Genomic DNA, 106,823 nt, shown 5'->3' with positions numbered 1-106,823 from the left:
CACCGAACAGAATCGAGAGTGCAACCGCGAGCGCGACCCCCGCCTCGAACCGCCACCCGAACCACCAGAGGACCGTGCTCACGTCCCCGACCGTGTCGTTCGTCCGCATCGACGTGGACTGCGTTCGCACCGGTTGAATAATTTTTATCCAACCACACCCGAGCCGATGAATCCTCCGTCGACCTGTACCTTCTTGGCGATACCCGTCGTGGGACTTCCGGGGGCACGATGTCAGAACAGCAAACGGGGGGCACGACGAGGCGGGCCTTTCTCACGACGATGGCGGCGGGGTCGCTCGTCGCCGCGAGCGGACGCACCGACGCACAGACCGAGACGTTCCGTCTGGGCGGCGAGGTACAGGCGTGGCAGGGACAGAAACCGTCCAGCATCGACGGGAAGTCGAACCCGGCGTTGAAACTGAAGCCCGGACAGAAATACCGCGTCGTTTGGGAAAACCTCGACGGGCAGCCACACAATTTCGCGCTCCTGGATTCGTCGGGAAACACGCTCGAAAAGAGCAAAATCATGTCCCAGAAGGGAGCGACCCAGACGGTGACGTTCACCGCCACGTCGGAGATGACGAAATATCACTGTCAGGTCCATCCAACGACCATGGTCGGCAAGATTCAACTGCCAGGAGGTGGCCAGAAGGCCAACGCTAACGGCGGTATTTCGACCGATTCGTACATCTTCGTCGCCGCGATCGTACTCGCGGCCATCTCACCGCTGTTGTTCGCATTCCTGTTGATGATGATCGGCACTGGCGACCGCGTTCGGCCATCGGGATGAGGGAAGCTACGGAGGTCACAGTATGTCACGGATGCGTTCCGAAGAAACGTTTTAACCGGCAGGGTGGGTCAGTTCAGCCATGTTCGATACTCTCACCCGTGAACTCGAACTGATAGAGCGGACGCTCGGAATCCTTCTACTCGTCCAGGAGCAAGAGCCCATCGGAATTCGTCGTCTTTCACGGTTCTCCGGTACGGAACACCACGAGGTCCGCTCGTCCCTTCGCGTCCTCGAAGAGGACGGATACATCGAATCGACGCCGGACGGGGCGACGACGACCCCTGAAGCGCAGACGTTTCTCGTCGAGATGGACGACGATATCGACGTCGTGACGGCACAAATCAACGCACTCCCCGTTCCCCTTTCTACCCCTACTCGCGCGGAACACTGACGTTTCGCATCTCTGCGCCGCAGTCGGGACATTCGCCCGGATGCTGGAGCGCGCTCACGCGCTTGCCACAGTTTTCACATTCGTATGTCGCGGTCATCTCGAAGGGATACGCCATGTGATGAGTTAACAGTGTCTCTCGTCAGTAATCTAGATCGTCAGTGGTGTAGTCGAGCAACAACACCGCACCGCCACCGACGACGACGGCGACGAGTGCGCCGCCGACGACCGTCGGCGTCCACGCGAACGTCGGTGCCGCGACGGTCTTCTCGACGGGATAGCGAAGCGCCCCGACCATCAGGCTGACGAGAAAGGTCAGCGTCGCGGCCCGATAGTGTTCGAACGCCCACGAAACGATTCTCGAAATCGTCAAGAGGCCGACGAGGGCACCGACCATGAACGTCACGACGACCGTTCCGTGTGTGACGACGGCGTCTAAAGCCCCTCCCTCGACGAATCCGACGAATGCGTCCTTGAATCCGTGCAGGCTTTCGGAGAGGTAGTTGTACTGACCGAGGAGCATGAGGATGAGCGCTCCGGACACACCCGGGAGGATCATCGCACTGATGGCGACCATCCCGGTCACGAAGACGAGCGGGAGGGGGGTCGAACCGGTCGCCGATTCGGTCGCTCCCGCAATCAGGAAGGCGATGGCGAACCCCGCGATCGCGGCACCGGCTTGTCCCGGCGTACTCACCGACACCTCGTCGTAGAGGACGATGGCCGATGCGGCGATGAGTCCGAAAAAGAAACCGTACAGGAGGACGGGGTACTGCTTGCTCCCCCACGTGACGAGTCCCGTGACCGCCACTATCGAGGTTGCGATTCCGGCACCGAGGGCGAGCAGAAATGGGATGTCCATCTCCGAGAGCTTCTTTCGTGCAATCGCACGTTCGTCGGGGTCGTACGCTCGGAGGATATTCAAGACGATTCGCGGGTCGAACGACGCAACAGCGGAGATGAGGCGTTCGTAGATACCCGTGATCAGGGCAATCGTCCCGCCGGAGACGCCGGGGACCGCATCGGCGGACCCCATACAGATGCCTTTCAGGTACACCGTCAGCAGTCCACGCATTGTCCCGAGGTTTCCGGTCGAATCAAAAAACGATTCCCATCCGCGGTCGATGCCAGCAGGCTCTCGCTCGTCACCAGTCACGACTGCCCCTACGATGCACTCGAACATGAGGATGGGGGCTGACTGTCGAACCGATTACAGCAAAAACGAACCCAAACCCGAAACCGAAAACCAAACCCCGATAATCGAAGCGTTTCAGTCGCGACGCGCCACGACCATCGCGGCCGCAAACGTACCGACGAGACCCGCACGGGTCGACGGTGCGGCGGGACTCGGCAGCGAACTGCTGTTCGTCGAGTCGTTCGCGCCTGCGGTACCGTTGCCGCTCGTCGCGTTACCGTTCGTCGAGTTGCCTGACGTCGCCGGACCCGACGAGGTGTTGCCGGTCGAGTTGTTCGCGCCCTCGGCCGGAACCGTTTGCTGTTGGTCCACGGAGACCGTCACCGGACTCGTGTCCTCGCCGATGACTTGGCCTTCCGTGACTTGCGCCGTCGCGTTCATGAACGTGAATCCGTTCTCCCCGGCCGTCTCCGGCGTCTTGAACTCGTACGGACCGGCAGCGCGGACGTCGACGTTCGTGTAGCCCTCGTCGGTTCCCCACTTATCGTAACCGGTCGTGGAGTACGGGAGCGTCATCGTGAACTTCCCGTTTCCGTCGGTCTTGGCCTTCTGCGTGTAGGTGAACGTGCCACCGCTCGCGGAGTTCAGCTTCACCGAAGCGGTGATGGTGGTGTTTGCGGGGCCGGTTCCCTGCACCGTCGCACCGGGGACACGTTCGAACGTCTTGACCCACGCGGGCGAGGTGCGCAGGAAGTCCTGTCCCGTCGCGCCACCCTGCTGAAGCAACTGGAGTCGCTGGACGAGCACTTGGTAGTGCGAGGAGACGTACGTCGACTTCGACTGGCTCTCCTTGACGACGCGATAGTGTTGTAGCGCCGGAATCCGCTCACTCGGGTACGGGCCGATGCCGCCGATTTGCGAACTACCGTCCTGTTCGACGAAGGCGCGCGCCTCCTTCATCGTGTCGAACGTCCGAACGACCGTCTCGTTCGCTCCCTGCGGGTCCTGTTTGACCGATACCTGCTGGCCGTTCTGCGTTCCGGTGACGACGTCCCAGTCGAGAACGATGGGTTTCGGTTCGACCGAACTGCCGCCGTACATGTACAGGCGAACCATCTGCGTCTCGTAGTAGGCCTGTTTGTGCTGGACGACGTACTGGTTATTCCCGAGGAGGATGTAATCCATGAACGTCGATTGCGAGACGTTCTCGTTGAACACCGTCGGCGCGAAGAACTTGACGTTGCCCTGTTGCCCCTTGGTCTCGACCATCTTCCAATCGACCATCACGTAGCGCGTCTCCTCGTTCTTGTCGCCGAGCGAGTCGAGGACGCCGTTCGCCTGCGACTCGTTCTGGGCGAGGAGGTACTTCGCGGCGGTTCGGGCACCTTCCTGGAACGGGTTGGCGTTCGGGATTCGCTTCCCTTCGACCGTAATCCAGTGACCGTAGTCCCACCACGACATGACGCCGTACGACCCGTCCGGATAGTCGTAATCGCCGTCGCCTTGCGTGTACGTTCCATCGTAGTTCATCGCGTTGTCGGCACCGCCGTAGGTTCCCTCCTGTGGGGTGTTCTCTTGCATCCACTGGAGCGACCCTTCCCACTGCGTTACCGAACCGGGACCGGTGCTGTTCCCGACGCGTTGAGCGGTGTACGTCTGCGTGCTGCCGACCTGCACCGGAACCACGAGTGCCGGAACGACGAGCAGGACGACGAAAACCACTGCCAGCACCTGATACGCTTCGACGTTTCGAATCGTCTCGCTGGCCGAGTCGCCGAAGCCGACTAATCCGAGTACCTGTCCGAGAAGATACGCGTTCAGCACTGCGACCGGAACTGCGAGATAGTAGTTGAAGCGAACCTGCGTGAACGCCGCGGCCACGATGAACGCCGACCAGACGAGTACGAGGAGCTTTTCGCCCCCGTGTTCGTCCGCGGAGAGCGCGCGCCAGACCATCAGCAGCGCGCCGACAATGGCAGTGAAGAACATCAACCCGTACTGCGGAAGGACGGCCGACGTGAGTGACTGGCCGCCGCTCAGGAACGGCTTTGCTTCGCCGATAGTGCGCTGTGCCGCGTTCGCACCGAATCCGACGAACCGGATGAGATTGACTTGAATCAGATTGAACAGTCCCGGCAGGGCGACGTAAATGACGAGTACACCGACCGCGAGAATACCGAAGATGGCGACCGGATAGCCGGCCGTCGTGAGGTCGCGGTCGTCCCATTCGCGTGCCAACCACACCATGAAAACGGACCCGACGGCGATGGCGAACGCCATGAGCGGTTGGAGGAGAGAGAACTTCGTCGCGCTGAACGAAATCGTTCCCAGCGGGACGAAGAGAAGGAGTCCCGTGACACCCATGCTGACCGACGCGACGAACGCGAGGTGGTCGGGACTGACACCGCGCACGTAATCCGCGGTCAGTTTCAGCAGGAAGAACACGCCGAAGATGCCGACGAGGAGGACCCCTGGTGGCCACACCCAGAGATAGAACGCGGTCGCGATACCCGCGAGGATGCCGTAGCCGAGCGGTCGGCGGACGGACGCGAAGTCACGGTCCACGAGCAGTTCGAAGACTGGACGCTCGCGTTCCGCGGCCGAAACTGCGACCATCATCGCCAGCACGGCGAACGACTGGAAGAACGGCTCGACGACGTTGTGGTCCGAGAACCCGACCAAGCCACGGTTGAGGAAGACGCCCGGGATGAGTGCCAACACGAGAACGCCGAAGACACCGCCGAGTCGGCCGCCCAACCGCTTCCCGATGAAATAGGTCGGGACGGCGACGAGGGTGCCGAACACTGCCGGTGCGACCAACAGCGTCAGTGCAATCGTTTTCTGGGACGGATCTCCCAATCCGACGATCAGCGCGGCCGTGGCGACGATTTGGTCGTAGAGCGTGCCGAACTGGCCGACGCTCGTCCCGAACGGGTAGTACGTCCACGGGTCGAACGGCATCGTCGCGGGCCAGTGACTGACTGTATACTGTACTTGCCTGAGGTGATACCACGCATCGTTACCCGAGAAAAACACTTTGCCGTTCCTGACAAAGTTGTTGTAGGACTGCAGCCGAACCCACAACATGAATCCCAGCAACACCGCGAGTACGGGGACGTGGTACCACTCTTCTATCTGGTCGAGGACTGAATCGGTAGGAGTGGAGGAGTCCTCGACCTGTTCGGTGCCTTGGCTCATCGAGTGAAACGTCTGGGAAAGTGGGGATAAGCCTTATGATAGCGGGCTACTATCGTTCCGGATGCCATTTTGATTCGAGATGAAATCCGTATCTACATATACCCGATAGTATGGTATATCGAACAATAGTGATTCAAACGCTCCGAACACTCGAATCGGTGAGAAACGACGAAGCTCCGTACCGACAAATGGCTTCAGAAACATCGGTATTAATCAGCACATCACGTCATAATAAGGCAACGAGCGGACATAGCCAATCGAAATGAACATTCTCTGGCTTGCACAAAACCGACCCGACGACATCAGTATCGGCCGCCAGATTCTCGCGGAACATCTCCGTCAGAACGGATTCGATGTCACGATTTCGAGTACGACGCCGAAGACAGTTGCCACCGAAGCCACGCGCCTCCGCCATTACGATCTGATAATCGGGACGACTCGTGCAGGTGCCATCGCCGGGATGGTATTGAAACGGTTAGGAAATCTCCCGCTCGTCGTGGATAACATCGACCCGATGCGCCAGTTCGAGCAACAATCGCCGTTATTAGCACCGCCAGTACGGGTTCTCGAAAACAGAGCCCTGCGTGTTGCTGACCACGTACTGTACGTCTATCCCGAAGAAGAAGACCGAATCGGGAAATACGCATCAAGCTACTCTCAAACCGACTTCGGCGTAGAGTACGATATGTTTGCGAACCCGGACCCTGCTTCGATTCAGCGGGCTTCGTCACGGTTTGAATCTCTCGATTTGAACGACAACATTGCAATCTATGTGGGTGGCTTGGACCCGATATATCATATCGAGGAGATGGTCGAGAGCATGGAATATCTCGATGATTGGAGCCTCGTGATTATCGGAACTGGTTCGTTGGACGAATTCACGCGTACTGCTGCGGAGCGGATGAAAAACGTCGAGTTTTTGGGAACCGTTCCCCACGAGGACATTCCGGGATATCTCTCTCTTTCCGACGCTGGTCTTTGTCTCGTTGACGATGCCAGAACACTCAAAGTGTTGGAATATATGTCCGCAGGTATACCTGTCGTGCAGTTGGATGGGGAGGCACGTGCCCGGTTCGGGAACGTTATCGAGTTCACTTCGACGGAACCGAACGACATCGCTGCAAGTATCCGTCAGTCACAGGAACTGATAAACGAAGACGAGTTACGGGAGTTCACTAAGGAGTTCTCGTGGGCGTCAATTGCGGAGGATTATATCGAGACATTGCATCGCATATTGAAATAACCGGTTCGAGCGATACACTGCGACCGTATTCTCAAAAGTATAATATGCGATGAGAAGTATGGACCAATCATGGATAATGTACTCTTTATTACTATAGACTCCCTCCGTGCCGACCACGTCGGCTGTTATGGATATGAGAGAGAGACCACCCCAAATATAGATGCATTAGCTTCTGGCGGGAGTCTGTTTTCTAACGCTTATGCTCACGCCTGCTCGACTCGGCCGTCTTTCCCCTCGATACTCGCGTCCTCCTCTGCGTTGATGTACGGAGGATATGAACGAATCTCGGACGGACGGACCCTCATCTCGGAAGTTTTCAACCAAAACGGATACGCGACGGGTGGATTCCATTCCAATCTCTATCTCGGAGCGGATTTCGGATATGACAAGGGATTTGACGAATTTTTCGACTCCAAGACGGACCCGACGACTATGGCGAAAGCCAAACAGTTCGTTCGGGATCGACTCGATGAAGACGGGTTCCTGTATAATTCGATGGCCCGCGCACTACAACTCGCGGAACTCCGCGCCGGCACGAGCGTCGGGTCGGCGTACGTCAACGCCGGTGAGATAACGGATCGGGCACTCGAGTGGGTGAATCGAACCGAGCGGGACTCGCCACACTTTCTCTGGGTTCACTACATGGACGTTCACCATCCGTACGTTCCTCCCGAAGAACACCAACTCGAGTTTCGTGATTCGCCAATCAAAGAACGTCGAGCCGTTCAACTCCGTCGGAAAATGCTCGAAAACCCGGATTCTATCTCCGAAGCAGAGCTAAACGACATTATCGATCTGTACGACGCCGAAATACGTTTCACCGATTCCGAAATCGGGCGTCTTATCGAAAGCGTGAACCGAATCTGGGATGACGTTCTCGTGGCCGTTACCGCGGACCACGGAGAGGAGTTTCGGGAACACGGCGGCTTCAGCCATTTCCCGACGTTTTACGACGAGGTGATACATGTTCCGTTGGTGATGAACGACGGGAACCATCGAGGGCGGTACAAAGATATGGTCGGACTCCAAGATATCACTCCGACGCTGGTGGACTTTGCCGACATCAGTACCCCGGATAACTTCCACGGTCACAGTCTTCTCCCACTGCTGAATGGAAAAGGTTGGCAACGAACTTCGATACTCGGGGATTGGAAAGACACGGATACAGGAGAGCGACGATTTTCGTACCGGGACGATACATGGAAGTTCATTGAACATGATGGCAGCATAGAGTTATACGACCTCTCTCGAGACCCGAAAGAAACGACGAACGTCGTGGACACCCACGAGGACGTTGCCGAGACCTTGAGGGAACGAATCCAGGAATATAAGCACGAAATCGAATCGACGCGGATGGACATCGATGATGTAGAGATGGACGAACAGGTCCGTAGACGGCTTATCGATCTCGGTTATCAGGAGTAAAAAGAGTGTATAGAAATCCTGCTCGTAAGATATGAATATCGCAAAAACATCGGCCATTAGCTTTGTCTCAAAGGTGGCAGCATCCGCTATCGGGTTTCTTACCACGATTTATCTCGCAAATACGCTGGGGTCGGACGTACTGGGGTCGTACTTTCTGGCGGTTGCGGTGATAATTTGGCTTCAAGTCCTCGGGGTGATGGGCGTCCAGTCTGCAATCACAAAACGACTGAGCGAAAAGGAAGAAGACGATGCGTACTTCGTCGCTGGCGTAATAATCGTACTCGGGTCCTGTTGTTTTCTCGCAGCGATTACGCTCCTTTTTCGAGGGCGCGTCAACGCGTATATCGGCGCACCCGTTGCCGTGGTCATCGCTGTCACTTTGTTCGCTGGTGCAATGCTCAATTTCGTTGCAGCGACGCTTCGCGGTCAACACTCCGTCCACATCGCTTCGTTATTGAAGCCGTTTGATAGACTCCTTCGGAGCCTTCTACAGGTTATCGTGGTATCGCTGGGATTCGGAGTTGCTGGGCTGTTAGGCAGTTATTTGGGTGCCGCATTTTTTGCCTGTATCGCGGGTGTGATTTTCAAAAAATCGGATATCAAGTTGCCAACGCGAGAGCACTTCATACAGTTGTTCAGATACGCGCGGTATTCGTGGATAGGGAAACTCGGTATGCGAACGTTCGCCTCACTCGACACGGTCGTTCTCGGCTTTTTCGTCGCTTCAAATCTAATCAGCTATTACGAAATCGCATGGAATTTAGCGACGATTCTTGCCATCTTCGGCGTCGCAATTAGCCAAGCGACGTTTCCCGAACTCAGTAAAGTTGCCAGCGATTCGAACACGGAACGCGTCGAACGTCTCGTCAGTGAAGCGGTGGCATATACGGGGTTGTTACTGATTCCTGGACTCGTCGGAAGCTATCTCATCGGCGACCGGATTTTATCCATCTACGGATCGGAGTTTCAACGGGCGTCGACCATCCTGGTTGTCCTCGTTCTCGCTCGGCTTTTGTACGCATATGGAAGCCAATTCCTCAACGCGCTAAACGGCCTCGACCAGCCGAAATACACCTTTCGAATAAACGGCCTCTTCGTGATTACGAACATCGTATTGAACGTGATTCTAATCGGCACGTATGGGTGGGTCGGTGCAGCGGTTGCAACGACGATATCGGCAGCCCTCGTGGTGTTCTTCGGTTATCGAGCTCTGACTCGATTTATCGACGTTCGAGTTCCGACCGCTGAGATCAGCAAGCAGATCTTGGCATCGCTGGTAATGGGAGGCGTCGTATACGTCGTTCGCCTCCAGACGAGTACGACGGTTATCGCTACGTTAGGCACCCTCGCCATAGCAGCACTAACCTATTTTGTTGCTCTAATTTCGCTTTCCGGTCGTTTTCGGACGATGGTCTGGCACAATATCTCGGACCTCGCGGCGTTATCTGAGTAACTCCTGTATCTGCTCACAGTACCAGAGACAGGTGCGATGTCCGAACGGGAGGACGGTAACCGGGAGGAGTGCCAAGCACCGGACGTCGTGGAAACCACCGACTATCGCACCGCCTAACTGTTTGCGGGCGTCTTTTGTACGCCCCTCGCGCAAAAGTCGCTTTCCGTACTTGTATTTCGCTATCGCTTTCAAACGGTCCTCGTGTGGCTTCAATTCGCTGTAACGCTCCGTCAGGTCCTCCAGAACTTCCAGTTCGTTCTCATACATCAGTTCGGCATCGGAACTCATCGAATCGTTACGCCGATTGTAGTATGCGAGGGGTTCGGGAACGTAGGCCGGTTCGAACTCTCTGAAAATGCGGGCGACCAAATGTCGGTCCTCAACCGCACCCAAACTCTCATCGAAACGGATTCCGTCCAAGCACTCCTTTCTCACGATGACCGTCGGAATAGGAACCCCACCTTCATATAGGAAATCCAAGTGATGGTTTTTAAAGTCTCTGACGGGTAGTGAAGACATCCGTTGCTTTTTGTCTCCCTCGATAACGTATCTGTCGGAGTAGACGATGTGCGCACCACCTTCCACTTTCTGCATCTGCTTTGCCAATTTATCGGACCGCCACCGGTCATCAGCATCGAGGAATGCGACGACGTCTCCGTTCGACCTGTCTATTCCTCGATTCCGTGCGGCGGACAATCCCCTCGGTTTTTGAAACACATACAGTATATCTTTGTTATTCTCGGCGCGTTCCGCAAGCCGAGACACGCCGGAGCTATCGACGAGTATTATTTCGATGTTATCGTACGACTGGTTTAGAACGCTATCAATCGCGGAGTCGACGTATTCCGAATCCCCATAGGTTGGTATGACAACGGACACGAGCAGTTCTTCGTTCCGATTTTCACCGTCGCTCGACGATGGTTCTCCGACCACAGCGTCAGTATTCTTCGGCGACATACTATGCGTACCCCAAATCCTTGAGTTGTTGTTCGACCGCGTCGGAGACGGCCATATCATCGCCGACATCGCGCTTCTCGATACGGTTTTCATGCTCCGCTATCGTCTTTGCCACCGTGTCCTCCCGTATCTCGCCGGAGATAAACAGGTCGTCTTTCGTTTGACACGCGTACGACGACGACACTGCACAACCAAACAGTTCCGTTTCATAAAGGCTCGAATCGTAGCCAGCTGCTTTTGCTTTTGCCCTGTGTCGAGGGTACAACCCGTGATATTCGGTGAAACACCGTTCATCGGTCGGCTTCACTTCGAACCGGTTTGTGGACGTATCCTTCTCTATGAGTGTATTCCCTTCGGACTCCGCTTCGATTTCGGCGATAGCGAGTATCGTTTGGTGGACATCGAGAAGACTCACGGTTTCGTTGTATTCCTGATCCGGTATCTCGTCCCCCGAAACGACGAGTGGTACGTGAGTGAGTTCAGGATATAGGCCATACGCGTGCTTCCATGCACCGTGCTCACCGAACAGTTCTCCGTGGTCCGAAACAGTTATGATTATATCAAACGATTTTCGAAGTTCATCGAATATCTCTTTATAAATGTCGGACAAATATCGCGCACAGTCACTGTAGGCGTCTAGGAGTACGTCGGAGTGCGGGTCTCCCTCCCCTGATACCGTACTGACGAATCCGTTCGTAGCGGTGACCTCGTTGAGCGGCCGTTCGGTCGTGACGGTTCGGTACTCTCGGGGAGGCGTATATGGTGCATGAGTTTCCATCAGATTCATAAACAAAAACTCTTCAGTTCCGAAATCTGTTTTCGTGACATACTCCAACGCCTCCTTCGCGCCTTCGTCCGCATGGGTCACAAACCCAAGGTCACGAAGTTTGATGAGAGCACCCCGCTTTAGCGATTTCCACGTATCGTACTCACCCCCGATACACTCCCTAAGTCCCGTGAAATATCGGCTGATGTTTGATGAATCCGTGCGAGAGATAAAGTCTTCCCAATCGAACGTGTTCCCGGTAACGTTCTGTAACCGCCAGCTTCCGTCGAACTGTCGAAACCCTCTATCGAAATCGAATGCCGGGGAGACGTTGATGTTACAGGAGAAAGAGCGAGTCATATACCCACCTTTTTCGAGCAGTTCCGGGACTACTGCTTCCGGACAGTCGAGCGTTTGGTTTTGGGAGTGAACGCCTAATTCGCTAGGATATTTCCCACCGAAAAGTGAGGCATGAACAGGGACAGTCCAATGACTCGTTGACCATGTGTTCTCGAAGTGAGCACCTGGAATCCACCGAAAAAAGTCGTCGAACGTGTCTTTTCGAAGGGTGTCGAGAACGACAAGTGCGACACTATCCCTAGTACTCATGTACCAGAAACGTTGGTAATGACTCCTACAAACCTTTTTGGATAAATTGACGTGATCTGTCAGTTGTCGTGTTTCTCACTCGAACACCTCCCGCAACTCCTCATCTATCTCCCACGTCCCATCTCCTTTGCCACGCAACAAGTCTACGCTCGCTCGGAACAGCGACACTTGCGTATCGAAGATGGCATACACGGACTGCAACGGTCCGAGGAGGTCACTGCCACCGAGTTTGACGAACACGCCAAGCCCGACTGGCACGACCAACCCGAACGGCCCGGCGGCGACGAGCGCACCACCCGTTATCAACCCGATCCCAAGCGCGACTAACCACGGCGAGACTATCATGAACCACCAGTTGAACGGTAACACGACACCTCCGTACTTCCCGTGTCGGAAGAGGGCGTCTCGATGTTGCACTAGCAACCGAATCAGTCCCATTCCGCGCCTGTCCTTCTGAAGACGGCGTTTTCCGAAATCGGAGTGTGAAGCCTCGCTGTAGCGAATCTCGGGGTCGAAAATAACACGCTTTCCGTTTCGACGAATCTTCAACGCGAGTTCGGTGTCGTCGGCGAGCGATTCGGGGTCGATGGGGACGATGGCGTCGTTTTCGAACGCCGAGAACGGGCCGTGGAAGATGAGGGTGGAGTCGAGATGCGATTCGAGAGTCTGGATGTGCGCTTGGACGCCACGATACCCCTCCTCGACTTCGCTTCCGCCGAGAACGTCGGCATTTTGTCCGGTCACGGCCGCAACCTCCGGGTCGGCGAGGTTCGCGGCGGCGACGCGGAGGACGTCGTTTTCGGTGTAGGAGTCACAGTCGGTTTTGACCACCATCTCGTTCTCGGCGGCCGCATATGCGTCGTTGAGCGCGGGTGCGAGTCCGCGCCGTTCCTCCTCTTCGATGAGGTTCAACGTGGGGTGTTCGCGGTCGGCGAAGTACTCCCGAATCAGGTCGGGAGTCTCGTCGTCGCTCGAATCCACGACGACGAGTTCGACCCTCTCCATGGGATAGTCGAGTTCGAGGAGGTCGTCGAGCTTCTTCTCGATGATGTCTGACTCGTTGTATGTGGGTAGTATGACACTCACCGTCGGCTCTGCCTCCCGCTTTCGGGCGGGCGAGCCGTCGGGGCGAATCAGTCCGTACAACGCGAGAACGCAGATATACGGAATTGCGGCCACAGCGATGACGACAGCGGCGGCCTTGGCGAGCCGGTTCATGTCCGGTCGTTTGTCGCTTTGTTTTAAACATCTATGGATTGACCGGCAGTCAGTGGACGGTGAGAGACGGTACTCCTCCCATCCCTGACAGACTCAAAAGGTTGGGCTTTTACACCCCGGTGTCCATTTCCCCGACAATGCCCGACAAAGAGGACGTGTGCGTGCTCATTCCGACGCTCAACGAGGCCGAGACGATTGGCGAAGTCATCGACGGGTTTCGTGAGCAGGGCTTCTCGAACGTCCTCGTAGTGGACGGTGACTCCGAAGATGGCACTCGGGACGTGGCGACGGACCACGGCGCACGCGTCATCACACAAAATGGCGTCGGGAAAGGACAGGCCGTCCGAGAAGGGTTGGAACACGTCGGTACCGAGTACGTGCTGATGTTAGACGGGGATGGAACGTACAAACCGGCGGACGCCGAGACGATGCTGGAACCGCTCGACGACGGCTACAATCACGTTATCGGAAATCGATTCGCGGAGATGAACGACGGGTCGATGCCGCGGCTGAACCACTTCGGCAACCGCATCATCAACCGTGCATTCTCCATCATCCACGGGTCGGATTTCAAGGACATCTTGAGCGGCTATCGAGCCTTCACGCGCAAATCCGCGGAGCGAGCGTATCTCACCTCGGACGGCTTCGGCGTCGAAACGGAGTTAGCGGTCGAATGTGTCAAACACGGCGTTCCGACGGTCGTCGTTCCGATTCAGTACGAGGAGCGCCCGGACGATTCGGAAACGAACCTCCACCCGCTCTGGGACGGGGGTGACATCATCATGACCCTCTACCAACTGGCCAAGACGAACAACCCGCTGTTTTACTTCGGAAGCGTGGGAATGTTGAGCGGCCTCTTCGGGGTCTTTTTAGGGGCTTACGTCGGTGTCGAGTGGGTTACTCGAAACATCTCACACGAGGTGCTCGCTGTCGTCGCCGGTATCTCCATCATCTTCGGGTTGCAGTTGCTCATGTTCGGCGTTCTCTCGGATATGATCGTTACGCTACACCGGGAACAGATGCGTCGAATCGACGAACGTCGATAGATTCGCGGACGGCGAACACTGACTGTGTGAAGCGTAGCGAGAACGATACGCCTGACTGATTTATGCGATGTCGCGACTGGTATCGATGGAAACCGACTCCGTGAGTTCGAGTTTGATGGTCTCCGGTAGTGCGCGCCCGCCGCGGAACTTCGGTACGGCGAGTCGGTTTTCGACGCGGTCCTCCGAAATTTCGGTTCTGAGTTGAAACACCACGTCGACGGCGTGTTCCGTGACGTCACGCTGGGCAGGGACCCGTCGGCCGTCGAGACAATGAAGGAGTGCGAGGCTATCGGTTCTTCGAAGGTGGGCTTGTAGGTCGTTGAGGAAGTTCCGATACCGAGTCGGGTCCTCCCGCTCCAGCAGGTTCATCTGGTCGATGATGAGCGTCGAATCGTTTCGAAGGCGCTGAAACAACCGCCGGGCGTGGTCCAGCGGCGCATCGCCTGGGATGTATCTGACCTCCGGTGTCCGGCGGCTTGATTCGTGTCGAAACCCAGCACTGACGGTTTCCTCGTTCCGGTCGGTCGTCAAGTAAAGCGTCGGTCGACTCGCAGTAAACTCGGTCAGCAGGAGTTCCGCCTGACTGGCCGGAGGGGCACAGAGTGCGACGGTACTCCCCGGTGGAATTCCCCCGTCGAGCTTCCGGTCGAGGACCGGAACTCCGGTCGAAAGCCGCGCTACCATAATTCTGACAACTCGAACATCGTTCATAAGTGTTTGGACAGAAGTGCGGACGCGAGGCGGTCGTACCCTCGACGAACGGACTCGTCGGCGAGGGCGGCGACGCCGCCGTCGGGAATGGAGGAGAGCATCGGACAATCGAACAGTCGCTCGATTTTCGATGGAGAATGGTCCGCTCGGGTGGCGACGACCCCGACGATGGTCGTCCCGAGCGCACGGGCCATCGCGGCGGTTTTCGCCGTATCGCGGAGACACGCCGGGTCGAGCGTCGTCACCAACAGAACGTGGTCCGCGATTCGGAGCGGCGTCGCCGCATCGGGGCCCGCTCCCGCCGGGCAGTCCACGAGTACGTGGTCGCCCGCGTGGGAAAGGCGAGGGAGTGCGGTCGATAGGTTGGCGGACTCCCCCATCGATTGCGGTGCCGGAACCACCTCGACGCCGGTCAGTGTCGGGGGAGGGTGGGCGGCCGCTTCGACCGGCGCGCCGTCCGCGACTGCCGAGATGTTCGGGGCGTCCGCTACGTCCGCAAGCAAGTGCAGATCTGGCATATCTACGTCCGCGTCCACGGCGACGACCGAGCGGCGCATCCGCCCGAGTGCCCCGGCGAGTCCGAGCGTCGTCGTCGTCTTTCCACAGCCACCTTTTCCACCGGCGATGGCGAGCATGCCGGGTGTGGTTCCGTCATCCGATTTAAATTTCGGGGACGACCCGTGCCTTTCAAGACGCGTGGCGACTCCTGTTCGAACGATGCGGCACGACCACCTCATCGACACGAAACAACTTTCGCGGCAGGATATCGAGGACGTCCTCGACCGCGCCGCCGAAATCGACGCCGACCCGGCGGCGTTCGGGGACCGACACGCGGGAAAACTACTCGGGTTGCTGTTTTACGAACCCAGCACACGCACGAAGATGAGCTTCGAGACGTCCATCAAGCGTCTCGGTGGCGACGTCGTCGACATGGGTTCCGTCGAATCGTCGAGCGTGAAGAAGGGAGAGAGCCTCGCCGACACGACGCGCGTCATCGAAGGCTACGCCGACGCGCTCGTGTTGCGCCATCCGAGCCAAGGTGCGGCGAAGATGGTGAGCGAGTTCGTCGATGTCCCCCTCCTCAACGCGGGAGACGGGGCGGGTCATCATCCGACACAGACGCTCCTCGACCTCTATACGATTCGGGAGAACGCGGGTCTGGACGACCTCACCATCGGCGTTATGGGCGACCTGAAGTACGGGCGAACGGTCCACTCGCTCGCACACGCGCTGACGAACTTCGACGTCCGCCAGCACTTCATCAGCCCCGGTAGCCTCAAACTCCCCCGAAGCGTTCGCTACGACCTCCACGAGGCGGGAGCGAACGTCCGCGAACACACCGACATCGAGGACGTGCTTCCGAACTTGGACGTCCTCTACGTCACGCGCATCCAGCGCGAGCGCTTCCCCGACGAGAACGAATACCGCGCCATCGCGGGCGACTACCGTATCGACCTCGAAACGCTCGAAGACGCGCGGGACGACCTGACCATCATGCACCCGCTCCCCCGCGTCGACGAAATCGCACCCGAGGTGGACGAGACGTCCTACGCGAAATACTTCGAACAGGCACACAACGGCATTCCAGTGCGTATGGCACTGCTCGACTCCATGCTGGAGGACCAATGAGCGACCACGAACTCCGCGTCAGCAAGATTCGAAACGGCACCGTCATCGACCACGTTCGCGCCGGGCAGGCGCTCAACGTCCTCGCAATCCTCGGCATCGACGGAAGCGACGGCGAGGCGGTGAGCGTCGGGATGAACGTCCCGAGCGACCGAATGGGGCGGAAAGACATCGTGAAAGTCGAGGGGATGGAGTTGAGCCAGAACGAGGTGGACGTGCTCTCCCTCATCGCCCCCGACGCGAGCATCAACATCATCCGCGAGTACGAGGTGGCCGAAAAGCACCGCTTGGAGCGACCCGAGTACGTCGTCGGAATCCTCTCGTGTCCCAACAGCAACTGCATCTCGACGGAGGACGAACCCGTCGATTCCAAGTTCGAGGTGCTCTCCGACGGCGTCCGTTGTGAGTACTGTGAGACCATCATCCGCGATGACCTCCCCGCACATATCAGCGTAAAGTGAGAAACGGCGGCTTACCCCGCCGAACTCGGGAAAACGGTCGAAGCCGTTTATGTCGTCGGTCCAATTCGTGGCGTGTATGGGAACCCGAACCGGCACATATCTCGTTGTCGTCCTGTCGATTCTCCTCGTCTTCTCGGGCAGTGCAGTCGTCGTTGGTAGCGGGGCAACCGCGTCGAACTCGGCGTTGCAACTCGGTCAGTACAAAGTGTCCGTCAAGGACGTGACCGTCAGGACGTGGGCGCTCCGGAACACGACGGTGAACAACGCCACGGTGGACGAGGTACACGTTCGAACCTTGCGAACCGAGAACGGATCCAAGAAAAACGTCACCCTCCGTAACGTCTCCATCGCAACGGTTCACATCCAGAACGGCACGATGAAGAACGTGACCGCGGACAGAATCGTCATCAGAAACCGCTCGATTTGGAACGTTCCGGGCGGCGACCTGTTCGACCCGGGCGTGGAAAAACGCGTCATCAAGCGGCACGTCCTGACCAACATCACGGTCGAAGGCGCGAACCTCGACACGTTGAACGTGGACACGTTGACGGTGGTCAACACGACGGTTCCGAAACGTTCCGACACGTCACCCGTGTCGCCGGACGTGACCGACCCCGACACGGACCCGAAACCCGCAGTCGAAATTCGGAACGCGAGTATCGACTCCGGAATCGTTCGAAAAGCCGACGCTGGCGAATGGTCGGCCGAAAACGTTCGCTCCCGGAACGCGACGAGGTGACGGACGAGGTTAAAGGACGGATTCGGTCTCGACCGTTTTTTCGGCCGGACACGCCGAACCGGAGAGTTCGAACCGCGGGACGTGGACGTCGTCCTCGTCGGTCGGTCGAAAGTCGAGTTCCGAAACCTCCCCGAACACCGTTCGAAACTGGTCTTCTGCGCCCTGTTCCACGACGAGTTCGACGCGCTCGAAACGCATCTCTTCCCACGACCCAAGGTCCGCTTCCACGTCGCTTCCGTCGGGGTGCAGTTCGACTCGGAATCGCCACGGCGTCATGACGAACGTTCGTCTCCCGTCGCGGTCACGAACGGACCACCCCAAGTCGTCCGCCCGGTCACAAATCGCGTCGAAGTCGGACGTACAGAGTCCGAGGTGGTCGAAGTGTGACCGTCGCCCCAGCGCAATCGTGACGTTCACGTACCCGCGTTGGGCGTTTTGGAGTCGAAGTCGTAACCCGTCCGGAATGGGGTCGTTCGCGTCGAGCGCTCGAAACTCGCCGTCCACTTGCCCGAACCGACGGTACGGCGGCAGTCCGTGCGCGTCGAGTTCGGTTTCGGCGTGGCTCACGTCGGGCGTGTTGAAATGGAGATGAAAGAGTCGTGTCGGGGAGTCCATACCCGACTGTGCTCGCTCACCTAAAAAGACGATTCGGTTCGATTACTCTTCGACGTCTTCGGCTTCTTCGTCGAGTTCCTCGACGAGTTCGTCCTCGTCGATGTCGACGTCTTCGAGAGCTTCTTCGAGGTCGGCACCGCCCATGCCACCCATTCCACCCATGCCGCCCATCATACCGGCACCCGCGCCGTCGATGGTCTCCTGAACGATGACGCGGTCCAGGTCGAGGCGGTCGATGACGTCCTGTGCGATCTGCTGTTTCTGGAACATCCACTGCTGGTTCATCGACAGTTGCGGCGTCGCCTCGATGTAGAGGGTTTCCTTCTCGACGGTCTCGGTTTCGGTCTCGCCCTCGTCGTTCTCGACTTCTTCCTCGACTTCGTCGGTCTGAAGCCACATGTCGAGGTCCGCGTCGATGTACATCGAGAAGAGGCCCTTCGCCTTCTCCTCTGCGTCCTCGACCTCTTCGACGACTTCGTACTCGTATTCGAGGTCCTCGCCCGCGAGCGGGTGGTTGAAGTCCACGCGCGCACGACCGCCGATGATGGTCTCGACGAAGCCCTGCTGGCCGTCGATGTTGACGCGCGCGCCGGGGTAGCGGTCGTCGTCCGAGAGTTTGTCGGCGCTGACCGTGCGGACTTCCTCGTTGTCGTACTCGCCGAACGCCTGTTCGACGGTGACGGTCCCCTCGTCGCCCGCTTCCTTGCCGTAGATGTCCTCTTCGACATCTTCGAAGATGTGACCCGCACCGAGGACGATGGTGCGCGCGCTGAAGTCGCGCTCGTCCGTTTCTACGTCCTCTTCTTCCGCGACCTCTTGGCTGGTCGTGTCGACGAGATCGCCGTCCTCGACGGTTCGCGCGGTGTAATCGAGGCTAATGAAGTCTCCTTCCTGCAGTCCGTCCTGTGTTTCTGCGTTCTCTTCTTCGGTTGCGTCGGCCTCTTGTTCGTCACTCATACACGGAACGACACCCGTTCGGCCCTTAAGAATCACGTTTCGCCGCCGAGAGAGAATTCGGCCTCGGGGGGACGTTTACAACCCTCCCACGAGTACATCGGCCCGATGGATACCCAAGAGACGGTCGCGTTTCTTGCCGGGTCACCGGAGCGACTGCGATTGCTGTCCCTTCTCCGGGAGTCGCCCGGTTCCCCGCGCGACGTCACGGATTCCCTCGGCGTCTCCCACCGGAGTGCCCAGCGAAACCTCTCCGAGTTCGCCGACCGTGGCTGGGTGCGAAAGCGCGACGGGAACTACACCCTCACGCCGAGCGGTGAACTCGTCACGCGAACGCACGCGAACTACATGGAGACGCTCGAAACCATCGAACGCTTCGATGCGTTCTTCCGCCACCTCCCGGACGAAACCCATCTTCCCGACCCGGCGTGGTTACACGACGCCACGCTCGTCGTCGCATCGCCCGACCAGCCACAGGCCCCGGTGAGCGAATACGTAAATCGCCTTCGGTCGCGGGAGACGGACACGATTCGGATGCTCGCACCCGTCTTGAGTCGCCTGTACCATGACGTACACGCGGAACTCGTGTTCGACGGCGTCGAGACGGAACTCGTCATGCCCGCCGAGACGTTGGAAACCGCATGGTCGCTCAACCCGTTCGAATTCAGACTCGTCACGCGTGCCATCGACATCTATCGGTACGACGGTTCCGTCCGGATCGGCGTGACGCTCGGCGATAACTGGGCGCTCGCGGGGGCCTACGACGAGGACGGACAGCTCCGCGCGCTCGTGGACTGTGATCGGTCCGCGTTCGTCGAGTGGGCAACGGAAATTTACCGCCGGTATCGCGAGGCTGCACGGCCCGTCCGGTGATGGCACGCCGTTCCGAAGGTGATAAACCACGCGGAACCATTCGCCGGTGTATGGACGTTGCGTTGGGTGGGACGTTTGACCCGGTTCACGACGGGCACCGGGTGTTGTTCGAGCGAGCGTTCGAGTTGGGTGACGTCACCGTCGGGTTGACGAGCGACGAACTCGCCCCGGCGACTCGAAACGTCGAGAGACACATCCGCCCGTTCGAGGAGCGAAAGCGCACGCTCGAATCCGAACTCCGCGGGTTCGCCGAGGAACACGGCCGCGAGTTCGACGTTCGGAAACTCACCGAACCGACCGGTATCGCCACCGAGGAGCGCTTCGACGTACTCATCGTCTCCCCCGAGACGAAACACGGCGGCGATCGAATCAACGAACTCCGCACCGAACGCGGTTTCGACCCTCTGGAAATCGTGGTCGTCCCGCACGTCGAGGCCGAGGACGGCGACATCATCTCTAGCACGCGAATCGTCGCCGGGGAGATAGACGAGCACGGGAACCTGACCCCGGACAACGGTGGACGCGACTGAATCCTTTTGTCACACGACTCACCACGACGGCGGTTGGAGTCCAGCCTCTTCGAGAACAGTCTTCCAGCGCTGTTGAATCGTCAACCGCGAGACGCCGATGGCGTCGGCGACGGCTTGCTGTGAGCGCTGGTCGCCCTCGATGAGCGACCCGGCGTAGAGGCTGGCGGCCGCGACAGCGCGCTTGGAGCGTTCCTCGGGGTCGTCGGCGCTGGAGACGGTCGAGAGAAAGAGATCCGCCGCCCGCGAGCGAGCGCCGGTTTCGAGTTTGAGGCGGTCTGCTGCCTGTTGGAGTTCGGCGAGCCACGATTCGTTTTCCACTTGGTCACGTGCCCGATACACGACACGAGATTGCGCCCCATCGATTATAAACGCTCGTCCGCGGAGAACGACAGTTTCTTATCTCGCTCCTGAAAATCCAATACTGCGTGCGGGTAGCCAAGCTAGGCCAACGGCGCAGCGCTTAGGACGCTGTCCCGTAGGGGTCCGCCGGTTCGAATCCGGTCCCGCACATTTTGCCACGAGCAACTCCGCGAGTGGCAAAATCGTGCCGAGCAGATTCGAAGTACGGAAGAGGCAGTCTCACGAGCGAAGCGAGTAAGGAAGCGTCTTCAGGTGGTTCGAATCCGGTCCCGCACATTCTCCGCGAACAACGGACGTGAGCGGAGAATGTAGCCAGCGAATTCGAATTAGACTGGACGCCGTTCGCGTAACGAACGAAGTGAGTGAGCGGAACCGTCCGGGCGTTATTCGAATCCGGTCCCGTCATACAAACCCGCTCCCAGCCCGTCGGTTTTTTCTTCGATAGGACAACTACGAAGGGAATCCATTTTCACTCGAACCGAAATGCAGTCACTGCTATTCGCGACTATATTCGAAACGCGGTCTGCTCCGGTATTCCCATCGACCGGTGTGCGGTTCGTGGTGCAGACGCTACAGCACAGCGAAAAGTACGGTCCCCCAAAAGAGGAGAAGGAGAACTCCGAGACTCGCCCAGAAAACCTTCCAGACGAGGTGCATGTCGTCGAAAGCCGTTACGTCCGGCTTTGACACGTGGTCGTTACTCATAAATAAAATTATGATTCGTGTGGGTAAGTACTTTCTCCTGCGGTGTTTACGCTCTCCAATCGGTAGAGTCCCTCTCTTCTGTTCCCAAATCGACGGAAGTAACCGCCTTCGACATCCTTCTAACGTTCGGCCCGCAGTTCGCGGTTGCTACCCGAACACAACCCACGCGAAGAGAAAGAACGCGACGAAAACGACGACGAGGAGGACCGTGCCCTTGAGCATCGTCTCGCGGACCGACGTTTCGGACTCCGTAGAACCGTCATCCTCCCTATCCACTGCGTACATCCCCTCGTCGTCCATTCCCATCCAATTCCCACTATCTAAACCCATGCTCCTTCTGAATTGTTCACGATAATAAGCTTTCTCCAGCGTTCGATCTACAATTTCTCGAACGGTCAACGTACGCTCTCCTCATCCCTGTTGGTCCGTCATCACTTCTCCCGCTCCACGCTGTGAGACTAAAAATGGAAGACCGCGGTATCGTAGCTAGTGCGCCGAGAAGCCGTCTATCACGCCGCCACAGTCGGGACACGACACGTACTCGGTTCCGGTGCTCTTGTGGCCGGTCGGGTTGCCGTTGCGGGTCGTACGTGAACTTCCACCGCGACGCAAGTCAGAATTGCAGTATGGACACTCTTGCATGATACTCATCCACGCGTTGCGTGGTAACGTCTATCACAACAGTAGTGGCGGTGATAAACTTTGTGTCGGCCTACTTCCGGACGAAACCCGGTAATCGTGATTACGAGAGCGCTTTCCGGGCGTTCTCGATGGCCGCGTCCTTCTTCGCGGGGTAGGCTTCGACTTTCGCGCGGAGGGTGATTCCGTTACCGAGTTCGACGGCACCGCGGTAAGCGGCCTGCTTGTCGAGCGAGATGAAAAACGAACAGTTGTCGTCCACGCGCTGGTCGAGTTCGTCGCGTAACTGCGCGATGTCGTCGAGTTCCCGGAGTTTGTTCAACACGTGGCGCATCTCGTCCGCGTTCTCCACCCGCGCCGAGAGAATGAGGATGCGGTCGCCGAGGTGTCCCTCGCTCTTCATGCGCTCTATTTCGGCCTCGTCGGGGAGGTAGGCGCGGAGGGAGTCTTCGACGCGCTGGTCGTCTTCGGTCGCATAGCAGAATGCCCGCAAGTCGATGTAGTGAAACGGAACGCTAGCCATGATGGGAACGTACGAATCGAAGAAGGAAAAGTTACTCCTCGTCCTCGACGGCTTCGAGGGAATCCTCGGGGATGCCCGTCTCCTGTCCGTCCTCGAAGCTGATGGTGTACGTGGCGTCGCCGAACATGTTCTCCATGACCTGCGTCACCGTTCCCTCTTCACCGTCGTACTCGCTGTGCTGGTCGTGCAGAATGACCGCGTCGTCTTCTTCGAAGCTCATACCGGCGGATAGCCCATCCGGTCGTAAAAACCGACCGATTCCCGAGTGTCGTCGTCCGAAGGCTTATTTCTCCCGCTAGAATAGCGTGGCACATGATTGTACTCTTCGCGCGCTCGGGTTCTCGTTCGTCTTCAGGGGTAGTCCGCGGTCAGTTGTACGATGACGCTCGATGACCTGTGGTTTCTCTCGACGGAGGCCGAACAGCGGGCGGAGCAGACCTATCACCGACTGACCGAGCGACATACGGGATTTTTGGAGTTCACGCGGCACTACGAGGTGTCCCGCGGTCGATTTCGCGCGCTCGCCAACCGGGTCGCGGAACACGGCGCGCCGTACGGCGCACACACCATCGTCTACCGCCCGTCCCGCGAGGTGCTCCTCGTCTGGCACGCGGGCGTCGATATGTGGGTTCTCCCCGGCGGCGGCATCCATCCTGACGAGTCCCATCGGGAGGCGGCGGAGCGGGAACTCGGCGAGGAAGCGGGCATCGAAGCCGAGTACGAGGGATTGGGAATCGCGACTCGAACCGCGATTCGCTGCGGGGAGTATTCGACGTGGGGCGTCCTCCCCGTGTTTCAGGCGTGTGCGAAAACGACGACGCCGACGGTCCGTGACCCGGACGACGAGATAACGGACGCAAAGTGGTTCGCCGAACTCCCGGACAACACCCGGGACCGGGAGCAACTGGTCGCGTGGAAGGAAAAGCGGTTCAGTTCCCGTGTGTAACGCCGTCGCGTGAATCCGCGTCCATCCGCCGCACCGCGGCGCGGGCGTTGCCCGATTCGTAGCCGAAGAACACGTCGTTTCCGTACGCGTCCGCGACTTCGGCGGCGTGGATGAGGTCGTCGATGTCGATATCCACCGCGTAGAGTTCGACGCTGAACGGAACGTCGAGGGCGTCCTCGAATCCGCTGGCGATGATTTCCAGCCAGTACGTCGTGGAGTAGGCCATGTCGTACAGCGGAATCACGAACTCGTCCACGTGCTCCGAAAGCGCGTCCAAATCGAGTCCGGCACGGTCGTAGAGGTGACCGGGATACGGGTCGGGATACAGCGTCAGATACGTCTTTCCGGGGATTCTGTCGCTCGCCTCCGCGACGAACTCGGTGATGACGTTCGCGCGCCACGCCTTCCAGTCGTCGTAGTCGCTCTCCTCGAACTCGGATTCACACTGCTCGCAGTGGCAGTATTCTGCCCGCGGGAAGCCGATGTCGTCCAAGCGCACGTCGGGGTACGCCGCTGCTGCGTCGGACACCATCTCCAACAGGCCTTCGCGGTACGCTTCGCGGGTGGGACAGATGTAGCCCCAGTCGAAGTAGGGTTGCTCGCGCGTCGCAAGTTCGCCCTCGTCGCTCACGGGCACCAACGAGGGGTCGTTTTCGGCGGCGGTGCTGTCCCCGAAACACGAAATCATGTTCACGCCCATCTCGACCGGTTCGGTTGCGCGCCCCGTTACGTCCTTCATCTCGTAGAAGCCCCGCTCGAACTCGGGCCAGTCGAGTTCCTCGGGGTTTCGCGTCACCACGCCGTACATGGTTCGCCGTTCGGGTTCACGCCGGTAAGACGTTTCGAACGCGGCGTTCGACCTCCGTTTGCTTCCCCCATTTCAACCCCTTTCGAGTTCGCACCACAGACCTACCCCGATGGAGACCCGATACTCTAGTCCATGATTCGAACGCTACTTCGATTCGCACGAGCTAGCTTGGGAGTCCTCCCGTCCGCGGCACCGAGTGACGAGCAACCGCTGAAGGCGTTACAGGGGAACGGAAGCAGTTCCTTCGATAAGCTGAACATCCTGTCCCTGCTCGCGCAAGCGGGCTACGCCTTCCAGAAGGGCAACGCAAAGCGCGGCGCGCTTCTGCTCGGCGCGGCCACCATCGCGCCGAAGAACAAGGAGGCATCGTACCTCATACAGGGTGTCCTCACGCTGGACTCCGTCCGTAAGCGGTTGTCCTAAACGACGACTGCTGTAGCGGGACCGAGCGGGATGGGAAAAGTAAAGGATTGACTGCCCTAATTTTCCGTTATGGACTTCAGTCTCTCCGCAGAGCAGAAACAGATTCGGGACATGGTCGCGGAGTTCGTGGACGAGGAGATCAAACCTCGCGCGGCGGACATCGACGAAACCGACGAGTTCCCCAGCGACCTCGTCTCGGAAATGGCAGACCTCGGCCTGATGGGCATGCCCTTCCCCGAGGAGTACGGCGGGGCCGGACTCGACTACCACTCCTACGCCATCGGCCTCGAAGAAATCGCCCGCGGAAGCGGTGGCCTCGGGACCATCGTCGCGGCCCACACCAGCCTCGCGGGCAACATGCTCTACGAGTTCGGGAACGAGGAGCAGAAAGAGGAGTTCCTCACGCCGCTCAACGAGGGCACCGACATCGGCGCGTTCGCGCTCTCGGAACCCGGTGCGGGGAGCGACGTTCCGGCGATGGACACCACCGCGGAGAAGGAGGGCGACGAGTACGTCATCGACGGCGGTAAACTCTGGATTTCGAACGGCTCCGTCGCCGAAACCGTCACCGTCTTCGCCAAGACGGACCCCGACGCGGACAACAAGGGAATCTCGTCGTTCGTCGTCCGTCCCGAAGAGGACGACGGCTTCCACGTCGAGGGAACGGAACACAAACTCGGCGACAAGGGCTGTCCGACCGCCGAACTCCGCTTCGACGACATGCGTATCCCCGAAGACCGCCTGCTCGGCGAGGAGGGGCGCGGGTTCGTCCACGCGCTGAAGACGCTCAACGGCGGTCGTATCACCATCGCCGCGCGGAGCATCGGCCTCGCCCGCGCCGCACGGGACGACGCGCTCGAATACGCCCAGCAGCGCGAGCAGTTCGACCGCCCCATCAGCGACTTCCAGACCATTCAGCACAAACTGGCCGACATGGACACGAAGGTGCAGGCCGCCAAACTCCTCATGCACCAAGCCGCGGACCGCAAGATTCGGGGCGAGGACTTCATCAAGCAGGCTGCACAGGCCAAACTGTTCGCCAGCGAAATCAGTCGAGAAGTCGCCAACGAAGGCATCCAGATTCACGGCGGCTACGGCTACACCACCGATTTCGACGCGGAGCGCTACTACCGCGACGCCAAACTGAACGAAATCTACGAGGGGACGAGCGAAGTCCTACGGAACACGATTGCGGCGCAGATGCTCGACTGAATCGGGCAACGGGAGCGAAAGCGGCTTTTTGAACGGATCAGTTACGAAGTCGAACCGCACCCTTTCGGAAGACGAGGTGGTTCGGGATGATGAACTCCTCGCCGTCGTTTTCGATGTGCGTGACGAACATGTCCACCTCTTGGACGATTCCCTGATTGCCGGCGACGCGAATCTCGTCGCCGATGCCGTAGGGTTGATTGAGCAGGAGGTAGATTCCCGCCGCCGAGGAGCGAAGCAGGTCCCAGAACGCCACCGCACCGAAGACGATGGCAGCGGCGACGTACGCGCCGAAGAGGACGAGGAGGGTGAGTACCGCGATTCCGATCTGGCTCAGGGCGATGAGCGACGAGATATAGACGATACTGTATTTGACGATTCGCGGGATGACGTTGACCTCGGGGAGTTTGACGCTCCGAAGGCGTTCGCTCACCAACAGTTCGGCCTTGTCCGCGACGACGAACCCGACGATGAACACGAGCGCCGCGACGAACAATTGCGGCGTGAAGAGGATGATTTGCCAGAACAGTTGGGTGCTTAGCGGCAGTTCGGCCGTGTTGAGCGCGAGGAGAATCGTGACGCCGTAGATGAACCACGAGGTGAGACGTGCGATGAGCGAGACTGTCGTCGTTCCGAGACTGCGAGCAGTCCGTTCGAAGGGCGTCCCTTCGACGACTTCGGGGAGACCGGCGGCTTTGAGGATACGCATGTTCAACCGGCCGAGGAGATACCCGGCGATGCCGCCGACGATGAGGATGAGGATTGCGAGAACGACGCGATACTCCTGCTGGAGGAGTACCTGCCAGTCCGCAACCATCTAGTACGCCTCCGGGTCGAGTTCGAGGATGATTTCACCGCCCTTGAACGCCCGGACGAGGCCATCACTCTCCGAGAGGACGATGGCGGTGGCGTTCGTGTCGCGGGTGATGGCACCGCCCGCCATGTGCCGTGCGCCGAGACCTTTCGGGATGTCTACGCCCTCCGCGGACGGTTCGAGGTAGCGGTACGCCGAGACGATTTTCCCCGAATCGGAGATGACGAACGCGCCGTCGAGTCGGGAGAACTCCTTCAACATGACGTTCACGATGGGGTCCCCGACGTGAACGTGGCTCTTCTCAAAGGGGTTGTACGACAGCGGGCGGGACTTGTTCATCACTTTGCCCGCGTCGCCGACGACGAACAGCGCGCCGACGGGTTTGCCCTTCTGGCCTTTCTTCCCGAGTTCGATTGCGACTTCGAACACGTCGCGGATGACGCCGGGGTCGGCCCGCGAGTTGGCGAAGAGGTCGTAGATTCCCGAATGGGCGTCCTCGTCGGCCCTGACGCGAGTGACGGTATCGACACCGTCGTCGAACATGCTCGCGACGCACGTCAGTTCGTCCCCGTCCTCTGCGAGTCCGTTATCGATCGCACCCTCGATGCCGAATCGAATGCGGTCTTTGACGCTCTCGAATTCGAGCGGCAGTTCCACGAAGTCGCTCGCACCGACGTTGTTGCTCGGCGCGACGACGACCACGTCGGTGTCGTTGAGGTCCGTGAACCGCTCGTAGTACGACCCGCTCGGGGAGAAGAGAAACACTGCGTCGACACCTCCGACGAGGTCCTCCAGAAGTTCGCTCAGGGTAGCCATTACAGAAGGTCACTCAATCACCGGAGAAAAGGTTTGTGGGGGTATATGTCATCAGAAATCTCTTTTTGCGTACCTGTCTCCCATCGTTGACTGAAGATGTTAGTCGGGTTTCGACGAAACCGATGTCTGAAATCTCACATACCCATGTCCGACGCGCGGTCGGGGACCGGAAGGTCGTTCGGTCGAACGGACAGCAGTTCCGCGACGTGGTCGAGTGCCATGTCGAACCCGTAGTATCGTTCCAGTTCCGGACTATCCGGCGTCTCCCGAACTTTCAGCATTCCGTACCCTTCGCGGTTCTGTGCGACCGTCGCGGTTCGACCTTCGCGTGAGAATTCGAGGACGCGCTCGTGGTCGGTTTCGAAGTAGCGTGCCGTGATTCCGTCGTCCGAGGTGCTCATACGCGGCGGTTCGAAGGGGAGACAGTCGAAGCTATCGGTTCCAACCCGAAAACCACGTGAGTGCCGCCGCCCCACTCCCGAACATGACACGCTGGCACCAGAGCGGCACCCGCCGGGACATGTGTATCCTCCTCGCCGAGGCCGGGGAACTCCGCGGCCAGAAACTCAAGACGCGATTGGAATCCCGGTACGACAAACAGATAGAACCGAAACGGTACTACGCCACCCTCGAACGACTCGTCGAAAGCGGCCACGTCGAAAGGCGCGTCGAAGGACTGTACGACGTGTTCTCGCTGACGGACACGGGACGAAAACGGCTCGAAGAACAGTTCGAATGGATGAAAGAGAGCGTGGAGGACTGACGTTCCGAGACGCGGATTCGACCGAACGCCGACTACGTTACCCTGTCGCTCGACATCTCCGTTGCCGGAACACCTGCGACCGTCGTATCCGGCGGCACGTCCCGCGTCACCAGCGAGTTGGCCGCGACCTGTGCGTTCGCACCGATTTTCACGCCGGGGAGGACGGTTGCGTTCGCGCCGATCATCGCACGTTCGCCGATGACGACTTCGCCGGTCCGGTACTCGTCCTGCAGGAATTCGTGACAGAGGATGGTCGCGTCGTATCCGATGATGGCGTGGTCCTCGACGGTGATGAGGTCGGGCCAGAACACGTCGGGCGTCGATTCCAACCCCCACGACACCCCGCGACCGACCGTGACGCCAATGGCTCGAAGGAGCAGGTTTTTCAGCCGAAGGCTCGGGTTGATTCGAACCAGCCAAATGACGAGGTAGTTGATGGCGACCCGAAGCGGACTCCTAGCGTTCGTCCAGTACTGCAAGGAGTTCAGGCCACCGGGGGTTTCGTGGCGCGTGATTCGTTCGTGACGCCGGGTCGTGTCGTCGCTCACGGTCCCGACTTGCGTTCGAATTAGCTTGAACCTACCTCTCTCCCGTTCGACCGGTTTCTCACCGTTCCCCCGCCAGTTCGAAAAACGGTTCGAGTTCGGCGACGGCGGCGGTCGGTTCGACCGTCCCGGCGTCGCGGTCGTACTCCACGATACCCATCCCTTCGAGACGCGGGATATGGGAATGATGGAGACCGACTTCGATGCGCGATGGGTCGGTACCGGTTTTCGAACCGGTCATCTCCGCGAGTTCCGAGACAGTTATCTCGTCGCCGTTGTCCAAGAGGGTGGAGAGGACGTGACGGCGTTGACGATGCGACAGCACGTCGAAGATTTCGTCCGCGGTCAGTTGTTCCATACGAATTCATCAGGTCGGGGTAACTTGATTATAGGCCGATTGACCGCCCCGTAGTGCGATCGTTACGACTAGTTACGCAGTTCTTGTACGTGGTCGATTCGCCGCTGCAGGAGCGCTTCGGTTCCGATGTCGTGACGCATGTGTAAACCTTCATCACCAGCGACAGAAAGTGCGTCCTCCGCGATTTCTTCGGCGTCCGCGATGGACTCGCCAACTCCCACGACGGCGAACGAGCGGGACGTGGTGGTGTAAATCCCGTCGTCGCGTTCGTCGACGCTGGCGTAAAACAGGATGGCGTCGCCCGCGTTCTCCTCGCTGATTTTCACCTTCGCCCCCGCTTCAGGGTCGGTCGGATAGCCGTCAGGCACCGCATACTTGCAGACGGTCGCCTTCGGCGCGAAGGTGAGCTTCGGTAAATCGTCGCCTTCTCGCGCGGCGACGAGAACGTCGAGGAAGTCCGTCGTGAGAACCGGCAAGGTGTTCATCGCTTCGGGGTCGCCGAACCGGGCGTTGAACTCGATCACCTTCACGCCGTCGGCGGTGAGCATGAACTGACCGTAGAGGATGCCGCGATAGTCGTCGAGCGCCGCGACGGTGGCTTCCAGCACCTCGACGGCCTCGCGGTAGTCCTCCTCGGTCATGAACGGGAGTTCGAGACCGGCGTCGCTGTAGCTTCCCATGCCGCCCGTGTTCGGCCCCTCGTCGCCCTCGTAGGCGCGCTTGTGGTCCTGAATCGCGGGCGTGACCCGCAACTGTTCGTTCGCTACGAGCGCTTGGACCGTGAACTCCTCGCCGACGAGTCGCTCTTCGAGGACCACGCGGTCGTAGTCGCTGTCGCGGATGTACTCCTTCGCTTCCTCGTCGGTCACTTGGTCGCCGATGACTTTGACGCCCTTACCGCCCGTCAACCCGGCGGGTTTGACCGCGAGGTCGCCGTCGTACTCGTCGATGTACTCGCAGGCCGCCTCCGTATCGTCGAACGTCTCGAAGTCGGGACAGCCCGGAACCCCGTGTTCCTGCATGAACCGGCGCTGGAACGCCTTGTCCGTCTCGATGCGCGCTTCGTCGGCGTTCGGGCCGAACGCGTAGATTCCGGCGTCGTTCAACGCGTCCGCGACGCCCGCGGCGAGGGGACCTTCCGGCCCGACGACGGCGAGCGTCGCACCGACCTCCTCCGCGTAGGAGATGACTGCCGTCGTGTTCGTCGTTTCGAGCGTCTCGAACCCGTCCGCGAGACGGGCGATTCCCGGGTTTCGGTTGCCTGCACAGGCATAGAGGGCTGTGTCACTGTCGTCCAGCGCTCGGGCGATGGCGTGTTCACGGCCGCCGCCACCCACCAGCAGTACGGTCTCGCTCATGTGGGCACGATGTGCGCACAGCGGTGTAAACGTTGCCGTTTGACACCGAGAAAGTATGCATATTTGTGATTACTTCTCGCCGAATCGGTTCTCCATCTCCTTGCGAAGCGACACGGCGACGTCCTCGAAATCGGCGATGGGGAGGTTGTCGCTCGTGAGGAGGATACCGTGGTCACCCACGATGACGCGGCTAACGAACCCGTCCGCGAAGGCGCGGATGGTGAGTTCGTACTCGCCGAGAATCGGTTCGAACCCCTCTTCGCCGAGGCGTCGATACGTCTCGTGGGTGCCGAACCCGAGTCGTTCGTTGGCGACGAAGACGGCCTTTCGTTCCTTCGCCACCTCTCGGTCCCCACCGTACAGGTCGCTTCGAAGATAGAGCAGTTCCGAGTCGGTCGGCGTGAAGTGAATGACGCTCCGAAGCGTGTCCCCAATCCCCGTCCGACAGGTCGTCGCTATCTCCTCCGCGAACCCCTCGTCGATGCCTGTTTCGGACATGGAAACTCTCTACGCCAGCGATGATTATGAGCTGTTGGATTTTCTGAACGAGGATGGCGGGTCGGTCGTCCGTCGAGCGAATCCCCATCTTTACCTCCTTCAATCGACTCAGGTACGGGTATGACCGCACCCACCGAACGCAATCGACTGGACGAGGAGGAAAGTCCGTATCTCCGCCAGCACGCCGACAATCCGGTCCACTGGCAACCGTGGGACGATGCCGCGCTCGAAGCGGCGAAAGAGCGGAACGTTCCCATCTTCCTCTCCATCGGCTACTCGGCCTGCCACTGGTGTCACGTGATGGAAGAGGAGAGCTTCGAGGACGAGGAGGTGGCGGAACTGCTGAACGAGAACTTCGTCCCGATAAAGGTGGACCGGGAGGAACGCCCGGACATCGACGCGATTTACATGAGCATCTGCCAGCAGGTGACGGGCGGCGGCGGATGGCCGCTGTCGGCGTGGCTGACCCCCGACGGCAAACCGTTCTACGTCGGAACGTACTTCCCCAAGCGTTCCCAGCAGGGACGACCGGGATTCCTCGAACTGCTCGAAAACGTGAAGAACACGTGGCAGGAGAACCCCGAGGAGATGAAAAACCGCGGCGAGCAGTGGACGGACGCCATCGAGGGCGAACTGGAATCGACGCCCGAGGCCGACGACGCGCCCGGCCCGGAACTGCTCGAAAGCGCGGCCCAGCAGACCGTCCGCACCGCGGACCGCGAGTACGGCGGGTTCGGTCGCGGGGGGCCGAAGTTCCCGCAACCCGCACGAATCGACCTGCTCCTCCGGGCGTACGACAGGACCGGCGCGACCCAGTACCGCGACGTGGCGGTCGAAACGCTCGACGCGATGGTGAACCGCGGGATGTACGACCACATCGGCGGCGGGTTCCATCGCTATGCGACCGACCGGAAGTGGACGGTACCGCACTTCGAGAAGATGCTCTACGACAACGCGGAACTGCCCCGCGTACTCATCGAGGGGTATCGACTCACCGGCGACGACCGATACGCCGACGTCGTCCGCGAGACGTTCGAGTTCCTCGAACGCGAGATGCGCCACCCCGAGGGCGGGTTCTACAGCACGCTCGACGCCCGAAGCGAGGACGAGGATGGCAACTACGAGGAGGGGCCGTTCTACGTCTGGACGCCGAGCGACGTGTACGAGGCCGTCAACAGCGAGCGCGATGACGACGACATCGACGACGAGACGGTGGCGGACATCGTCTGTGAACGCTACGGAGTCACCCGGTCTGGCAACTTCGAGGGGAAGACGGTACTAACGCTGACCACGGACATCCCGGACCTCGCCGAGAAGTACGACCTGCCCGAGGACGAGGTTCGGAACCTGCTCGAACGGGCCACCCTGTCCATGTTCGAGGCACGAGAAGAACGGAACCATCCGCCCCGCGACGAGAAGATACTGGCCGGGTGGAACGGCCTGCTGATTGCCGCGCTCGCGGAGGGCGGTTTCGTCCTCGCTGACCACTACACCGACCTCGCGGCGGATGCGCTCGACTTCGTTCGCGAGCACATGTGGGACGAGGAAGAGGGGAGACTCTCGCGGCGGTTCAAGGATACCGATGTGGCCATCGACGGCTACCTCGAAGATTACGCCTTCCTCGCACGCGGTGCGTTCTCGCTCTATCAGACGACGGGGAATCCCGAGTACCTCGGGTTCGCACTCGACCTCGCGCGCGCCATCGAGCGCGAGTTCTGGGACGAAGAGCACGGTACGTTGTACTTCACCCCCGAGAGCGGCGAACGACTGGTCGCACGTCCGCAGGAACTCGCGGACCAGTCCACCCCGTCGAGCCTCGGCGTCGCAACCGACGTGCTGGCCGTCCTCTCCGAGTTCGCACCCGACGAGGCGTTCGCCGAGGTTCCGGAAGGGGTACTCGAAACTCACGCCCGGACCATCGAGTCGAACCCGTTCCAGTACGCGACGCTGGCGCTCGCCGCCGACCGCAACGCGACCGGGTCGCTCGAACTGACCGTCGCCGCCGACGAACTCCCGGCGTCGTGGCGGGGACGACTCGCCGAAAGCCTCCTCCCCACGCGGATTCTGACCCGCCGACCGCCGACGGAGGACGGCGTGGAGGAGTGGTGTGAAAAACTCGGATTGGAGAGCGTGCCGCCGATTTGGGCCGACCGCGAGTCGTCGGGCGAACCGACGCTCTACGTCTGTCGGTCGTTCACCTGCTCGCCGCCCGTGACGGACATCGACGCGGGGTTGGAGTGGGCGGACGACCTCGTGCCGGAGTAACTCCGTTTCAGTCGGTCAGTTACCGACGTGAACGGCCGAAACCCTCGGCTTGGGCGTCGCGTACCTCGCGCTCGTCACGCTCCTTTCGGTGGTACTGATGCGGCTACGGCAGTGAGAAAAACGAACTCGAATCCTCAGGCCAACGCGTCGCTTTCCATGAGTTTCCGCGCGAGGTAGTCCGCGGCGGGCAGGTCCTCTTCTTCCTCGAATCTGGCGACTTCCTCGTCCGCTCGTTCGGCCACGATGGTCGGGATGAGCGTCACGTCGTACTCCTCGGTGAGTTCGCCGTTCTTGTCGTCGTCCACCTCGTAGACGTGGACTCGGTCGTCTTCCACGCCCGCGGCCTCCAGCGCGGCGAAGAAGTCCGGCAGGCACGACTGGCAGTCGCCACACCAGTCCGCACCCCAAACGCGGTAGGTGAGTTCTCCGAGGCCCGATTCGAAGGCGCCTATCGTCTCGCTGTGTTCGCTCGCGTCCCACTCGGGATTCGGTTCTGTCGATTCCATGTTCGGGAAATGGGACCCAACGCGGATAAGAATTCTCGCTTCCGGCACTGCCTGCCGGTGTCCCGTAGGTGTTTAGGCGTGGGATTCGTACCATGAAATATGGAATCCTCCATCCTCGATGCCGTGGGGTCGCCGCTCGTCCACGTCCGCTCTCCCGAGGGTGCGACCGTCGCGGCGAAACTCGAATCGTTCAATCCCGGCGGGTCGGCGAAGGACCGCCCCGCACTGGCGATGGTCGAGGCCGCGGAGCGTGCCGGGGAACTCCACCCCGGCGACCGAATCGTCGAACCGACGAGTGGCAACACGGGTATCGGCCTAGCAGTCGTCTGTGCGGCCCGTGGCTACGACCTCACCATCGTCATGCCCGCGTCGAAGTCCCCCGAACGCCGGAAGTTGCTCAAGGCCTACGGCGCGGACCTCGAACTCGTCGACGGGAACATGGAGTCCGCGAAGGCGCGGGCCACCGAACTCACCGAGTCCGACGACGCGGTGCAACTCGGCCAGTTCGAGAACGAGTTCAACGCGGAAGCGCACTACCGAACGACCGCGGAGGAGATACTCGAACAGGTCGACGGCCGCGAAATCGACGCCTTCGTCGCGGGCGTCGGCACGGGCGGAACGATTACTGGCACCGCCTCGCGCTTGCTGGAGGAGTTCCCCGACATGGACGTCGTCGCCGTCGAACCGGACCGCAACCCCGTCCTCTCGACCGGCGAACCCGGCGAGGACGAGTTTCAGGGAATGGGTCCCGGATTCGTGAGCGAACTCATCGACACCGAACTCCTCGATTCGGTCGAACGCGTCGCACTGGAGGACGCCGAGGAGGAATGCCGCCATCTCGCCCGCGAGGAGGGTATCTTAGTCGGTCAGTCGAGCGGTGCGGCGAGCGTCGCAGCCTATCGGGTCGCGGAGCGCCTCGCCCGCCCGGAACTCAACTGCCCGGAGGTTCCCGAGGAGTGGAACGACATGGTGGAAGCTGAGGACGAACGTGCGAAAGCGACATCTGACGGTGGTGCCGACGACCAGACGGCGTTCCATCGGGCGAAGTCCGATGGCGGCGTGGAACAGGGCTACGACGACTGTCCGCTCGTCGTTACCGTCTTCCCCGACAGCGGGGAGCGTTACCTCTCGACGGGCATGTTCGACTGAGGTCACGCGCTCGGCGTCGTTCATTCATCTGTTTCTCGCGTCGAACCGCCGATAGCGGGTCGCATGCTGCGACTTCGACCGCCGCAACCGTCTTGCTCGTGTACGTCGTGTCTCGTGTACAGCGAGCGGTGCGACGGCGGCTTGCTTTCCTCACACGAGGTGAATCATGAGTGCAGACGACTCGAACCCCGACGACAGCATCAGAGAGGCGGTGGACCGCGCTCGAAGCGGCGCACCGGCGGCTGGTGAGGCCGTTCGGGACCGGTTCTCGACGGACGAGATATTCCAACGCGTCATCGCGAGCGCCGACGAGGAGATAGATTCCAGCGTCCGGGAACTGTTCTTCAGCGGGTTGGCCGCCGGGTTCGCCATCACGCTCACCGTGTTAGCACACGCGGAGCTGAGCGCGACGTTCTCCAACCCACAGATAGGCGCGTTGCTGTATCCGGTCGGCTTCATCTACATCATCATGGGGCGGTATCAGCTGTACACGGAGAACACGCTTCCGCCGGTGACGTTAGTGTTGACTCGCCTCGCGAGTATTCCCCTCCTGTTCCGGGTGTGGGGTGTCGTGCTGTTCGGCAACCTCCTCGGAGCGGCGCTCGGCGCGTTAGTGCTGGCACACGCCAACGTGCTGACGCCGGAAGCGGCACACGCCGCGGTCGAGTTCGGGCGGGAGGGGATTCGACACGGCTGGTGGTCGCTGTTCTTCAAGGCCATCTTCGCCGGATGGCTCGTCGCGGGGATGGTCTGGCTCGACCACGCCTCCCGCGACTCGGCGACCCGACTGCTCCTCGTGTACGTCATCATCTACACGATTCCGGCGACCGGTCTCTACCACGTCGTCGTAACGGCGTGCGACGCGTCGTATCTGCTGTTCACCGGCCATGCGGGATTGATTCCCGTCGTCGTCCACTTCTGGACGCCGGTCCTCCTCGGTAACACGCTCGGCGGCGTGTTCTTGGTCGCCGTCGTGAACTACGCACAGACCGGCAAACGCCATTTCCTCTCCGATTATCGCGAGACGTTGAGCCTCCGAGAGTGGGTGCTAGGGTGGCACGCAGGTCGTCCGAAGGTATCGTTGCGGGAGAACGGAGGCGACTCCGAACGATAGCCACCTCACGAATCGAGACGGGACGTTGCTCATCCCTCGTTTCCACGAACTGGGAACGATGGCCGCCCGTTATCTACCCCGAGATACTGTTTTCGACCGTGGGTTCGCCATGGCCCATCCTCCGCTGCCCCGCTGACGGTTCGGTCCCCGACTCCGGCTCCCGAAGCCCTCCACTTTCCCCTACCCATCTCGTCGCGTGTCGAGAAGCATGGCGACGGTGTTCTGGAGATATCGCATGGCGGTTGCGAGGCCCATCAGACCCTCCATCACCGACTGCCGACTGGCCCCGTCGGGATAGATTCGGTGTTCGAGCTGAATCGATTGTGCGTCCCGCAACTCACACGATGCACCCTCCGCGTCGAGGAACGTATAAAATCCCGGCGTCGCCGCCAGCGCCGGTCCGATACGGGTCAACAGTTCGTCCCTGTCCGCCTCGTCTTCGAGGAGTCGCCGGGTTCGCTCCGTGTCGAACGCGGTGTTGCTGACCAGTCGAACCGGCCCTAACGTCTCCTCTTTGATGATGTGTATCGGCAATCGCGCGAGTCGAAGTTGAATGTTGAACTCCGTCCCCTCCTCGTTCACGTGTTGAACGTCGTTCACGACCTTCCTATCGAGCCACGCCGCCACCTGTTCCTCGCTGATTGGCCCCACCATACGCCCCCGTCGCCGAGTACGTGGAAAAGGGTTGTGCCGGAACTCTCGGGGCGGTTTCCTTTCCGGCCTCTACGCCCGGAACTCGTCTTCGGTCACGCGAACGACCAGCGTGTCGTCCACGTCGCGCAGGTCGTACTCCGGCACCCCATCGACCGTCCGGGCGACGTACATCGGTTCCACGAGTTCCGCGCCGAACTCCCCGTCCACCACGCCGTACACCTTGAGCAACGGGTCCGTTTCCGCGGCTTCCACCTCGCGGTCACGCACGCGCGCCGCCAGTTTCCGCGAGAGCCACTCCTCGTCGCTCACGCTCGGGTCGAGCACGAGTGCCTCGTCCACGAAGCGAACCAGATACCAGTTCAGGTCGTTCAACAGCGAGGTCGCGGAGCCGACGCTGATGGTCTCCAGTTCGAGGCAGTTGCCGTACGGTTCGCGGATCTGATAGGTAGCGAGGGCGTCGCGTGCCGTCTCACGGGAGAACAGTTCGGCACGCAACTCGACTCCATCAGAACCGACGAGCAGGACGCGGGTCACAGTTTCCGGTGGTAGCGCCGAAGTAAAGCGATTTCGTCTTGTCGCGGCGAACTGGCCGTCGTCCGGGCCGTCATCGCCGCTTCGACCGCCGTCTTGTCGTCGTCTCGTTCCTCAGGAGAGGAGGGTGGCCACGTCCGTCGAGGAGACCATCCCCACGTACTCCTCGTCCACGACGGGAAGGTGTTTGATACCGAAATTGGTCATCATCGCGGCGACTTCCTCCATGTAGAGGTCGGGAGTCACTGTTTCGACGTCCTCGGTCATCACGTCCGCGACCTTCACCTTCGTCGGGTCCAACCCGTCGGCGGCGACGGCGAGGACGTCGGAACTGCTGATTATCGCACGTGGCGACGTCGTCACGACGAGCGCGCTGATATCGCCGTCGCGCATTACCTCTGCGGCCTCCGTGATGGTCGCGTCCGGGGAAATCGTCTTCAGTGGCGTGGACATCATATCCCTCACACGAGTTCTGTCGTTGTTACTCATACCACAGTAAACGGTACCGGGGGATATTGGTCTTTTCCCGCACGAGTCGGTTCAAAACTGAATTCGGTGACGATTCCTCACATCTCGTTTCGTTTTTCAACCGCATTGGCTCGAAAAATCGAAAGGTTGAAACACGGCATCCGACGACCACGAGAGGATGTCCGACGAACCCGATGCGGGCGACGAATCGGTCGTTTTCGTCCGACCCGTGGGATACGTCGCCGACGAACCGGTGATTCGGCGTCTCGGCCCGCGGGACCTGTTCATCGGAAACGAGTTGGCGGCACACCCTGACCGCCACGACCACGCGTTCGAGTACGTCCTCTCGGTTTCCACCGGACGCCACCCGCTCACCACGCACCACTGCCCCCTCATCGACGGCGCGGGTAACGAGTGGCGCGCGTTCGAAAGCGCCGTGGACACCGCACGGCAACTGTTCCGCGAGGAGGGTTCGCTCCTCGTCCACTGTACGGCGGGAATTTCGCGGAGCGCCACGGTTCTCTCGACCACGCTCGCCGCCGAGGAGGACAGGACGCTCCACGACGCGCTAGCCATCGTGCAGGATGCGCGTCCGCACGCCGTCCCGAACCCGGCACTCCACGAGTTGGCGGTGACGTATCTCGCGGCAGGGTCGTAGACGAACTCGTCCGAGTCATTCGTCTCCAAAAAAATACGATTCCGTCTCCGCTACGGCAGGTGCGGACCCGACTGCCGGGGGACGTACGGCTTGCGCGGTTCGACGGAGATGCTGCTCACGGGCACCCCCCGTTCGTCCAGCACGGCGTGAATCGCGCCCAAAAACTCCTTGTCCACGTCGTCGGCGTCGATGCCGCGGAAACGGAGGGCGACCTGTTTGATGGCGATACTCTTTTCTTGAGAAGGTTCGTTGTCGGACATGCTTCGATAGCCTCGAAGCAAGCAGGGTAGGTGCTGTCACACCTGCCTTTCGGCGAAAGCCCTGTTGCTTCGTCCGACATATCATATTACGGTGAGTTAATTCTATTGGTTCGGTGGGTTGGGAGATTCGAGAAGAACTCCCTCATCCATCTCTTGCGATTCGAACGAGGGTCGCTCCGCTCGACGGAACGAAAGAAACGAGAAATCGAGAGGGGAGATTACAGGAAGTCTTCGATGTTGTCGGCGACTTCCTCGGGCGTGTCGCCGACCGGGACGCCCGCGTCGTTGAGGGCGTTGATTTTGCTTTCCGCAGTGCCAGTTCCGCTGCCGGAGACGATGGCACCCGCGTGGCCCATGCGCTTTCCTGGCGGGGCCGTGCGACCGGCGATGAAGCCGGAGACCGGGGTATCCATGTTCTCCGCGATGAAGGCCGCGGCCTCCTCCTCGTCCTCGCCGCCGATTTCGCCGCACATGACGACCGCGTCGGTGTCCGGGTCGTCCTCGAAGAGCGAGAGCGCGTCGATGAAGTCCGTGCCGATGATCGGGTCGCCGCCGATGCCGATGGCGGTCGTCTGCCCGATGCCGCGCTGGGTGAGGCTGTCCACGACTTGGTAGGTCAGCGTCCCCGAGCGGGAGACGAGACCGACGTTACCGGACTCGAAGATGTTGCCGGGGAGGATGCCGAGTTTGGCCTCGCCGGGCGTGATGATGCCGGGGCAGTTCGGGCCGAGCAGTCGCGTGTCGGTCTCCGAGAGGCGCTTGTACACCTTCGACATGTCCTGTGTCGGGACGCCTTCCGTGATGGCGACCGCGAGGTCGAGGTCCGTGTCGAGGGCCTCGAAGATTGCGTCTCCCGCGAACGCGGGCGGGACGAAGATGACGGACGCGTCGGCGTCCTCCTCCTCGACCGCTTCGTTCACGGTGTCGTAGACGGGCACGCCCTGCACTTCCTGCCCGCCCTTGCCGGGGACCGCACCGGCGACGACGTTCGTTCCGTACTCCATCATCTGTTCGGTGTGGAAGCTACCCTCACCGCCAGTGATACCTTGGACGACAACTCGGGTGTCGTCGTCGACGAGAATGCTCATTGTTTGTCCTCCGCGTTTTCGACGGCACGCTGAACCGCGTCTTCGAGCGTTGCTTCGACCTGAACGAGGTCGGTGTTCAGAATTTCCATCCCTTCCTCGGCGTTCGTACCGGCGAGTCGAACGACGACGGGTTTCGGAATCTCGTCGAGCGATTCGAGCGCCTCGTTGATACCCTTGGCGACCTCGTCACCGCGGGTGATGCCGCCGAAGATGTTGAAGACGACCGAATCGACGTTCTCGTCCGAGAACACCATGTCCAGCGCGTTCGTCACGCGCTCTGCCTTCGCGCCGCCACCGATATCGAGGAAGTTGGCGGGTTCGCCGCCGTAGTAGTCCACGAGGTCGAGCGTGGTCATGACGAGTCCGGCACCGTTGCCGATGATACCGACGTTGCCGTCGAGTCGAACGTAGTCGAAGCCGTACTCACCGGCCTTGCGTTCGAGGTCGTCCTCGTAGGAGTCCTCCTCCATCTCGGCGAGGTCGGGGTGACGGAACAGGGCGTCGTTGTCGATGTTGAGCACCGCGTCGGCCGCGACGACTTCGTCGTCGCTCGTGACCATCAGCGGGTTGATTTCGGCGTCGCTCGCGTCCTTGTTCGACCAGAGGTCGTACAGCGTCGTGAGGACGCTCGCGACGTCCATGGCGATGTCCTTGTCCACACCCGCTTCGAAGACGGCCTTGCGGGCCTGATACGGGTGCATTCCGAACGCCGGATCGATGTGTTCTCGAGCGATCGCCTCTGGGTCCTCCTCGGCGACCGCTTCGATATCGACGCCGCCTTTCGTGGAGACCATGGCGACAGGTTTGCCCTCGCCGCGGTCCATCGTCACGCCGACGTAGAGTTCATTGACGAAATCGACGGCCCCTTCGACCAACACCTGTTCGACCGTGTATCCTTTGAGGTCCATTCCGAGGATGTCCTCGGCGGCTTCCTCGGCCTCGTCGCGGTTCTCAGCGAGTTTGATTCCGCCGGCCTTTCCGCGGCCGCCGACGTGTACTTGCGCTTTTACCGCGACGGGGTAACCGATGTCCTCCGCCGCTTCGACGACTTCCTCGACACTCTCCGCGAGTGCCGAATCCGGCGTCGGAATCCCCGCGTCGGAAAACACCTCCTTCGCCTGGTACTCGTGTAGCCTCATGCATTCGAAAGGGGGTTTCCGCGCCGCTTAAATCCCGCCGGTTCACGCCGAGGGCGGTTTTTGCCGCGACCGGTTTTCAGCGCCCCTCGAAGTAGTCTGCAGTCAGCGATTTCGTCGGATTTTACCGGCACGTCCGTTCCGTTTTCGGTGAACCGACGGCGGTTCGAACTCGTAGACGGAACGGTACCGAGCCAACCGAATCAGAACACCGCTGACGTATCCGAGACGATGCCATCGACACCGGCGTTCGCCAACGCCGTCGCACCCTCCTCGTCGTCCACCGTCCACGAGTTCACCCGCAAACCTTCTTGGCGTGCTCGTTCCACGAACGCCGCGTCACAGAGGTCCGCTCGCGGATGCACGCAGACACAGTCCAAATCGACGGCCGTGTCGATGCAGTTCGGCCCGCGCTGGTTGATGTAGGCCAGTCGAACGTCGTCGTCCCGCTCACGGAGGTCCCGGAGGACGTTCGAATCGAACGACGAGAGGAGCATCTCGTTTTCGACGCTCTCCACCGCGTCGAGCACCTCGTCCGCCATCCCGACGTGCTTCAGTTCGAGGGTGATCGCCGTCCCCGCCGGAACCGAATCGAGCGCGGTTTCGAGGCGCGGAACCGTCTCGTCCGAATCGAGAATCGTCAACTCCCGGAGGACCGACCACGGCGTGTCCTGAACCAGTCCGAACCGGTCGGTCACGCGGCCGAGTTTCGCGTCGTGAAAGACGACGAGTTCGCCCGACCCGCAGCGCTGAACGTCCATCTCGACGGCGTCCGCGTGTTTCGCGGCGCTTTCGAACGCGAGCGGGGTGTTTTCGGGGTAGTCGTCGGCGAACCCGCGATGGGCGATTCGGTCAATCGGCATAGAACCTCACCAGACGACAGTCGGGACAGAGGTAGCCGTTCAGATACTCGGCATTCAGACCGAGCGCGCTCAAGAGGCCGTCCTCGGTTCGGAGGCTGATTCGCTCCTCGCCGAACGTTTGATGCTCGACGGCTTTCATCGACACGTTGCAATCGGGGCACGTGGGCATACCTTCGCTTCGACCCCTGCGGACTTATTTTCCTTCCCATCATGGCCCCACACATGCGCGCAGTACGCTATCACGAACACGGCGGCCCGGACGTACTACAAGTAAACGAAATCGACCGACCGGAACCCGGAGACGACGAACTGTTAGTGGCGGTCCGCGCCGCCGCAGTCAACCCCGTGGACACCTACTTCCGCGAGGGGTCCTACCGACCCGGCGACCTTCCGTGGATTCCGGGGTCGGACTTCGCGGGCGAAGTCGAGGCCGTCGGCGACGAAATCGAGGAGTTCGACGTGGGTGACCGCGTGTTCGGCACCGGACTCGGCAACGACCGCCCCGGAACCTGCGCGGAGTACGTCACGACGCCGACGGATACGGTGGCCCATCTTCCGGACGGCGTCGGTTTCGAGGAGGGGGCGGCCGTCTCCCTCGTCGGCGTCACGGCGTGGCGCGCGCTCATCGACCACGGCGGCCTCGAACCCGCGGAAACGTGCCTCGTACACGGCGGGAGCGGCGGCGTCGGTCACGTCGCGGTACAACTCGCGGCGGCAACGGGTGCCCGCGTGACCACGACGGCGAGCGATGACTACCACGATAGACTCGAAGCGGTCGGCGCGGATACGGTCCTCGACTACCACAGGGACGATCTCGCGGAGGCAGTGGAGGACGCCGGAAAGCCGGACGTCGTCCTCGACCACCGACTGGACGACTACCTCCAGTTCGACGCGGACGTGGCGGCAACCGGCGCGCGAATCGTCGGCATCGGCAACGAAGACGTTGCGGCCGAATTCGAGAACGTCCCCGCCGCTCGCTCGAAGGAACTGACGGTAACGCTGATGAGCATGTACAACACGCCGGACATCTCGGCGGTGCTGGCGCGGTTGGCGCGACTCGTGGCGGACGGCGAAGTCGTCCCCGAAATCGCCCGGACCTACTCGTTAGACGAGGTGGCCGACGCACAGCGCGACGTGTTGGAAGAGAGCTTCCTCGGGAAGTTGGTCGTGGAACCGTAGCGACGGACGACCACACCAACGGGGGAGGCAACGCGCTTAATTCGTTCCGCTCCCAACGAAAACCACGATGCAGGACAGGCAGGCCGCGGGTTCTGCGGCCTTCGCGCGACTCGGGTCCGAGGTTCGGTCGGCGCTCTCCGAGAGGGGGTTCTCGACGCCGACGGAGCCACAGAAGCGCGCGATTCCGCCGCTCGCCGAAGGGAAGCACGGACTCGTCATCGCGCCGACCGGCACCGGCAAGACCGAGACGGCGATGTTGCCCGTCTTTGATTCCGTAGCGGAGGCAGACCCCAGATTTGGGATTTCGGTGCTTTACATCACGCCGCTCAGGGCGCTGAACCGCGACATGCGCCAGCGATTGGAGTGGTGGGGCGAGACGCTCGGCGTCGAAATCGACGTGCGACACGGCGACACCACGGACTACCAGCGCCAGAAGCAGGCGAACGACCCGCCGGACGTGCTGGTGACGACGCCGGAGACGTTGCAGGCGATGCTCACGGGGTCGAAACTGCGGAAAGCGCTGGAGGACGTCCATCACGTCGTCGTGGACGAGGTGCACGAACTCGCCAGCGCGAAGCGCGGCGCGCAGTTGACCATCGGACTGGAGCGGTTGCAGGAACTCTCGGGCGAGTTCCAGCGAATCGGCCTCTCGGCAACCGTCGGCGACCCCGAAGAGGTCGGCAAGTTCCTCACCGGCGATAGGGGATGTGAAATCATCGAAGTGGACGTAGGGAGCAAGGTGGACTTCCGGGTCCACGAACCCGAAATCACGAACGAGGACGAGCGATTGGCGGGCGAACTGATGACGAACCCGGACATCACCAGCCACGTCCGGGCGATTCGGGACATCGTCGAGGACCACGATTCGACGCTCGTCTTCGTCAACACCCGGCAGACCGCCGAAGCGCTCGGGTCGCGGTTCAAGGAACTCGGCGCGAACATCGGCGTCCACCACGGCAGCCTTTCCAAGGAGGCCCGAATCGACGTGGAAGACCGGTTCAAGGACGGGGACCTCGACGCCCTGCTCTGTACCTCCTCGATGGAACTCGGCATCGACGTGGGGCGAATCGACCACGTCGTTCAGTACCAGAGTCCGCGCGAGGTGGCCAGACTGCTCCAGCGCGTGGGCCGTGCAGGACACCGCATGGACGAGGTGTCGAACGGCACCATCGTCACGTCGAACGCCGACGACGCGCTGGAGGCGATGGCAATTGCACGGCAGGCCACGGACGGCGACGTGGAACCGGCCCACATCCACCACGCGAGTCTGGACACCGTCGCCAACCAGATCGTCGGTCTGGTCATGGACTTCGGCGAAATCGACGCCCGTCGCGCCTACGAAATCGTCACGCGAGCGTACCCGTTCCGCGACTTGGACGAGGAGACGTTCAAGGGCGTCGTGCGTGAGTTACAAGGGAACCGATTGGTCTGGCTGAACGAGGAGGACGACCGAATCGAGAAGTCGGGCAAGACGTGGCAGTACTTCTACGCCAACCTGTCGATGATTCCCGACGAGGAGACCTACACCGTCCACGACATCGCCAGCGGGTCCCAAATCGGGACCCTTGACGAGCGGTTCGTCGTTAACTTCGCGGAACCCGGCGAGGTGTTCATCCAGCGCGGCGAGATGTGGCGCATCGCCGAAATCGACGACGACGAGAGCCGGGTCAACGTCTCGCCAATCGAGGACCCCGGCGGCGAGGTCCCGTCGTGGGTCGGCGAGGAGATTCCGGTTCCGTTCGAGGTGGCACAGGAAGTGGGCGAAATGCGCGCCGTGGCCGGACCGCAGTTCGAGCGCGGTGCCCCGCGTGAAGGCGTCGCCCGTGAGTTCGCAAAACGCTACCCGACAGACCAGCACACCGCGGAATCGGCGCTCTCGCAACTCGACAGGCAGGCCGAGACCGATTCCCCGGTTCCGACGGCCGACCGAATCGTCGTGGAGTTCGCCGCCGGGAAAATCGTGGTCAACGCCTGCTTCGGCCACAAGGTGAACGAGACGTTCGGGCGCGTCCTCTCGTCGCTCGTCGGCCAGCGAACCGGGTCCTCGGTCGGGATGGACGTCGACCCCTACCGAATCGAGTTGGACGTTCCGGCGAAGGTGGACGGGCACGAAGTCGTGGAAGTCCTCCGCGAAACCGACCCCGACCACGTCGGCCCGCTCATCGAACTCTCGCTCAAACACTCGGACACGCTGAAGTTCACGCTCGCACAGGTCGCCGCGAAGTTCGGCGCGCTGAACCGCTGGGAAGGCAGCGGTCCCGTCTCCATGGGCCGCCTCCTCGGCGCGTTGGAGGACACGCCGATGTACGACGAGGCGGTTCGGGAGGTGTTCCACGACGACCTCGCCGTCGATGCGACCGCGGACCTCCTTCGGAAAATTCAGGCGGGCGACATCGAAATCGTCCCGACCGGCGGACGGACCCCGGTCGGAAGCGGCGGTCGGTCTTCCGGACGGGAACTTCTCGCCCCGGAAAACGCCGACGCGAGCGTCATCAACACGGTCAGGGAGCGCATCGAGAACGACCGCGTCATCCTGTTCTGCCTGCACTGTCAGGAGTGGAAACGCAAAACCACGGTCGAAAAGGTCAACGACCAGCCCAAATGCGTCCAGTGCGGTTCGACCAGAGTCGCCGCGCTCAACCCGTGGGCCGACGAGGTGGTCAAAGCGGTGCGAGCGGAGGACAAGGACGAGGAGCAAGAACGGATGACTAAACGGGCCTACAACGCCGCGAACCTCGTCCAGAGCCACGGCAAACGGGCCGTCATCGCGCTGGCGGCCCGCGGCGTCGGCCCGCAGAACGCGGCACGAATCATCGCCAAGTTGCGAGAGGACGAGGACGACTTCTACCGCGACATCCTCGCTCGGGAACGGCAGTACGCCCGGACGCAGGCGTTCTGGGACTGACCGAATCCTCCCGTTTCGAGCAATCTCACGAGTCACCTCCTTTTCCGCGAGGCGACGAACTAAGCCATCCCGTTCAAAAACCCAGTTATGACACTCCTCCTGACGGGGTACGAACCCTTCGGCGGTGACGACGAAAATCCGAGCGAGATGGTAGCGAGAGAACTCGACGGCGAGGAAATCGCGGGTCACGAAGTGGTCGGGAAGGTCCTCCCCGTGGAGTTCGACGTGGCGTTCGAGGAGATGAGCGACTACATCGAAACACACGACCCGGCCGCAATCGTGGCGACAGGTCTCGCGGCGGGGCGGGCGGGAATCAGCGTCGAGCGTGTGGGAATCAACGTCAACGACTGCGGTAGCACGCCGGACAACGCGGGCGAGAAGCCGCAAAACGAACGAATCCGAAACGGCGGGACGGCGGGGTACTTCGCCACGCTTCCCGTCGTGTCGGTCGTGGAATCCCTCCTCGACGCCGGGATTCCGGCATACGTCTCGAACACCGCGGGGACACACCTCTGTAACAACGCCCTCTACTCGACGCGGGCGTATCTGGAGCGAGAGGACCACGACGTTCCGATGGGCTTCGTCCACCTGCCCTGTACGCCCGAACTGGCCGCGAAACACGCGAAGGATGGGGACGGAACGAGCGGTGCGTCGGTCCAACCCAGTCTGCCGCTGGCGATGCAGAGCGACGCGATACGACGGACATTAGATATGACGATTTCGGAATGATTTCCGAGTAGTATCGAATAGAAGTGGAATAGAATCGGCCGATTGACCCTGATTTAGGGAAGAAGTGACTGGAAACAGTCACTGAAATGTAGAAGACTTATCCCGGTTCGTTCGGACTCTTCGCCATGGATTGGGCGAGTCGGTTGTCGTCCGCGGCCGAAACGGACCTGACGCGGCGACAGGTACTCTCCGTGCTCGGTGGCGGCGGCGTCGCGTTGGGTGGCGGAAAAGCGGCGGACAACGTTCTCATCGGCTACGGCGTTCTCGTCGGGACGAACCTCCACGACCAAGACCTCGGGACGCTCGCGCGAGCGGAGTTCGGCCCGACACCGTTCGAAACGACCGTCTCGAACACACGGATTCGACTCGGCGACGGGCGTATCGAGGCCCGACAGGGAGACGAACGACACTCCGTATCGCGTTCGGCATCGGCGGCCGCGGCGGCGACGGTGGACGACGAACTGGGACTCGAAGACCGACCGGTCGAACAGCTCGTGACGGACCTCGCGGCCATCGAGGAGGGCGAGTTCCGCTTCGAGTTTATGGACTACGAGCAGTTTTTCGACCTCGTTCGAGCGGCGAAGCGCCGTCCGTTCACCGTGGAAGCGCTCCGCGGAAACCGCTTCCAGCACGTCGACCCGGCGACGGTAGCGTCCTTTTCCGGGGCCGCACCCGACCACCCGAAGGCGGTTCTCGAAGGCCTCGTCTGGGGATTTCGTGACAAGACCTACTACGACATTCCGCGCTACGCCGCCGGGTCGGTGGAGGACAACGTCCTCTTCGGTGCCGCCGACCTGCGGAAGTACTTCGAGACGCCCACCGAGTACGAGGCCATCGAATCCGGCGTGACCGCGGGCATGTTCTGCTACGAGTTCACGTGGCGGTCCATCGAAGCGCTGCACTCGGTCCCCGCACATCGCCAACGAACGCCCGTTTTAGGCGCGATGATACACGACGCTCGCCACAAGCACATGTACACGGGTGTCGCGAGCGTCGTTCGGCGGGACGGCGAACTGATCGTTCCGATGACGTTCGTCGATTACACGCACTCGACGCTGTACGACGACCTTCACCTCCGATGGCTGCTCGGCGAGGGGTTGGAAGCCTACGACGAACGCCACCGAGCCACCGAAATTTACTGGCAACCCTGAGGTCGGGAGCGAGTGTTCCCGATTTTACTTTCGTTCCGTGCCAATCATTCAATATCGTATGTCGAGTAATAAAGGTGCAATGGGAGAGAAAACACGAAATCACGGCCTGCGACGTTCGACGAACGACGACGCGGTGGACGACCTGGCTGAACGGTGGAACGAAACCGTCGAAACGATAGACCGGTTGCTCACGGTGCGCGACGACGAGAGGAACCTGTCCGAGTACCGTCCGGACGAACGGGCGGAGTTCCACGCGACGGACACGGGTGCGATATACCGTGGCACCGGGTCGGAGTGGGAACTCGCTGACGCCGAAGTCGCGGCGGTGGACGCGAACTGCGTCAACTGCGTCGAATACGTCTCGACCGAATCGGAACTCGAAAACGCCCTTCCGTCCGGCGGTATCGTCGTCGTTTGCGACGATATCACGCTCACATCGACGGTCGAGGCGACCGTGACCGACGACCTGTGGCTGATACTCCGACCGTACACGATTCGACGGGGGGACGACGTGAACGCGACGATGCTCGACCTGACCGCGTCCGGGAACGTCTGGATAGAGGGCGGTATCGTCGACGGCAACCGGGCGGGGCAGGATTTTCCAGCACAGAAACACGACGAGGTCGTCCTCTCGAACGACGGGACGGACTTCCTCTTCATCGACGGCCTGACCGTCGTCGACAACACGAACTTCTCGGTTCGCGCGGCGGGATGGATGGGCGTCCTTGCGAGCGACTACGTCCAGCGGACCCATCCCGAAACGATAGCGAATCCGGCCGACGCGGCGGGACTCGACGGCTTTCACGTCTTCGACTCCCACTCCGTGTTGTTGGTCAACCCCGACATCAGATCGGGCGACGACGCCGTGGCGGTCGGTGCCCGAACGGCCGTGACGAAGCACGTCAACATCAGGGGCGGGACGCTCAGTTCTCCGGTTCACGCGAACGGCGTCAAACTCCACACGGAGTACGACGCGGACCCGGTAGCGGCCATCGAAACCGCCGTCATAGACTGCCAGGTGTACGATACGTACGGCCACGGCGTGACCATCGTGGACGACGGCGACACGGGCAACCCCGTGGAGGAAGTCGTCGTCAAGGGACTCGTGACGGGCGTCGGAATGGACGGCGTGTACATCGGAGCGACGTGCAACAGCGTCGACGTGAAACTACAAGTGACGGACGCCGCGAATCACATGGTCAACCTCGACGGCGGCGGCGAGAACGCGAGCGTTTGCGTCACCGGAACGCACGACGGCACCGTCACGCAGGCCGCGACCGGGTGTCGGGTGAACGACTACGACGAAGTCGTCGTCTCGGGAAGCTTCGACGGACAAGGGGTCGGTACCGCGGGAATCCTCCTCCAATCGGTTTCCGACGTGACGGTGCGGGCGAACGTTTCGTCGTTCACGGACGCGGGGATTCGAATCGACGGAAGCGGTCAACCCGACGAGAACGTCGAAAACGTCGTGATGAACACCAGAATCGCGGACGTGGGCGGGGACGGGTTGCTCTCCGTCGTTCCCCTCCACACGGCCACCCTCGACGTGCAGGTCGACGACCCCGGAAATCACGGTATCAACATTAACGACGGCGGGGAGAACGTTCGTCTCGACGCGACCGTCTACGACCAAGAACAGGCGGGAATCAGGCTCGATTCGGTCGAGAACGTCACCGTTTCGGGCGTCATCGACGGCGACGGCGGCGGAACGAACGGCGTCGTCCTCGAAAACGGGGTGACGAACGCGAGTCTGAGCCTCGTCGTGCGGAACGTGGACGGCAACGGCGTCACTGCCATCGATAGCAGCCACGTCACCGTGAGAGGGTGTGTCTTGTCCGGTCTGGCCGGGCGACCCGTGTACGCGACCGGAACGTCGGACTACTGGGTCATGACGGGTAACGAGGGGCACAGCAACGGGAGTACGAACACGTCCCTGTCTGCCACACACAAAACCGTAGCGAGTAACCTGTTCACGTAGAAACGCAGTCGAACCGCTATCCGAGCGTCGGGTGAACGAACTCGCGGGCCGTATCGAAGTGCCGTCGTTCGATGACGATTTCGTCAGCGCGCTCGTTCGCCTCCTCGGGCGACCACTCGTCCGCCGCTTCGCGGATGGCGCGCATCGACGCGCCACGGACCAGCGCCTCGATGTCCGCACCGGTGTACCCCTCCAACTCCTCGGCCAGCGCGTCGAGGTCGATGTCGTCGGCGAGCGGTTTGTCGCCCGCGTGGACGGACAGGATTTTGCGGCGGCCCTCCTCGCCCGGTGCCGGAATCTCGATGTGGGATTCGAGACGGCCGGGACGGAGCAGTGCGCGGTCGATGGCCTCTCGGCGGTTCGTCGCCGCGAGGACGACGAGGTTCGGGTTCTCGGTCAGGCCGTCGAGTTCGGTCAGTAGTTGCGAGACGACCCGTTCGGTGACCTCGTGGGAATCACCACGCTGTGTCGCGAGCGCGTCGATTTCGTCGAAGAAGATGATGGCGGGCGAGGCCTGTCGCGCCCGCTCGAACACCTTGCGGACCGACTTCTCGCTCTCGCCGACGTACCTATCGAGCAGTTCCGGTCCCGCGACGGAGACGAAGTTCACGTCGCTTTCGCCCGCCAACGCGCGAGCGAGAAGGGTCTTTCCGGTGCCGGGCGGGCCGTAGAGGAGGATGCCGCTCGGCGGTTCCGTCCGTGTGGCTTCGAAGAGGTTGGTGTACGAGAGCGGCCATTCGACGGCCTCGATGAGCGTCTGCTTCGCCTCGTTCAGGCCGCCGACATCCTCGAACGAGATTTCGGGTGCTTCGGCGACGAACTCGCGCATCGCGGACGGTTCGACGCTCGCCAGCGCGGTGTTGAAGTCGGCGCGGGTCACTTCGACCGAGAGTAACGAATCGTCGTCCGCACCGTCGTCACGTGCCCGGCGCAGGGCGGCCATCGCCGCCTCCGTGACGAGCGTGTGGAGGTCGGCACCGACGAATCCGTGGGTCGTCGCGGCGAGTCGTTCGACGGCCACGTCGTCGGCGAGCGGCATCCCGCGGGTGTGGACTTCGAGGATTTCGCGGCGGCCCCCCTCGTCGGGCGCGCCGATTTCGATTTCGCGGTCGAAGCGTCCGCCGCGCCGGAGCGCCGGGTCGATGGCGTCCACGCGGTTCGTCGCGCCGATGACGACGACTTCGCCGCGGGACTCCAGTCCGTCCATCAGCGAGAGCATCTGTGCGACGAGTCGGTTCTCCATGTCGCTCTCTTCGTCGCGCTTCCCGCCGAGGCTGTCCACCTCGTCGAAGAAGATGATGGCGGGGGCGTTTTCGTTCGCCTCGTTGAATATCTCGCGGAGACGCTCCTCGCTTTCGCCCTTGTACTTGCTCATCACTTCCGGACCGGAGACGGAGACGAAGTGGGCGTTCACCTCGTTCGCTACCGCCTTGGCGATGAGCGTCTTCCCGGTGCCGGGCGGACCGTAGAGCAGGACGCCTTTCGGCGGATCGATGCCCAACCGGCGGAAGAGTTCGGGGTTCGAGAGCGGGAGTTCGACCATCTCGCGGACGCGGCGAAGTTCCTCGTCCAGTCCGCCGATGTCCTCGTACGCCGCGCTGGTGACGTCCGTCGAGTCGTCGGGGTTCGACGAGGGCGTCGAGACGGATTCGACGAGTTCCGAGAGCGAGACGTTCACCGTCGTATCGTTCGTGACGCGGACGGTTCCGCCGGGATTCGTCCCCGAGACGACGAACAGTCCGGCGTCGCCGAGTCGTTCGATTCGCGCACGCTCGCCGGATTGGACCGGCCGGTCGAGGAGTTCGCGCTTTACCGCCCGTTCCAACGTGTCCACGTCGTCGAGCGAGAAGTTCGCCTTCGGGACGACGGTGATGGATTTCGCGTCGGAGACCGAGATGGGCTGAACGGAAACCTCGTCGCCGATTCGAACGCCCGCGTTCGTCCGCGTCTCGGCGTCGATTTGGATGGTGTTCTCGGGTACCGTACTCGCGGCGGGCCACACTTTGACGACCGTCGTTCCGTCGCCTTTCACGGCGACCGTATCGCCGCTCAACACGCCGAGTTGCTGTCGGGCCTCGTCGGCGATTCGAGCGATGCCTCGCCCCCCGTCGCGCTTTTCTGCACCCCGGACGGTGAGGGCAACCGTCGGTTTATTGGTCATATTCCCTACTCGTCACCCCATCGTCTTCAGGGTTTCCCGGAGAAACCTCCTTGTCGGATGCTACCCATTGTACTCTCATGGTTGCTCGAACAGAGCGCGACGATGCCACTTGGTATCAGTGTGAACAGTGCGGACTGATGTTCGACGAGCAGAGCGACGCGGAACAGCACGAGGAACACTGCGATGCGGAGGACCCGACCTACATTCAGTGACGAGTTCTGAGGGTATCGGGCGAACGGCGGAGAGCGAACGACGGGAAAGCGCACGGCGAAGTCGTCGCGCGGAACGGTCGAAACGGACGACGATGGCGTTTCGTCCACTGCACCTGATTTTCACTGCTGCCGATACGTTGAAACGAGTGGACGTTGGGAGGGAACTATGGGCTACGATACTACCATCGGTTGGTCCTTGTTCACGTCCGGGGTCGTCACGCTCCTGTTGAAGGTACTGCCATACGACTCGCTCTATTGGGGAATCGGACTCCTCATTCTCGGGGTAGTAGTGATGTCGCGTCGCGTCCTGTAATCCGCCTTTTCACGACCCCTGTTACTTATTACCGTGTGATTTAGATTCAATCTAAAACAGACATTTGTCAGCTCTAATCCATATATTCTTAACCACGGGTATCCCACGAAAGAACGAATGGCCGACCACCGGCACGAATTCCTCAAAGCGTCGTGGGCCAACGTGGTGACGAACGTCCTCAAAATCGTGGTGGAAGGGGGACTCGGACTCGCGTTCGGAAGCCTCGCCCTCGTCGCCGACGCGGCCCACTCGGTGGCCGACCTGTTGGCGAGTGCGGTCGTACTCGTCTGGGGCCGCCTCTCCTTTCAGGGTCCGGATTCGAACCACCCACACGGTCACGAGCGGGTCGAACCGCTGACCGCCCTATTCGTCGGCGGGACGCTCGTCCTGCTCGGACTGAAACTGCTGTACGACGCGGGGCAAGCGATTCGTACCTCGCCGGAAACGACGTACAGCATCGCCCTCGTCGGCGGACTCGCCTTCGCCTTCATCGACCGTGCCTTCTGTTACTGGTACACCAAACGCATCAATCGAACCGTCGGGTCGTCCGGCCTCGCCGCGCTCGTCGCCGACAGCAAAAACGACCTCTACACCACGTTTGCGGCGATGGTCGGCGTCGCCGGGATGGCCGGCGGATTTCCGGTTCTCGACTCCCTCGCGGGTGGATTGGTCAGCCTGCTCGTCATCCACCAAGGCATCGAAATCTCGCGGGAGAACGTCAACTATCTGGTGGACACCGCCGCGCCGAAACCCGTCCGCGAGGAGATTCGAGACGAAATCCTGTCCCACGACGACGTTCACGGGGTTCACGATTTCACCGCGTATCACGCCGGAACGCTGTACGAAATCGAGTTCCACGCGGAAGTCGCCGCCGACCACACGTTCATCGAAGCCCACGACATCGAAACGGACCTCAGAAACAGCCTCATCGCCCGCGACGACGTCGGCGACGTTCACATCCACCTCGACCCCGAGGGGTTGGGCGAGTGGAAGGACGCGGAGGAAGGGAAACCGTCCTCCCTCGTCAACTGACCGATGGCCTGACTCAGTCCGTTCCCGCCCGTTCTCTGTGTTCGTCCGCCAACTCCTCCGCCAACACCCGCGACTGACACGTTTCCCAGCGGACCTGCTCCGCGTCGCTGTACGTGAGCGCCGTCTTGAGTTCGTCGCGCAGGACGCCGACGCCGATTTCCAGTATCTCGCCGTCGGTCCCCAATTCGTACATCGCCCACCGCTCCGGCGCGTTTGCCACCGTCGCCCTGTCGAGCGTCTGCCAGCGCTTTGCGAGCGGCATCAGTCGTCGGATTCCTCGCCGTCCTCCACGAACTCGAACGAGCGCTCGCCCAATTCGTCTTCCTCGAAGACGAACACCCGACCTCGTGCGATTTTCGGACTCGCTTCGACTTCGACGGCGTAGCCTTCCGAGCGGACCGTCACGCCGGGGAAGAGTTCCTCCTCCTCGCCGGGTTCGATGATGACACGGCCGACGCCCGTCTCCTGCAGAATCTCGTCGTGGGTGTCCCGGTCGTTGACGTAGGTCATCACGCCCTCCGTCTCCGTCGGGTCGGTAACGAGTACCTGTATCAGTTTACCCGGTTGCGTTCGAAGCGTTCCGTCCACTTTCTTCGGAATCCCGTTGTAGAAGACCTCCCGGCCGTCCGTGTATTCGACGACGATGCCGTCCTCGGTGAGTTCGACGCCGAGCGTGTCGGGGGAAACGTCGTTGCGGACACTCATACCCGGCGGTTGGATGGGGACGGCCAAAAGACCCGCGTTCCGGGACGACGCTTCGCCGAAGACCGCCGCTGATACCGTACGTCGGTCGTTTAGCGAAGGACGCAACTGGCATGGAGCGCTGAAAAGTGAACGAACGAACCTTTTTGAAGTATTTCACCCTAATATCGTGAATTCCATTCTCTATTTTCGGAAGAGAATTTGAAAGTGACCGGTGGAACCAAATGATTGGAACCGTTACGGTCGGACAATGGAAACTCTGGTGCTCTCCGCGCGGTTGGTCGCCGGACTGCTGTTGATACTGGCGAACGGCTACTTCGTCGCCATCGAGTTCGCGCTCACCCGCGTCCGGCAGTACTCCGAGTCGGAGTTCGACTCGCCCGACCTACGGAGAGCGTGGGAGATGACGGAGAACCTCGAAATCTATCTCACGAGCTGTCAGGTCGGAATAACCGCCTCCAGCATCGCGGTCGGTATCGTCGCCGAACCGGCGTTGGCGGCTATCTTCGAGCCAATATTCGCGGGTACGTGGTTGGCGTCGGTCAGTGCGGGGGCGCTCCTCGGCTTCCTCATCATCAACCTCGTTCATCTGACTCACGGGGAGCAGACGCCGACGTACCTCGGCGTCGAACGTACGAAGTTCGTCTGTAAGTACGGGGCAACGCCGCTGTACTGGTTTCACCGGTCCATCGCACCGATAATCACGCTCGGCGACGGCGTGGCGAAGTGGACCCTTCGGCTGTTCGGCGTCGAAATCACGGGCGCGTGGAAGGACGCGGAAGCCGACGCCATCGAAACCCGTGCAGACCTCCATCAAGAACTCGGTTCCGTCCTCGAACGGGGTGACCTCGCGGACGAGCGCCATCGGGAGGTCCTGAACGCGCTCAAGATCGGCGAGGTTCCGGTTCGAGACGTCATGATTCCGCGGGAGGACATCGTTTCCCTCTCCACGACGGTCCCCTTGGAGGATACCCTTCGACGCGTCAAGGAAAACCCGCACACGCGTTTCCCGTTGGTCGGTGAATCGCTCTCGGACTACTACGGCAACGTCTACATGCCCGCCCTGTACCGGGCGGACGACGCACTCAGGGCGGACGAGACGACTATAGAGGAGGTCGCACACCCGCCGATGACGGTATCAGCGGACACATCCCTCAGCGACGCGTTGGACCGGTTTCAGGCCGAGAATCAGGAACTCGCGTTGGTACTGGGGGACGGGGGAGTGATCGGACTCATCACCGCGACTGACGCGTTGGAGGAGATCGTCGGCGAACTCAACGACCCCATCGACGAACCGACCGAATCGTCCCCGGCCGCATGACGTCATCACGTATTGCGCCTATCGCTACCCTGAAGGGGGTCTCCTGCGAAGGGCGACCATGTACGGCCGTGCGAAAGCACCCGCCGCCGGGACGATACTCAACGCGCTCGCCACCGGCGTCGGGTCGGCGTTCGCCATCGACATCGCGACGAGCGCGGAGGTCGAGTTGGACGACACCGGCGAGGTTCGCGGCGAAATCGCCGACGCTCCCGACGCGGACGCTCGACTCATCGAGCGCTGTGCGGAACTCGTCCTCGACGTGGGAGACGAGGAATTCGGCGCGACGGTTCGAACCGAGAGCGACGTTCCGATGGCTTCGGGCCTGAAGAGTTCGAGCGCCGCCGCGAACGCGACGGTGCTAGCGACGCTTTCGGCGCTCGATATCGAGATGCGGCGGGAAGACGCCTGTCGACTCGGCGTGCAGGCGGCCCGCGATGTCGGCGTGACGGTCACGGGCGCGTTCGACGACGCCAGCGCGAGCATGCTCGGCGGCGTCACCGTCACCGACAACTCGGCCGACGAACTCCTCGCCCGCGACGAGGTGGACTGGGACGTGTTGGTGTGGTCGCCGCCGGAGCAGTCGTTTTCGGCCGACGCGGACGTTTCCCGATGTGAGCGCGTCGCGCCGATGGCCGAACTGGTGGCCGAACTCGCGCTCGACGGCGAGTACGGGCGGGCGATGACCGTCAACGGTTTCGCCTTCTGTGGCGCGCTCGGATTTTCGGCGGACCCGATGGTGGAAGCCCTGCCGGACGTGGCGGGCGTCTCGCTTTCGGGTACCGGTCCGAGTTACGTCGCGGTCGGCGGGCGGGAGGTTTTAGAGGACGTGCGGAAAAGGTGGAATTCATTGGAGGGCACGACATGGCTAACGACGACGCAAACAGACGGAACCCGAACGATATGAGCTTGGACGAACTGCGCGACGAAATCGAATCCATCGACCGCGAACTGGTGGAACTCATCGCCCGACGAACCTACGTCGCCGACACGGTGGCGGAGGTGAAGGCGGCCCAAGATATCCCGACGACGGACGAGTCACAGGAACAGCGCGTGATGGACAGAGCGGGCGAGAACGCCGAGAAATTCGAGGTGGACTCGAATCTGGTGAAGGCGATTTTTCGATTGCTCATCGAGTTGAACAAGGTGGAGCAGCGCGAGAATCGGTAGACGACTCCAACGGTATCCGGGTCTATTGTTGAGTGAGTGGATGATTTTCTTCGGGTGATTGCTCTCTCGTCATCGACCCATGAACGAGAACGCGACTGCATGAACGTCTCGGGAACTGAAACACGGAAGGTGTAGTCGGCACGATAGCACCGATGAAGACGAATCTGTCACGGTGACCCTTCGATATCCGCCGGGTCGCCGTCGCTCTCTGTCTGGTCGGGGTAAACGCGCTCGGTGAGAAAATCCCGGAGTTTTGATGTGAAAAACGCGGGATTGTCGATGTTAGAGGCGTGTCCGCTTTCAGGGACGACGCAGACGGTGGTATTGGCGTTCCGGAGGGAAGAGACCAATCGCTCGGTCGTTTCCTCGTTGGCCGTTGGAAGATGTTCGCCGTGAAGAACGAGTGTCGGTGCGGTTACCACGGAGAGGTCGATGTCCGCCTTCGGAAATCGCGCAGTCGCGTCGGCAATCTTGACGAATTCGTCGTGCGAAATCGTCGGGGCGTCCTCGACGAGGCGTTGGACGGTCACCTCGTCGCCCGAAACGCCGGGGAGAAGCAGATTCCCGATTTTGAGTTGCCACCGGTTCAACGTCCTGTAATCGATGAAACGGTCTAACCGCGCGAGAAACCGAACGTTCGCCATGGCGGATCGACCGGTGAGGGACAACGGGCCAGCGGGGAACGTATCCGCGAGCACGAGTCCGGCCACCTTCTCGGGGTGGGCGGCGGCGAACGCCTGTGCAATGGTGCCCCCCATCGAGAGGCCACAGATAACCGCCCGATCGATTTCCAGCGCCTTCAGTAGTGCGTCGAGGTCTTCCGCGAAAAGATCGATGGAGTACATCGGCTTCCGGGAGCCACCAGTTCGCCCGTGGCCCCGTACGTCGTACGCGATGGTCGTGAACGCGTCACTGAGGGCGTCCATCTGGGGTTCCCACATCGTGTTGCTCATGATCATCCCGTGGACGAACACGATCGGTGGGCCGTCCCCCCGCGTGACGTAGTACGTCTCGATATCGTTGGTTCGAACGACCGGCATACCCAACAGGTACGGTCCGATTCACGATGAAGATGCCGTAGACTGAAACGAACGGGACGACGCGGACTTCATCACGAATTGCTGAACACGCGCCGTCTGTTCAGCACTGCCGTGACGATATCTCACCGCCGAGGGTTTCGACGAGGCTTCACCACCGACGGCGCATACTCATTTATACGTGGGTCCGTGAAAGCGTCTATCTCGCTGATTTCGAAGGTCTGAGTCGTCGAAAACGGAGTTATTTCATCGGATGGTCGCGGACTTCGTCGAGTTGAACGAGGGAGGACAGCGAAAGAATCGCTAGTAACTACCAGGGTGGCAGTTCGGAACTTGCCACGAAGAGCTATCACTGATTCCGTGCGTCTGTGTCATGGACGAAAGCCCATGTCCACTAAACAAAACCGCAGAGTGATATTCCCCGGTAGCTGGTGGATCCCGATTTTGGCAATACCTATACTTTTCCTCATTTGGTTCTCGGTTACACTCCTGAACACCGCCCTCGCGCGGCACGTCGGACTACAGATTTCGGGATATCTCGGAGAAACCGCATCAGTGTTTCTCGTCGCGAGTTACGCGCTCTCGCTGTTCGCCCCGTTCGCACTCTACCACGACCGTAAGTACGTGAGCAGGCAGTCGGAGTGGACGCCAACACTCCTCTACTTGTTCGTCTTCGTTCCACTACTGAACGTGCTTATTGCGGGCGTGTATTTGCTCCGGCGACATCGGTTCGTGGGGACTCCGTAGTCGAACAGGGTTTGGAGTACGCGGCAGTTCTTTGAGTCTGCCGTACTCTTTTGAGACTTCCTTTCAAACGAGAATACATCCCTCCCATGAAAGTTCTCGTCGCATTCGTCATCGTCGGAATCCTCCTCCTTGGAATCGGGACGGTTCTCGTCGAGGATTCACCCTACGACGGGAACGTGGTGAGCGAACGCAATCCGCTCGTACCGGAGCGACCCGCAACGCTGAACGGTGCCGCGGCGAGGAAGTACCTCATCGACTACGAACGGACCCGCCTCTACAACGACCTCCTCGCTTCGCGGGGGCATACCTTCGATACGGGGGACGACGTTAAAGCGGACTGCACCGCGCTTTCGACGACGGAGACGGCATCCGGTCGCTTTCGAGTTCGCCTTCGTTGCCACGGAGGAATACTGGACACGTACCGACTCGTCCAACCGACCGACTTCAGGTACACCGTCACGTATTCGATAACCGAGGACAGCCTCGAAGAACGCTCGCTCCGTGGCTATCCGTACGAATCGAGGGACGAACACCGGCGGCGTCCGGTAGCGAGGTCATGATTCGTGCGTCTCGGCGGTCCCCAACCCTGAAAGGAGGTCGATACACACAATCAGGCCAGCGACGAGCGAAACCCCGCCGCCGAGAATCCCCGCGATTGCGAAGAGGAGACCGTCCTGATAGCGAGTGATGACGTATCCGATGTCCGCGAGTGCGACCAACGCGACGCCGAACAGGAACACGAGAGTCAACGACCAGCGACGAATCGAGCGGAGGACTGCAAGCGTATCGGAGGACATGGTCGAAAAACCCAAAGGCGATACTATAATTCCTTCGACATTTCCGTCGCGCCCTCAGTACTCCCAGAGTCGTTCCACTCGTGCTTCGATATCCGGGTGGTCGTCTTGCAACGTCTCCACGCTCGACTCCCCGTTCACGTTGATGACGTGGACCTCTCCCCTGTTCCCCGAATAGACGTCCTGAAAGTCGTAGACGACACCGATGGCGTCCACGTCGTTCGGGATGTCGTCGCTGTCGAGGAGGAATTCGACTTGCCTGTCCACGTTGTACTCGACGAGTCGGTTGATGGCACCCGCTCGGTCCACGTCGTCCGGAAGCGCTTCGACACCCGCTTCGAGTCGGGGTTTCAGCAGGTCGAGACAGTGTTCGATACCCGCCGGTTCGGATACCCCGTCCGTCAGGGCGTCGTAGGTCGCCGTGACGGCACCGCAACCGGTGTGCCCGACGACGACGACGGTTTCCGTTCCCGTGTGCGCCACCGGATAGAGAACGTCCCCGGAAACGACCTCCCCGGCGTCGGTTCGCTGGACGACGCGGTTTCCGATGTTACCGCATGTGAAGACGTTTCCCGGCTCGTCGTTTCCCCAGAGATGGTCCTGCAGGACGCGGGAATCGGAACAGCAGACTGAAACGACGTCGGGATGCTGGGATTCCTGTACGTCGTCGAAACGGGTCTGAAACTCCGCCGCGTGCTCGGCGTTGTTGTCCAACAACTCGATGAACGTTCGGTGCATGGTTGTCCTCATTTCTCACGGACAATATTCCTTGCTTCTCGCGGGGCGGGTGGTTCGATATTCGAGAATCGGTACACTAAGCGGACAGGTTCGACGCTACCAAACGGGACGATTCTTGTCGAACGGATTCCTACCTGACGGTATGAACGAGACACGGCGGGCCGTCTTGGACGCACTCGCGGACGGCCCGGTTTCCGGCCCGAAACTCGCGGAGACGCTCGACATCTCGCGGAACGCCATCTGGAAGCACGTCGAAGGGCTCCGTACTGCCGGCTTCGGAATCGAGAGCACGACCGACGGTTACCTTCTCGATGAGGTCCCCGAGTTCGGCCCGGCGGTCGAGTACGGACTCGACGCGCCGTTCGAGGTGGAGTATCACGATTCCATCGGAAGCACGAACGACCGAGCGCGGGAGTTGGCCGGGGAGAACGCGAAGGACGTCGTCGTGCTGGCGGACGAACAGGTCGGCGGACGTGGCCGCTTGGAACGTGCGTGGGTCGGGCCGTCCGGCGGCATCTGGATGAGTCTCGTCCTCCGCCCGACGATACCACCCGCACACGCGCCGCTTCTGACACTCGCCGCCGCCGTCGCCGTGACGCGGGCGGCGCGGGAGGCCGGCGTTCCGGCGGAAATCAAGTGGCCGAACGATGTTCTTGTGAGCGAGGGACGAGCGAACGAGGGCCAGTCGGAGCGTTGCTCCGACGATGTCCTCGTGAGTGAAACGAGCAAGAGCCAGTCAGCGCAACCCCCTTCCGAGGGAAGGGGAGGAGGCAAACTCTGTGGTATTCTAACCGAGATGGAGGGTGAGGCGAACCGCGTCTCGTGGGTCATCGTCGGCACCGGAATCAACGTCAACATCGCGGCCGATGATCTCCCGGAAGGCGCGACGAGCGTACAGGAATCGGCTGGTCCGGTGACCCGGCGGGTGTTCGCCCAGCGGGTGTTAAAGGAGTTCCACGCGCTCCGAACCGACCTCGACGCCGTGCTTCCGGCGTGGCGCGAACTGTCGGCGACGCTCGGACAGCAGGTACGGGTCGAAACGCCCGAGGGGGATGTCGTCGGGGAAGCGGTCGATATCGTCACGCCGGGGGCGCTCGTCGTGGACACTGACGACGGAGAAGTACGTGTTCACGCGGGGGACTGCGACCACCTCCGCCCCGCGAACTGAAATCGTCGGTCAGCTACTACTCTGTGCTTTGCCGGTCGCTGACACTTCCGGACCGTCGTCCTCGCCGCCGACGCGGACCGTGAGGACGGGAACGGTCGAAGCGCGGACGACGCGTTCCGCGACGCTGCCGAGGAGCAGACGGTCGATGCCGCCGCGTCCGTGTGTCCCCATCACGATGAGGTCGAAGCCGTCCAACTCAGCGTAGCGGACTATCTCCTTGCTCGGCGGCCCTTCGAGCAGAGTGGTCGTCAATGTGACGTCGTACCCTTCGACGGCGTGGCGGGCGTCTTCGAGCGCCGATTCGCCCTCCTCTTGGAGCATGTCGGAGACGCCCTCCCACGAGGACTCCATCGGCAAACTGGCGAACGTCGAGGAGTTGATGACGTATACCGCGTGCAGGTCCGCGCCATGCGCCTCGGCTAATTCGGCGGCATGTGCGAGGACGCACGTCATCTCCTCCGAACCATCGGTGGGCACGAGAATTCGATCGTACATGGGTGTGTTACCGAATGCCACGGCATGAGTTGTCTTAATTCATTTGGTGGCCATACCTTCGAATCGAAACAGAGTCGGGAGTGACGCGAAATCGACCGAAAACAAGGAGCGGTCGGTGTTCGCATTCGTCTGTTTCGCGGCGGGGAACGCGGTCCGTCGCGTCACCGTTTGATCCGGTTACAACACCACGTCGGCCACGTCGTTCGCGCCCGCCCGTCGAACGATAGAGCGAACCACGTCGCGATTTCCGGCGAGGTTGTCCGAGTCGCCGTCGAGAACGAGGAGTTTCGCGTCGCGCCCGGGTTCGATGACGCCGCGGTTCAACCCCGCGATGCGCGCGCCGTTCTGCGTCGCCATTCGAAGCACTTCGCGCGGCGCGATGTCCGTCAACTTCGCCGTGAACTCCATCTCCCGGAACATCGACGGACTGTTCAACATCACGTTGTCCGTCCCGAGCGCGACCGTCGTCCGTTCGAGGAGATCGCGTATCGGCGGCATGCCGACGCCGGTCACGAGGTTCGAGCGGGGGCAGACCGCGATTGGAATCTCACTGTGTTCGATTCTATCGAGGTGAATCGGCTCCGGGTGAACGACGTGGACGAGGAAATCCGGCGAGAGGTCGAGCGCCGGGTTGATGTCGCTCGGGTCGGCCTCTCCGGCGTGGATTCCGAACGTCTTTTCGGCCCGTTTCGTCGCCGTCCGTTCACGGACGAACTCGGCGTCGTTGGCCCCGCTCGCACCGAAACCGTCTGCGGTCTCCATCGCGTCTACCGTCTCCCGGCCGAGGATGAACGGGTCGATGTCTAACCCCTCTGCGGCCTCGCGGAGCGCGTAGACGCCTTCGACGCCTCCCTCCCGAAATTCGAGAAACGAAGCGGTTCCCGTTGTCTGCATGAACTGCAACGACCGGCGCATCGCTTCGACCTTCTCCGCGCGGGACGTTTCCCGGAGAAGTCGATGTTTGAGTCCGTCCGGCGGCGCGACGAGTTCCTCCAGCGAGAGGCCCGCCCCGGCCTCCTTCGCGATGGAATCCCCGATGTGGGTGTGTGCGTTGACGAACGCGGGACAGACGACGTTTGACGACGAAACGGACTCCTCCTCGATGGCGGTTATCGTACCATCCTCGACGACGACGCGGCCTTCCATGGGATCGAAGTTCGGGCCGGACAGGATGGTGCCCTCCACAAGCATAGATGCCGATTATCAGTTGTCGGACTTAAACGCCTCGTCGTCCGCCGCGAACTCATTTGAGGTCCCGTTACTCCTCTTCTTCCTCGAAATCGGTCAGCGTCGTCCGAACGCCGGTTCGGATGTCGTTGACGAGCGCACCGTCCGTTTCCAACCCGAGGACGCGGTCGGCCGCCCGTCCGACTGCGTCCGTCTCCTCGGCCGGCGTGTACACCCCGAGTCGCCACTGGTCGCGTTGGACCTGCTGCAGCGCCCGCACCAGCGTCGATTGTTTGGCGAGCGGGCGAATCTCGCCGTTGACGACGACGCGCGACGACGACTCGGTCATCTCCGGGCGACTCGGTACGTCGAGCGTGACGAGTTCCGAATCGACGTCGGCGTATTCTGCGATGTCGTCTTCGTACTCGCGGATGGCGTCGTGGTCCGCATCGATGATGTCGTCCGAAACGTCCACCATCTCGGCCCACACGGCGCGCTTGTAGAGGTCGCGGTCCGACAGTCGACGGGCGAGTTCGGCGGTTTCAGGGTTCGTACGGAGGGCGACGAGGAGGTCGTGATCGTCCATCCGCCGCAACTGTTCGGCGTCTATGTCCGGCGCGTCGAGGAGTCGCTCGCTCGCCCGCTGGAGCATCGACTTGCTGATTCGCGTGACGTGGTGATTGTACACCGTCGGATTCATCAGCGCACGAGCGACGAGGAGGCTCTCTGCGGTCTGGACGTTCCCCTCCGCGAGAACGAGTTTGCCGTCGAAGAACGTCAGTTCGTGCGTCAGTCGCTCGTGGTCGATGGTGCCGTACGGAACCCCGGTGTGGTGGGCGTCACGGACGAGGTAGTCCATTCGGTCCACGTCGAGTTCGCCGGAGACGACCTGTCCGAGTTCGCCCTCGCCCGCGATGAGGCCGGCGATGGTGTCCGGGTCCAGAGCGTGGTCGCGGAGGATTTCACCCACTTCGGATTCCGCGAGGAGGTCGTACACATCGTCGTGGTACTTCCCCGTCCGGCGATGGATGAGGTCCTCGATGGTGTGGCTGTACGGCGAATGGCCGATATCGTGGAGAAGAGCGGCCGCACGGACGCGTTCGGCCTGTACGCCTTCGATGCCGAGGTGGGTGAGCGCCTGACGGGCGAGGTGGTAGACGCCGAGACTGTGTTCGAATCGCGTGTGGTTCGCGGAGGGATAGACGAGACGGGCCGTTCCGAGTTGCGTTATATGTCGGAGGCGCTGAACCGCGTGCGTATCGAGGAGATCGCTCGCGACGCCATCGACCTCGATGTGGTCGTGAACGCTGTCCTTGATAGTCTTCATTACGAGAACGTTGCCCGTCATGGTATAAAAACCGAAGGACGAGGCTTTATGCCCCCTCTCGAAGGAATCCGAAGCATGGTCACGTTTCTCTCAGGAGGGACCGGGACCCCCAAACTGTTGGACGGGTCCGGGTCGGTTTTCCCGCGCGACGAGACAACCGTCGTCGGCAACACGGGGGACGACGTCGAACTCGGGGGACTCCTCGTCTGCCCCGACATCGACACCGTGCTGTTCCAACAAGGGGGAGTCCTCGACCGCGAGATGTGGTGGGGGATCGCGGACGACACGACGGCGACGCACGACGAACTCCTCCGTCTCGCGGAGTCGGCGGACCTCGCCGACGGGCCGCGATACCTCCCCGACGAGCGGCAGACGGCGGGTCGGGACATCGCCCGCTGGCGTCGGTTCTCGGGCGTCGCGGAGTTCATGCTCCTCGGCGACCGCGACCGGGCGGTTCACGTCACCCGGACGGGGTTGCTGGACGAGGGGAAAACGCTAACCGAGGCGACGCGGATTCTGGCTGACGCGTTCGACTCGCCGATGGACGTCGTTCCGATGAGCGATGACCCCGTGGCGAGCATCATCCACACGCCCGACGGGGAGATGCACTTTCAGGAGTTCTGGGTCGCACGCGGTGGCGACCCTGCGGTCACGGACGTTGAGTTCCGTGGCGCGAACGAGGCCCGACCGTCGTCCTCCGCACTCGACGCGCTGACGGACGGTCCCGTCGTCATCGGCCCGTCGAACCCGGTGACGAGTATCGGCCCGATGCTCGCCATGGACGCCTTCCGCGAGGCGCTCGAATCGACCACGGTCGTCGCCGTTTCTCCGTTCGTCGAGGACCGCGTGTTCTCGGGACCGGCGGCGAAACTGATGGACGCGGTCGGCTATCAACCGAGCACGGCGGGCGTGGCGGAGGCGTATCCGTTCGCGGACGCCTTCGTCTTGGATGAAGAGGACGGAACGACGCTCGACCGCCCGACCGTTCGCACCGACACGAAGATAGACGACACGGAGGACGCAGCGCGCGTCGCCCGTGCCGTGAGCGACGCGCTGGAGGCGACGTGATGTTCGCGCCACGGGTGGCAGTCGCCAGCCTCAGCGGGGAGTCCGACGCGGAATGGGCACGCACCGCGTCCGAACACGCCGGCGCGGCGTTTATAGGTGGCATCGCGCTGGACGCCGAAACGAGGGACGCGGCCCGGAGGCTGGTGGCGCGCGAGCGAAACGAGTTCCTGCCGGACGACCCCGTCGCGTTCGTGGACGAGCAACTCGCCGCGCTCGCGGACGTTCCGATTCGTCCCGGTGTCAACGTCCGCTCGGTCACTCTTCCACCGATTCGGGAAGCGGCGGCGGTGTGTTCACGTCACGACGCGATGCTGGAACTCAACGCCCACTGCCGACAGGAAGAGATGTGTGCGGTCGGTGCCGGACAATCGCTCCTTCGGAATCCGGACCACCTCCGCCGGCAGGTCCGTACTGCGGCCGACGCGGGGGCGACAGTGAGCGTCAAGGTCCGAGCCGAAGTTCCCGACGTGAATCTGCCCGATGTAGCGCGGCAGGCCGTCGCGGCTGGCGCGGAAATCATCCATCTCGACGCGATGGACTCGGAACACGTCGTGGCGGACGTCGCGGACGCCACCGACTGCTTCCTCGTGGCGAACAACGGCGTCCGCGACGAGGCGACGGTCGCCGAGTACCTCGATTACGGTGCGGACGCGGTGAGCGTCGGACGGCCGAGCGACGACCCCGAGGTACTCGCCCGAGTCCGTCGTGCGACCGACGAGTGGTTCGCGGAGGTGGTGGCATGACGCCCGCGGAACACGCACAACTCGCGCTGCTGTTGGAGGTCGCCGGGACGCCGAAGCCCGGAAACGTGGACCGCGAACGGGACTTCCCCGACTTGCGATTCGAACACTTCCTCGCCGGTGCCATCGGGTCCGGTGCGGGTCTTCGAGCGGCCGAAGAGGGAAAACCCATCGGCGGGGCGTTCGAGGAGGCTGTCGAAGGTATGGGCCACCAAGAGGGTGGCAACACGCAGTTCGGTGCGTTGCTGTTGTTGGTTCCGCTGGTGAAGGCCGATGAGTTGTCACCGGAAGGGGTGACGAAGGTCGTGGAGGCGACGACGGTCGAGGACGCGGAAGGGTTCTATCGCGCGTTCGAACACGTCGACGTGGCCGTCTCCGACCCGCCGGAAGGGATGGACGAATTGGACGTTCGCCGTGGAAGCGGCGCGATTTCGGCCCTCAACGAGGGGGACTACACGCTCTACGACGTGATGGAACTCAGTGAGGGCGTCGACGGTGTCGCTCGCGAGTGGACAAGCGGGTTCGAACGCACGTTCGAAGCGAGCGACCGAATCGCGGAATTGGACGGCGGCATCTCGGCGCGCGCGGCACAGGTGTACCTCGAATTCCTCGCTCGCGAACCGGACACCTTCGTTGTGAAGCGACACGGAAACAAGGTCGCAGAGAGCGTCCTCGTCCGGGCACAGGAGGCACTACAGGAGGCGCGAGAGGGGAATCCGGAACTCGTCACGGCGTTCGCGGACTCGCTGGTCGAGGAGGGTATCAACCCCGGAACGACCGCGGACATCGTGGCTGCTGGCCTGTTCGTCGCGCTGGAGCGGGGTGTCTCGCCGTGACGGACGACGACTGGCCGGTCGAACTGCGGGGCGTGACCGAATCAGTCGTCACGACGCTCGGACCGAACGGCTTGTGGAACGTGGCCGTTCTCGGCCTCCACGTTGGAGACGGCCACGACCCGGTAACGGCCCGAACGTGGGGGAACACCCGAACTCGGCGGAACTTCCATCGGCAGGGCGGTGGCGTCGTCCAGTTCACCCGCGACCCCGTGGATTTCGCGGAGGCCGCACTTTCTATTCGGGAGGAGGAGGAACCGGTACTCGACTCCGCGGACGAGTGGGTCGAAATCGAGGCCGAGCAGATTGGAGCGGGGGAAACGGACGACACGCGCTGGGAGGAGTGGGAATTGACGCCGGTCGAATCCGAGGTTCGAAAACGGCGGGTGCCGCTGACCAATCGCGGGTTCGCCGCGGTCGTGGAAGCAACGGTCGCGGCGTCCCGGTTGGGAGTCGAGGGCTACGACTCCGCGGAACTCCGAACCCGATTGGACTACTTCGAGGAGGTCGCGCGGACGTGCGGCGGCGAGCGCGAGCGCGCCGCGTTCGACCGGATTCGAGAGTTGGTCGAGTGGTAAGGCAGACGTCGATAGATTGACCATTCCGTTCTCCGACGAGTCGGTGTGATTTCAAAAGAGGTATCACCCACGGTCGCACTACCCGCCGAGTATGAAACCCCGGTTCGTGGGTCGGCTTTCGCTCGCCGACGCGGTGACGGTATCGAACGCCGCGCTCGGCTTTCTGGCGATTTCGGTCGCCGCCAGGACCCCGGAACTGGCCGCGCGCCTCGTCCTGCTCGCGGCGGTGGCCGACGGACTCGACGGGGTGTTGGCCCGCCACGTCGGCAGTTCACCGGCGGGACCGTATCTGGATTCGTTAGCCGACGTGGCCTCGTTTTCAGTCGCTCCCGCGATGCTCGTCGTCGCCGTGGTGCGCCAAACGTGGGGCTTCGATTCGCTCCGCGTGACGATTGCGATGCTCGGCGGGGCGCTGTTCGTCGCCATGGCTATTGTCAGACTCGGACTGTACACCGCCTACGACACCGACGACGACGTGACCGAGGGGATTCCGACGACGCTCGCGTCCGTCATCCTCGCCGCCGCCGTCCTCGCGGGATTCACCGACCCCATGGTCGTCGTCACGCTCACCTACCTCCTGGCCGGGCTGATGGTCTCGACGATAACCTATCCCGACCTGTTGGCCCGCGACGCGCTCATCATGGGCGTCGTCCACTCGCTCGCGGTTCTCGTCCCGGATTTCGAGGGACGGGCCTTTCCGTACGCCTTGTTGACGCTCGCGGTGGCCTATCTCGTCCTCTCGCCGCACTTTTACTGGCGCGAAACGGAGGGGAAACCGGCTCCGACGAAGACGACAGAAGGGAAACGCTCTTGATGGCTACGGTCCGAATTTTTCGCATATGAGAGCAACGGCACAGCCGGGGGTGGACGCATGAGCGACGAAGACGCCGAGGAGACACAGGACTCCGAAGCGGAGGCCGAAGAGGAGACGGAACTCGTGAGTGCGGAGACCATCGAGGAGCAACTCGAAAGCGCGGAAGCCGAACTCGAAGAGGCGGACACGGAAGCAGAACTCGACGTCGTCGAGGCCAAACTCGACAAAATCGAAGGACTGCTCGAAAGCGCCGACCTCCCCGAACCGGACGAGGACGACGAGGACGCGGAGGACCCACGCGAGGAATTAGAGACGCACCTCTCGGACCTCCGGGACGAACTCGAAGACCAGCGCGGTCCGTACGCCGAAGACGTCATCAGCGACGTCGAGGACGCCGCCTCGACCATCACGGACACGCGATGGACCGACGACGGAAGCGAGGAACTCGTCACTGTCGTCGAATCCTTCGCCGAGACCGTCCAGGAAACGCTCGAAACGGATTTCAGCGTGACGCTCTCGCGCAACGCTGGCGACCTCGCCGAAATCCTCGAAACGACGGCAACCGCCATCGGCGACGCGGACCTCGACCCGGACGAGGACGCGGAGACCATCGAAACGCTCGTCGAAGCGACCGAGGAACTGCAGGCGGGCATCGATGACGCCGAGGAGTGGAGCGACCTGTCCACTCGCGAACAGCTCGAAGCCGAGGGATACTACGACGTGCTCGACCACCGCAAGGACTATCCCCCTGAATGGGGCGCACTCAAGGTGTGGGAGAAACGCGGCCGCGTCGACATGGTACTCCTCGCGCTCGATTCCCTCCAGTCGAACTTCATGGAACGTCACTGTCTGGAATCGCTCGAACGGATGGGCAACGAGGACGCGGTTGAACCCATGCTCCAGCGCGCCCAGCGCCGCGACAAGGACGCCATCAGCATCCTCGGGAAGACCGGCAGCGAGGACGCCATCGACACCATCATCGATTACGTCGATGCCGACCCCGGAATGGCGAAGACGGTCATCAAGGCGCTCGGGGAAATCGGAAGCGACGAAGTGACACAGGACGTCGCGGACCAACTCGTCGCCGACGACGCCGACGTTCGAAGCTACGCCGCACGCGCATTAGGTCGCATCGGCGACACGCGAGCCATCGAACCGCTCACGGACACGCTCGAAAACGACGAGAGCGACTCCGTTCGTGCGAGCGCCGCGTGGGCGCTGAACCAAATCGGCACCGAAAGCGCACTCGATTCGGTTCGTGAGTACTCCGACGACCGCGCGTACCTCGTCCAGAGCGAAGCCGAGAAGGCGCTGTAGTCGGCCGGTAAGCACCCCTTACCGTCGCGTAATCGGTCAATAACGAAGTGGCCTGAACCCGATTTTCGACCGAGAGGTTCATGGCGACCGAATCTGCCCAACTTGGAATGTGCCCGAACTGCGGAGGTACCATTACCAGTGGCTATCTTCTTATCGAGTACGACACCAAGGAAGGACAGGAACGGTTCGCCGAATGTCCGTCCTGTGCGGAAATCGTCCACCCCGCTCACTGAGCGAGGAACGTCGCGAAGAACTCCAGTGCGAACGCGACGGCGAGGCAGAACGCGCCGACGCGCCCGATCCACGTGTGCTGTTTTACCTCCATAGGAGAGATATCGAGGGTGTAGTCGTTGTAGTCCGGGTCGTACTCGATGTAGTTCGGTATCTGGAAGAACTCGAAGAAGACGAGAACCGCACCGATAGCACCCAACGCGTACCCCGCCAGTTCGAGTATAATCGGAACGTCGACCATACAGGTAGGGCGAAGGTAGCGGACAAAAATCCACCGCTCCGAGCGTTTATATTGGAAGACGAAACCAGAACCGCCTGTGTTCGCCAAAGTCGCATTCGCGGCCCTCTTGGTACTCGCCTCCGCCCCAGCGTTGGCGACACCGACGGTCCCAATTCGGACGGCAAGAACACTCGCAGAGTCAGCACCATCCGCACCGTCATCGGCGAACTCGCCGACCATCGTCGCCGTCTATCCGAACCCCGTGACGATGAACGACGTCGGCGAGTTCGTCGTCGTCTCGTTCCCGAAAGAGACGAACCTCTCGGGATGGACGCTTTCCGACGGCGAATCGACCGCTCTCCTTCCCACGCAAACCGTTTCGGGGCGGGTCGCGTTCTCCACGGCCCCGAACCGTACCGAGTCCCTCTCCTCGTTTCGTCCCCTTCCCCTTTCGAACCTCTCGCTCGCGAATTCGGGCGAGACGATCACACTGCGGCGAGAAACGACCACCGGAAGCGATAAAAACGGCGTCTCCGGCGAACGGGAATCCACATCGGAGCGCGTGGATTCGGTTCGCTACGTCGATGCTCCGGAGGGCGAGTACTGGCGGCCGAGCGCCGAGGAGTGGCGACCGCTCGGCGCGACGAACTTCTCCATCTCCCGGTCGGACGCCGCGAGCGTCCGGGTGTTCGTACTCCCGGACGACCCCGAAGTCCCCGCCGAAACGCTTCGAAATGCGGACCGTCGAATCTTCCTCGCCGGATACTCGTTCACGTCCCGCCGCATCGCGGACCTGCTCGTCGCGGCCAGAAACCGAGGTGTGAACGTCCACGTCGTCGTCGATGACGCGCCGGTCGGTGGTATTTCGACCCGCGAGGCGACGGTTCTCGACAGACTCGCCGCCAACGACATCACCGTCGAAGTCATCGGCGGGAAGCGAGGGCGATACGACTTCCATCACGCGAAGTACGCCATCGCGGACGACGAGGCGGTCGTGATGACGGAAAACTGGAAACCGGCGGGCGTCGGCGGCCACGCCAGTCGCGGTTGGGGCGTGGTCGTCGGTGGCGACGCCGTAACCGACCTCCGCGAGGTGTTCGCCGCCGATACGTCGTGGAACGATACGGTTCCGTGGACGGACTTTCGGAAGGGGCGGACGTTCAATCCGACGGCGCCCGCGAACGGTAGCTATCCGACGCGATTCCCCGCGAAACGCGTCCCCGTCGATTCAGTGAACGTGCTCACCGCACCGGATAACGCCGAATCGGGCGTCGTCTCGCTCCTCCGCTCGGCGAACGACTCGATTTCCGTCCAGCAGATGACGGTTGGCGGCATCGACCAACCGTTCGTCCGCGCGACGCTGGCCGCCGCCCGCCGTGGCGTCGAGGTTCGAGTCCTGCTCAGTAGTGCGTGGTACGTCCGGAAAGACAACGGACGGGTCGTTGACTGGCTGAACGAGCGGGCGGACGCGGAGGGACTGCCCCTGCAAGCGAAACTCGCCCAACCGGACGGGTACGAGAAGATTCACGCCAAGGGCGTCGTCGTGGACGAGCGTCACGTCGTCGTCGGCAGTCTCAACTGGAACAACCACTCCGCTCGCGAGAACCGGGAAGTCGCCGTCGTGCTCCACGGAGAGGCGGCCGGTGCATACTATGCCCGCGTCTTCGGGGCGGACTGGGGAACGGACGAGAGCACGTTTCCCGTCGGACTCGCCGGGTTCGTCGCTATCGGCGTCGCTGGTGCGGTTTGGATCGCAAAACGTGAGATTCGATTCGAACGCTAACCGGCAGAAGCGTCAGTCGTCCTGTTGATGTCCGACCGTCGTGCTCTGCAGGTCTTCGTCGAGTTCCGCGTCGGCCATCTTTTCGACGAGGGCGTCGAGGACCTGCTCGCGCATCCCCTTGACGAACTTGATGCTTCCGACGACGAGGTGGCCGCCGCCGCTGACGCCGCCCCCGACGATTTCCTCGTTGAGTTCCGTGACCATCTCGGGGATGTCGAGGCGGACGCCGTCGCTTCGAAGGACGGCGAAGTCCGGCCCGTAGCCGATGGTGATGACGGGTTCGCCCGTCTCCTGTACCTTCCGGTCGTGGATTTCACCGGTCGTCTTCCCCGGTGGCGGGTAGGTGAAGCGGTAGGCGTGGTTTTCCACGTCCACGCGGTAGAGGTGCGCCTCGCTCGCCAATCGCTCGTGTTTGACGTGCGGCATCGCGGCGTCGAGTTGCTGGTCGGTGTCGGCCTCGGCGCGCTCCGAGAGGAACGAGACGAGTTCCCGGTGGCGTTCCTCGTCGTCACAGCCGACGTTGAGCACGTCGTTGATGAGGTTGCGTCCGGGGTCATACTTCAGCCAGAACGCGCCGTAATCGAGCGCTTCTCCCATGTCGGAGAGGAACTCCTCGTCGTAGCCCTCGGATTCGGCGAGTTCGACGTAGTCCGTCATCGCGTCGGCCTTGGAGCGGTCGGAGATTCCGGCGACGGCGGGAACGTGGCGAAGTTCGTCCGTGATGCCCGGCGAAATCATCCGTGCGAGTTCGACGCACATCATTCCCGTCGTGATGCGGTAATCCTCGTCGTAGAGGTACGGGTTGACGTGGCCGTCGATGTACGGGTCCACCGCTTCCGGGTCGGGGTGGTGGTGGTCGACCACGAGAATCGGGATGTCGTAGTGTGCGAGGTTGGCGTACGCGGGAACGTCTTCCTCCGTGCTCCCGTTGTCGAGCATGAGCAGAAGCGGGAGTTTCTGGCCATGTCGAGCCTGATCTTCGAGCGCGAAGTTCAGGTCGCGGGTCACGTCCTCCATCTCGTAGAACGGTGCCTTGCTCGGCAGACGCTTGAACAGGTGACGCTTCGCCTCGGGCGCTTGGTGGGTCTCCTCGATGAACCGCTGGAGCGCGAGTTCGACCGGGAGGCTGGCACACATTCCGTCGCCGTCGGCGTGGTGGCGAACGCGAATCGGTCGGCTTTCGAGGACCGTGCGGCGGAGTTGTTTTGCGATCTCCCGGAGGTCGGGGAACAACTGTTCGAGCGCGGGCCATTCGATGAGCGGTTCCACCTCGTGAGGTTCCGCTCGCTCGTCGAGCGCCGTCTCGATTCTGTCGCGCACGACGTCCTCCTCGTCGCCCTCCAACGCGGTGAGCGACGTAACTTCGACTTGGAGCGACCCTTCGCGTTCCTCGACGACGCCGACGAGGTGAACGAGGTCCTCGATGTCGATTTCGGGGTGCGCGCGAACACCTGCTTCCTCGAAGGCGGCACAGGGGACGACGCCCGTGTGGTCGCTGACGTGGAAGATCGTCGGGCCGCCCGTCTGTTTTATCTGGACGACTTCGCCTTCGAGGTGAACGGTGTCGCCGACCTGTTCGGCGAGTTTGCCCGTCTCGGCGACTTCGTACTCGTGAGCGACGGCGACGGTTTCGGCACCGTCGGCATCGGCCGGCGTGAAACTCAGGTCGCCGTTGTCCCGGACTTCGACGAGTTCGACGACGAGTTCGTCGCCGACGTCGTACGACGTAGAGAGATTCGATTCGTGAACGAGACCGGAGACCGAGTCGGAGAGGTCAACGAATACGCCGTAATCGACGACACCGTTGACGACTGCGTGATACAGCTCTCCCTCGGACGTGTCGGAGAGAGTACAGTCCGCCGCGAGTTCGTAGACGACGGGGGTATCCGGTCCACCATCGGGACCGTCTTGAGAGGAGTTCATCTTGTGCGTTCTTTCGGCCGCGCTATTTTTAACGCTTTGCAACTGCGTTCCGGCCGCGAACCGATTCGTTTCGGGTCGCTCTCGACCGCTCGTTTCCGAACACGGCTCCGCGGTCGGAACAATCCCGCACCGTGCCGTTCCCTTCGCAACGTTTAGAACGAGGGCGGTCGGAGTGTATCACATGCGGCTGTTCCGGTCGAACGAAATTCTCGGCATCGCCGAGGGCGCACTCACGTTCGCCCTCGAAGCCTCCCGCGATGCGCATCCGAACGAGTACATGGGCTATCTCCGCGGCGAGGAGGCGAGGAAACTCGGCCTCGACCGCGAGGGACTCGTCATCACCGACGTACTCGTAATGCCCGGCACCGAGTCGAACAGCGTCAGCGCGACGGTGAAGACGAGCACAATCCCCAACGACATCAGGGCCGTCGGCTCGGTGCACTCGCACCCGAACGGCGTTCTCAGACCGAGCGACACGGATTTGGGGACGTTTCAGAAAGGGGCAGTCCACATCATCATCGGCGCACCCTACGAGCGGAACAGTTGGCAGGCGTTCGACCGGAAAGGGAATCCACAACGACTCGACGTCCTCGACGTTGAACTCCCCGAGGCGGAATCGTTCTTCGACTTTACGCAGGCGGACATCGACGAGGAGATGCAAGACAAGTGACACACGTACTCGCACAGGGAACCTTCGACATCCTTCACCCCGGCCACGTCCACTACCTCCGCGACGCCGCGGCGATGGGCGACCGACTGTCGGTCATCATCGCCCGCCGGGAGAACGTAACGCACAAGCAACCACCGATTCTGCCGAATCGGCAACGGCGGGAAATGATAGAGGCGCTCGCCGTGGTGGACGACGCGATCGTCGGCCACCCCGAGGACATCTTCGTCCCCATCGAGGAACTCGACCCGGACATCATCGTGTTGGGCTACGACCAGCACCACGACGACGACGCCATCGAAGCCGAACTCGACCGCCGCGGTATCGACTGCGTCGTTCGACGCGCCTCGCCGCTGGACTCCGACGAGGGCGAACTCCTCTCGACCGGGCGAATCATCGACAGGATCTGCGAGGAGCGCTGCTGAGGCCGAACTCGACTCCGTTTGCGGTTTCGCGCTGACCCGCGTTTCGAGAGACATATACGCCGGGAAAACCGAACGTGAGCCATGAACCGCCGAGCGTTTATGGCCGGGGTCGTCGGCGCGGCATCCGCCACCTTGGCAGGGTGTTCGAGCGTGATGAACATGGGGTCCGGTTCCGGATCCTCCTCCGGCGGCGACTTCGACATCGGGATGAGCGCGATGGCGTTCCACCCGTCGAAGTTCGAAGTGAAAGCCGGAACCACCGTCGTCTGGAAGAACACCGGCATGCGACGCCACAGCGTCACCGCCTACGAGGACGGCATCCCGGACGACGCCGACTATTTCGCGTCCGGTGACTACGACACCGAACAGGCAGCACGCGACGCGTGGACCCAAGGAAAGGGTGCGGTCGACCAAGGGCGGACGTTCGAACACACGTTCACCGTCCCCGGAAACTACGCCTACTTCTGTATCCCACACGAGAAAGCGGGCATGTCCGGCGTCGTCGTCGTCAAAGAAAAGTAAGAGACGTCTCTCGCCGGTCGGGTTTCAAAAAACGAAACGCAAAGCGTCGTCGGTTAGACTTCGGCTTCTTCTTCGTCCACGTCCACGGAGGTCTCCTCTTCCTCGGCGACCTCTTCGGGGTGGGCTTCCAGCGTCGCTTTCTGGATTTCGACGCGGCGAAGCGGGTAAATCGTCTTGGCCTCGCCGTAAATCGCGCTGGAGAGGCGACCTTCGACGACGCCGTCGATGAGGTCCTGGAAGGTGTGGTCCTTCGCGGACTCCTGCACGATGTCGATCATCGTGCGACGGATGGCCTTCTCCTGACTGTGGTCCGCCTTCTTCGTCGTGAAGGCGACGGGCTGAATCTGGACGCGGTAGTCGTCCGAGGTCAGCACCGTGACGTACGCCTCGACCTTCGAGGCACCGCGGCGGACGAGGCTGCGGAGGTAGTCGCGGGTGAGTTCGTGTCGGACGAACTCCGTGTATGCCGCGTCGCTACCCACGTCGTTGATTTTGAAGGCCAACTTCGTGTTGTTCTCGCTGGCGTTGTTCGTCAGTTCGCCGAGCGTTGTTTCGATGGTGCGTCCGAGCACCTTCTCCGGTTCGTCTGCGGGGGTCGTTCCAAGCTCCTCTCGGTCGAACTGCTCGGGAGCGAGGACGGTGTACCACCGCTTTTCCTGTGACTTCTTCGAGACTGATCGTTCACTCATAGTTCGTGTTTGTGTGTTGGTTTGCCGTCTGTACTACCTGCGTTGCCACCGAGAGGTTCACGACGTAATCGTCGATGGTCGTCCGGAGTCCGCCGGTCGTCTCGCGTTCGATGTGCGTCACAATCGTGCCGTCCACCACGCTCGTGTCGATTTCGGGCGTGTTGTCGGGCACGACTGCCGCCGCGATACGCTCTGCGTCCGGCAACTCCGTTCGAATCGTCGCTCGTCTCATAGTGCCTCCCGGAACGCTGAAAGGAACTCCTTCGCGTCCGCGTCGAACCGCGCGTAGCCCTGCCGTTCGGTTCCGGTTCCGTCGCCGCCGAGTTGTGACCCCGCTCGTTCCATGGCGTCCCCGATGTCGGAGACGTCCACGGTGGAGTCACCCTTCCCGCGGTCACTGATGGCGACCGCGGCGGCTTCGTGGTCGGTGACGACCAGCGCGACCGGTTCCGGCGACCTGAAATCGCCGAGGAGTCGCGCCGCCGTCACGACCGGTACGTCGTCCGTTCGGGCGACGAACAGGCCGTCGTAGCGTCCCGTCGTCGCCTCCTGAAGCGCCGCGTGGGCCGTCTTCGCGTGCGTGCGCCACGCGTCGAGTGCGGGCGTACGGGCGTCGTGACCCAGTGCGAGCGCGATGCCGGTCCCGGATTGCTCGCGGGAAACTGCATCGAGAACGTCGGCGTAACCGCCGAGCGTCGCGAACGGACCGTCCGAAAGTTCGTACGGCCGAAGCGCCCGCTCGACCGTTTCGGCCGCTCGCGGCGTCGCGTTCTCCGGTCCGGCGACCGAGAGCGCGACGAGCGAGGCGACCCGTCGATGGGCGTCGTCGTCGAGTTCGACCGGCAGGCCGAGTTCCGCGAGTTCGGCCTGTACCGCTTCCACGGTGCCGGAGAATCCGGCGTGAAAGAGCGTCGAATGGGCTAATCCGTCACCGAGGTCCTTGGTCGGCGTCGAAACGCCGGGGCGTCGCGTCAATCGGTCGTCCGCCGCTTCGAGCAGTCGCGCCATCCCGTCCGTCCCCGGCGAGCAACCCGCTGCAACGGTGCCGGCAAGTGCCAGCACCGAGTCGGGCTTTCCGCCGAGTTCGGTCGCGATATCGAACGCGACGACGCTCGTCGGGCGACCGGGTAGCGAGACGTCACCACCGCTCGCGCCGACCGTGACGACGAGTTCGTCGTCACGGGAATCGACTCGTCGGGCGGGCAAGGTGGTTACACTCACTTGAAACGGAATCCCGACGGTCGCACATGCACGGGCGAGGAGACCGCTCGATGCGAGCGCGTCGCCGTCGGCCTGTGCGACGAGTCGAACGAAGTCGGCGTCGCGGAGCGTCGCGGCGATGTCGCTCGCGGAGCGGGCGTCCTCGGAAGCGGTTCGACCGGACGTGGACATCTATTCGAAGAGTTCTTTCGCGTTGTCGTAGGTGTACGTGAAGTCCTCGTCGAGTTTGTCGCCGCGGTAGTAGTTGACCAGACGGCGGACCTTCGACTCGGTGTTCTGCAGCGAGCGCTTGTTCTGCTTGTCCTGTGGGTTCTCGTCGACGTGCTCACGCAGGCGCACGGCGCGAACCATCAGGTTCTCGAGGTCTTCCGGCAGCTCGTTCGCCGCGTCGTTCTCCTCGAGGATTTCGGTTACTTTCTTGCCCGTTGCAAGCTTCACGTTCGGGACAGGCGTGCCGGTCACGCCCTCGTCGCGGAGCTTACCCCCGATTTCGCTCGGGCTGTAGCCTTGTTCCGCGAGTTCGACGACGCGGTCTTCCACGTCGTCAGCATCTACGTCGCTCCACTCCGGTGGTTCGTCTGCCACTGGTCGGTCCGAACCGGACGACCCGCGGCGTCGGGTGTGCATTCGTGCCATTGTTTGAGGATAGGAACTGCACGAGCCGCTGACGCTGGCGGTGGGTTCCGCCAGTCGTGACACAAGTCACGTTGCACGTCCGCAATCCCAGAGCCGTGAAATCTCACGACGAGTCGGATTTGCGGCTGTGCCGTTCCCTACGGGGGACGAAACGACGGAGACAGTTAAATCGTTGCTATTCGACCCGCCGTGCTACCGTCTGCCGATGTGGCACGAATTTCGAGAGGTTTATCAATGGTCGCCCGGAAGAAGTGAGTGCAGACGAGGGCTCGTAGATCAGGGGTAGATCACTCCCTTGGCATGGGAGAGGCCCCGGGTTCAAATCCCGGCGAGTCCACTTCTTTCCGTCACTTCGTTCAGTCAATCAGTGGACTCGCCGGGAGTCCCCCTCGCTCACGAGGTTCGCTCGCGGGACTCCCGGCGAGTCAATGACGAACGTAGTGAGAAATGGACGAGCGAGATTGTATTCATCGTCACATTCCGAGTGCCAACAACAATACGGTTCGACTACAAATCACGTGTTAATGAGTCGCTCGCGCTCCCCCCGTCACTATCTTCACGCGGAACTGCTCGAGCAACCGCATCGCATCTCGCTCTCCTGTGCGCTTGTGGCGCTTTTTCTCGCCGGATTGACCTTCGCCACTGGAGCGACCTACATGGGGTCCGGCCACGCCGTCGTGGCGAGCTTTCTCCTGTTCGTCAGTTCGTTCCAGTATCGAAAACACGCGAGGAGTTCCAGCGGAAGGAGTTCCAAGCGTTCCAAGAAGATGGAGCGACTGTAGCGAGCGCGAAATTTGGGGGAGTCGTGACGGCTATGGACCCGCTGCTCGCTCACTCGCCAAACCGAGCGAAAGGGTCACCTCCGACTTCAGGTACTATCGATACTATAGCTTGATTTTTTAGCGTTGGCAATCATCCACGAAAAGCCGACACGTGTCGAATCGCTTCGCGAACGGTGCCGAACTGACGGCCTATTTGTGTCGCCTCGATAATTCCCACACACAGTAAATAATATTTATCTTTGAAAACTATTATTTATTATTAGAACGATAATCTCTGCGGAGTTATGGCTGAAAAAACGATAACCGACCTGTGTTCGGGGACGGTTTCCCGACGGCGAGTGGTCGAAGGTACGGGTGCATTAATCGGTATGGCTGCGGCAGGAGGTGTCAGCGGCGGTAGTACGTCGGAAACGTCGAGTGCGAAAAAAGACGAATCGGAAGAGTACGAGGTCATCGCCAACTACGACTGTGTAACGGGCGAAGGGCCTCTCTGGCATTCGGCGGAACGGCGGGTGTACTGGTCCGACATTCCGACCGGCCGGATGTTCCGCTACGATCCGAGCACCGGGGAGCACGAGCAGTTTTACGACGGAGACGTCGTCGGCGGCTACACGATTCAGGAAGACGGGTCCCTCCTGCTCTTCATGGCACAGGGGAAAGTAAAACGATGGAAAGATGGTTGTCTCACGACCGTCGTCGACGGAATCTGTGGAGAAGAGGACTCCCGGTTTAACGACGTAATCGCGGATCCGAAAGGGCGCGTGTTCTGTGGAACCATGCCGACGGAGGACCATCTCGGCAGTCTGTATCGACTCGACACCGACGGGAGTATCGTCGAGATGCTGGACGGAATGGACATTCCGAACGGCATGGGGTTCACTCCCGACCGAAAACGGATGTACGTCACCGAATCGAACGAGTGGAAGATCTATCTGTTCGATTACGAAAAGGAAACGGGCGAGATTTCCAACCAAACGACGTTCGTGCAGACCCCCGAAGGAGATGGAGTTCCCGATGGTCTGACCGTAGATGCGGAGGGACACGTCTGGTCCGCTCGCTACAACGGAGGAGGTGTATACCGCTTTTCGCCGGATGGAACCCAGGAGAAGAAAATCGACTTGCCCGCGAAGAAGACGACCAGTATAACGTTCGGCGGGGAGGAGTACGCGGACGCCTACGTAACCGCTGGTGGCGGAGAAGACAAGGAAGCGAACGGGTCGGCAGCGGGTGCGCTGTTTCGAGTCGAGACTGGTGTAACTGGGGTCCCCGAGTTTCGGTCTCGAATCATCATCTGATTACACACGACGAGCGCATCGAGGTTCGCATATTCGACTGTGGATCAGTTTCGGTCCGCACCCAGGAGTCATATCTTCCACCAGCATAAGGAACCACGAAGGAATTCGAACGACGGTAGGAGCACCAATATGAACGTAGACATCTTCGAAACGACCATCGAAATCGACGACGCCCGAGTCGTCGAGTCGAGCGCCGAAATCAGGAAACAGATACGAGAGTACGAATCGGGCGACCGCACGGATTTCGACCTGCACGTCACCGTTCCCGACGGGATGACCGGGACGGTGATGAACGCGATGGCCGACATACCGTACGGAGAAACGCGGACGTACGGTGAACTCGCCACGGCCCTCGATACGACGCCCATCGCCATCGGGCAAGCGTGCGGTCGAAACCCGGTTCCGTTGGTGGTTCCCTGTCACCGTGTCGTGGGAAGCGACGGGTCATTGAAGGGTTATTCGGCGGCCGACGGAGTCGCGACGAAGCGACGCTTACTGGACCTCGAATCCGAAGTCCGTGAGCGTTCCCGGCAGACGCGGCTACCGACGCGTTAATCGGCGCGTCGCGCCTCGTGGAGGGCGTCACAGACGCCGCCCTGCCCGTCCATGTTCACCCGTGCGAGTCGCGCCCGGCGGTGGACGAGTTCTGCCCGGTCCGGGTCGATGGGGTCCCCCTCCGGCGTTCGAAAGAAGCGTCCGTCGCCGTCGGCGAAACAGCCCACCCGCTCGGCCTTTTCGAGATATCGAACTAACGGGTCGGCGTCCACCACGACGGCGAGTGCGCCGTCTCGAACGGCGACGGTGGCGTACTCCTCGCCGGGGAGGAGGTTCACGTCCTCGCGGGACAGCGACGCTATCTGCTCGTGAGTCAAACTCGCCGCCACCAGCGCCTCGACGGCGACGTACTGCCGTGCGAGTCGGGCTTTCGAGTCGAGGGTCGCGCGGGTCGCCTCGATTCCCCCGTCTGCGTCGGGGAACGTCTCGTCGAAGTCCCACCCACCGTTGACGCCCTCCGTGACTTCCTGTGCGTGCATGTGGTCGTTCAGATACATCTCACAGCGGGCGACGCCCGGAATCGCTTCGACGGCTTCCCGCCCGTCGAGGGCCATCATCCACGCGAAGGCCGGCGAACACCACGCCGTCGGAAGGGTGAACGTCACTCCGACGTGCGCGCCGGATTTTTCGGGGTCGTCGGCCTCGTCGCGTTCGCCGGTCTCGATGTCGATGTCGTCGATGTAGTCGAGTTCCACGATGGACCGGTCGAGTTCGGGGTCGGTCACACCGTCGAGCGCCGACCGGACGGCCGCTCGGGTCGGAATTCCCTCGCCGTTTCCGTCCGGATGGCCGGTTTTCGAGTCGTTCGATTGGGACTCGTGCGTCTCCGATTCGTTCGCTCCCGGTTCGTTCGCGTTCGGAGTGTCCGTGGACATGGTCAGTCGGCCGTCGTGGAGTCCGTCGTTTCGTAGTGCGTTTCCAACCCGAACTGTTCGGTGATGGCGTCCTCGCGGAACTGTCGCTTTTTCTCCTCGATGTCGATATCGTACAACTGGGCGGCGTTCTCGCCCATGATTTTGCGCATGACTTCCGGCGTCAACTCGACGCCGTACTCCTCTTTTTGTTCCTCGGTCAGTTCGGCGTTCATCACCGTCTCGACCAACCAGTCGGGGTTCCACAGCGCGTAGTCGCTCCCGAACAGTAGGCGGTCCTCGCCAAGCCAGTAGAGGAGTTCACCCATGATTTCCCCGAACTTCCGCGGGCGGTTCTGTGCCATCGGCGCGGCCACCGCGAGGCCGCCGTACACGTTCGGTTCCTGCGCGGCCAGCCAACAGAAGTCGTCCAGTCGGGGCAGGCCGACGTGTTCCACGACGAAGTTCAGGTCCGGGAACGACGTGGCGGCGTCGTCCACGTCCTTCACGTCGAAGGCGTCCTTGTTCAGCGGCCGAATCGTCGGTCCCTTGTGTGGATGGATGTTCTCGATGCCGAGTTCGGCACACTTCTCCAGATACTCGAACGCTTCCTCGCTATCGAGCCGCCACCCCTTCGAGTCGTCGAGCCACTCGGCCGTGTAGAGTTTCACGCCTTGGATGTCGAACTCCTCCTTCTGGCGTTCGAGTTCCCGCAACCCCTCCTCGCCTTCGCGTGGGTCGAAGCGACCGTTGACGATGAATCGGTTCTCGTGGTCGGACGCGAAGTCGGCGTTCGTATCCACCGTGTTGAAGCCCTCGTCGTAGAACTCCTCCAAGTGAGTCGGCTGGAAGATACCCATGTCCACGGCACCGTTGCCGAACAGGTCCTCTATCATGCGCTCCTGTGAATACTTGCGATACTCCTCCAACGTCCACTCGCGTTCCGCCGGTGTGAACCCGGTGTGGTAGTCGTAAAAGCAGCGGATGAACTGCTCGCCGCCCTCGTGAATGATGTTCTCCTCGCTCGCGTCCCAGAAGTGAAGGTGTGAGTCGATGACGAACACGTCCTCCTCGTTCTCCCATCGACCGTCTCCGGTTCCACGGTACATACCGCCCAAAGTAACGGGCTACTAGCACATAATCTTCATTTACAATCATGTTATATGTGGTGCGGAAATCATATCCGAACTGGTTAGTACACGAATGTTTATGCGTAATTCGGCGGTTATTCTACGCGCCATGGAAGCCGCACGCCTGCACGAGTACACGGAGGAGATGGAAGACGCCCTGCAAATCGACGAAGTGGACCGGCCGGAAGCGAGTCGGTCGAACCACGTCGTCGTGAAGGTTCGGGGGGCGGGGTGGTGCCAGACGGACAACCACGTCATCGAAGGGATGTGGACGGATTACGTGGAGCAGGAACTGCCGATGACGCTCGGCCACGAGAACGCCGGGGAAGTGGTCGAGGTCGGAAGCGAAGTCCACACCGTCGAGGAGGGCGACACGGTCATCTGCCATCCGGTGATGACCTGCGGGCAGTGTCGCCAGTGTCGCCTCGGGGAGGACATGTACTGCGAGAACGTCCAGTTTCCCGGCCTGACGACCGACGGCGGGTTCGCCGAATATCTGCTCACCAACGAGCGTGCGGTAATTCCCCTTCCCGACGGGGTGGACCCAGTCGATATCGCACCGCACGCCGACGCCGGAATCACGGCCTATCACGCGGTCAAGAAGGCCACCCGCGAACTCAACCCCGGCGACCACGCCGTCGTCATCGGCGTCGGCGGATTAGGACACATCGGCCTCCAGTGTTTAGACGCGATGAGCGCCGCCGAAATCACCGCCCTCGACGTGAAGGCGGACGCCCGCGACTTGGCCGACGGCCTCGGCGCACACCACACGGTGGACCCAAGTTCGGAGAACGTCCCGGACACGATAACGGACATCACGGACGGCGCGGGTGCCGAACAGGTCATCGACTTCGTGGGCGCGGACGAGACGACGGGCTACGCCCCGGACATCGTCGCGCCCGGCGGCGACCACCATATCGTCGGCTACGGCGGCCACGTCCACGAACCCTCCCAGTCGCTCGTGGACGGCGAGTTCGCCTACCGCGGAACGCTGGTGGGCCGCTACACGGAGCTACAGGAACTCGTGAAACTCGTCGAGCGCGGCGACGTGACGCTTCACACGACGAGGTACGACCTCGACGACATCAACTCCGTCGCGGAAAAGCTCGAGCACGGCGAAATAGAGGGTCGTGCGGTCATCATGCCGACGTAGGCGTTCTACCCGGTGTGAGTGGAGGACTCCGGATTTTCGTTCTTTTTCGTTTTCCACACGGTCACGCGAGGACGCGAGAGAGCACGCGCCGCGAGACGAAACTGAACGAAATCGACCCGCCGAGGTACCAGACGAGCCAGATTTTCACCGGGCCGACGAGGGTGGCGGTCAGTGCAACGTGCCCGACGACGGGGAGCGAGAGCGCGACCGGAATCGTCGCCGCCGCGGGGTTCACCATCGCCCAGCGAATCCACAGGAACACCGGTATCGTGAGCAGCATGCTCCACACCATCGGGCGGAACTGCAGTTTCAGCATCGTCATCCACGACTGCATCAGTTCACGCTGGTCGTCTCCAATGGCGTCCGCATCGTCGTCCGGCGGCGATTGCAGTTGCCCCTGCAGGGTTTTCATCCGCTCCTGTAATCGCTCCATTGCATCGGAGTCTTGCAGGAGGAGTTGAAGCGTCGTCGAGTACAATCCGGTCGCACCGGCCAACCCGAACAGGAATATCGAGACGGGAACGAGCGTGGCCAGCGGACTGAGAACGACGTCGAGCGTCGCTACGACCGCACTCTGAACCGGCGTGAGATAGTAGCCGGTCATGAGGACGAGCGCGAACGCGCCGGCCAATTTGTCGTACACCGTCCAACCGTTTTCGAGGACCATACCCGACGTACCTATTCGCTGAACATCAACTTTCTCCTCACGTACTTTCTTCCGGACATTTTCCCGGAACGGTGAAGCAGAACAGCTGATCGCGTCCCGATGGTAGACGGTGCAAATCGGGAGTGGCACCCATGACGCCGAACACGACCACGCACGAACTGCATCACGCCTACGACGATTCGATAACTGGCACCCTGACAGTTCGGGAGGGTCACACCGTCGGGAGCGAATTTCTCCGCTATCACAACGAGCGAATCGCCGACTTCCGATAAACACACGCTTACAGGCCCGAACCACCCGAACGTCCGGTTCGATTTCCGACCATTCGTTTCTATTGACTTTTTGCCATAGATTTATGCGGTTTCGAGATGGAAATCGGAACTATGACACGTCGGAAACCGAACATTCTTCGGGAAGACCGCCGCGGGCAATCGCCGCTCATCGGTGTCGTTTTGATGATCGGTTTAGTGACGGTTTCCGTCGTGGGCGTCCTCCTCATCGGTTCGTCCGCTGTCCACGAGATTCGTGGGGCGGTGGAGGTACAGAACGCGGAACACGCGATGCGGGAGGTGGACGCCAGATTGAGTCAGGTCGCGTTCGGGACGAACGACGAACACGTCCTCGATTTCAGCGGTCAGAATGGCAACGTCGAGGTCACACACGACGGGGCGATGACCATCTCGCTCGTGAACGGGTCGAACGCGGCGTGTCGCAAGCGTATCGAATTCGGTGCCATCGAGTATCGCGGCGAGGACGGCGACGTGGTGGCGTATCAGGCGGGTGGCGTCTGGAAGCGAACCGATGACGGGAGCGTCATGGTATCGCCGCCGGACATGCAGTACCGAAACGGCACCTTCAGTTTCCAGTTGGTGAACGTCACCGGGTCCGCGAGTGGCCCCGTCGAGCGACTCCGGGCGACGAAAAACGTCACGGCCTCCCGTGCCGACAGCGAGGAGTTCCGTGAGGCGTTCGACGCACCGCGGTGCTCCCCGCCGGACAACGCGACGCTCACCGTCGAGAGCGACTACTACCGGGCGTGGGCCGACTTCTTCAGGACGCACGTCGACGGCGGGACGGTGACGGTGGACGACGGCAACGAAACCGCGTCGCTGACCGTCATCCTGAGCGGTTCGACGGCCCAGAGCGACGACAACAGCGTCAGCGCCCAACGGAACGCTTCCGTCAGCGTGGACGTACTCGGGACCGAGATATCCTCGGGGAGCGATTTAGAATGGGCGTACAACGACACGACCGACGAGTGGGAGGTCCACGGGACGAAACGAAACGCCGCCATCAACATGCGCATCAACATCGGCGACGACACTTACGAACCGTGGGGCGACGGTGTCGGCCCGACGGACGTCATCAGACACGACATCAACGACCCGACCCACGGCGAGGGCTATCACTTCTCCGAGAACGTGAGCGCGGGCGACGTCATCAGCGTGGAGGGAACCGCGTACGGTATCGGCTCCGTCGATTGGGGTTCGTCGGCGACGAAACGACTCAACCAGTACGAGTCCGGCGGAGAGCAGTACGATTACGTCTGGGAATCCTACCGGACCGACTACGAAGGGTCGCTGATGACCAACATCGTCGTCGAGGCCGACGGGACAGGAACGAACGAGGGGAACGTCGTACTCCTCGCCGACGGGATGGAGGTGCCGGGGTACGGCTCCGCGAATCCCGAACAGCGGAACATGTCCCAGATGCTCGGCGACCGAATCGACGACACCGGCTACCTCGACCTCGACCCGAACGAGTTCGTGTTGGTGTACGAACTCTCCTGTGCCGACGCGACCACCGACGACATCGGGACGGGGAAATGCGGAAGCGGCGACCCCGACTACAACGACGCGGTCGTCCTCATCTCGATTCACGAGGAGGGAAGCGTCGGGGAACCGGAGGACTTCCGCGTCCACGTGACGATGAATCAGGTCACGATAGAGCGGGCATCGTGAGGTCAGGTCCGTATGGCGAACACGACGGTCGTCTCACGGACGACCGCTCGCCGGGTGTGACACTCGTACCACGTCCCGTTTTTCGACCATCCGTTGGCTTCGAAGTAGCGACGCCACGCGGCACCGTTGGGTGACGACTCGACGTTCAGCCTGACCGTCGTGGCCCGTACACCGTCCTGCGGGGTCGCATCCGTCGGAAAGACGAGTTCCGTCGATTCGGTCCGTCCGACGAGAAGAACCGAACCCTGCGTGCTGACCGCGGAGGAACCTCCCCCTTGTTCGACCGAAACCGAGGAGACGAACGCCCGGTCGGGCCCGCAGGCGAACGCCGGCGGGCGAATGGTGAAGCTTCCGCCGTCGCTTCGAGCGAAAACGGCCCCCGCTTCATACGCTACGACGTCGCCGTCGTGGGTGTAGACGAGCGCACCGCGTGACAGAGTTCGGTTGAACTCGACCGCGGACGGACTCGTCCGGTCGACGACGAGTCGGAGTTCCGTCCCCTGTTCCATCGAAAGCGTCCCACCGGACAGGCGAACCTCTCCGGCGCGGGCGGGAGTGCGGCCACGTTGAAGGTCGTCGAACGTCGTCGCCAGCGCCGAAAACGCCCGCTGGGCGTTGCGCGACTGCTCCGCGTTGCGGGCGTCGGTCAACGACCCGACGCCGCTGACGTAGAGGATACCGACGGACGCCACGATGATGGCGAAGATGAAGATGAAGCCGAGCACTTCGCTCACCCCTCTCTCGTCGAACGTCACGGGTCCGTCACCCCGAGCGTTCCGTTCGCGGTGTCGTATTCGATGACGACGGTGCCGCCGGACACGTTCCCCCTCCGAACCGGCGTTTCCGTGGCGAACGGGACCGTCACCCTCACGTCGTTCGTGGAGAGGACGAGACACTGTTGACCGTGGCACGGTGGGCCGCCGGTCACGAGTTCGACCGAGTAGTATCTGCCCGCGACCTGTCGCCGATGGGTCGCCCGCAGTCGAACCGTGGGGTTCTCCCCGGCCCGTACGAGGGTATCCACGCTCGTCAACTCGCTCGCCATCCGCTCGCCGACGACGCCGAGTTCGTTCCGTGCTGCTTGCGTTCGCTGGTTCTCCACCAGTCCCCCGGCGGCGGTGATGAGTCCGCCGAGGAGCACCGCCGTAATCGCCATCGTCAGGGCGTACGTGATGGTGGTCGAAACCGCCCGGTCGTCGGCCGCGAGTCGCGTGGGAATCATGGTTCGTAGAGGACGGTTCGAAGGAGCGTTCGGTAGGTCAGTTCCGGCGTCGCGTAGGTCAGCCGAACCGAGACGTCGTACACGACGTACGTTCGGTACGGCGACGCGGCGGAGTCCGTGTGGACCGACGCCGACGGAATCGTCGCGTCTGTTCCGTTGAGGAGGACGGAGTAGTTTCCGCTCGCGTTCGCGCCGTTCCGGTACGCCACGTCGTAACCGTCGCCGACGCCGTCCGCGAACGTGAACGAACACCCCGACGCGGTCCCGTTGCGGAAGTCGATGCGAACCCGGTCCGCGGTGACCGCACAACTCGCCGTCGGAATCGAGGACCCGTTCGTTCGCACGACGACGTCGCTCCCGTTCCGGTGGAGCGAAAGCGTCCAGTTCGCGGACCCGTCGGTGGTCGTCACCGCGAAGGAGGTGTTGGCGTCTGTCGAAAGCGACGACCGGTTCACCGCGGCGACGTACCGTCGAACGTCCGCGTTCTGCGCGACGGTCCAGTTGCTCGCATTGGTCGCACTCGTGAAGTTCCCGCCGGAGCTCTGTTCGATACCCGTTCCGACCGTTTCGTTGATGACGGTGAGGTTCAACGAGGTGGGTGCGCGCCGGGAGAGTCAGAGTCCGATGAGCGTCCCGAACTCCGCGACGTTCCCGCTAACCGCGGTTCGAACCGCGTTCGGCGAGTCGTATCGCTCCACGTAGTCGACCCGTCGAACGAGCGAACCGATGTCGTCCCGTACGAGGGCGTGTGCGTCCCGCGCGTCGCGCGTCGACGAAATCGGTTCCCGATTGGCGACGTTCTCCGTGTAGAGGACGCTGTTGAGGACGACGACGACGCCGACTAACGCGATTGCGATGACCACAGCACCGACGAGGATGAGTTGTCCCCGGTCGTCGCCGCGCAGGCGTCGGCGTTCGCTCCCGCCTACCATACGACCAACCGCACCTCCAGGACGTTGTAGACGACGCCGTCGGTGACGTCGGGCGCGTAGAACCCGTCCGACCCGAGCGATTCGAGCGTCGCGTTCCCGCCGTCGTCCGGCGCGGTCAACCGGTCGTCGTCGTACAGAACGACGGTGTGCGTCGCCGTCACCGCGTTCGCAGACGGGACGCCGCGGTAGACGACGCGCTCCGTGGCGACTTCCGTCGGGTCGCCCGCCAGTTGGTAGCTCACGTACAGGTTGTACGTGTAGCCGCGAACCGTGAACGCGTCGTGGAGGGTTTCGCCGAGCGAGTCGCACACGCCCACCGGGGACCGGGCGGGCGCGCAGGGCGGTTCCGATCCGTATCCCACTTCGCTGTCGTTTGTGTAGGCGAACCCGCCGCTCGCGTTCCAGTAGCGGGTGAGGTTTTCCAGTGTCCCGTCGCTATCGACGGTCCTGAGCGCGTCGTTCGCTTGGACGCGGAGTTGTGCTTTCACGTCTTGGTCCACCGTCCCCGCCGTCGTCGGCGTCAACACGATGGACTGGAAGACGAACAGCAAGGCGGTCAGCACGACCAGTGCGCCGACGAACCCCTCCAGCGTGTACGCCTGCCCCCTGTCGTCTACCATACTCTCACCGTCAGTCGGTAGGTCTCCGCTCCGATTCGGACGATGCGACCCGTCGCGGCGGTCGGATGGTCGCCCGGCGCGTCGCCTGCTGATCGATTGACGATTCCGGTTTCCGCATCGACGAGCGTGACGTTGACGTCCGTCGTCCGCGGGAATCCGAACACCCGACGGAGTTCCGTCTCGTTTTGCTCGAAGAACCCGCCGGTTCGGTTCCAATCCAACACGTTCGGTTGCCCGTCGACGGAGAGGTCGGTGACGATGAACGTCGCGCCCCGACTCGCGCGAGCGGTGGTCGAATCGTCTATCGGCGCGTTGAACGGGGTGAAGATGCTCGGCAGAAACGCGACGACGAACGCCACCGTCAACAGGAACACGCTGATGCCGAGGACGTAATCGTTCAGCGTCTGGCCTCTGTCGTCCATGGTCAGCCGACCACCATCCACACGCCGAGCGCCGTCGTCGCCAACACGACGGCGAACTTGACGCCGGACAGGAGGTCCGCGTCGCGGATGTAGCCGCTGATGAATCCCGAGAGGATGGCCTGAATCGTCACGGCGTGGAAAAAGAGCATCGAGAGCGTCTCGGTATCGACGCCGCCGCCGAAACTCGGGCCGGACGAACCCACGCCCGACGCACCGGCGGCCCCCCCCCGTTTCCGCTCGCGCTCGCCGAGAGGTTCGCCATCACGTCGAGGAACTGCATCTTCAGAATCGCCATCACGGCGAGGAGGGTGAGGTACGTCATCATGATGATAACGACCTGCATCCGGGCGCGAGACCGACGCTCCCGCGTGATGTCGTCCTGATTCTCGCTCGTCTGTGCCGCCGTGGTCAGAACGGCCGTAATCTGGCTCGACGCCTCCTGTGCCTTGCTGATGAGCTTCACCGTCCGGGCGAGTCGAGGGATGTGATACCGGTTGTTGAATTCGATGAGCGCCGCCTTCATACTCATGCCGTACTCGACCTTCGCGTGCATCCGGTCGAACTCGTCGGCGAGCTTCCCCGATGAGGTCTCGGCGACGGTTTTCACGGATTCGAGCAGCGTCAAGCCCGTGTCGTTCGCGCTGGACAGTTTGCGAAGGTCGTCCGAAAGCTTCCGAATCACTTTGTGACGCGAGCGGACGTTCCACTCGCGGAAGACGGCGAGCGGAAACCCGTTCACGTACAGCGGAATATAGACGTAGACGAACGTCGTCCACGTGGGGTTCGCCCGAAGGCCGTCGAACGACGACGCCACGGCCCCCGTCCACACCGCGCTGGCGACGAGCACCACCGAGGTCGGAACCGTGATGCCGAGGACGTACAGCGGGTTGTCGCGGAAGAAGACGTGCGGTCGTTTCAGCAATTCGAGGGTGGTGTGAGTTCCCTCTCGGCTTTTGATTCGGTCGAAGACGGAAAACTCGCCGACGAACTCCTCGACGAGGCCGAGGTGGAGGAGGCCGGACCCGGAGACGGTTTCGAGGCGGTTCGTCCCCTCACCGGAGTCGAGGTAGCCGTCACCCACTTCGTCCTGTTTCACGGTCGAGACGAGGACCAGGAAGCCGACGCCGATGAGCGGAATCAGGGCGTACACCGTCCCGTAGAGCAGTATCTCCTGTGCCTTTCCGAGCATGCTCATGATGACGAGGATGATGATGAGGAGCAGGGGAAACAGCGAGAGCGTCATGTACATCTCGCCGAACAGTTCGAGGGTTTCGAGCGTCAACTCCTGTTCCTGCTTGGCCGTTCGCATGTGTTTGTCCTTCTTGTCGTCTAAAAACCGGGTCATGTTCCCGCCGCTGTTGATTATCGAGAGCATGTCGGTGAAAAACTGGGCCAACTCGTCGCTCGGCGTTTCGAGCGCCCGCGTTCTGATGGCGTTTCGATAGTCGATGTCGAAGTATTCGGTCTCCTGCACGACGCTCTGGAACTCGCGTGACACCTCGCCGTAGGTGTCGTCCGCCTTCGCCATCGCCTCCAGAATCTCTAATTGATTCAGACCACCGATGGAGAGAGCGTACATGAACGAGACGGCGTCCGGCAAGAGCATGTTTATCTCCCGCTTTCGCTCCCCGGCACGGCTATACGGGATGACGAGTACCGTTCCGAAGCCGGTCAAAAATCCGACCGCGCCGAGGACGAGGCCGGTTCCGAGGACCAGCGCGGGAACCTTGAGCGCGTTCAGTACGTCGGCGAGGGGTCCCGAGACGGGCATTCCGAGCCAAACGCCCGTTCCGACGATGTCGAACCGCAGGAGGAGATACCCGAGAAACAGTCCGACCAACCACAGGACGAGTCCGGCGAGCGTCCCGATTGCGAGGCCGCGCGAGAGGTACAACTCCGCCGTCTCGGACATCCGCGCCTCGGCGAGTTTCCCTTCCAACTCGGCGGCGAAATCGCTGTTCTCGGGGAAGAGGCGCTCGTACAGCGGATAGAAGGCGTCGGCGAGCGCGGACGCGCTCGACCCGCCTCGTGCGGACGCGGAACCGAGGCTCATCCGTCGTCCTCCGATTCTGCCGTCCCCTCGTCCTCGTCGTCTTCATCGTCCCCGTCATCCACGTCGTCCGTGACCGTCGCCTCCTCGAACCCGCCGAACGGGTCGTCGTCGAGCGCCGAATCGGGAACGCTCTCGGGTTCTCGTTCGGCGTCGACTTCACGGGCAAAATCGGGTTCCCGCTCGAAGCTCGATTCGCTCCCGCCTCGCGGGCCGCCGGTGCCGCTGTCGCTCGTCGGTTTCGCCGTCCCCGCGAGCGCGACGGCGAGCCCCTTTTCCGAGACGGAGACGTCCCGATAGCCGTCGAACAGTCGGTCCTCCGCGTCGGCGAGGATGTCCTCCGACAGGTCCGCCATTTCACGGGTCGGGTCGGGTCGCGGGACCATCTCCTCTTTTTCCGGGTCGATGTCGATGAGGACGCTCTCCATCTCGCGGAGGTCGGCGAGGCTGTCTTCGAGCGCGTCGTTCGCCACCAACGCGAGGATGGTGTCGGGGTCGTTGATGAACGCCTGAATCGTCGCCGCGACCTGCGTGTACTCGTTCAGGCCGTTGTCGATGAGGTAGGCGAGGATGGTCCGCCGTTTCAGGAGTTCCTCGTCCAGCCGCGACTGGTCCCACCCGCGGTCGAACTTTATCTCCTCTAGCGTGTTCGACCCGGTGAGCGGTTCGTGTTCGTCCGTTTCGGCGCGCCACTGGAACACGTCCTTGACGTTGATTTCGTCGTTTTCCGTGTCGTAGTGGTTGATTTCCGTCAGCGACTTTGTCCGGCGAACCTTGCTCCCCTTCACCCGCGTTTGGGTCTGGACGGACACCAAATCGAGCGCGGTGAACAGCGTCTTCGAGACGTTGATGGGTTCCGTGGTGAACCGCTTCAGCACCTCGCCCACCGTGTCCGCGTGGAACGTCGTGTAGGTCGTGTGTCCCGTGGACATGACCTGAAAGAGCGTTCTCCCTTCCTCGCCACGAATCTCGCCCATCACGATGTAGTCGGGCCGTTGGCGGAGCGCGGCCTCCAGCAGGTCGAACTCGTCCACGTCGCCCTTGTCGTCGTCCGAGAACGAGGGACGGGTGACGCTCGCGATCCAGTTTCGCTGTGGCAGTTCCACCTCGCGCGTGTCCTCGATGGAGACGATTTTCGTGTTGCTCGGGATGAACAGCGAGACGGCGTTGAGGCTCGTCGTCTTCCCGGACGCCGTCCCTCCGGCGAAGATGAGCGAGCGGTGGTTCTCGATGGCCAACCAGAGGAACGCCATCTCCTCCAGCGAGAACGTGTTCCAGTTGATGAGGTCGATGGGCGTGAACGGCACGTCCTTGAACTGGCGGATGGTGTAGTTCGTCCCGTGGTCGGACACCTCTCGCCCGAGCGTCAACTGGGCGCGTGACCCGTCGGGCAAGGTGGCGTCGACCTGCGGTTGGCGCTTGCTGATGCCTTTTCCCGACCGTTGGGCGAGTTTGACGACGAAATCGTCCAACTCGGTCTCCTCATGGAAGACGTTCGTGATGACCTGTTCGTAGTCCGAATGGTAGACGAATACCGGCGAGTTGTAGCCGTCACAGGAGATGTCCTCCACGTTGATGTCGTGTTTGATACCGTCGTTGCGTTCGTAGCCGATGAAGTTCCGCTTCAGGACGTACAACAGCTTTTCGACCTGATACTCCGTCAGCGTGTCCGCGTCCTCTTCCAACAGGGCGGATTCCGGCCGGGCCATGATGCCGTCGAGTTCGCCACCCGTTTCGTCCACCTCGTGTTCCTCGATGGTCTCCTCGATTCGGGTTCGAACCGCCCGACGAAGGCTCTCGTCCCCGGCGCGTTCGCGGAGGAGGTCCTCCCACCGCGTCCGAAGCTCCTCGACCCGACTCCGTTCGGCGGTAGGTGGCGGTTCGTCCGAGTCCGACGGTTCGAGCGGCTTCGTCGCTGTGACGGTCCTGTTGACCTCAGATTCGACGGGTTGAGGGGCGGTTTCGACCGCTTCGCTCCCGGCGTTCCCTTCGTCGGTATCCCGTCCTTCCTCGGGAATGTCGCGTCCCGTTTCGGTTTCTGGGGTTTCCGTCTTCCCTGCTTTTTCCACTCGCCTCGCTCGCTCGATGTCCTCGTGCTCGGACTCGCTATCGTCGTCTTTGGTACCGTCGTCGGCGTTCGGTTCGTCCGGGACTGTGACACTCGCTTCCGACGTCGATTCCTCTTCAGAATCCGACGTCGCTTTCCCGTCCGATTTCGACTTCGACTCGGAATCGAGCGAGTCGGTGACACTCGCCCGCTTTTCTCGAAAGCTTCCAACGTACGGTTCGGCGCGCTCGCGGACGGTTCGAAGCGTGTCGTCGGTTCGCGTCTCGATTTCGGCGGCGTACCGCGTCCACGTTTCGCGTGCGCTGTCGTACCCCGAAAGCGTTCCCCTGAGCAGTTCGGCGATTTGGTCGTCGTCGAGCATGTACAGGTCGTAGCGCGACAGGAGGCGAAGCGCCTCGCGCTCGATGACGTCCTCGCGGGCCACCTCGTCGGCCTCCACGGCTACCTCGTCGCTGGCATATTTGATGGAGGTCCTGAGTTTGCCGGTCAGGAACTCCCGAAGGTCCTCTTCGATTCGCGTCCGATACGGTTCCACGAGATGGTACTTCGTCTCGTTTTCCTTCTCGGAGTGGAAGACGATGACGAACGAGTAGGGTTTGTTCACCCAGTAACGGTCCACCTCGCGGAAGTGGTTCTTCTTCGGAAGCGCAACCGCCTTCTCCAAATCGTAACGGTTGACGACCGTCGTGTACCCCTCGACGGTCGAAAAGAAGGCGTCCTCGTCCAGTTTCTCGGGAACGTCGAGCGTCCGCTCGTCCTCGATTTCGAGGAGTTTTCGGGCCTTTGTCGCACCTTCCGTGAGCAAGTCCGGCAAGTCCTCCTCCTCGAAGCCGAGCCAGTCGGCCTTCTCGAACTCGACGACGTTGCCCTCCTCGTCGCGGGGTTTTTCGTGCGGTTTCTCGCGGTCGGGGTCGTAGTAGTACTCGTAGCGGAAGTGCTCCCAGTAGTAGCGTCCGAGCGCGACGGGCGTCTCCTCGTAGTCGAGAAACGATTCGAAATAGTCCCCGAGCGCCCCCGCGTTTTTCGCTGCTGTCTCGACGCGCGCGTCGGTTTCGTCGGGTTCGAAGCCGAGGAACTCCGCGGCCGGAAACGGACGCGGTTTGCCCCGCCAATTCGTCGGCGGCGTCCCGTCCTCGTAGAAGAACTCCTCTTTGAACTCCTCCCACGAGTACGACCCGACGGCGACACGTGGTGGAAGTCCGTCCGAGAGGCGGATTCCATTGGGTCCGGTGTCGTCGGGTCCCCCACTCCCGAGCGCTTCGGACTCATCACTAGCCATTGACTATCGTCAAACACTAATCCATTAAAAAGACTTGTTAAAATTAATATATATGTGTTATTTTTCACATTTGGATCCATCGCTTTCCAGTCGCGTGATTTCGGCACCACAGAGGGGAGACATCTCTCTTCTCTGTACTCATTCCATTTCGTTCGATGGGGGGAGAGAGAACCGCGTTCCCTCGACACGGAGGATGATCACCGCTTCGAGGCGAACGCGGCCATGCCTGACTTGGCTGTTTCGCGGTATCTTCGTCGGAAGCTACCGCAGTTTCCGGTGTTCCTCGACACGTGATAAATCTTTCATCACGCCGCTACCTGTTCGTCGAAGGAACGAGCACGACACACTTCACACGGAGGAACGCGATAAGTGTCCTCGCTGTCGAAAAAGGCGTGTCGGAAGTGAGTGAATCGAAGATTCACGAACGGCGAAAGACCAGTTCGCTCACTTCATTTGCTAACGAAAGGCGTGGCGGGACTCCCGCGAACGCAGTGAGGGGGAGTAAGCCACGCCCGTCGACTGAGCGAAGCGAAGGAGACGGGCGTGGCGGGATTCGAACCCGCGGTCGAGAGGTTAGGAACCTCTCGCCCTATCCGCTAGGCCACACGCCCCGCATAATATGTGATAACTCGAAGGAAAAACAACTACGATTCCGACTCGGTCTTGGTTTCCGTCTCGGTCTCGGTTTCGGTGGCGGTCGTCGTCGGTTCGCTTTCGACTTCGCGCGCGGCATTCGGAGTATCCGAGCTTTGCATCTCCTGAAGCTCTTGCTCGACTTCCTCGCGACCTTTCTTGAACTCGCCCATCGCCTCACCCGTGGAGCGTGCGAGCTTCGGAATCTTGTTTGCACCGAACAGGAGAACCGCGATGAGCAGGATCACCGCGAGTTCCATCCCTCCGGGAACCGGCCCGAATAGTGGTATCATTTCGAACATCCTCTACCAGTTTCTTACCCATTGCCAACTATAGGCTTTTTGCTCTTCTCAGGCTCGCTTTCCGACCCGCTTTCGTATAAGCTCACCTTACACCCCGCCTTCCCCGAGAGCTTTTCCCCTCAGAACGTGAAATCGGACCATGGAAGATGCGGAAATGGAAGCTCAAACGGAGAACGGGCGGCGTGCATACGACCCGGACGCTGACCACGCCTTCCCCGACGAAAAGCTGAACGAGGTACTCGAATTCATCGACAACGACGAGGAGATTCAAGCGTATCTGGACGCCCAAAACGTCAACGCGGTTACTCGAAAGGGGTACAACGACCACGGGCGAAAACACATCGAAATCGTTCGAAACCGCGCGCTTCTCCTCTACGACCTGCTGAAACGCGGCGGCGTGGAGTTCAACGGTGCGGCGGATGAAGGGCTGGACGAGGCGGACGAGAGCGTCATCGTCGCCTTCGCCGCGACGCTCCACGACATCGGTCACATCGTCCACCGCGACGACCACTCTTACTACTCGATTCCGCTCGCGGCGGACATCCTCGACCGGGTACTGCCGAACTTCTACGACGTCGAAAACACGGTTCGGATGAAGGGCGAAATCCTCCACGCCATCCTCTGTCACCACACCGAGGAGGACCCGCTGACGGCCGAAGCGGGCGTCATTCGCGTCTCGGACGCGCTCGACATGGAACACGGTCGCTCGCGCATCCCCTACGAGAAGGGTGGTCGCGGAATCAATACGGTTTCCAGTCAAGCTATCAAGAAGGTCAGCCTGCGACAGGGCGACACCGTCCCGGTCCTCGTCGAAATAGAGATGCTGAACGCGGCGGGCGTGTATCAGGTCGACAACCTGCTCAAGGCGAAACTTCACGGTTCGGGACTGGAAGACGACATCCGAATCGTCGCCCTGAACGTCCGCGAAGGGAGCGACCACATCGTCGAGCGCGTCGAACTCTAAACGACGCGTTCGTACACCCGCTCCAACCCTTCGACCGCCCGTTCGACGCTGATTTCGTTTCTGCGGGCGAGACACGATTCCCGGAGACGCTCCCGCTCCGCGAGCGCGTGACGAATCGATGCCCGAATGTCTTCGATGTCACCACTCTCGAAGTGATAGCCGGTTTCCCCGTCGACGATGGTGTTCGACAGCGCTCCGGCGTTCGCACCGACGACGGGAGTGCCGCAGGCGTTCGCTTCCAGCGCGACGAGTCCCTGCGTTTCGACGGGACTGGGGAACGCGAACACGTCGAGGGTGGAGTAGAAGGAAGCCATCTCGTCCCGGTCGAGGAAGCCGAGGAAACGGACGTCCACGTCGTGGTCGCGGGCCTGTTTTTCGAGCGTCTTTCGGGCGGGGCCGTCGCCGCCGAAGACGACGGTCACGTCCATGCCGTCAGCGGCCGAGATGACCTCCGAGAGGCGCTTTTCGAACCCGTGGCGGCCGGTGTAGCCGATGAGCGGCCGGCCAACGTCGAGGTCGTACTTCCGGACGAACGCCCCCGTTTCGACCGGGTGAAACCGCTCGACGTCGATGCCGTTCGGGACGACGTGAACGGGCGCATCGACGCCGACGGTTTCGACGACGTGTTTCCTGGTCGCCTCGCTCGGCGTCAGCACGGCGTCCGACTGCCCGAAGAACCAGCGTTCGTACGCACCCGCCGCCCGTTCCACGTAGTCCGCGACCGAGTCGTTCGAGACGAGATAGTCCGCGTACTCCCCGGTCGGCGTGTGATACGAGGTCACGAACGGCCGGTCGTGCTTTCGCGCGAGTCGAAGACCGCCGAGGCCGATGGCGAACGGCGTGTGTGAATGGACGATTTCGGCGTCGAGGACGGCCTTCGGAACCCGAGGCGTCCCGAGTCGATAGCCGTCGTAGAACGGGAACGGCAGGCTTCCGATGGGGTGTTCGCCCTGCTCCGGCGTGTACTCGTCCGATTGGGGGTACACCACGTCCATTCGGCTACCGGTCTTCTCCCAGAAATCGCGCCACGTTCGAATCGTGTAGGTGACGCCGTTGATGGTCGGTAAATATGTATCCGTGAAGGCGGCGACCCATCGGCTCATTGTTCGGCCATTCGAGGACGGGAAGTTAAGTGCTTATGACTTCAGACGAGTTTTGAATACTCCTCGACAAGTCGTTCCCCGACGCGTTCGAGGCTGTGTTCGCTCGCCGTCTTTCGACCGTTCTCCCCCAATCGCTCCCGGAGTTCGGAGTCGCGGTGGAGCAGTTCGAGCGCGCGTCGGAACTCGTCTTCCGTTTCGCACTTCAGGCAGTCCACGCCGTGCGTGAAGAACTCGTCGAACACGGGGATATCCCGAAGCACGACGGCTTTGCCGCACGCCATGGCTTCGAGGACGACGATGCCCTGATTTTCCACCTTCGCCGGGAAGCAAAACACGTCGCCCGCCGCGAACGCGCCGCGCTTGTCCTCCACCCACCCGGAAAACGTCACGTTGTCCGGCGGGTTCTCGGTCCACTTCTTGACCGTCGAACTGGCGTGCGGGCCGTCGTCCACCGTCCCGAACCACGCGAAGTCGAAGTCGGTCCGCTCGGCGACCCGGCAGAACGTCGTGAGACCCTTCCGCTCGAAGACGTTACCCAAGGCGAAGACGACCATGCCGTCCAAATCATAGCGCGTGCGGTACTCCTCGCGGAGGGATTCGAACCCGTCTAGCGACTCCGCGTCCACGCCGTTCGAAATGGGATGAATTGGCGCGTCGACTGGGTAGCGTTCGAGGACGGATTTCGTGTACTCGCTGGGACACAACACGAGGTCTGCCTGCGAGTAGAACCACTTCAGATAGCGTCCGAGGGGACGTGAGACAAGACTCGACCCGCGGAAGCTCTCCGCGAAGTCCTCGCTCGTGACGTGCGAGTGGAGGACGAGCGGAACGTCGTTTCGGTTCGCGTGGCGCGCGACGGCGACCGAACCCGGCCCGATGACGTTGCAGTGTGCCACGTCGAAGTCGGCGAAGAAACGACCTCCTACTGTCCGGGAAGCGAGCGCATGAATCGGAGTTTTCCCCGCCCACGGAGAGGTGATGACGTCGACGTCGGTTTCCGCTAACGCCTTGCGTTGCTGCTTCGTGGAGGTTCCGATGCCGCTTCGGGCCAAACGAGATTCGAGTTCGAGATAGTTGAGTACGCGCACTGCGCGGGAGATTGCATAGCGCCCAATTACTCCTTTCGGAAAGGACTCATTGAACGACCGCAAAGTATTTGTTCCCGTGCGAGCATGACTCGCATGGGGCAATACAGGAACGATTTCTATCCTTGTCCTGTCTCGCCCCGGAAACCCCCCACCCCCCCATTCCGAATGACAGTAGCTCAAGAGCGAATAGAGCGTCTCGAAGTACTTGCACGGGACGCCACCGCGGAGTGTAACGACGACAGAGCGCGGGAGTACGTCCGCCTCGCAAGGCGAATCGCCGAGCGACATCGCCTCTCGCTTCCCCACCAGTTCAAGCGATTTACGTGCGATGCCTGTGACGCCTATCTCCGCACCGGAAAGAACGCCCGCGTCCGACTGCAGGACGGCCACGTCGTCATTACCTGCGACTGTGGCAACCACGCGCGCTATCCGTACTAACTGACACGCGCGGGGTCCGACCCCCGGTTTTTGATTCGATACCGTTCCTCTCGGAAAGCAGTGATTACGCGTCGGCTTTCCGAGCGTAGGAACCCCCTACCGGGCTGTTTTCGGCCTCCACACCCGCCGCTGTACCGTCCCCCTCGATTTTCCACACCGTTTTCGGAGACGAAACTACCAAGTCTCGTGCCATAGCACAGTCACCTATGAGTGGACAACGGTGGACGGACATGATAGTGGGGGACAGGATGGCGGTCGATAGGGAGTTCGCACAGGAAGTCGCCGATTCCCAGTTCTCCCGGCAGGAATGGGGTCTGGTGATGACCGCGGTCGAGTTCGACATCGAACATCCCGACGACGACGAGCGCGCGAAACTCGTCGCCGATACGAGCAAGGTTCGACAGGTGATGCCCGAGATGGAGAACATCCAGTCGCAGATGAACTCGATGGCCGGAAAGTCGTCGAAAAAGGAAGGACGAAGTGTCTTCAGCTCGGTCAAGGACGCGCTCGGACTGGGCGGCGGTGGCGGAAGCGGCGTCGACGAGGAGCGACTGGCGGCGGCCGAAGGGCTGGCACAGCGATACGCCGACGAACTCCAAACGCGCCTCGAATCGAACGGAAAGTGGGCGCGCGTCAGGGCCGCGGTTCAGGAGTGATGGAGGTCGCACCCGGCGCGTGGCGATACGCCGCGCCGCCGTTCTTGCTCGCCGGCCCGCTCGGACTGCTCTCGCCGCTCGCCACGCTCGCAGCACTTGCGACGGGCGGTGCTATCCTCCTGTTCTTCCGCGACCCGGAGCGTTCCCCGCCCTCCGCGGGTGTCCTCTCACCCGCCGACGGGCGCGTCTCGGTGATACGGGAGGAAGGAGACCGCGTTCGCGTCGGCGTGTTCATGAACGTGACGGACGTCCACGTCAACCGCGCGCCGCTCTCTGGACACGTCGAATCGGTCGAACACGAACCGGGAACCCACCGCCCCGCGTTCAGCAAGGAGTCGGACAACAACGAGAAAGTCCACATCGGCCTTTCGACCTGTGACCTGACGCTCATCGCGGGTGCGTTCGCCCGGCGAATCCACCCGTACGTCGAACCCGGCGACGAGTTGGCTCGCGGAGAACGACTCGGGCACATCGCTTTCGGGAGCAGAGCGGACGTGCTCCTCCCCGAATCGTTCGACGTGGCGGACATCGAAGTGAAGAAGGGTCAGCGCGTGTGCGCGGGCGAAACTGTTCTCGTTCGACGGGCCGACGACTGATTCAATCGCTCGAATAGTCGCCGCCGTGGAAGAGCGTCATCTCCTCTGCCTCGTAGATGTTGATGAGTTCGTTGACGATTTCGTCGTAGGATTCGTCCTCGACCCGGAGGCTGTCGAGACGCGAGACGGTTTCCTCGTCGAGTGTTATCTTGGGCATCGCCGAAAACTACCGCCCGGACAATCATTAAAGCATAGGCCGTCGCCGAATTTCGCGCCGTCCTGGTATGCGACTGCAGCGGCAATTTTCGCCGTATCGGCCCAGTAACCGGTCGTTACCGGAATCGTAGAGTTGTCTTTCCGAACGATAGTGGTTGGTTTCGCGCCGACAGCCACCGGATAACAAAGTACCCACACTGATGTTAGTCGTACCGACGAGGTTCAGCATGACAACGACAAACAGCCAGATTGCCAGTGGAAGCGACACTGTGGCCGAAAACCGATGCCGAAGCTGCGGTTCCTTCGTGACACGTGATTTCGCCCGCGTGTTCGGAAACAACGAGAACGAGGTGTTCGGGTGCCTCGAATGTATGACCGCGACCGAAGTCAAGAAGGGCGGAGCGCGCGCGGAGCTCGTGGACACCTCGAAGCTCGTCGGCGGACGGGAACCGATTCGCTGAGTCGAGACTGGGGACGGGGGTCCGGGGACTCGACAGGAAGGGGGAACGGGGCGAAAAACAGGACTTCTTTTCCGATTTAAACGCTCAGGAGCGGCGCTCTTCGGTCAACAGTTCGCCGCCGCGTTCGAACACTCGGTTCGCGTCGGGTGCCTCGTACGGTGGTATGTGGCTGATTTCCGCCATCGTTTCTTTCTCTCGGTCGTCGTCCGTCGGTCGGGATTGTGAGTTCTCGTCTGTCATTGGTTGGTGTGTTGGTCGTCCGTCTCGGGTTCGTGCGTTCTGTCACGATGCACAGTCGGTTCTGTTCGGTGTCGATTCGACGTTCGGTGGTGGGAGTGCGGTAGGGGTCAGACCCCTACGATGAGAATCGCGCCGACGATAGCGCCGCTCGCATCGTGTTTATGCGAGTCTTTGACGTACTGTTCCATCGTTGGCGTGTCAATGTGTATCAAGGCATATAACAGTTTTGCGTGAGGCAACAGTTGCCGGGCGAGTTCGCCACAATCGTAAGGTAGCTTCACTCCGTACTCGGAAGCGATGACGAGCACCGAAGTCACGGATCTCCTTCGAAAGGCGTACAGCGACGAAATCGAGACGGTAATGAACTACCTGACGAACTCCATCGTCCTCGAAGGCGTGAGCGCGGAGGAAGTGCGCGAAAGCCTCGAAACGGACATCCAAGAGGAGTTGGGCCACGCCGAGATGATCGGCCAGCGACTCAAACAGTTGGACGAGCGCCCGCCGGCGTCCTACGATTTCGAGGCGCGGCAGGAGGGCCTCCAGCCGCCCGAGGACAGCACGGACGTTCTGTCGGTCATCGACGGCGTCCTCGAGGCCGAGGAGGACGCCATCTCGACGTACCGCGACGTCATATCAGCGGCGCGAGAGGCTGACGACCCCGTGACCGAGGACCTCGGCGTCACCATTCTCGCCGACGAGGAGGCCCACCGGACGGAATTCCGCGGGTTCAAACGCGAATACGACAACTGATTCGAACCAAGGCAAGGATTTTTCTCGGGGGGATGAGAGATACCGCCATGAACGATTCGGGGTTCGATTTGGACTTACAAGCGGCCGAAAAGGAGATAGATTTCGACGAGGACGCACGGGTCATCCTCGGCGTCCTCGACGGAACCACCCCCATCGCGCAGCGTCTCGAAGCGATCGAATATGGACACGTCCTCGTTCTCTCCGTCGACGGCGACTTATCCGAGTTGGCGGCCGACCTCGCACCGGCGGTGAAAAAACAGGGTGGAAATCTGGTTCACTTTCGGCAGTTTCTCATCATCTCACCGCCCGACATCGAAATCGATACGAGCGAACTCTGAGAAACGTCGCGCCGTTGGAGGGCGAACGAGGGTATCACCGTCCGAGATGTGCGTCAGGAGGACCATCGAAGGGCCAAGCGGTAAAGATACAACAATAGTATATTAAATCCATTGTAGTCGCTACAAATTTACAGCGAAATCGGGTTTTCCAAAGGGTATGGAATCGGACACGATTTCCGGAGGACGATAGGTACCGACCGCGATGCGGACCTGTTGCCCCGTCGATTTATGCGCGTCGGCCCGCTACTGTGAGTATGTCGCTGAAAGAAACCGATTCCCCGACCGAATATCGTGTAATCGACCGATGGGACGGCGGTGTCGGCTGGTTCGCCCACCCCGAGGAGACGATGGAACGGGCGAGCCACGCCCTCGCCATCGACGGCGACGTCTGGGTTATCGACCCGGTCGACTCCCCGGACCTCGACGACCTGTTCTCCGAGTTCGGTTCCGTCGCCGGTGTCGTCGTCCTGCTCGGCCGGCACATGCGCGATGCGAAGGAAATCGCACAGCGACACGACGTGCCGCTGTATCTCCCCACGTGGGTCCGCCGGAGCGTGAGCGGAGTTCCGGTTCGCCGGTTCGAGACGACGCTCGCCGACACCGGCCTGCGCGTGTTGCGTTTGGTGGACAACCCAGCGTGGCAGGAGGCCGCGCTGTACGACGAGACGAACGGAACGCTCGTCGTTCCCGAATCCGTCGGAACCGCCGACTACTTCCGAACCGGCCGAGAGCGATTGGGCGTCCACCCGGTGGTGCGACTTCTCCCGCCGAACGACCTGCGAGGGTTGACGCCCGAGCGAATTCTCGTCGGACACGGTCCCGGTATCTTCGACGACGCGCCGATGGTCCTCGCGGACGCTCTCGATGGCTCCCGCCGACGATATCCGTCGCTGCTGATGAAAACGGTTCGCGGATTCGTATCCCCGTGAGACAGTAAGAGTTACAGATTTCCGATAGTTTTTTAGTATTCGGCTAGTATATACGACGTATGTTCCATACGCGCCGGATTTTTACCCCTCTAGTTACGGAGGGGATTCGGTGATGGTATCGTTCGATGGCCGGGAGAACGAGCTCGTCGTACAGGACCCCATCGAACGACGCACGTGTACTCTTCAGACGTTCAGTACGGTTCGACCGAAACCGGTACCGAGCCACCCGTTTCCGTTTCCCGTCGACGACGCGGTTCGCCTCTCGTCCGGCGGCTTTCGCCTCTCGCCACCGGTCGCCGCCTACGTCCGTGATTCGGACGGCGAAATGGTACGAAGCGTCGAAGGGATAGCGAACGAAGAACTTCCGGACGGAACCTACAGTATCGAACTCTGCGCGCCCATCAAACTGTACGTTCACGTGGATGAGGCGTTTTCCATCAGTGCGACGTTCGACGAGATGTCGTTCGAGTTCGAATCGGAGACGGACATCGTCGTCGGCGGTCGGTCGTTCCACCGTCGGCCATCGGATACGGTGACGACGACGACTGACCCGACGGACGTGATGGCGACGATTTCGACGTTCGGGTCGGCAATGAAGACGACCAGTCCCGAGCGGGCGTTTCCCACCCTTCGCGGGCACCCGCCAGCGGTCGAACTCGGCGACGAGCTGCACATCCCGGACGGTCTGCAACCGCCCGAAACCGACGTGGCTATCGAGGTACCGCCGACGCTCGAGTCCGTTTTCGCCGTCGCCTCGCTCGCGTACTACCTCGGCGCGAGGGTCGTTCCGGGGAACACACCCCGAATCGTCGCGGGCGACTTCGAACACCCGCTCGACGTCGCTCGTGGCTTCGAAACCGAGGTCGAGCAGGTGTTGAAACAGACATTTCTCCTCGACTGTGTGACCCGAACCGAGGGGTTGTATCCGGTCGAACTGTACGAACGGCGGCAACTCGAATCCATGGTCGAACTGGATTTCGCGGCCCTGTACGACGCGTCACCCGCCGAGAGACTGGAGCAGTATCTCTCGATACCGTACCCGGACATCGAGGAGTTCGTTCCCGAGTGGCAGTTGACGACGCACGTCTCCCCGGCGGCGAGCAACGTCGAGATGCTGCCGTTTCTCGTGGACGATCTCGCAGTCATTCGGACCGCACGCGGCACGGCGGTTTCCGCGTCGACGGTACAGGTGCCGGCGGGCGAACAGTTCGTTCGCGGCAGCAGCGAACGCAGCGAAAGCAACAGAAGTGCGTCGGAAACGGCAGCAACGCCGCGTTCGTTCGTGGAACCGGAACAGGCCGACTCGCTCGAACAGGTATGGGTCGGCGACGACGCGCCTATCGGTGCGAGTAAAGCGACGTTGACGGCGTTTCGGAACCGACTCGAACGCACGGCCGCCGAAGGGGAGATAGACATTACGGTCGTCTGCAACGACGACGAGATGGACGAAGAGCGGAACCTCGCGGACGAGGTGTACGGTTCGGAACGGAACCTCCGGTTCGACGTGACCGTTCGTCACGATCTGTCCGTCGCGGAACTCCGTTCCGTTCTCGAATCCGAGACGCATTTCCTGCACTACATCGGCCACATCGACGACGGGGGATTCAACTGCCGTGACGGAACCCTGGACGCCGCCGAACTCGACGCCATCGGCGTCGAGGCGTTTCTCCTCAACGCGTGTCAGTCCTACGAGCAGGGAATGGCGCTCATCGAGGCGGGAGCCATCGGCGGTGTCGTCACTCTGAGCGACGTGATAAACAGCGGAGCGGTTCGTGTCGGAAAGGCGATGGCTCGACTACTGAACCGCGGATTCCCGCTTTGGGCCGCGTTGGACATCGCCCGCGACCGAAGTATCATCGGAGGGCAGTACACTGTCGTCGGAGACGGAAGCATCAGCGTCGTTCAGACCGAGGGTCCCGTTGCGGTGCTGTTGCGGATAGAATCGACACCGGACGGGTACGATGTGACACCGATCACCTACGTTCCCAATGAAAAGGGAATGGGTAGTTTCGTGAATTTACATCTCACTGACGATAACACGTCGTATCTCTCGTCCGGTCCGCTCGAGAAGGTTTCATTGGGGGAGGACGAACTGCAGCGGGGACTGCTCTTCGAGAACGTACCGGTCACTCTCGATGGTCAGTTTACGTGGAGCAACGAAATCGAGGTGAGCCAGTTGTAGCGGAATTGGCCGTTATCGGAATTTGCGGAACGGGTTTCTTTTTGCGGTATACATCACGGCCCGGCGGTTCCGGTCGTCATGACTCCAGCGACGTTTCCGGCCTGCATGAGCAGGAGCAGTATCGTGAATAGCACGCCGATCATTCGCGGGTTCGCTTCCAAATAGGTCGCCATGTTGTGTTCAACCATACACATACATTGAATATACATGTATATTAAATTTTCTATTTTAACCTATGAAATTATACAAGAGTAGTCGATGTTGTATTATTATGAGAATACCTCGCATGGAACCGTTATTAAATTTTCACCTAGAGGACCGTCGGGCGACGACGTTATCTCGATACGACACGAACGAACCATCGTGGTCTTCCTCACCCGTGGATTGAGAGACGCGCTTCTCGAACTGGCCGCGGACGCCGAGCCGGAAAAACTGACCGTCTCGTTGGCTGTCACTCCGGCGGGCGAGCTGGACGGCGCGGACCATCTCGAACCGAAGACACCCGTGTTCACCCACTTCTATCCGCCGAACACGGGTCGGTCGGTGACGGCCGTGTTCGGCATTGACCTCTCGATTCCCGCCCGACAGACACAGGGGCGATTCATCTCCCATCCACAGGGCCGTCTCGAAGTGGCACAAACTGACGACCTGCACGAGGTGGTGCTGATCGCAGTTCCGCCGTGGACGACCGAGATGGTCGCGGCATTCGACCGAAGCGGAAGAAAACGGGAACTCGTCGTCCTCGACGCGGAACCGCCCGTGGAACTACTCTAAGTACCCCAACTCGCGCAGTTGGTCCGTGATTTCACTGAACTCG

Annotated in this window: 127 protein-coding genes, 3 tRNA genes and 1 pseudogene (2 of these 131 only partly in view); 62 read left to right on the top strand and 69 right to left on the bottom strand. The window is 61.5% G+C overall.

Translation table 11 applies throughout. The features are described 5' to 3' along the window. On the bottom strand, positions 1-109 hold the start of the coding sequence (locus AC1XDK_RS23200; protein WP_483352375.1) for a hypothetical protein. It extends 551 nt beyond the left edge of the window; only the first 109 of its 660 coding nucleotides appear in the window; it begins with the start codon at positions 107-109; the stop codon falls past the left edge of the window. Positions 110-228: 119 nt separating this feature from the next. On the opposite strand from AC1XDK_RS23200, the gene AC1XDK_RS23195 reads away from it, so the two are divergent. Both AC1XDK_RS23195 and AC1XDK_RS23190 read left to right on the top strand, forming a co-directional pair. After that, positions 229-789: a cupredoxin domain-containing protein gene (locus AC1XDK_RS23195; RefSeq protein WP_483352373.1), complete on the top strand. Its 561-nt coding sequence runs from the start codon at positions 229-231 to the stop codon at positions 787-789. Between the two features lie 79 nt (positions 790-868). After that, positions 869-1,180, top strand: a complete 312-nt coding sequence (locus tag AC1XDK_RS23190; RefSeq protein WP_483352372.1) for a hypothetical protein — start codon at positions 869-871, stop codon at positions 1,178-1,180. Here AC1XDK_RS23190 and AC1XDK_RS23185 read toward each other — a convergent pair. The 3 genes from AC1XDK_RS23185 to AC1XDK_RS23175 all read right to left on the bottom strand — a co-directional run bounded on the left by AC1XDK_RS23185 (position 1,161) and on the right by AC1XDK_RS23175 (position 5,510). Next, positions 1,161-1,277, bottom strand: coding sequence for a rubrerythrin-like domain-containing protein (locus AC1XDK_RS23185; RefSeq protein WP_483352370.1), 117 nt, complete (start codon positions 1,275-1,277; stop codon positions 1,161-1,163). The two genes, AC1XDK_RS23190 and AC1XDK_RS23185, sit on opposite strands and share 20 nt — an antisense overlap. 42 nt (positions 1,278-1,319) lie before the next feature. Further along, complete coding sequence (locus AC1XDK_RS23180; protein ID WP_483352392.1) at positions 1,320-2,252, bottom strand: DUF368 domain-containing protein; 933 nt, start codon at positions 2,250-2,252, stop codon at positions 1,320-1,322. A gap of 195 nt (positions 2,253-2,447) precedes the next feature. Further along, positions 2,448-5,510, bottom strand: coding sequence for an oligosaccharyl transferase, archaeosortase A system-associated (locus AC1XDK_RS23175; protein ID WP_483352368.1), 3,063 nt, complete (start codon positions 5,508-5,510; stop codon positions 2,448-2,450). Between the two features lie 262 nt (positions 5,511-5,772). On the opposite strand from AC1XDK_RS23175, the gene AC1XDK_RS23170 reads away from it, so the two are divergent. From AC1XDK_RS23170 to AC1XDK_RS23160, 3 genes are all read left to right on the top strand, one after another. After that, a complete protein-coding gene (locus AC1XDK_RS23170) occupies positions 5,773-6,753 on the top strand; it encodes a glycosyltransferase (protein ID WP_483352366.1) in 981 nt (326 codons plus the stop codon). Positions 6,754-6,822: 69 nt separating this feature from the next. Next, positions 6,823-8,178, top strand: coding sequence for a sulfatase family protein (locus AC1XDK_RS23165; protein ID WP_483352364.1), 1,356 nt, complete (start codon positions 6,823-6,825; stop codon positions 8,176-8,178). A 31-nt stretch (positions 8,179-8,209) separates the two neighbouring features. Next, the gene (locus AC1XDK_RS23160; RefSeq protein WP_483352362.1) at positions 8,210-9,631 is read left to right on the top strand and encodes an oligosaccharide flippase family protein; all 1,422 of its coding nucleotides are present in this window, start codon (positions 8,210-8,212) and stop codon (positions 9,629-9,631) included. Here AC1XDK_RS23160 and AC1XDK_RS23155 read toward each other — a convergent pair. The 3 genes from AC1XDK_RS23155 to AC1XDK_RS23145 all read right to left on the bottom strand — a co-directional run bounded on the left by AC1XDK_RS23155 (position 9,620) and on the right by AC1XDK_RS23145 (position 13,181). Next, positions 9,620-10,588 (bottom strand): glycosyltransferase family 2 protein, encoded by a 969-nt coding sequence (locus AC1XDK_RS23155; RefSeq protein ID WP_483352360.1) that lies wholly within the window; start codon positions 10,586-10,588, stop codon positions 9,620-9,622. The genes AC1XDK_RS23160 and AC1XDK_RS23155 overlap by 12 nt on opposite strands. 1 nt (position 10,589) lies before the next feature. Further along, positions 10,590-11,963 (bottom strand): sulfatase-like hydrolase/transferase, encoded by a 1,374-nt coding sequence (locus AC1XDK_RS23150; protein WP_483352359.1) that lies wholly within the window; start codon positions 11,961-11,963, stop codon positions 10,590-10,592. 75 nt (positions 11,964-12,038) lie between these two features. Beyond that, on the bottom strand, positions 12,039-13,181 hold the full coding sequence (locus AC1XDK_RS23145; RefSeq protein WP_483352357.1) for a glycosyltransferase: 1,143 nt from the start codon (positions 13,179-13,181) through the stop codon (positions 12,039-12,041). 137 nt (positions 13,182-13,318) lie between these two features. On the opposite strand from AC1XDK_RS23145, the gene aglJ reads away from it, so the two are divergent. Further along, positions 13,319-14,227, top strand: coding sequence for an S-layer glycoprotein N-glycosyltransferase AglJ (gene aglJ / locus AC1XDK_RS23140; protein ID WP_483352356.1), 909 nt, complete (start codon positions 13,319-13,321; stop codon positions 14,225-14,227). 60 nt (positions 14,228-14,287) lie between these two features. On the opposite strand, the gene AC1XDK_RS23135 is transcribed toward aglJ, so the two are convergent. Together AC1XDK_RS23135 and AC1XDK_RS23130 are read right to left on the bottom strand one after the other, a co-directional pair. Next, on the bottom strand, positions 14,288-14,911 hold the full coding sequence (locus tag AC1XDK_RS23135; protein ID WP_483352354.1) for an RAD55 family ATPase: 624 nt from the start codon (positions 14,909-14,911) through the stop codon (positions 14,288-14,290). 23 nt (positions 14,912-14,934) lie between these two features. Further along, on the bottom strand, positions 14,935-15,573 hold the full coding sequence (locus AC1XDK_RS23130; protein ID WP_483352353.1) for a MinD/ParA family ATP-binding protein: 639 nt from the start codon (positions 15,571-15,573) through the stop codon (positions 14,935-14,937). 82 nt (positions 15,574-15,655) lie between these two features. Here AC1XDK_RS23130 and pyrB point away from each other — a divergent pair, with 82 nt between their 5' ends. The 3 genes from pyrB (at position 15,656) to AC1XDK_RS23115 (ending at position 17,764) form a co-directional block, all read left to right on the top strand. Next, positions 15,656-16,567 carry an aspartate carbamoyltransferase gene (pyrB, locus tag AC1XDK_RS23125; protein WP_483352352.1) on the top strand — a complete coding sequence of 304 codons (912 nt, stop codon included), beginning with the start codon at positions 15,656-15,658 and terminating at the stop codon, positions 16,565-16,567. Beyond that, positions 16,564-17,025, top strand: coding sequence for an aspartate carbamoyltransferase regulatory subunit (gene pyrI, locus AC1XDK_RS23120; protein ID WP_231182995.1), 462 nt, complete (start codon positions 16,564-16,566; stop codon positions 17,023-17,025). Before pyrB ends, pyrI begins: the two co-directional genes overlap by 4 nt. A gap of 76 nt (positions 17,026-17,101) precedes the next feature. After that, positions 17,102-17,764, top strand: a complete 663-nt coding sequence (locus AC1XDK_RS23115; RefSeq protein WP_483352351.1) for a hypothetical protein — start codon at positions 17,102-17,104, stop codon at positions 17,762-17,764. Positions 17,765-17,773: 9 nt separating this feature from the next. Here the strand turns inward: AC1XDK_RS23115 and AC1XDK_RS23110 are convergent, their stop codons facing one another. Together AC1XDK_RS23110 and AC1XDK_RS23105 are read right to left on the bottom strand one after the other, a co-directional pair. Beyond that, positions 17,774-18,379 carry a VOC family protein gene (locus AC1XDK_RS23110; RefSeq protein WP_483352349.1) on the bottom strand — a complete coding sequence of 202 codons (606 nt, stop codon included), beginning with the start codon at positions 18,377-18,379 and terminating at the stop codon, positions 17,774-17,776. Between the two features lie 42 nt (positions 18,380-18,421). Further along, positions 18,422-19,336: an FKBP-type peptidyl-prolyl cis-trans isomerase gene (locus AC1XDK_RS23105; RefSeq protein ID WP_483352348.1), complete on the bottom strand. Its 915-nt coding sequence runs from the start codon at positions 19,334-19,336 to the stop codon at positions 18,422-18,424. Between the two features lie 105 nt (positions 19,337-19,441). Between AC1XDK_RS23105 and AC1XDK_RS23100 the strand changes: the two genes are divergently transcribed. Together AC1XDK_RS23100 and AC1XDK_RS23095 are read left to right on the top strand one after the other, a co-directional pair. After that, entirely contained in the window at positions 19,442-20,206 is a 765-nt protein-coding gene (locus AC1XDK_RS23100) for a helix-turn-helix transcriptional regulator (RefSeq protein ID WP_483352347.1), read from the top strand. A 50-nt stretch (positions 20,207-20,256) separates the two neighbouring features. Beyond that, positions 20,257-20,736, top strand: coding sequence for a phosphopantetheine adenylyltransferase (locus AC1XDK_RS23095; RefSeq protein ID WP_483352346.1), 480 nt, complete (start codon positions 20,257-20,259; stop codon positions 20,734-20,736). 18 nt (positions 20,737-20,754) lie between these two features. On the opposite strand, the gene AC1XDK_RS23090 is transcribed toward AC1XDK_RS23095, so the two are convergent. After that, positions 20,755-21,075: a transcription initiation factor IIB family protein gene (locus AC1XDK_RS23090; protein ID WP_483352345.1), complete on the bottom strand. Its 321-nt coding sequence runs from the start codon at positions 21,073-21,075 to the stop codon at positions 20,755-20,757. Between the two features lie 86 nt (positions 21,076-21,161). On the opposite strand from AC1XDK_RS23090, the gene AC1XDK_RS23085 reads away from it, so the two are divergent. Then, positions 21,162-21,246, top strand: a tRNA-Leu gene (locus AC1XDK_RS23085). Between the two features lie 420 nt (positions 21,247-21,666). On the opposite strand, the gene AC1XDK_RS23080 is transcribed toward AC1XDK_RS23085, so the two are convergent. From AC1XDK_RS23080 to AC1XDK_RS23060, 5 genes are all read right to left on the bottom strand, one after another. After that, positions 21,667-21,801 (bottom strand): hypothetical protein, encoded by a 135-nt coding sequence (locus AC1XDK_RS23080; protein ID WP_483352343.1) that lies wholly within the window; start codon positions 21,799-21,801, stop codon positions 21,667-21,669. Between the two features lie 147 nt (positions 21,802-21,948). After that, positions 21,949-22,131 (bottom strand): hypothetical protein, encoded by a 183-nt coding sequence (locus AC1XDK_RS23075; RefSeq protein ID WP_483352342.1) that lies wholly within the window; start codon positions 22,129-22,131, stop codon positions 21,949-21,951. Positions 22,132-22,287: 156 nt separating this feature from the next. Then, positions 22,288-22,443, bottom strand: coding sequence for a hypothetical protein (locus AC1XDK_RS23070; protein WP_483352340.1), 156 nt, complete (start codon positions 22,441-22,443; stop codon positions 22,288-22,290). Positions 22,444-22,543: 100 nt separating this feature from the next. Next, positions 22,544-22,963, bottom strand: a complete 420-nt coding sequence (locus tag AC1XDK_RS23065; protein WP_483352339.1) for an RNA-binding protein — start codon at positions 22,961-22,963, stop codon at positions 22,544-22,546. Positions 22,964-22,994: 31 nt separating this feature from the next. After that, a complete protein-coding gene (locus AC1XDK_RS23060; RefSeq protein WP_007982862.1) occupies positions 22,995-23,183 on the bottom strand; it encodes a hypothetical protein in 189 nt (62 codons plus the stop codon). A 159-nt stretch (positions 23,184-23,342) separates the two neighbouring features. Between AC1XDK_RS23060 and AC1XDK_RS23055 the strand changes: the two genes are divergently transcribed. Beyond that, positions 23,343-23,909, top strand: a complete 567-nt coding sequence (locus AC1XDK_RS23055) for an NUDIX hydrolase (RefSeq protein ID WP_483352337.1) — start codon at positions 23,343-23,345, stop codon at positions 23,907-23,909. Here the strand turns inward: AC1XDK_RS23055 and AC1XDK_RS23050 are convergent. Beyond that, positions 23,893-24,717, bottom strand: a complete 825-nt coding sequence (locus AC1XDK_RS23050) for a hypothetical protein (protein ID WP_483352336.1) — start codon at positions 24,715-24,717, stop codon at positions 23,893-23,895. The genes AC1XDK_RS23055 and AC1XDK_RS23050 overlap by 17 nt on opposite strands. Positions 24,718-24,849: 132 nt before the next feature. On the opposite strand from AC1XDK_RS23050, the gene AC1XDK_RS23045 reads away from it, so the two are divergent. Continuing rightward, positions 24,850-25,140 (top strand): hypothetical protein, encoded by a 291-nt coding sequence (locus AC1XDK_RS23045; protein WP_483352335.1) that lies wholly within the window; start codon positions 24,850-24,852, stop codon positions 25,138-25,140. Positions 25,141-25,209: 69 nt separating this feature from the next. Then, positions 25,210-26,352: an acyl-CoA dehydrogenase gene (locus AC1XDK_RS23040; RefSeq protein ID WP_483352334.1), complete on the top strand. Its 1,143-nt coding sequence runs from the start codon at positions 25,210-25,212 to the stop codon at positions 26,350-26,352. Positions 26,353-26,389: 37 nt separating this feature from the next. Here the strand turns inward: AC1XDK_RS23040 and AC1XDK_RS23035 are convergent, their stop codons facing one another. The 3 genes from AC1XDK_RS23035 to AC1XDK_RS23025 all read right to left on the bottom strand — a co-directional run bounded on the left by AC1XDK_RS23035 (position 26,390) and on the right by AC1XDK_RS23025 (position 28,380). After that, positions 26,390-27,166, bottom strand: a complete 777-nt coding sequence (locus tag AC1XDK_RS23035; RefSeq protein ID WP_483352332.1) for a mechanosensitive ion channel family protein — start codon at positions 27,164-27,166, stop codon at positions 26,390-26,392. Further along, positions 27,167-27,979, bottom strand: a complete 813-nt coding sequence (gene dacZ / locus AC1XDK_RS23030) for a diadenylate cyclase DacZ (RefSeq protein ID WP_483352331.1) — start codon at positions 27,977-27,979, stop codon at positions 27,167-27,169. A 134-nt stretch (positions 27,980-28,113) separates the two neighbouring features. After that, positions 28,114-28,380, bottom strand: coding sequence for a DUF7111 family protein (locus tag AC1XDK_RS23025; RefSeq protein ID WP_483352329.1), 267 nt, complete (start codon positions 28,378-28,380; stop codon positions 28,114-28,116). An 83-nt stretch (positions 28,381-28,463) separates the two neighbouring features. Between AC1XDK_RS23025 and AC1XDK_RS23020 the strand changes: the two genes are divergently transcribed. After that, on the top strand, positions 28,464-28,742 hold the full coding sequence (locus tag AC1XDK_RS23020) for a PadR family transcriptional regulator (protein WP_483352328.1): 279 nt from the start codon (positions 28,464-28,466) through the stop codon (positions 28,740-28,742). A gap of 32 nt (positions 28,743-28,774) precedes the next feature. Here AC1XDK_RS23020 and AC1XDK_RS23015 read toward each other — a convergent pair whose 3' ends face one another. The 4 genes from AC1XDK_RS23015 to AC1XDK_RS23000 form a co-directional block, all read right to left on the bottom strand. Further along, complete coding sequence (locus AC1XDK_RS23015; RefSeq protein WP_483352326.1) at positions 28,775-29,290, bottom strand: acyltransferase; 516 nt, start codon at positions 29,288-29,290, stop codon at positions 28,775-28,777. Positions 29,291-29,348: 58 nt separating this feature from the next. After that, positions 29,349-29,645, bottom strand: a complete 297-nt coding sequence (locus AC1XDK_RS23010) for a winged helix-turn-helix domain-containing protein (protein ID WP_483352325.1) — start codon at positions 29,643-29,645, stop codon at positions 29,349-29,351. Positions 29,646-29,713: 68 nt separating this feature from the next. After that, the gene (purD, locus tag AC1XDK_RS23005; RefSeq protein ID WP_483352324.1) at positions 29,714-31,003 is read right to left on the bottom strand and encodes a phosphoribosylamine--glycine ligase; all 1,290 of its coding nucleotides are present in this window, start codon (positions 31,001-31,003) and stop codon (positions 29,714-29,716) included. Positions 31,004-31,072: 69 nt separating this feature from the next. Further along, the gene (locus AC1XDK_RS23000; RefSeq protein ID WP_483352322.1) at positions 31,073-31,501 is read right to left on the bottom strand and encodes a DUF7522 family protein; all 429 of its coding nucleotides are present in this window, start codon (positions 31,499-31,501) and stop codon (positions 31,073-31,075) included. Positions 31,502-31,621: 120 nt separating this feature from the next. Here AC1XDK_RS23000 and AC1XDK_RS22995 point away from each other — a divergent pair, with 120 nt between their 5' ends. Continuing rightward, entirely contained in the window at positions 31,622-33,766 is a 2,145-nt protein-coding gene (locus tag AC1XDK_RS22995; protein WP_483352320.1) for a thioredoxin domain-containing protein, read from the top strand. A 134-nt stretch (positions 33,767-33,900) separates the two neighbouring features. Here the strand turns inward: AC1XDK_RS22995 and AC1XDK_RS22990 are convergent, their stop codons facing one another. Then, on the bottom strand, positions 33,901-34,272 hold the full coding sequence (locus tag AC1XDK_RS22990; RefSeq protein ID WP_483352318.1) for a thioredoxin family protein: 372 nt from the start codon (positions 34,270-34,272) through the stop codon (positions 33,901-33,903). Between the two features lie 99 nt (positions 34,273-34,371). Here AC1XDK_RS22990 and AC1XDK_RS22985 point away from each other — a divergent pair, with 99 nt between their 5' ends. Continuing rightward, a complete protein-coding gene (locus tag AC1XDK_RS22985; RefSeq protein ID WP_483352317.1) occupies positions 34,372-35,421 on the top strand; it encodes a PLP-dependent cysteine synthase family protein in 1,050 nt (349 codons plus the stop codon). Positions 35,422-35,587: 166 nt separating this feature from the next. Then, the gene (locus AC1XDK_RS22980) at positions 35,588-36,535 is read left to right on the top strand and encodes a formate/nitrite transporter family protein (protein ID WP_483352316.1); all 948 of its coding nucleotides are present in this window, start codon (positions 35,588-35,590) and stop codon (positions 36,533-36,535) included. 180 nt (positions 36,536-36,715) lie between these two features. On the opposite strand, the gene AC1XDK_RS22975 is transcribed toward AC1XDK_RS22980, so the two are convergent. The 3 genes from AC1XDK_RS22975 to AC1XDK_RS22965 all read right to left on the bottom strand — a co-directional run bounded on the left by AC1XDK_RS22975 (position 36,716) and on the right by AC1XDK_RS22965 (position 38,209). Continuing rightward, entirely contained in the window at positions 36,716-37,189 is a 474-nt protein-coding gene (locus AC1XDK_RS22975; protein ID WP_483352315.1) for a hypothetical protein, read from the bottom strand. Between the two features lie 69 nt (positions 37,190-37,258). Beyond that, entirely contained in the window at positions 37,259-37,723 is a 465-nt protein-coding gene (locus AC1XDK_RS22970) for a DUF5804 family protein (RefSeq protein ID WP_483352314.1), read from the bottom strand. A 111-nt stretch (positions 37,724-37,834) separates the two neighbouring features. After that, positions 37,835-38,209 carry a CBS domain-containing protein gene (locus tag AC1XDK_RS22965; protein WP_483352313.1) on the bottom strand — a complete coding sequence of 125 codons (375 nt, stop codon included), beginning with the start codon at positions 38,207-38,209 and terminating at the stop codon, positions 37,835-37,837. A 157-nt stretch (positions 38,210-38,366) separates the two neighbouring features. On the opposite strand from AC1XDK_RS22965, the gene AC1XDK_RS22960 reads away from it, so the two are divergent. Next, complete coding sequence (locus AC1XDK_RS22960) at positions 38,367-38,846, top strand: protein-tyrosine phosphatase family protein (RefSeq protein WP_483352312.1); 480 nt, start codon at positions 38,367-38,369, stop codon at positions 38,844-38,846. A 50-nt stretch (positions 38,847-38,896) separates the two neighbouring features. Here AC1XDK_RS22960 and AC1XDK_RS22955 read toward each other — a convergent pair whose 3' ends face one another. The 5 genes from AC1XDK_RS22955 to AC1XDK_RS22935 form a co-directional block, all read right to left on the bottom strand. After that, positions 38,897-39,106 (bottom strand): hypothetical protein, encoded by a 210-nt coding sequence (locus AC1XDK_RS22955; protein WP_483352311.1) that lies wholly within the window; start codon positions 39,104-39,106, stop codon positions 38,897-38,899. A gap of 218 nt (positions 39,107-39,324) precedes the next feature. Further along, entirely contained in the window at positions 39,325-40,194 is an 870-nt protein-coding gene (gene sucD, locus AC1XDK_RS22950; protein WP_483352310.1) for a succinate--CoA ligase subunit alpha, read from the bottom strand. Continuing rightward, positions 40,191-41,333 carry an ADP-forming succinate--CoA ligase subunit beta gene (sucC, locus tag AC1XDK_RS22945; RefSeq protein ID WP_483352309.1) on the bottom strand — a complete coding sequence of 381 codons (1,143 nt, stop codon included), beginning with the start codon at positions 41,331-41,333 and terminating at the stop codon, positions 40,191-40,193. Before sucC ends, sucD begins: the two co-directional genes overlap by 4 nt. A 200-nt stretch (positions 41,334-41,533) precedes the next feature. Beyond that, a complete protein-coding gene (locus tag AC1XDK_RS22940; RefSeq protein WP_483352307.1) occupies positions 41,534-42,193 on the bottom strand; it encodes a glycerophosphodiester phosphodiesterase in 660 nt (219 codons plus the stop codon). After that, positions 42,183-42,362 (bottom strand): hypothetical protein, encoded by a 180-nt coding sequence (locus tag AC1XDK_RS22935; RefSeq protein ID WP_483352305.1) that lies wholly within the window; start codon positions 42,360-42,362, stop codon positions 42,183-42,185. Before AC1XDK_RS22935 ends, AC1XDK_RS22940 begins: the two co-directional genes overlap by 11 nt. Positions 42,363-42,415: 53 nt before the next feature. Here AC1XDK_RS22935 and AC1XDK_RS22930 point away from each other — a divergent pair, with 53 nt between their 5' ends. The 5 genes from AC1XDK_RS22930 (at position 42,416) to AC1XDK_RS22910 (ending at position 50,135) form a co-directional block, all read left to right on the top strand. After that, a complete protein-coding gene (locus tag AC1XDK_RS22930; protein ID WP_483352304.1) occupies positions 42,416-43,372 on the top strand; it encodes an NADPH:quinone reductase in 957 nt (318 codons plus the stop codon). A 67-nt stretch (positions 43,373-43,439) separates the two neighbouring features. After that, positions 43,440-46,277: a DEAD/DEAH box helicase gene (locus AC1XDK_RS22925; protein WP_483352302.1), complete on the top strand. Its 2,838-nt coding sequence runs from the start codon at positions 43,440-43,442 to the stop codon at positions 46,275-46,277. A gap of 87 nt (positions 46,278-46,364) precedes the next feature. Beyond that, the gene (locus tag AC1XDK_RS22920; RefSeq protein ID WP_483352301.1) at positions 46,365-47,006 is read left to right on the top strand and encodes a pyroglutamyl-peptidase I; all 642 of its coding nucleotides are present in this window, start codon (positions 46,365-46,367) and stop codon (positions 47,004-47,006) included. A 125-nt stretch (positions 47,007-47,131) separates the two neighbouring features. Next, positions 47,132-48,157 carry a hypothetical protein gene (locus AC1XDK_RS22915; RefSeq protein WP_483352300.1) on the top strand — a complete coding sequence of 342 codons (1,026 nt, stop codon included), beginning with the start codon at positions 47,132-47,134 and terminating at the stop codon, positions 48,155-48,157. 79 nt (positions 48,158-48,236) lie between these two features. Next, entirely contained in the window at positions 48,237-50,135 is a 1,899-nt protein-coding gene (locus tag AC1XDK_RS22910; protein ID WP_483352299.1) for a right-handed parallel beta-helix repeat-containing protein, read from the top strand. A gap of 16 nt (positions 50,136-50,151) precedes the next feature. Here the strand turns inward: AC1XDK_RS22910 and AC1XDK_RS22905 are convergent, their stop codons facing one another. Continuing rightward, positions 50,152-52,296 (bottom strand): CDC48 family AAA ATPase, encoded by a 2,145-nt coding sequence (locus AC1XDK_RS22905; RefSeq protein WP_483352298.1) that lies wholly within the window; start codon positions 52,294-52,296, stop codon positions 50,152-50,154. Positions 52,297-52,373: 77 nt separating this feature from the next. On the opposite strand from AC1XDK_RS22905, the gene AC1XDK_RS22900 reads away from it, so the two are divergent. The 3 genes from AC1XDK_RS22900 (at position 52,374) to AC1XDK_RS22890 (ending at position 53,853) form a co-directional block, all read left to right on the top strand. Further along, on the top strand, positions 52,374-52,508 hold the full coding sequence (locus AC1XDK_RS22900; RefSeq protein WP_483352297.1) for a DUF7128 family protein: 135 nt from the start codon (positions 52,374-52,376) through the stop codon (positions 52,506-52,508). 166 nt (positions 52,509-52,674) lie between these two features. Beyond that, positions 52,675-52,821: a hypothetical protein gene (locus AC1XDK_RS22895; protein ID WP_483352296.1), complete on the top strand. Its 147-nt coding sequence runs from the start codon at positions 52,675-52,677 to the stop codon at positions 52,819-52,821. A gap of 117 nt (positions 52,822-52,938) precedes the next feature. After that, a complete protein-coding gene (locus AC1XDK_RS22890) occupies positions 52,939-53,853 on the top strand; it encodes a cation diffusion facilitator family transporter (protein ID WP_483352295.1) in 915 nt (304 codons plus the stop codon). A gap of 13 nt (positions 53,854-53,866) precedes the next feature. On the opposite strand, the gene AC1XDK_RS22885 is transcribed toward AC1XDK_RS22890, so the two are convergent. Continuing rightward, positions 53,867-54,115 carry a DUF7508 domain-containing protein gene (locus tag AC1XDK_RS22885; RefSeq protein WP_483352294.1) on the bottom strand — a complete coding sequence of 83 codons (249 nt, stop codon included), beginning with the start codon at positions 54,113-54,115 and terminating at the stop codon, positions 53,867-53,869. Further along, positions 54,115-54,558, bottom strand: coding sequence for a DUF5796 family protein (locus tag AC1XDK_RS22880; protein WP_483352293.1), 444 nt, complete (start codon positions 54,556-54,558; stop codon positions 54,115-54,117). The genes AC1XDK_RS22885 and AC1XDK_RS22880 overlap by 1 nt, the downstream gene beginning before the upstream one ends. A 247-nt stretch (positions 54,559-54,805) precedes the next feature. Here AC1XDK_RS22880 and AC1XDK_RS22875 point away from each other — a divergent pair, with 247 nt between their 5' ends. From AC1XDK_RS22875 to AC1XDK_RS22865, 3 genes are read left to right on the top strand one after another with little or no spacing between them, the layout of a single operon-like run. Beyond that, complete coding sequence (locus AC1XDK_RS22875; protein WP_483352292.1) at positions 54,806-55,876, top strand: CNNM domain-containing protein; 1,071 nt, start codon at positions 54,806-54,808, stop codon at positions 55,874-55,876. A 58-nt stretch (positions 55,877-55,934) separates the two neighbouring features. Next, positions 55,935-56,780: a shikimate kinase gene (locus tag AC1XDK_RS22870; protein WP_483352291.1), complete on the top strand. Its 846-nt coding sequence runs from the start codon at positions 55,935-55,937 to the stop codon at positions 56,778-56,780. After that, positions 56,738-57,043: a chorismate mutase gene (locus tag AC1XDK_RS22865; protein ID WP_483352290.1), complete on the top strand. Its 306-nt coding sequence runs from the start codon at positions 56,738-56,740 to the stop codon at positions 57,041-57,043. The genes AC1XDK_RS22870 and AC1XDK_RS22865 overlap by 43 nt, the downstream gene beginning before the upstream one ends. A gap of 167 nt (positions 57,044-57,210) precedes the next feature. Here the strand turns inward: AC1XDK_RS22865 and AC1XDK_RS22860 are convergent, their stop codons facing one another. Then, positions 57,211-58,083: an alpha/beta fold hydrolase gene (locus AC1XDK_RS22860; RefSeq protein WP_483352288.1), complete on the bottom strand. Its 873-nt coding sequence runs from the start codon at positions 58,081-58,083 to the stop codon at positions 57,211-57,213. 441 nt (positions 58,084-58,524) lie between these two features. Here AC1XDK_RS22860 and AC1XDK_RS22855 point away from each other — a divergent pair, with 441 nt between their 5' ends. Both AC1XDK_RS22855 and AC1XDK_RS22850 read left to right on the top strand, forming a co-directional pair. Continuing rightward, on the top strand, positions 58,525-58,827 hold the full coding sequence (locus tag AC1XDK_RS22855) for a hypothetical protein (protein ID WP_483352287.1): 303 nt from the start codon (positions 58,525-58,527) through the stop codon (positions 58,825-58,827). An 86-nt stretch (positions 58,828-58,913) separates the two neighbouring features. Continuing rightward, on the top strand, positions 58,914-59,387 hold the full coding sequence (locus tag AC1XDK_RS22850) for a hypothetical protein (protein ID WP_483352286.1): 474 nt from the start codon (positions 58,914-58,916) through the stop codon (positions 59,385-59,387). Here AC1XDK_RS22850 and AC1XDK_RS22845 read toward each other — a convergent pair. Next, positions 59,382-59,624 (bottom strand): hypothetical protein, encoded by a 243-nt coding sequence (locus tag AC1XDK_RS22845; RefSeq protein ID WP_483352285.1) that lies wholly within the window; start codon positions 59,622-59,624, stop codon positions 59,382-59,384. The genes AC1XDK_RS22850 and AC1XDK_RS22845 overlap by 6 nt on opposite strands. Before the next feature lie 54 nt (positions 59,625-59,678). Then, positions 59,679-60,359, bottom strand: coding sequence for a carbonic anhydrase (locus AC1XDK_RS22840; protein WP_483352284.1), 681 nt, complete (start codon positions 60,357-60,359; stop codon positions 59,679-59,681). A gap of 142 nt (positions 60,360-60,501) precedes the next feature. Between AC1XDK_RS22840 and AC1XDK_RS22835 the strand changes: the two genes are divergently transcribed. Continuing rightward, positions 60,502-61,527, top strand: coding sequence for a biotin--[acetyl-CoA-carboxylase] ligase (locus AC1XDK_RS22835; protein ID WP_483352283.1), 1,026 nt, complete (start codon positions 60,502-60,504; stop codon positions 61,525-61,527). A gap of 9 nt (positions 61,528-61,536) precedes the next feature. On the opposite strand, the gene AC1XDK_RS22830 is transcribed toward AC1XDK_RS22835, so the two are convergent. The 3 genes from AC1XDK_RS22830 to AC1XDK_RS22820 form a co-directional block, all read right to left on the bottom strand. After that, positions 61,537-62,022 (bottom strand): universal stress protein, encoded by a 486-nt coding sequence (locus AC1XDK_RS22830; RefSeq protein ID WP_483352282.1) that lies wholly within the window; start codon positions 62,020-62,022, stop codon positions 61,537-61,539. Positions 62,023-62,199: 177 nt separating this feature from the next. Then, positions 62,200-63,213 carry an amidohydrolase family protein gene (locus AC1XDK_RS22825; RefSeq protein WP_483352280.1) on the bottom strand — a complete coding sequence of 338 codons (1,014 nt, stop codon included), beginning with the start codon at positions 63,211-63,213 and terminating at the stop codon, positions 62,200-62,202. Positions 63,214-63,280: 67 nt separating this feature from the next. Next, a complete protein-coding gene (locus AC1XDK_RS22820; protein WP_483352279.1) occupies positions 63,281-64,516 on the bottom strand; it encodes an HD domain-containing protein in 1,236 nt (411 codons plus the stop codon). 75 nt (positions 64,517-64,591) lie between these two features. Between AC1XDK_RS22820 and cofD the strand changes: the two genes are divergently transcribed. The 7 genes from cofD (at position 64,592) to AC1XDK_RS22785 (ending at position 70,099) form a co-directional block, all read left to right on the top strand. After that, entirely contained in the window at positions 64,592-65,584 is a 993-nt protein-coding gene (cofD, locus tag AC1XDK_RS22815) for a 2-phospho-L-lactate transferase (RefSeq protein ID WP_483352278.1), read from the top strand. Next, complete coding sequence (locus tag AC1XDK_RS22810; RefSeq protein WP_483352277.1) at positions 65,584-66,327, top strand: tRNA-dihydrouridine synthase; 744 nt, start codon at positions 65,584-65,586, stop codon at positions 66,325-66,327. The genes cofD and AC1XDK_RS22810 overlap by 1 nt, the downstream gene beginning before the upstream one ends. After that, entirely contained in the window at positions 66,324-67,160 is an 837-nt protein-coding gene (locus AC1XDK_RS22805; protein WP_483352275.1) for a triphosphoribosyl-dephospho-CoA synthase, read from the top strand. The genes AC1XDK_RS22810 and AC1XDK_RS22805 overlap by 4 nt, the downstream gene beginning before the upstream one ends. Next, the gene (locus tag AC1XDK_RS22800; protein ID WP_483352274.1) at positions 67,157-67,735 is read left to right on the top strand and encodes a DUF447 domain-containing protein; all 579 of its coding nucleotides are present in this window, start codon (positions 67,157-67,159) and stop codon (positions 67,733-67,735) included. The genes AC1XDK_RS22805 and AC1XDK_RS22800 overlap by 4 nt, the downstream gene beginning before the upstream one ends. Before the next feature lie 91 nt (positions 67,736-67,826). Then, entirely contained in the window at positions 67,827-68,549 is a 723-nt protein-coding gene (locus AC1XDK_RS22795) for a protein sorting system archaetidylserine synthase (RefSeq protein ID WP_483352273.1), read from the top strand. A 57-nt stretch (positions 68,550-68,606) separates the two neighbouring features. Continuing rightward, positions 68,607-69,866 (top strand): HEAT repeat domain-containing protein, encoded by a 1,260-nt coding sequence (locus AC1XDK_RS22790; RefSeq protein WP_483352272.1) that lies wholly within the window; start codon positions 68,607-68,609, stop codon positions 69,864-69,866. Positions 69,867-69,946: 80 nt separating this feature from the next. Continuing rightward, positions 69,947-70,099: a DUF7837 family putative zinc-binding protein gene (locus AC1XDK_RS22785; protein ID WP_483352271.1), complete on the top strand. Its 153-nt coding sequence runs from the start codon at positions 69,947-69,949 to the stop codon at positions 70,097-70,099. Here the strand turns inward: AC1XDK_RS22785 and AC1XDK_RS22780 are convergent. Continuing rightward, positions 70,093-70,338 carry a hypothetical protein gene (locus AC1XDK_RS22780; protein WP_483352270.1) on the bottom strand — a complete coding sequence of 82 codons (246 nt, stop codon included), beginning with the start codon at positions 70,336-70,338 and terminating at the stop codon, positions 70,093-70,095. The genes AC1XDK_RS22785 and AC1XDK_RS22780 overlap by 7 nt on opposite strands. 76 nt (positions 70,339-70,414) lie before the next feature. Between AC1XDK_RS22780 and AC1XDK_RS22775 the strand changes: the two genes are divergently transcribed. Then, positions 70,415-72,100 carry a phospholipase D-like domain-containing protein gene (locus AC1XDK_RS22775; protein WP_483352269.1) on the top strand — a complete coding sequence of 562 codons (1,686 nt, stop codon included), beginning with the start codon at positions 70,415-70,417 and terminating at the stop codon, positions 72,098-72,100. Between the two features lie 12 nt (positions 72,101-72,112). Here the strand turns inward: AC1XDK_RS22775 and han are convergent, their stop codons facing one another. Next, on the bottom strand, positions 72,113-74,023 hold the full coding sequence (gene han, locus AC1XDK_RS22770; RefSeq protein WP_483352268.1) for a Hef-associated nuclease: 1,911 nt from the start codon (positions 74,021-74,023) through the stop codon (positions 72,113-72,115). A gap of 181 nt (positions 74,024-74,204) precedes the next feature. Here han and AC1XDK_RS22765 point away from each other — a divergent pair, with 181 nt between their 5' ends. The 3 genes from AC1XDK_RS22765 to AC1XDK_RS22755 all read left to right on the top strand — a co-directional run bounded on the left by AC1XDK_RS22765 (position 74,205) and on the right by AC1XDK_RS22755 (position 75,637). Then, positions 74,205-74,693, top strand: coding sequence for a Mov34/MPN/PAD-1 family protein (locus AC1XDK_RS22765; RefSeq protein ID WP_483352267.1), 489 nt, complete (start codon positions 74,205-74,207; stop codon positions 74,691-74,693). After that, entirely contained in the window at positions 74,690-75,115 is a 426-nt protein-coding gene (locus AC1XDK_RS22760; RefSeq protein WP_483352265.1) for an FAD synthase family protein, read from the top strand. Before AC1XDK_RS22765 ends, AC1XDK_RS22760 begins: the two co-directional genes overlap by 4 nt. 81 nt (positions 75,116-75,196) lie before the next feature. Continuing rightward, a complete protein-coding gene (locus AC1XDK_RS22755; RefSeq protein WP_483352264.1) occupies positions 75,197-75,637 on the top strand; it encodes a plastocyanin/azurin family copper-binding protein in 441 nt (146 codons plus the stop codon). A 53-nt stretch (positions 75,638-75,690) separates the two neighbouring features. Here the strand turns inward: AC1XDK_RS22755 and AC1XDK_RS22750 are convergent, their stop codons facing one another. From AC1XDK_RS22750 to AC1XDK_RS22735, 4 genes are read right to left on the bottom strand one after another with little or no spacing between them, the layout of a single operon-like run. Then, positions 75,691-76,326, bottom strand: a complete 636-nt coding sequence (locus tag AC1XDK_RS22750; protein WP_483352263.1) for a 30S ribosomal protein S3ae — start codon at positions 76,324-76,326, stop codon at positions 75,691-75,693. Then, positions 76,319-76,558 carry a KEOPS complex subunit Pcc1 gene (locus AC1XDK_RS22745; RefSeq protein ID WP_483352262.1) on the bottom strand — a complete coding sequence of 80 codons (240 nt, stop codon included), beginning with the start codon at positions 76,556-76,558 and terminating at the stop codon, positions 76,319-76,321. The genes AC1XDK_RS22750 and AC1XDK_RS22745 overlap by 8 nt, the downstream gene beginning before the upstream one ends. After that, positions 76,555-77,718, bottom strand: coding sequence for a DHH family phosphoesterase (locus AC1XDK_RS22740; RefSeq protein WP_483352261.1), 1,164 nt, complete (start codon positions 77,716-77,718; stop codon positions 76,555-76,557). The genes AC1XDK_RS22745 and AC1XDK_RS22740 overlap by 4 nt, the downstream gene beginning before the upstream one ends. Next, positions 77,719-78,183, bottom strand: coding sequence for a 30S ribosomal protein S15 (locus AC1XDK_RS22735; protein WP_483352260.1), 465 nt, complete (start codon positions 78,181-78,183; stop codon positions 77,719-77,721). 265 nt (positions 78,184-78,448) lie between these two features. Here AC1XDK_RS22735 and AC1XDK_RS22730 point away from each other — a divergent pair. The 4 genes from AC1XDK_RS22730 to AC1XDK_RS22715 all read left to right on the top strand — a co-directional run bounded on the left by AC1XDK_RS22730 (position 78,449) and on the right by AC1XDK_RS22715 (position 80,815). Continuing rightward, a tRNA-Ala gene (locus tag AC1XDK_RS22730) sits at positions 78,449-78,520 on the top strand. A gap of 187 nt (positions 78,521-78,707) precedes the next feature. Continuing rightward, positions 78,708-78,965 (top strand): hypothetical protein, encoded by a 258-nt coding sequence (locus AC1XDK_RS22725; protein WP_483352259.1) that lies wholly within the window; start codon positions 78,708-78,710, stop codon positions 78,963-78,965. A gap of 284 nt (positions 78,966-79,249) precedes the next feature. Continuing rightward, the gene (locus tag AC1XDK_RS22720) at positions 79,250-80,260 is read left to right on the top strand and encodes an SMP-30/gluconolactonase/LRE family protein (protein WP_483352258.1); all 1,011 of its coding nucleotides are present in this window, start codon (positions 79,250-79,252) and stop codon (positions 80,258-80,260) included. 129 nt (positions 80,261-80,389) lie between these two features. After that, entirely contained in the window at positions 80,390-80,815 is a 426-nt protein-coding gene (locus AC1XDK_RS22715; RefSeq protein ID WP_483352257.1) for a methylated-DNA--[protein]-cysteine S-methyltransferase, read from the top strand. Here the strand turns inward: AC1XDK_RS22715 and AC1XDK_RS22710 are convergent. Beyond that, the gene (locus AC1XDK_RS22710; RefSeq protein ID WP_483352255.1) at positions 80,812-81,690 is read right to left on the bottom strand and encodes an iron-sulfur cluster assembly protein; all 879 of its coding nucleotides are present in this window, start codon (positions 81,688-81,690) and stop codon (positions 80,812-80,814) included. The two genes, AC1XDK_RS22715 and AC1XDK_RS22710, sit on opposite strands and share 4 nt — an antisense overlap. A gap of 2 nt (positions 81,691-81,692) precedes the next feature. Then, positions 81,693-82,775, bottom strand: coding sequence for an amidohydrolase family protein (locus tag AC1XDK_RS22705; protein ID WP_483352254.1), 1,083 nt, complete (start codon positions 82,773-82,775; stop codon positions 81,693-81,695). Between the two features lie 130 nt (positions 82,776-82,905). Here AC1XDK_RS22705 and AC1XDK_RS22700 point away from each other — a divergent pair, with 130 nt between their 5' ends. After that, the gene (locus tag AC1XDK_RS22700; protein WP_483352253.1) at positions 82,906-83,949 is read left to right on the top strand and encodes an NAD(P)-dependent alcohol dehydrogenase; all 1,044 of its coding nucleotides are present in this window, start codon (positions 82,906-82,908) and stop codon (positions 83,947-83,949) included. Positions 83,950-84,010: 61 nt separating this feature from the next. Here the strand turns inward: AC1XDK_RS22700 and AC1XDK_RS22695 are convergent, their stop codons facing one another. Then, positions 84,011-84,616, bottom strand: coding sequence for a DUF106 domain-containing protein (locus AC1XDK_RS22695; protein WP_483352252.1), 606 nt, complete (start codon positions 84,614-84,616; stop codon positions 84,011-84,013). A 131-nt stretch (positions 84,617-84,747) separates the two neighbouring features. Between AC1XDK_RS22695 and AC1XDK_RS22690 the strand changes: the two genes are divergently transcribed. Then, positions 84,748-84,888: a hypothetical protein gene (locus AC1XDK_RS22690; RefSeq protein ID WP_483352251.1), complete on the top strand. Its 141-nt coding sequence runs from the start codon at positions 84,748-84,750 to the stop codon at positions 84,886-84,888. Between the two features lie 111 nt (positions 84,889-84,999). Next, positions 85,000-86,577 (top strand): DUF7289 family protein, encoded by a 1,578-nt coding sequence (locus AC1XDK_RS22685; protein ID WP_483352250.1) that lies wholly within the window; start codon positions 85,000-85,002, stop codon positions 86,575-86,577. A 2-nt stretch (positions 86,578-86,579) separates the two neighbouring features. Here the strand turns inward: AC1XDK_RS22685 and AC1XDK_RS22680 are convergent, their stop codons facing one another. From AC1XDK_RS22680 to AC1XDK_RS22635, 10 genes and pseudogenes are all read right to left on the bottom strand, one after another. After that, positions 86,580-87,332, bottom strand: coding sequence for a DUF7289 family protein (locus tag AC1XDK_RS22680; RefSeq protein ID WP_483352249.1), 753 nt, complete (start codon positions 87,330-87,332; stop codon positions 86,580-86,582). Beyond that, positions 87,329-87,799 carry a DUF7266 family protein gene (locus AC1XDK_RS22675; RefSeq protein ID WP_483352248.1) on the bottom strand — a complete coding sequence of 157 codons (471 nt, stop codon included), beginning with the start codon at positions 87,797-87,799 and terminating at the stop codon, positions 87,329-87,331. Before AC1XDK_RS22675 ends, AC1XDK_RS22680 begins: the two co-directional genes overlap by 4 nt. Beyond that, a complete protein-coding gene (locus AC1XDK_RS22670) occupies positions 87,796-88,389 on the bottom strand; it encodes a hypothetical protein (RefSeq protein ID WP_483352247.1) in 594 nt (197 codons plus the stop codon). The genes AC1XDK_RS22675 and AC1XDK_RS22670 overlap by 4 nt, the downstream gene beginning before the upstream one ends. A 24-nt stretch (positions 88,390-88,413) precedes the next feature. Then, the gene (locus AC1XDK_RS22665) at positions 88,414-88,731 is read right to left on the bottom strand and encodes a DUF7261 family protein (RefSeq protein WP_483352246.1); all 318 of its coding nucleotides are present in this window, start codon (positions 88,729-88,731) and stop codon (positions 88,414-88,416) included. Then, positions 88,725-89,351 carry a DUF7288 family protein gene (locus AC1XDK_RS22660; RefSeq protein WP_483352245.1) on the bottom strand — a complete coding sequence of 209 codons (627 nt, stop codon included), beginning with the start codon at positions 89,349-89,351 and terminating at the stop codon, positions 88,725-88,727. The genes AC1XDK_RS22665 and AC1XDK_RS22660 overlap by 7 nt, the downstream gene beginning before the upstream one ends. Continuing rightward, entirely contained in the window at positions 89,345-89,773 is a 429-nt protein-coding gene (locus tag AC1XDK_RS22655; RefSeq protein WP_483352244.1) for a DUF7287 family protein, read from the bottom strand. Before AC1XDK_RS22655 ends, AC1XDK_RS22660 begins: the two co-directional genes overlap by 7 nt. Positions 89,774-89,775: 2 nt before the next feature. Then, positions 89,776-91,826: pseudogene (locus AC1XDK_RS22650) on the bottom strand (type II secretion system F family protein). Further along, positions 91,823-95,170, bottom strand: coding sequence for a type II/IV secretion system ATPase subunit (locus tag AC1XDK_RS22645; protein ID WP_483352243.1), 3,348 nt, complete (start codon positions 95,168-95,170; stop codon positions 91,823-91,825). Before AC1XDK_RS22645 ends, AC1XDK_RS22650 begins: the two are co-directional and overlap by 4 nt. A gap of 538 nt (positions 95,171-95,708) precedes the next feature. Continuing rightward, a tRNA-Arg gene (locus AC1XDK_RS22640) sits at positions 95,709-95,781 on the bottom strand. 33 nt (positions 95,782-95,814) lie between these two features. Further along, entirely contained in the window at positions 95,815-96,105 is a 291-nt protein-coding gene (locus AC1XDK_RS22635) for a twin-arginine translocase TatA/TatE family subunit (RefSeq protein WP_483352241.1), read from the bottom strand. 139 nt (positions 96,106-96,244) lie between these two features. On the opposite strand from AC1XDK_RS22635, the gene AC1XDK_RS22630 reads away from it, so the two are divergent. Beyond that, positions 96,245-97,069, top strand: coding sequence for an HD domain-containing protein (locus tag AC1XDK_RS22630; protein ID WP_483352240.1), 825 nt, complete (start codon positions 96,245-96,247; stop codon positions 97,067-97,069). Here the strand turns inward: AC1XDK_RS22630 and AC1XDK_RS22625 are convergent. Then, positions 97,066-98,172: a glycosyltransferase gene (locus AC1XDK_RS22625; protein ID WP_483352239.1), complete on the bottom strand. Its 1,107-nt coding sequence runs from the start codon at positions 98,170-98,172 to the stop codon at positions 97,066-97,068. The genes AC1XDK_RS22630 and AC1XDK_RS22625 overlap by 4 nt on opposite strands. A 41-nt stretch (positions 98,173-98,213) precedes the next feature. Continuing rightward, complete coding sequence (locus tag AC1XDK_RS22620) at positions 98,214-99,260, bottom strand: glycosyltransferase family 4 protein (protein ID WP_483352238.1); 1,047 nt, start codon at positions 99,258-99,260, stop codon at positions 98,214-98,216. A 165-nt stretch (positions 99,261-99,425) separates the two neighbouring features. On the opposite strand from AC1XDK_RS22620, the gene AC1XDK_RS22615 reads away from it, so the two are divergent. Next, positions 99,426-99,698, top strand: coding sequence for a ribonuclease P protein component 4 (locus AC1XDK_RS22615; protein ID WP_483352237.1), 273 nt, complete (start codon positions 99,426-99,428; stop codon positions 99,696-99,698). 64 nt (positions 99,699-99,762) lie between these two features. On the opposite strand, the gene AC1XDK_RS22610 is transcribed toward AC1XDK_RS22615, so the two are convergent. Next, positions 99,763-99,891: a hypothetical protein gene (locus AC1XDK_RS22610; RefSeq protein WP_483352236.1), complete on the bottom strand. Its 129-nt coding sequence runs from the start codon at positions 99,889-99,891 to the stop codon at positions 99,763-99,765. A 13-nt stretch (positions 99,892-99,904) separates the two neighbouring features. Between AC1XDK_RS22610 and AC1XDK_RS22605 the strand changes: the two genes are divergently transcribed. Both AC1XDK_RS22605 and AC1XDK_RS22600 read left to right on the top strand, forming a co-directional pair. Next, a complete protein-coding gene (locus tag AC1XDK_RS22605; RefSeq protein ID WP_483352235.1) occupies positions 99,905-100,354 on the top strand; it encodes a DUF5799 family protein in 450 nt (149 codons plus the stop codon). Beyond that, positions 100,354-100,950 carry a protein sorting system archaetidylserine decarboxylase gene (locus AC1XDK_RS22600; protein ID WP_483352234.1) on the top strand — a complete coding sequence of 199 codons (597 nt, stop codon included), beginning with the start codon at positions 100,354-100,356 and terminating at the stop codon, positions 100,948-100,950. The genes AC1XDK_RS22605 and AC1XDK_RS22600 overlap by 1 nt, the downstream gene beginning before the upstream one ends. A gap of 1 nt (position 100,951) precedes the next feature. Here AC1XDK_RS22600 and AC1XDK_RS22595 read toward each other — a convergent pair whose 3' ends face one another. Then, positions 100,952-101,107 carry a DUF7557 family protein gene (locus AC1XDK_RS22595; RefSeq protein ID WP_231182888.1) on the bottom strand — a complete coding sequence of 52 codons (156 nt, stop codon included), beginning with the start codon at positions 101,105-101,107 and terminating at the stop codon, positions 100,952-100,954. A gap of 226 nt (positions 101,108-101,333) precedes the next feature. Here AC1XDK_RS22595 and AC1XDK_RS22590 point away from each other — a divergent pair, with 226 nt between their 5' ends. Then, entirely contained in the window at positions 101,334-101,567 is a 234-nt protein-coding gene (locus tag AC1XDK_RS22590; RefSeq protein ID WP_483352233.1) for a DUF7563 family protein, read from the top strand. An 84-nt stretch (positions 101,568-101,651) separates the two neighbouring features. On the opposite strand, the gene AC1XDK_RS22585 is transcribed toward AC1XDK_RS22590, so the two are convergent. Continuing rightward, a complete protein-coding gene (locus AC1XDK_RS22585; RefSeq protein WP_483352232.1) occupies positions 101,652-101,807 on the bottom strand; it encodes a DUF7989 family protein in 156 nt (51 codons plus the stop codon). A 297-nt stretch (positions 101,808-102,104) separates the two neighbouring features. On the opposite strand from AC1XDK_RS22585, the gene AC1XDK_RS22580 reads away from it, so the two are divergent. The 4 genes from AC1XDK_RS22580 (at position 102,105) to AC1XDK_RS22565 (ending at position 106,006) form a co-directional block, all read left to right on the top strand. Beyond that, a complete protein-coding gene (locus AC1XDK_RS22580; RefSeq protein WP_483352231.1) occupies positions 102,105-102,557 on the top strand; it encodes a ferritin-like domain-containing protein in 453 nt (150 codons plus the stop codon). Between the two features lie 47 nt (positions 102,558-102,604). Beyond that, positions 102,605-102,895 carry a DUF5779 family protein gene (locus AC1XDK_RS22575; protein ID WP_483352230.1) on the top strand — a complete coding sequence of 97 codons (291 nt, stop codon included), beginning with the start codon at positions 102,605-102,607 and terminating at the stop codon, positions 102,893-102,895. A gap of 254 nt (positions 102,896-103,149) precedes the next feature. Further along, positions 103,150-103,824, top strand: a complete 675-nt coding sequence (locus AC1XDK_RS22570) for a hypothetical protein (protein WP_483352229.1) — start codon at positions 103,150-103,152, stop codon at positions 103,822-103,824. Positions 103,825-103,936: 112 nt separating this feature from the next. Beyond that, positions 103,937-106,006 carry a CHAT domain-containing protein gene (locus tag AC1XDK_RS22565; RefSeq protein WP_483352228.1) on the top strand — a complete coding sequence of 690 codons (2,070 nt, stop codon included), beginning with the start codon at positions 103,937-103,939 and terminating at the stop codon, positions 106,004-106,006. A gap of 53 nt (positions 106,007-106,059) precedes the next feature. Here AC1XDK_RS22565 and AC1XDK_RS22560 read toward each other — a convergent pair whose 3' ends face one another. Further along, on the bottom strand, positions 106,060-106,194 hold the full coding sequence (locus tag AC1XDK_RS22560; RefSeq protein ID WP_483352227.1) for a DUF7503 family protein: 135 nt from the start codon (positions 106,192-106,194) through the stop codon (positions 106,060-106,062). A 175-nt stretch (positions 106,195-106,369) separates the two neighbouring features. Between AC1XDK_RS22560 and AC1XDK_RS22555 the strand changes: the two genes are divergently transcribed. After that, positions 106,370-106,780: a JAB/MPN domain protein-containing protein gene (locus tag AC1XDK_RS22555; RefSeq protein ID WP_483352226.1), complete on the top strand. Its 411-nt coding sequence runs from the start codon at positions 106,370-106,372 to the stop codon at positions 106,778-106,780. Here AC1XDK_RS22555 and AC1XDK_RS22550 read toward each other — a convergent pair. After that, positions 106,772-106,823, bottom strand: partial view of a ribbon-helix-helix domain-containing protein gene (locus AC1XDK_RS22550; RefSeq protein ID WP_231182880.1) — the final stretch only. 158 nt of this gene lie beyond the right edge of the window; only the last 52 of its 210 coding nucleotides appear in the window; the start codon falls outside the window, past its right edge — the gene reads right to left on this strand; it ends in the stop codon at positions 106,772-106,774. The two genes, AC1XDK_RS22555 and AC1XDK_RS22550, sit on opposite strands and share 9 nt — an antisense overlap.

The sequence above is a fragment of the Haladaptatus sp. HS23 genome (assembly GCF_056892285.1).
The sequence above is the reverse complement of the archived record's forward strand: the minus strand, read 5'-3'. Positions and strand labels throughout refer to the sequence as shown.

Coding starts and splice junctions, on each gene's coding strand:
- AC1XDK_RS23195 (WP_483352373.1), top strand. CDS start 229: ATGTCAGAACAGCAAACGGGGGGCACGACGAGGCGGGCCTTTCTCACG.
- AC1XDK_RS23190 (WP_483352372.1), top strand. CDS start 869: ATGTTCGATACTCTCACCCGTGAACTCGAACTGATAGAGCGGACGCTC.
- AC1XDK_RS23185 (WP_483352370.1), bottom strand. CDS start 1,277: ATGACCGCGACATACGAATGTGAAAACTGTGGCAAGCGCGTGAGCGCG.
- AC1XDK_RS23180 (WP_483352392.1), bottom strand. CDS start 2,252: ATGCGTGGACTGCTGACGGTGTACCTGAAAGGCATCTGTATGGGGTCC.
- AC1XDK_RS23175 (WP_483352368.1), bottom strand. CDS start 5,510: ATGAGCCAAGGCACCGAACAGGTCGAGGACTCCTCCACTCCTACCGAT.
- AC1XDK_RS23170 (WP_483352366.1), top strand. CDS start 5,773: ATGAACATTCTCTGGCTTGCACAAAACCGACCCGACGACATCAGTATC.
- AC1XDK_RS23165 (WP_483352364.1), top strand. CDS start 6,823: ATGGATAATGTACTCTTTATTACTATAGACTCCCTCCGTGCCGACCAC.
- AC1XDK_RS23160 (WP_483352362.1), top strand. CDS start 8,210: ATGAATATCGCAAAAACATCGGCCATTAGCTTTGTCTCAAAGGTGGCA.
- AC1XDK_RS23155 (WP_483352360.1), bottom strand. CDS start 10,588: ATGTCGCCGAAGAATACTGACGCTGTGGTCGGAGAACCATCGTCGAGC.
- AC1XDK_RS23150 (WP_483352359.1), bottom strand. CDS start 11,963: ATGAGTACTAGGGATAGTGTCGCACTTGTCGTTCTCGACACCCTTCGA.
- AC1XDK_RS23145 (WP_483352357.1), bottom strand. CDS start 13,181: ATGAACCGGCTCGCCAAGGCCGCCGCTGTCGTCATCGCTGTGGCCGCA.
- aglJ (WP_483352356.1), top strand. CDS start 13,319: ATGCCCGACAAAGAGGACGTGTGCGTGCTCATTCCGACGCTCAACGAG.
- AC1XDK_RS23135 (WP_483352354.1), bottom strand. CDS start 14,911: ATGGTAGCGCGGCTTTCGACCGGAGTTCCGGTCCTCGACCGGAAGCTC.
- AC1XDK_RS23130 (WP_483352353.1), bottom strand. CDS start 15,573: ATGCTCGCCATCGCCGGTGGAAAAGGTGGCTGTGGAAAGACGACGACG.
- pyrB (WP_483352352.1), top strand. CDS start 15,656: ATGCGGCACGACCACCTCATCGACACGAAACAACTTTCGCGGCAGGAT.
- pyrI (WP_231182995.1), top strand. CDS start 16,564: ATGAGCGACCACGAACTCCGCGTCAGCAAGATTCGAAACGGCACCGTC.
- AC1XDK_RS23115 (WP_483352351.1), top strand. CDS start 17,102: ATGGGAACCCGAACCGGCACATATCTCGTTGTCGTCCTGTCGATTCTC.
- AC1XDK_RS23110 (WP_483352349.1), bottom strand. CDS start 18,379: ATGGACTCCCCGACACGACTCTTTCATCTCCATTTCAACACGCCCGAC.
- AC1XDK_RS23105 (WP_483352348.1), bottom strand. CDS start 19,336: ATGAGTGACGAACAAGAGGCCGACGCAACCGAAGAAGAGAACGCAGAA.
- AC1XDK_RS23100 (WP_483352347.1), top strand. CDS start 19,442: ATGGATACCCAAGAGACGGTCGCGTTTCTTGCCGGGTCACCGGAGCGA.
- AC1XDK_RS23095 (WP_483352346.1), top strand. CDS start 20,257: ATGGACGTTGCGTTGGGTGGGACGTTTGACCCGGTTCACGACGGGCAC.
- AC1XDK_RS23080 (WP_483352343.1), bottom strand. CDS start 21,801: ATGAGTAACGACCACGTGTCAAAGCCGGACGTAACGGCTTTCGACGAC.
- AC1XDK_RS23075 (WP_483352342.1), bottom strand. CDS start 22,131: ATGGGTTTAGATAGTGGGAATTGGATGGGAATGGACGACGAGGGGATG.
- AC1XDK_RS23070 (WP_483352340.1), bottom strand. CDS start 22,443: ATGCAAGAGTGTCCATACTGCAATTCTGACTTGCGTCGCGGTGGAAGT.
- AC1XDK_RS23065 (WP_483352339.1), bottom strand. CDS start 22,963: ATGGCTAGCGTTCCGTTTCACTACATCGACTTGCGGGCATTCTGCTAT.
- AC1XDK_RS23060 (WP_007982862.1), bottom strand. CDS start 23,183: ATGAGCTTCGAAGAAGACGACGCGGTCATTCTGCACGACCAGCACAGC.
- AC1XDK_RS23055 (WP_483352337.1), top strand. CDS start 23,343: ATGACGCTCGATGACCTGTGGTTTCTCTCGACGGAGGCCGAACAGCGG.
- AC1XDK_RS23050 (WP_483352336.1), bottom strand. CDS start 24,717: ATGTACGGCGTGGTGACGCGAAACCCCGAGGAACTCGACTGGCCCGAG.
- AC1XDK_RS23045 (WP_483352335.1), top strand. CDS start 24,850: ATGATTCGAACGCTACTTCGATTCGCACGAGCTAGCTTGGGAGTCCTC.
- AC1XDK_RS23040 (WP_483352334.1), top strand. CDS start 25,210: ATGGACTTCAGTCTCTCCGCAGAGCAGAAACAGATTCGGGACATGGTC.
- AC1XDK_RS23035 (WP_483352332.1), bottom strand. CDS start 27,166: ATGGTTGCGGACTGGCAGGTACTCCTCCAGCAGGAGTATCGCGTCGTT.
- dacZ (WP_483352331.1), bottom strand. CDS start 27,979: ATGGCTACCCTGAGCGAACTTCTGGAGGACCTCGTCGGAGGTGTCGAC.
- AC1XDK_RS23025 (WP_483352329.1), bottom strand. CDS start 28,380: ATGAGCACCTCGGACGACGGAATCACGGCACGCTACTTCGAAACCGAC.
- AC1XDK_RS23020 (WP_483352328.1), top strand. CDS start 28,464: ATGACACGCTGGCACCAGAGCGGCACCCGCCGGGACATGTGTATCCTC.
- AC1XDK_RS23010 (WP_483352325.1), bottom strand. CDS start 29,645: ATGGAACAACTGACCGCGGACGAAATCTTCGACGTGCTGTCGCATCGT.
- purD (WP_483352324.1), bottom strand. CDS start 31,003: ATGAGCGAGACCGTACTGCTGGTGGGTGGCGGCGGCCGTGAACACGCC.
- AC1XDK_RS23000 (WP_483352322.1), bottom strand. CDS start 31,501: ATGTCCGAAACAGGCATCGACGAGGGGTTCGCGGAGGAGATAGCGACG.
- AC1XDK_RS22995 (WP_483352320.1), top strand. CDS start 31,622: ATGACCGCACCCACCGAACGCAATCGACTGGACGAGGAGGAAAGTCCG.
- AC1XDK_RS22990 (WP_483352318.1), bottom strand. CDS start 34,272: ATGGAATCGACAGAACCGAATCCCGAGTGGGACGCGAGCGAACACAGC.
- AC1XDK_RS22985 (WP_483352317.1), top strand. CDS start 34,372: ATGGAATCCTCCATCCTCGATGCCGTGGGGTCGCCGCTCGTCCACGTC.
- AC1XDK_RS22980 (WP_483352316.1), top strand. CDS start 35,588: ATGAGTGCAGACGACTCGAACCCCGACGACAGCATCAGAGAGGCGGTG.
- AC1XDK_RS22975 (WP_483352315.1), bottom strand. CDS start 37,189: ATGGTGGGGCCAATCAGCGAGGAACAGGTGGCGGCGTGGCTCGATAGG.
- AC1XDK_RS22965 (WP_483352313.1), bottom strand. CDS start 38,209: ATGAGTAACAACGACAGAACTCGTGTGAGGGATATGATGTCCACGCCA.
- AC1XDK_RS22960 (WP_483352312.1), top strand. CDS start 38,367: ATGTCCGACGAACCCGATGCGGGCGACGAATCGGTCGTTTTCGTCCGA.
- AC1XDK_RS22955 (WP_483352311.1), bottom strand. CDS start 39,106: ATGTCCGACAACGAACCTTCTCAAGAAAAGAGTATCGCCATCAAACAG.
- sucD (WP_483352310.1), bottom strand. CDS start 40,194: ATGAGCATTCTCGTCGACGACGACACCCGAGTTGTCGTCCAAGGTATC.
- sucC (WP_483352309.1), bottom strand. CDS start 41,333: ATGAGGCTACACGAGTACCAGGCGAAGGAGGTGTTTTCCGACGCGGGG.
- AC1XDK_RS22940 (WP_483352307.1), bottom strand. CDS start 42,193: ATGCCGATTGACCGAATCGCCCATCGCGGGTTCGCCGACGACTACCCC.
- AC1XDK_RS22935 (WP_483352305.1), bottom strand. CDS start 42,362: ATGCCCACGTGCCCCGATTGCAACGTGTCGATGAAAGCCGTCGAGCAT.
- AC1XDK_RS22930 (WP_483352304.1), top strand. CDS start 42,416: ATGCGCGCAGTACGCTATCACGAACACGGCGGCCCGGACGTACTACAA.
- AC1XDK_RS22925 (WP_483352302.1), top strand. CDS start 43,440: ATGCAGGACAGGCAGGCCGCGGGTTCTGCGGCCTTCGCGCGACTCGGG.
- AC1XDK_RS22920 (WP_483352301.1), top strand. CDS start 46,365: ATGACACTCCTCCTGACGGGGTACGAACCCTTCGGCGGTGACGACGAA.
- AC1XDK_RS22915 (WP_483352300.1), top strand. CDS start 47,132: ATGGATTGGGCGAGTCGGTTGTCGTCCGCGGCCGAAACGGACCTGACG.
- AC1XDK_RS22910 (WP_483352299.1), top strand. CDS start 48,237: ATGGGAGAGAAAACACGAAATCACGGCCTGCGACGTTCGACGAACGAC.
- AC1XDK_RS22905 (WP_483352298.1), bottom strand. CDS start 52,296: ATGACCAATAAACCGACGGTTGCCCTCACCGTCCGGGGTGCAGAAAAG.
- AC1XDK_RS22900 (WP_483352297.1), top strand. CDS start 52,374: ATGGTTGCTCGAACAGAGCGCGACGATGCCACTTGGTATCAGTGTGAA.
- AC1XDK_RS22895 (WP_483352296.1), top strand. CDS start 52,675: ATGGGCTACGATACTACCATCGGTTGGTCCTTGTTCACGTCCGGGGTC.
- AC1XDK_RS22890 (WP_483352295.1), top strand. CDS start 52,939: ATGGCCGACCACCGGCACGAATTCCTCAAAGCGTCGTGGGCCAACGTG.
- AC1XDK_RS22885 (WP_483352294.1), bottom strand. CDS start 54,115: ATGCCGCTCGCAAAGCGCTGGCAGACGCTCGACAGGGCGACGGTGGCA.
- AC1XDK_RS22880 (WP_483352293.1), bottom strand. CDS start 54,558: ATGAGTGTCCGCAACGACGTTTCCCCCGACACGCTCGGCGTCGAACTC.
- AC1XDK_RS22875 (WP_483352292.1), top strand. CDS start 54,806: ATGGAAACTCTGGTGCTCTCCGCGCGGTTGGTCGCCGGACTGCTGTTG.
- AC1XDK_RS22870 (WP_483352291.1), top strand. CDS start 55,935: ATGTACGGCCGTGCGAAAGCACCCGCCGCCGGGACGATACTCAACGCG.
- AC1XDK_RS22865 (WP_483352290.1), top strand. CDS start 56,738: ATGGCTAACGACGACGCAAACAGACGGAACCCGAACGATATGAGCTTG.
- AC1XDK_RS22860 (WP_483352288.1), bottom strand. CDS start 58,083: ATGCCGGTCGTTCGAACCAACGATATCGAGACGTACTACGTCACGCGG.
- AC1XDK_RS22850 (WP_483352286.1), top strand. CDS start 58,914: ATGAAAGTTCTCGTCGCATTCGTCATCGTCGGAATCCTCCTCCTTGGA.
- AC1XDK_RS22845 (WP_483352285.1), bottom strand. CDS start 59,624: ATGTCCTCCGATACGCTTGCAGTCCTCCGCTCGATTCGTCGCTGGTCG.
- AC1XDK_RS22840 (WP_483352284.1), bottom strand. CDS start 60,359: ATGCACCGAACGTTCATCGAGTTGTTGGACAACAACGCCGAGCACGCG.
- AC1XDK_RS22835 (WP_483352283.1), top strand. CDS start 60,502: ATGAACGAGACACGGCGGGCCGTCTTGGACGCACTCGCGGACGGCCCG.
- AC1XDK_RS22830 (WP_483352282.1), bottom strand. CDS start 62,022: ATGTACGATCGAATTCTCGTGCCCACCGATGGTTCGGAGGAGATGACG.
- AC1XDK_RS22825 (WP_483352280.1), bottom strand. CDS start 63,213: ATGCTTGTGGAGGGCACCATCCTGTCCGGCCCGAACTTCGATCCCATG.
- AC1XDK_RS22820 (WP_483352279.1), bottom strand. CDS start 64,516: ATGAAGACTATCAAGGACAGCGTTCACGACCACATCGAGGTCGATGGC.
- cofD (WP_483352278.1), top strand. CDS start 64,592: ATGGTCACGTTTCTCTCAGGAGGGACCGGGACCCCCAAACTGTTGGAC.
- AC1XDK_RS22810 (WP_483352277.1), top strand. CDS start 65,584: ATGTTCGCGCCACGGGTGGCAGTCGCCAGCCTCAGCGGGGAGTCCGAC.
- AC1XDK_RS22805 (WP_483352275.1), top strand. CDS start 66,324: ATGACGCCCGCGGAACACGCACAACTCGCGCTGCTGTTGGAGGTCGCC.
- AC1XDK_RS22795 (WP_483352273.1), top strand. CDS start 67,827: ATGAAACCCCGGTTCGTGGGTCGGCTTTCGCTCGCCGACGCGGTGACG.
- AC1XDK_RS22790 (WP_483352272.1), top strand. CDS start 68,607: ATGAGCGACGAAGACGCCGAGGAGACACAGGACTCCGAAGCGGAGGCC.
- AC1XDK_RS22785 (WP_483352271.1), top strand. CDS start 69,947: ATGGCGACCGAATCTGCCCAACTTGGAATGTGCCCGAACTGCGGAGGT.
- AC1XDK_RS22780 (WP_483352270.1), bottom strand. CDS start 70,338: ATGGTCGACGTTCCGATTATACTCGAACTGGCGGGGTACGCGTTGGGT.
- han (WP_483352268.1), bottom strand. CDS start 74,023: ATGAACTCCTCTCAAGACGGTCCCGATGGTGGACCGGATACCCCCGTC.
- AC1XDK_RS22765 (WP_483352267.1), top strand. CDS start 74,205: ATGCGGCTGTTCCGGTCGAACGAAATTCTCGGCATCGCCGAGGGCGCA.
- AC1XDK_RS22755 (WP_483352264.1), top strand. CDS start 75,197: ATGAACCGCCGAGCGTTTATGGCCGGGGTCGTCGGCGCGGCATCCGCC.
- AC1XDK_RS22750 (WP_483352263.1), bottom strand. CDS start 76,326: ATGAGTGAACGATCAGTCTCGAAGAAGTCACAGGAAAAGCGGTGGTAC.
- AC1XDK_RS22745 (WP_483352262.1), bottom strand. CDS start 76,558: ATGAGACGAGCGACGATTCGAACGGAGTTGCCGGACGCAGAGCGTATC.
- AC1XDK_RS22740 (WP_483352261.1), bottom strand. CDS start 77,718: ATGTCCACGTCCGGTCGAACCGCTTCCGAGGACGCCCGCTCCGCGAGC.
- AC1XDK_RS22735 (WP_483352260.1), bottom strand. CDS start 78,183: ATGGCACGAATGCACACCCGACGCCGCGGGTCGTCCGGTTCGGACCGA.
- AC1XDK_RS22725 (WP_483352259.1), top strand. CDS start 78,708: ATGAGTCGCTCGCGCTCCCCCCGTCACTATCTTCACGCGGAACTGCTC.
- AC1XDK_RS22720 (WP_483352258.1), top strand. CDS start 79,250: ATGGCTGAAAAAACGATAACCGACCTGTGTTCGGGGACGGTTTCCCGA.
- AC1XDK_RS22715 (WP_483352257.1), top strand. CDS start 80,390: ATGAACGTAGACATCTTCGAAACGACCATCGAAATCGACGACGCCCGA.
- AC1XDK_RS22710 (WP_483352255.1), bottom strand. CDS start 81,690: ATGTCCACGGACACTCCGAACGCGAACGAACCGGGAGCGAACGAATCG.
- AC1XDK_RS22705 (WP_483352254.1), bottom strand. CDS start 82,775: ATGTACCGTGGAACCGGAGACGGTCGATGGGAGAACGAGGAGGACGTG.
- AC1XDK_RS22700 (WP_483352253.1), top strand. CDS start 82,906: ATGGAAGCCGCACGCCTGCACGAGTACACGGAGGAGATGGAAGACGCC.
- AC1XDK_RS22695 (WP_483352252.1), bottom strand. CDS start 84,616: ATGGTCCTCGAAAACGGTTGGACGGTGTACGACAAATTGGCCGGCGCG.
- AC1XDK_RS22690 (WP_483352251.1), top strand. CDS start 84,748: ATGACGCCGAACACGACCACGCACGAACTGCATCACGCCTACGACGAT.
- AC1XDK_RS22685 (WP_483352250.1), top strand. CDS start 85,000: ATGACACGTCGGAAACCGAACATTCTTCGGGAAGACCGCCGCGGGCAA.
- AC1XDK_RS22675 (WP_483352248.1), bottom strand. CDS start 87,799: ATGATTCCCACGCGACTCGCGGCCGACGACCGGGCGGTTTCGACCACC.
- AC1XDK_RS22665 (WP_483352246.1), bottom strand. CDS start 88,731: ATGGTAGGCGGGAGCGAACGCCGACGCCTGCGCGGCGACGACCGGGGA.
- AC1XDK_RS22660 (WP_483352245.1), bottom strand. CDS start 89,351: ATGGTAGACGACAGGGGGCAGGCGTACACGCTGGAGGGGTTCGTCGGC.
- AC1XDK_RS22655 (WP_483352244.1), bottom strand. CDS start 89,773: ATGGACGACAGAGGCCAGACGCTGAACGATTACGTCCTCGGCATCAGC.
- AC1XDK_RS22645 (WP_483352243.1), bottom strand. CDS start 95,170: ATGGCTAGTGATGAGTCCGAAGCGCTCGGGAGTGGGGGACCCGACGAC.
- AC1XDK_RS22635 (WP_483352241.1), bottom strand. CDS start 96,105: ATGTTCGAAATGATACCACTATTCGGGCCGGTTCCCGGAGGGATGGAA.
- AC1XDK_RS22630 (WP_483352240.1), top strand. CDS start 96,245: ATGGAAGATGCGGAAATGGAAGCTCAAACGGAGAACGGGCGGCGTGCA.
- AC1XDK_RS22625 (WP_483352239.1), bottom strand. CDS start 98,172: ATGAGCCGATGGGTCGCCGCCTTCACGGATACATATTTACCGACCATC.
- AC1XDK_RS22615 (WP_483352237.1), top strand. CDS start 99,426: ATGACAGTAGCTCAAGAGCGAATAGAGCGTCTCGAAGTACTTGCACGG.
- AC1XDK_RS22610 (WP_483352236.1), bottom strand. CDS start 99,891: ATGGCACGAGACTTGGTAGTTTCGTCTCCGAAAACGGTGTGGAAAATC.
- AC1XDK_RS22605 (WP_483352235.1), top strand. CDS start 99,905: ATGAGTGGACAACGGTGGACGGACATGATAGTGGGGGACAGGATGGCG.
- AC1XDK_RS22600 (WP_483352234.1), top strand. CDS start 100,354: ATGGAGGTCGCACCCGGCGCGTGGCGATACGCCGCGCCGCCGTTCTTG.
- AC1XDK_RS22595 (WP_231182888.1), bottom strand. CDS start 101,107: ATGCCCAAGATAACACTCGACGAGGAAACCGTCTCGCGTCTCGACAGC.
- AC1XDK_RS22590 (WP_483352233.1), top strand. CDS start 101,334: ATGACAACGACAAACAGCCAGATTGCCAGTGGAAGCGACACTGTGGCC.
- AC1XDK_RS22585 (WP_483352232.1), bottom strand. CDS start 101,807: ATGACAGACGAGAACTCACAATCCCGACCGACGGACGACGACCGAGAG.
- AC1XDK_RS22580 (WP_483352231.1), top strand. CDS start 102,105: ATGACGAGCACCGAAGTCACGGATCTCCTTCGAAAGGCGTACAGCGAC.
- AC1XDK_RS22575 (WP_483352230.1), top strand. CDS start 102,605: ATGAACGATTCGGGGTTCGATTTGGACTTACAAGCGGCCGAAAAGGAG.
- AC1XDK_RS22570 (WP_483352229.1), top strand. CDS start 103,150: ATGTCGCTGAAAGAAACCGATTCCCCGACCGAATATCGTGTAATCGAC.
- AC1XDK_RS22565 (WP_483352228.1), top strand. CDS start 103,937: ATGGTATCGTTCGATGGCCGGGAGAACGAGCTCGTCGTACAGGACCCC.
- AC1XDK_RS22560 (WP_483352227.1), bottom strand. CDS start 106,194: ATGGTTGAACACAACATGGCGACCTATTTGGAAGCGAACCCGCGAATG.